Below are 115,343 nucleotides of genomic sequence, written 5' to 3'. Positions count from 1 at the left end.
CCCTGCCGGCGAGAACGTCGCGCCGCCGGCCAGCAGCCTCGGCAGCGGCTGGTCGGCGCACCTGTTCGTGACCAGCGACGGCCGCTGGGTGCTGCGCGACATCACCCTGGACGGCAACACCTTCCGCGACAGCCACAGCGTGAAGAAGCGCCCCTTCGTGGGCGACGCCGGCGTCGGCCTGGCGGTCATGCGCGGCAAATGGAAGTTCGCGCTCGCCCGCTACTGGCGCACGCGCGAGTTCGACCTGCAGCGGCAGACGCCGGTGTTTGGGAGTTTTACGGTGAGTCGGAAGCTGTGAGGCTGTGAGGCTGGGAGTGGGGAATCGGGAGTGGGGAATGGCAAAAGCAGGGTTCCCATCTCCCAACCAATCCGCCAGGTCGTGGGGACGCCGCTTTTGCCATTCCCCATTCCCCATTCTCCATTCCCAAGAAAAAAGCCGGCGTTTCCGCCGGCTTTTTTCAAAACTTATTCCGATTCCCACCACATCCAGAAGCTGTCCCACAGACGCTTGAAGAACCCGGCCTCGTCGACCGCCTTCAGCGCCACCAGCGGGGCCTGCGCCACCACCTTGCCGTCCAGGGTCACCTTGACCATGCCGATCGCCTGGCCCTGCTTGATCGGCGCCTCCAGGGTCTTCGGCACTTCGATCGACGGCTTCAGTTCGTTGTAGCGGCCGCGCGGCACGCTGACCAGAAGCGGCTGCGCCACGCCCAGCAGCACCTGCTTCTCGGTGCCCTTCCACACGCGCTGCTGCGCGACCTGCTTACCCGGCTCGTACAGGCTGTGGGTCTCGAAGAAGCGGAAACCCCAGTTCAGCAGCGCCAGGCTGTCCTCGGCGCGCTGCTTCTCGGAGCTGTCGCCCATCACCACCGCGATCAGGCGCTGGTCGCCGCGCTTGGCCGAGCTGAGCAGGCAGTAACCGGCCTCGGAGGTGTGGCCGGTCTTGATGCCGTCCACGCTGGGGTCGCGCCACAGCAGCAGGTTGCGGTTCGGCTGGGTGATGTCGCCGACGCGGAATTCCTTGATCTTGTTGTAGGCGTAGGTTTCCGGGTAGTCGCGCACCATCGCCCGGCCCAGCAGCGCCAGATCGTAGGCGGTGGTGTAGTGGCCTTCGGCCGACAGGCCGTGGGCGTTGACGAAGTGCGAGCCGGTCATGCCGATCTTCTTCGCGTACTCGTTCATCAGCGACGCGAAGGCTTCCTCGCTGCCGGCGGTATGTTCGGCCAGCGCGATCGCCGCGTCGTTGCCGGACTGGATCGCCATGCCCTTTTCCATGTCTTCCAGGCGCGCGGTCTTGTTGACCGGGAACCCGCTGTAGCTGCCGTCGGTGCCGGCACCGCCCTCGCGCCAGGCGCGCTCGCTGAGCATGACCTGGTCGTCGCGGGTGATCTTGCCCTGCTTCAGTTCGGCCGCGATCACGTACGAGGTCATCACCTTGGTGATGCTGGCCGGGGCCACGCGTGCGTGTTCGTTCTCGCCGGCCAGCACCTGGCCGGTGGCGTAATCCATCAGCACCCAGGACTTGGACACGGCCGGCTTCGGCGCGGGCGGGATCGCCACGGCGGCCGGAGCGGCGGCAGCCGGCGGCGCGGGAACCGGACCGGGCGTCTGCGCGGAAACCAGGCCGACGGCGAACGTGGCCACGGCAGCGACGGCGAAGCGGAATTTCATCTAAAACGACTCCTGCTGGGCCCGAAGGCCGATGGAAAACGTGACATTGTAGGCCGAGCCGGCGCCCGGGCAGGCGCACACGCACTGCCGCCACGCACCGGCGTTAAGCCATCGGCCATGGCGAGCCGTCGGGACGGGCCTCAGTCCTTGACGATCTGCGGCCGGCCGAAGCCGAGACCGGCGATGCGGGTGGCCAGCTCGGCGGCGCGACCATGGTCCTCGGCCGCCACCCGCAGCCGCCACAGGGTGCGGCCACCGGAAACGATATCGCTGATGCTGGCGCCGACGATGCCGGCCGAGGCCAACTGCGACAGCGCGCGGTTGGCGTTCTCGCGGCTGGCGAAGCTGGCCACCTGCAGCAGGATGCCGAGCGGTCCGCGCGCGTTGTCGGCCTCGGCGCGCGGCGCGGTACTGGCGACCGGTGCGGGCGCGGCGGCCGGGGTCGCCACGGCGACGGTCGGCGCGGTCGCGGCGGCCGCAGGTGCGGCGGCAGGCGTGGCGGTCGCGGTGCGGCGGGATCCGCGCAGCGGGGTGCTCGCCGCGGCCACGCTGGGCGCCGACGTGGCCGGCGTGGCCGGCTTGCCGGTGGCCACGCGCACGCCGCGCGACTTCATCCAGGCGTCGAAGCGGTCGCCATCGCCGACCCGGCCCGGCGCGTCCTGCACGCGATAGCGCCAGCGCTCGCCTTCCGGCAGCGCCGCTGCCGTGGCCGTGGCCGCCGCAGCGGTGGGCGCCGCGACCGCGGCCGGGACGGCGCGCGCCGGCACGCTCGCGGCGGCGGCCACCGTGCCGCCGGCCGACTTCGCCGGCAGGGTCTTCACCAGGTCGTCCATCTCCGCCGCGCGCCGCACCGCCGCGGGGTCGCGGGTGGCGGCATCGCTGCGCGCGCTGGCCAGCAGCGTCGCCGGCGCGCGGCCGGTGCGGCGCCGCGCCAGCAGGTCGCCGTTGTCGGCCGGGGTCAGTCCGCGCACTTCCACGCGGCCGGTGCCCTTGCCGGTGATGCCGAGCTTGACCGCGGCCGCGTAGCTCAGGTCGATCAACCGGTCGTCATGGAAGGGACCGCGGTCGTTGATCCGCACCACCACCGACTCGCCGTTGTCCAGGTTGGTGACCAGGGCGAAGCTGGGCAGCGGCAGGGTCTTGTGCGCGGCGGTGAACGCGTACATGTCGTAGACCTCGCGGTTGGAGGTCAGCCGGCCATGGAACTTGCTGCCGTAGTACGAGGCGGTGCCGCGCTCGACGTAGCTGTGCGGATCGTCGATGACCACGTACTCGCGGCCCAGCACCATGTACGGCGAGCGGTTGCCGATCGCCGAGCGCGGCTCGTCGGTGACCAGCGGCTCGGGAATGCAGGCGACGTTGGGCACGTAGTCCGGCGTGCTGTCGCGCACCCCGGGCGCGTACAGCCCGCCGGCGGTGTAGTTGCCGCGCTTGGACGGGTCTTCCTTGGCCGGCGCGTAGGGCGAGGTCGACGGGCAGCCGGTGGCGACATGCGCCGGCCCCTTGCCTTCGACCCGGATGCCGGGCCCGGCGCCGCCGGCGGTCTTCTTCGGAGTGCTGCTGCAGGCGGCCAGCGCCAGCACAGCGACGACGGGAGCGATCCGGAGCAGCGCGTTCGGGTTCATGCCGGGGGTAACTCCTTGCCGGCGATGGCCTGGGACAATTGATACACGGCCATCGCGTACATCTTGGAAATGTTGTAGCGGGTGATCGCGTAGTAGTTCTGGAAGCCCAGCCAGTACTGCTTGCCGGCGCTGCCGTCGAGCGCGATCGGCGTGGCGGTGGCGCCGGCCGGCACCGGCACGTTCGGCGTGTAGCCGCGCGCGGCCAGGTCGGCCAGGGTGTAGGTCGGCGTCCAGTCGGTCGGATTGAATTCCTCGGCGCCGGGACGCAACGTGGCCGGCACCGCGACCAGGCCGCCGCGCACCCAGCCGCCCTTCTTGACGAAGTAGTTGGCGATGGACGAGAACGCGTCGTCGTAGTCGGTGAACAGGTTGCGCTTGCCGTCGCCATCGCCGTCGACCGCGAACTGCCGGTAGCTGGACGGCATGAACTGGCCCAGGCCCATCGCGCCGGCGTAGCTGCCGATCAGGGTGGTGACGTCCAGGTTTTCCTCGCGGCCCAGCGCGAACAGCTGGCCCAGCTCGTCGCGGAAGAACAGTTCGCGGCGTACCTCGCGCTCGAGCTTGGCCGGGTCGCCGCTGCGCGGATAGCGGAACGCCAGCGTGTACAGCGCGTCCAGCACGCGGTAGGCGCCGGCGTTCTTGCCGTAGCTGGTCTCCACGCCGATGATCGCCACGATGATCTCGGCCGGCACGCCGGTGCGCGCCTGCACGCGCTGCAATTCGTCGCGGTGCGCGGCCAGGAAGGCGCGGCCGCCGTCGATGCGCGCCTGGCTGATGAACATCGGCCGGTACTCGCTCCACGGCTTGACCCGCTCGGCCGGCCGCGACATCGCCGCCACGATCGCATCCTTGAACTGCGCCTGCGCCAGGGTCGCCTCGATCTGCGCCGGATCCAGGCCGTACCGGGCCGCGGTGTCGCGGACGAAATTGGCGCGGGCGACCTCGAACGGGACCGGGGTCAGGTCCACCGGGGGCGCCTGCACCGCCTCGGGCGCGGCCTCCACCGGCGATGCCGGGCGCGGGGCCGGCGGCGGCGCGCTGGCCTGCGGCGGCGAAGACGGCGCCTTGGGCTGGGTCGCGCATGCGACCAGGCCAAGCGTGAGCAGGCAAATCAGCGAGCGTCGGATCATGCCGGCAGATTAACAGAGTCAAGATGAATTTCTACCAATAACGCCATGAAACAAAAGAACTTTGCTACAGGTCAAGTGCGCCTGCAGCATGAGCTGCCGGCGAGCGCCGGGCGCGTGCGGCGCCCCTGGCCGCGCCGGTGGCACAAAAAAGCCGTCGGAGTCGCCCCCGACGGCCCGGCTTTCACACGCTGGCCCGCTCAGAACGGCGCGTCGATCTCGACCACGTCGATCAGCTTGTGATTGACGAATTCCTTGATGCCCAGCCCGATCAGTTCGCGCCCGTAGCCGGAACGGCGCAGCCCGCCGAACGGCAGGTCGGCCTTGACCATGGTCGGATGGTTGACGAACACCATGCCGGTGGAGATGCGCCTGGCCACCGCCACGCCGCGCGCATCGTCGCCGGTGAACACCGAACCGCCGAGGCCGAACGGCGAATCGTTGGCGATGCGCACCGCGTCGTCCTCGTCCTTGGCCCGGAACACCATGGACACCGGGCCGAAGAATTCCTGGTGGTAGGCGGGGTTGTCCGGGGCGACGTCGGTGAGGATGGTCGGCTGCACGAACGCGCCATGCACCGGCACCGGCGGCCCGACCTCGGTCGCGGTGGCGCCATGCCTGACCGCCTCGGCGATCTGCCGCTTCAGGTCGTCGGCCGCGCCCTGCGAGGACAGCGGCGCCAGCGTGGTCGCCGGATCCATCGGGTCGCCGGCACGCAAGGCCGCCACGCCGGCGCGGTAGCGCTGCAGGAACGGCTCGTACACCTCCTGCACCACGATCATGCGCTTGGACGACACGCAGACCTGGCCGCCGTTCCAGTGGCGGCCGAACACCGCCCACTTCACCGTCTTCTCCAGCGGCGCATCGTCCAGCACCACGAAGGCGTCGGCACCGCCCAGCTCCATGGTCGACTTCTTCAGCGCCTTGGCCGCCTGTGCGGCGACGATGGCGCCGGCGCCTTCCGACCCGGTGAGCGCCACGCCGTGCACGCGCGGGTCGTTGAGGATGGTCTCGACCTGGCCGCGAGTGGCGTACAGATTGACGAAGGCCCCGGCCGGCAGTCCGGCCTCGGCCATCAGCGCCTCGAACTTGGCCGCGCACTGCGGCACGTTGGAGGCATGCTTGAGCAGCATGGTGTTACCGGCCGACAGTTGCGGGGCGATGATCCGCGCGATCTGGTAGTACGGAAAGTTCCACGGCTCGATCGCCAGCAGCACGCCCAGCGGTTCGTGCACCACCATCGCCCTGCCCTCGGCCGGATCGGCCACCGGCAGGTGCTCCGGCGCCAGCAGGCGTTCGGCGTTGACCGCGTAGTAGGTGAAGATGTCCGCCGACAGCCGCACCTCGGCTTCGGCCTCGCCGATCAGCTTGCCCATCTCCAGCGTCAGCAGTTGGGCGTACTCGCGCGTGTTGTCGCGCAGCAGCTGCGCTGCCGCATGCATCACCCTGGCGCGTTCGGCGAAGGAGGTCTGCTTCCATTGCCGGAAGGCGGCGTCGGCGGCGCCGATCGCGTCCAGCACCTGCGCATCGGTGGCGTCGGGAAAGCTGGCGAGCAGTTCGCCGGTATAGGGATTGCGGGTCGCATACGTCATGGTCGTGTCCTCGGGGAAGGTCGGGGAGCGCCGGGCGCCTGGCGCCGGCGAGGGAGTCGGTGGGCTCAGGCGGCCAGTTCCTTGACCGCCTGCACCATGCGGTTGAGCACCGCGGCGGCGTCGCCGTAGACCATGTCGCAGTTGTCGCCGTAGAACAGCAGGTTCTCCACGCCGGCGTAGCCCTTGCCCTGGCCGCGCTTGATCACGTAGACCTGGTGCGCCTGGTCGGCGTTGAGGATCGGCATGCCGTAGATCGGCGAGGCCTTGTCGGTGCGCGCGGCCGGATTGACCACGTCGTTGGCGCCGATCACCAGCGCCACGTCGGTGCTGGCGAAGCTGTCGTTGATGTCCTCCATGTCGTAGATCAGGTCGTAGGGCACGCCGGCTTCGGCCAGCAGCACGTTCATGTGCCCGGGCATGCGCCCGGCGACCGGATGGATGGCGAACTTCACGTCGACCCCGGCGGCCTGCAGCAGCTTCACCAGTTCGTAGAGCCGCCCCTGCGCCTGCGCCACGGCCAGGCCGTAGCCGGGCACGATGATCACGCTGGAGGCATAGCGCATCGACGTCGCCGCATCGCCCGGATCGACCGCGGTCATGCGGCCCTGCACGTCGCCCTGCGCGACCGCGGCGCCGTCGCCGAAATTGCTGAACAGCACGTTGCTCAGCGAGCGGTTCATCGCCTTGGCCATCAGCACGGTCAGCAAGGTGCCGGCCGAGCCGACCACCATGCCGGCGATCATCAGTGCCGGGTTCTGCAGGGCGAAGCCTTCCAGGCCCACCGCCAGGCCGGTGAACGCGTTATACAGCGAGATCACCACCGGCATGTCGGCGCCGCCGATCGGCAGCGTCATCAGCACGCCGAAGCACAGCGCGGCGGCGAAGAACGCCGGCGCCACCCAGCCGCCGCCCGTGTGCGTGACCACCAGCGCGCCGAGCGCCAGGGCGGCCAGGAACACCGCGGCGTTGCACACGCTCTGTCCCTTGAATCGCCAGGCGGTGTTGAGGCGGCCATCGAGCTTGGCCCAGGCGATCACCGAACCGGACAGCGAGATCGCGCCGATCAGCGCGCCCAGCACGGTCACCGCCAGGTGCAGGCCGCCCTGCGGCGGCTGCCGTGCGGTCAACGCGACGCCGGCCACCGCCGCCGCCGCACCGCCGCCCATGCCGTTGTACAGCGCCACCATCTGCGGCATCGCGGTCACCGCGACGCGGCGGCCGCTGCGCCAGGCCCAGGCAGCACCCAGCGCCAGCGCCAGCAGCGCCAGGGCCAGGTTGGTCGCGGCATGCCCGCGCGCAGCGGGCTGCAGGTCGGCGAGATAGCCGAAGGCGGCGGCCACCGCGATCAGCATGCCGACCCCGGCCAGGACGATGCCGCGCAACGCGGTCACCGGCGAGGACATGCGCTTGAGACCGAGGATGAACAGCAACGCGGCGGCGAACCCGCTCAGTTCCACCAGGAGCGCGAGCATGGCCCTACTCCTTCGCGGTCGGCGTGGCGCTGGGCTTGAACATCGCCAGCATGCGGTCGGTGACCACGTAGCCGCCGGCGGCGTTGCCGGCGCCCAGCAACACGCCGACGAAACCGATCGCCTGGCCGGCGACGGTGTCGGCGTTGAACAGCGCGTGCATCGCGCCGACCACGACGATGCCGTGGACGAAGTTGGAACCGGACATCAGCGGCGTGTGCAGGATCGACGGCACCTTGCCGATCACTTCGTAGCCGGTGAACGCGGCCAGCATGAACACGTACAACGCGATCAGCCAGCTCATCGACAGATCCAGGGACATGACTCAGGACTCCTTGACGGAAACGGATGCGGCGGCCTGCAGCGGCGGATGGCAGAGGCGGCCGTCGTGGGTGAGCGCGGTGCCGGCGACGACCGCATCGTCGAAATCCGGCGCCAGTGCGCCGTCGCGCACCAGCAGGTCGAGCAGGCCCAGCAGGTTCTTGGCGTACAGCTCGCTGGCGTGCTGGGCCAGCGCCGAGGGCACGTTGCGCGGGGCGACGATGGTGGCGGGGCCCACTTCCACGGTCTGCCCCGGCACGCTGCCTTCGCAGTTGCCGCCGCTGTCGGCGGCCAGATCCACGATCACCGCACCGGGCTTCATGCCGGCGATCTGCTGGCGGTCGATCAGGATCGGCGCGGTGCGCCCGGGCACGTTGGCGGTGGTGACGATCAGATCGGCCTGCTGGATGTGCTGGGTCAGCACCGCTGCGGCCTTGGCCCGCTCCTCGGCGCTGAGTTCGCGCGCATAGCCGCCCTCGCCGCGCGCGTCGATGCCGGTGTCGACGAAGCGCGCACCGACCGACTGCGCCTGCTCGCGGGTTTCCGGACGCACGTCATAGCCTTCGGTGATCGCGCCGAGCCGGTGCGCGGTGGCCAGCGCCTGCAGGCCGGCCACGCCCAGGCCCATCACCAGCACGCGCGCGGCGCGCAGCGACCCGACCGCGGTGGTCATCATCGGCAGGATCCGCGGCAGGTGCACGGCGCCGAGCAGCGGCGCGTAATAGCCGGCCAGCGCGGCCTGGCTGGACAGCACGTCCAGCGCCTGCGCGCGACTGATGCGCGGCACGGTCTCCATCGCGAAGGCGGTGATGCGGCGTTCGCACAGCAGCTCCAGCAGCCCGGGCGCCTTGGCCGGGTACAGCATCGCGATCAGCATGCTGCCCGGGCGCAGCGCCGCCAGCGTGCGCAGCGTTGGCGCCTGCACCGCCAGCAGCAGGTCCGCGCCGGCCACCACCTGCTGCGCATCCTCGAGCACGGTAGCGCCGGCATAGGCCGCATCCGGCAGCCGCGACCCGTTGCCGGCGCCGGCCTGCAGCCGCAGTTGCGCACCCAGCTTGGCCAGCTTCGGCAGCACCGCAGGCACCAGCGCCACGCGGCGCTCATCGGCCTGTTCTTCCCTCAGCACTGCAACAGTGAACGCCATGATCGCGGCTCGCTCGGAGGACGCATGCACTGTGCGCGCCGGCGTGCGCGCGGGCATTGATCCAGATCAAGCGCGCTGCGCGCAAGCGTGCGCAGACGTAACCGAACGGCCTTGCGGCGGCTGCAGGCATGGCTGCGGACCATGCGGTGCGCGCGATCAGCGGCGGCGCCGCACGCAGGGCTTCAACGCGTGGCAGTGCATGCCGATGCCTGGCGCCGACAGCTCGGCGACGCAGACGACCGCGCCGGGAGCTTCGCCAGCGTTGCGCGTTACAGCGCCGGAAACACCGGCGCGTGGGTGCAGGCCGGGACCGACCCGGCGAGCGTGGTCGCGTAGGTGGAGGCGGCGCTGCTGTCCTGGCTCAGCTGCAGGTTGGACTGGTCCACGCCGATGCGCGCATTGCGGGCATACAAGGTGGTGACGTCGGCGGACACGTGCGCCAGCACCAGGTCCAGCGGCGTCGCCGCGCTGTAGCCCTGCACGGTGCTGCCCTTGCCGGCGGGCGTGTCCTGCGCGCGCAGGCCATCGACCACGATCCCGGCGAAGGTGGGCACGCTGCCGCTGCGGCTGTCGCCGTGGTCGTGGCCGTACAGCGGCGTGATCAACAGCGGCCTGGCCACGCCGAACAGGCAGGTGTTGCGGTAGAGCACGTCGCGCACCGGGCCGCCCTTGGCCAGGCCGGTCTTGATGCGCAGGCCGTTGTTGTCGGTGGCGAGGATGCCGTCGGCATCGTGGCCGACCAGACGGTTGCCGTCCACCAGCACGTTGCCGACGCCGTACATCACCTCGCTGCCGATGGAGATGCCGTGCGTGCCGTAGAAGCGCGAGTCGCGCACGGTGATGTCGGCCGAGCGCGCGGCGCTGGTCTTGATCGCGATGCCGTCGTCGCCGGCCATCACGTCGTTGTCGGCCAGGGTCGCGTTGCGCACGCTGTCCAGATCCAGGCCGTCGGTGTTGGGGCTGTTGGCCGGCGCCCTGACCCGCACGCCCCACACGGTGACGCCGTCGCCACCATGCACGAACAGGTGGAAGTACGGCGCGTCGATCAGGTTGACGTGGTAGAGCTGCAGATCGGCGACGTCCTGGGCGCGGATCAGGTCGGGCGCGTTCTGGGTCAGGCCGGCGGCCTTGGCGCTGCGCGCGAACTGCCACCAGCTGTCGTCGCCGCCGAGCATCGGCAGGTCGCCGCGGCCGTCGATGCTGCCCTGGTGGCCGGCGGCGTCGCGCACGCCCATCACGCCCAGGGCGTGCCCCTGCAGGGTGATCAGCGCGCGGCAGCCACCACTGCGGGCCGCGGCCTGGCCGCAGGCGTTGCGGCCGGGCACCTGGTAGTCGGCGGGCTGGCGCGAGGCGAACAGGGTCGCGCCACTGTCGATCACCAGCGTGGTGTTGCTGCGGATCGTCAACGGTCCGCTGAGGAAGGCATTGCCGCTGCCGGCACGCAGCAGCACCGCGCCGTGCGCACCGGCGGCGCAGCGGTCGAGCGCGGCCTGGATGCGCGCGGTGTCCGGCGGGCGGCGCTCCTGCGCGTCGGCGAAGCGGCGCTGCGGCGCCTGCAAGGTGGCGTCCAGCGCCATGCACACCGGCGGCAGGTGCGGTTCGACGACGCGACGGGTATCGCCGGTCGCGGCGGCGCTGGCGAACGCAGCGGCGGCGAGCACGCCGCCGAGCACCAGCGCGACGCGTCCCCGCACGCTCATTGGCGGAGCGTGGCGTGCGACGGCGGCAGCGTGGCCGCGGGCGCCGCCTGCAGCTCGGCGACGGGCGGGCGCGCGTCGGCGGACAGCTGCTGCCAACGATCGTCGACGATCGTGGCCAGCCCGGCCGGGTGCTGGTCGAAATGATGACCGCCGTGCAACATCACCACCTCCGCTCCGCGCGCGCGCAATTGCGGGCAAAGCGTATCGGTTTCCTTGTCGCCATACACGCACAGCAGTTGCGCCGGGGCGATGCGCGCCAGTTCCGGCTGCACCGGCAGCGCGTCGTCGGCGTCGCCGAGATTGAACCAGCCGCGCACGCGGATCTGGAAATCGGCCTTGTGCTCCAACCCCAGCAAGGCCACCAGGCCGACCTGCTCGCGCTGCGCCGGCGGCAGCCGGTTGACCATGAACGGCAGCGTGGTGGCGCCGAAGGAATAACCGACCAGCAGGATCTTCTGCGGATGCCAGCGCTGCTGGTAGTAGGCGATGACCCGGCTCAGGTCGGCACTGGCCCGCGCCGGCGGCTTGGCCCGCCAGAAGTAGCGCAGGCTGTCCCAGCCGACCACGGCGATGCCGCGGCGCTGCAGGGCCTCGGCCATGCCCTTGTCGATGTCGCGCCAGCCGCCGTCGCCGGACAGCACGATGGCCAGCGGCGCGCCCGGGGTGTTCGACGGCAGTTCGGTCAGCGGCAGGTCGTCCAGCGCGCCGCCGCGGCCACGCGCATGCAGATGCGCGGCGACGCGTGCGGCCAGCGTGGCGTCCACGCCGCCAGCGCCCGGTGCCGCCACGGTGTCGACGAAGCCTTGCGCCGGCGTGGCGGCGGCGGTGCCGGCGCAGACCTCGGTCGGCGCCGGCGCCACGCCGATGGCGCCGCCCAGGGTGGCGGTGGGCGCGGCACCGACGATGCGCTCGGCCAGGGTCGCGGCGGTGCCGGTGCCGGCCAGCACCGGCAGGTAGTAGCTGTCGCCGTGCAACTGCCGCTGCAGCCGCCGGCTCAACTGCTCGGCGTCGTGCCAGGCCTTGTCGCAACCGTGGCCGCCACGGCGCAGATGCCTCAGATAGCGCTGGCCGTCGACCACCGCGACCAGTGCGCCGCTGGCGGCGATGCGCCGCGCCGCCTCCTGCCGCTGCGCCGGGCTGCCGCTGGCCAGCAGGATCACCAGTCCCTGCGGCGCGCCCTGCGGATGCACCAGGGTCGTACGGCCGTAGCCGCGGGCGTGCAACGCCCCCGGCGGAAAGTAGTAGCGCAGCAGTGCGTAGCCGCTCAGGCCCAGCACCACGCTCGTCAACAGCAACACACGCAGGAATTTCATCGACACGCATCCATCTCGGCCAGCGCCGAGCATCGGGACAACCACAAGGAACGGCGAGGGAGCGGCGGACGACGTGGACGGACCGGCTACAGCCCGGATCGGCGGATGCGCTGCGTGGGGAGCCTCGGCGATGTGGGCGGGGATGGATGCGTGGGGTCGCACCGGCCTGCCCGGAAAGTTCCTGCGAACGTGTGGACCGGGGGGAGCGGTGCGCGCCACGTGGCATCGGCACGCATTGTGCGCAAGCGCGACACGCGCTGCAATCATTCGGTCATCTGCCTGCAAGGGCACGGTTAAGCCAGCGTGCGCCGGCCGCGCCGCGGCGCGCTCAGTAGCCGTGCACCGGACGGTGCGCCTTCACCGCCATCACCAGACCCAGCCCGGCCAGCAGCGACACCGCCGAGGTGCCGCCGTAGCTCATCAGCGGCATCGGCACGCCGACCACCGGCAACAACCCGGAGATCATGCCGCCGTTGACCAGCACGTAGACGAAGAACGCCAGGCCGGTGGCGCCGGCCAGCAGCCGCGAGAAGGTGTCGCGCGCCTGCGAGGCGATCCACAGACAGCGCCCGATCACCACCAGGTACAGGGTCAGCACCGTGGCCACGCCGATCCAGCCGAACTCCTCGCTGAGCACGGAGAAGGCGAAGTCGGTGGTCTGCTCGGGGATGAAGTTCAGGTGCGACTGCGAACCCAGGCCCCAGCCCTTGCCGTGCAGGCCGCCGGAGCCGATCGCGATCTTGGACTGGATGATGTTCCAACCCGCGCCGAGCGCGTCGTTCTCCGGGTTGAGGAACATCATGATGCGGTCCTTCTGGTAGGGCCGCAGCAGCCACAGCCAGGCCACCGGCGCAGCCGCGGCGACGCCGCCCACGGCGATGCCCACCCACCACCACGGCAGGCCGGCCAGCAGCAGCACGAAGCCGCCGCTGGCAGCGATCAGCACGCCGGTGCCGAAGTCCGGCTGCAGCATGATCAAGGCGGTGGGAATGCCGATGATGACCGCGCTGACCAGCACCGTGGGGATGCGCGGCGGCAGCGGCATGCGGTGCAGGTACCAGGCCACCATCATCGGCATGCTGATCTTCAGCAGCTCGGCCGGCTGCAGGTAGAACACCTTCAGGTCCAGCCACTGCCGCCCGTACTTGCCGGTGCCGAGCACGAACACCGCCAGCAGCGGCAGCATCGACAGCGCGTAGATCAGCGGGGTCCAGGCGCGCAGGCGCAGCGCTGAGACCCGCGACAGGCTCCACATCGCCGCCGCGCCGATGGCGAAGCGCGCGCCCTGTGCCATCACCAGGTGCATGCCACCGGCGCTCTTGAGCACCGCCAGCCCCATCGCCATCAGCGCGCCCAGCGCCAGGCACAGCGGCCAGTCCAGGGTGCGGGTGAAGCGGCCGCCGATCTCGACCAGCCAGCGCAGGAAATCCTTCATCGCTCGTCCGGAATCTCGTCGGGGATCGGCGGCGGCGCGGCCGGCAGCGGCACCGCCGCGGCATCGACCTCGGCCTGGCCGATCAGCACCGGGCGTTCGCCGGCGGCCAGCGCCACCGCATCGGCGGCGGCGCGCGAGCCCGGGTCCTCGGCGTAGTACAGATGGCTGCCGAAGGCGGTGGCGCCGCGCAGGCTGTCCAGCGGCTCGACCCCGGGCGGCAGCCGGCCGAGCAGCCAGGCATCGAAGATCTTGCGCGCGATCGGCGCGGCGGTGCTGGCGCCGTAGCCGCCGCCTTCCACGGCGATCGCCAGGGCGATGGTCGGCCGCTCGGCCGGCGCGAAGCCCTCGAACAGCGAACGGTGGCGCAGGTGCATCGGCAGGCTACGCGGATCGACCGCGGCCAGGCCCTTGCGGCTGACCACCTGCGCGGTACCGGTCTTGCCGGCCATCTGGTACGGCGCGCCGACGGTGATGGAGTAACCGCTGCCGCCCGGGCGCATGGTGTCCATCATGCCTTCGCGCACCGCCTGCAGATTGCCGGGATTGTCGCTGATCGGCTTGCTCTGGCCCGGCTGCACCGGCGCCCACGGCTGGTCGAAGGCCTGGCGCGTGGCCATCACCAGGTGCGGCGTGCGCAGTTGCCCGTCGGCGATGCCGGCGACCCCGCGCACCAATTGCAGCGGCGTCACCTTCCAGTCGCCCTGGCCGATGGCGATGTTGACCGTGTCGCCGGGGTACCAGGCTTCCTTGCGGCTCTTGGCCTTGTAGGCCGGCGACGGCACGATGCCGCCGGTCTCGCCGACCAGGTCGATGCCGGTGGGCACGCCAAAGCCGTAGCGGGTCATGTACTGGTCGACCTTGGTGATGCCCATGTCGATGGCCAGCTTGTAGTAGTAGGTGTTCACCGACTGCGCGATCGACTTGCGCAGGTCGGTCCAGCCATGGCCGCCGCGGTGCGAGTCGCCCCAGCCGCGGCTGACCCCGGGCAGGTAGAACATGCCGGTGGAGAGGATCTTGTCCTCCGGGCGGCGGGTGCCGCTGTCCAGGCCGGCCAGGCCCATGAACGGCTTGATGGTGGAGCCGGGCGCCACGCCGCCCAGCACCAGGCGGTTGAACTGCGGCCGCGACGGGTCGCTGTTGAGCGCCTGGAAATCGGCGTGGGAGATGCCGTTGACGAACAGGTTGGGGTCGTAGGACGGCAGGCTGACCATCGCCAGGATCTCGCCGGTGCGCGGATCGATGGCGATGGCCGAACCCTGGTAGTCGCCGAACGCGGCGACCATGGCGCGCTGCAGGTCGGCGTCGATGGACAGGCGCAGGTCGGCGCCGGACTGCGCCGGCACCCGGCCGACGGTGCGGATCGCGCGGCCCTGCACGTTGGTCTCGACCTGTTCGTAGCCGACCTTGCCGCGCAGCGCTTCCTCGTAATAGCGCTCCAGCCCGGACTTGCCGATGTGGGTCAGCGCGGCGTTGCCCTCGCCCAGCGCCTCCAGGTCCTTCTCGTCGATGCGGCCGACGTAGCCGATGACGTGCGCGAACAGGTCGCCATAGGGGTAGTGCCGGGTCAGGTAGGGTTCCAGCTCCACGCCCGGGAAGCGCCAGCGGTCCACCGCGAAGCGCGCCCGCTCCTCCTCGCTGACGCGCAGCTTCAGGGTGATCGGGCGGAAGCTGCGGCTGGCCTTGCGCGCGGCCTGGAAGCGTTCGAGGTCCTCCGGCGACAGCGCGATGACCTTGCCCAGCTCGGCCAGCAGCGCGTCCATGTCGGCGACCTTGTCCGGGGTCACGTCGAGCCGGAACGCGGGCACGTTCTCGGCCAGCAGGCGGCCGTTGCGGTCGTAGATCATGCCGCGCCCGGGGACCACCGGCCGCGGCTTGATGCGGTTGGCGTCGGAGCGGGTGGCATAGACGTCGTGGTCCAGCACCTGCAGCTTGAAGTACCAGGCGCCCAGGCCCAGCAGCGCCAGCAGCACGCACAGGAAGCCCAGCGCCGCGCGGCGCCGGAACTGCTCGGCCTCGGCGTGCGGGTTCTTCTGCGCGCGGCGCGGATGCAGGGCCATTGCTACTTGCTCCGCCGGCCCAGCCGCAGCGCGTCCAGCAGCACGAACAGCGGCGGCCACAGCGCCATGCCCAACAGCGGCGCCCACCAGTAGCTCCACGGCAGCGTTGGCTCGCCGACCGCCAGGTGCACCGCCGCGGCGACGATGCGGTCGTTGACCAGCAGGCCGCCGATCGCCAGCGCCTGCTGCGACATCGGGAAGAAGCGGATGCGCGCGCGGAAGCGCTGCAGGATGAAACTCAGGATCACCAGCCGCAGCGCCTGCTCGCCCAGCACCCCGCCGTACAGCAGATCGGCCAGCACCCCGACCGCGAAGGCGAAGCCCAACCCGACCTTGTCCGGGGTTTCGATCACCCAGTACGCCACCACCAGCGCCAGCCAGTACGGCCGCAACGGCTGCACCACCAGCGGCAACGGCATCAGCCCCAGCAACAGCGCCACGATCACGCTGACCGGGAGCACCCAGCCTTTGCTGCGCAGGCGGCTCATTGGCCCGTCTCCTTTGGAGCCGGGCGGGAATCGGGAATGGGGAGTCGGGAATCGGTGGTCGCGCGTGCCTGCTTGGTCGGCTGCGGGGCGGTCGCGGTGCCGGACGGGTGCACGTTTGGCGATGTCGGAGCGGCGGCTCCGCTTGCGGGGGCTTGGGTCACGCCCTGCGCTGGCTTGGCGTCACCGCTTTGTGCTGCTCCAGCCACGGGCGAGGCTCCTTCCGCTGCCGCGGACGCCGGCGTCGGCAATTCCCGATTCCCGATTCCCCATTCCCGGCTCTTCAGCAACAACACATCCCGCCCCCGGTCCAGCTTCGCCGCCGGCTTCAGTTCGCCGACCAGGAAGGCGTGGGTGTCGTCCGGGCGCAGGGCGGAGATGGTGCCGACCGGGAAGCCGGCCGGGAAGCGGCCGCCCAGGCCGGAGGTGACGATCTCGTCGCCCACCTCGACCCCGGCGCTGAGCGGGATGTCGCGCAGTTCCAGGCTGCCGCCGCGGCCGTAGACGATCAGGCGCACGCCGTTGCGCGCCACCGTCACCGGCACCGCATGGTCGGGGTCGGTCAGCAGCAGCACGGTGGAGTGCAGCGGGGTCACCGCGATCACCTGGCCCATCAGGCCGCCGGCGTCGATCACCGCCTGGCCGACGTGCACGCCGTCGCGGCTGCCGGCGTCGAGCACCAGCCGCTGCCGGGTCGGGTCCAGGTCGATGTCCAGGATCGGCGCCAACTGCACGTCCAGGCCGCGGCGCTCGGCCACGCCCAGCAGTTCGCGCAGCTGCGCGTTGTCCAGCGCCGCGGTCTGCAGCCGGGTCAGGCGCGCCTTGGCGATCAGCAGTTCGTTGCGCAGCGCGCGGTTTTCCTTGACCAGCTGAGCGTGACTGGCCGCGTTCTCCTGCACCTGGCTGCCCAGCCGCCCGGGCAGGCCGGCCAGCGCCCAGATCGGCTGCACCAGTACGGTGGCCTGGCTGCGCAGGCGGGCCAGCCAGTCGGCCTGCGCGTCGAGCACGATCAGCACCAGCGCCAGCGCCAGGTAGGCCAGCAGGCGCGGCGTGCTGGCGGATTCGCCGGGGCGGGCGGTGACGGGAGGACCGGCGTAAGGAGGCACGGGTTAAAGCCGGGAATGGGGAATCGGGAGTGGGGAATCGGAAAGCAACGGCGCGCTCCCGGCGCGATCAGGCCGGGGCGCAAGCAGACGACTGGAGACGGAGCCGGCGCTGCGGAGGCGGTGGGGCCATTCTATTCCCCATTCCCGATTCCCCAGTCCCGGCCTCACGCTCACTCCGGCGCGAAGAACTCGTTGCCGTGCATGTCCACCAGTTCCAGCGCACGGCCGCCGCCGCGGGCCACGCAGGTCAGCGGATCGTCGGCGACCTGCACGTGCAGGCCGGTTTCCTCGGAGATCAGCCGGTCCAGGTCGCGCAGCAGCGCGCCGCCGCCGGTCAGCACGATGCCGCGCTCGGCGACGTCGGCGCACAGTTCCGGCGGGGTCTGCTCCAGCGCCAGCTTGACCGCCGAGACGATGCCCGACAGCGGCTCGTGCAGCGCTTCCAGCACTTCGTTGGAGTTGATCTTGATCATCTTCGGCACGCCCTCGGCGAGGTTGCGGCCGGAGATCTCCATCTCCTGCACCACCGCCTGCGGGTAGGCGCAGCCGATCTCCAGCTTGATCCGCTCGGCGGTGGCCTCGCCGATCAGCATGCCGTGGTTGCGGCGCACGTAGTTGGTGATCGACTCGTCGAAGCGGTCGCCGCCGATGCGCACCGACTGCGAATAGACGATGCCGTTCAGCGAAATGACCGCGACCTCGGTGGTGCCGCCGCCGATGTCGATGACCATCGAGCCGCGCGCCTCGGTGACCGGCATGCCGGCGCCGATCGCCGCGGCCATCGGCTCCTCGATCAGGTACACGTCGCGGGCGCCGGCCTCCTCGGCCGATTCCTTGATCGCGCGGCGCTCCACCTGGGTGGAGCCGGCCGGCACGCACACCAGCACGCGCGGGCTGGGGCGCAGGAAGCGCGACTTGTGCACTTTCTTGATGAAATGCTTCAGCATCGCCTCGGTGTAGGTGAAGTCGGCGATGACGCCGTCCTTCATCGGGCGGATGGTGGTGATGTGGCCGGGGGTACGGCCGAGCATCTGCTTGGCCTCGGCGCCGACCGCGGCCACCGAGCGGGTACCGCCGATCGCCCGATCCTGGCGCACCGCCACCACCGACGGTTCGTTCAGCACGATGCCCTGGCCACGCACGTAGATGAGGGTGTTGGCCGTGCCCAGATCGATGGACAGGTCGTTGGAGAACATGCCGCGGAGTTTCTTGAACATCGGGGGATTGGGTCCTGGGGCGCGCGCCGTCGCCAGAATGGCGAAAAAATGGGCAGAAAACGAAGTCCGCTAGCCTAGCAATCCGCCTGGGTGCGGGCAAGGAAAACTCGCTAAAACCGCGCCTTGCGCGACATTGCCGGGGCCTGCGCGGATCGCGGTTCTGGCCCTGACAGGCCGCAGCCGTTACCCTTTGCGCCGCGGCGACCCCGCCCTCGCCCGCCTGAATGCGGGTTCACCCTTCCGCCAAGGCTTGCCCGATGTCTGCACTGATCTGTGGTTCTCTCGCTTACGACACCATCATGGTGTTCCCGGACCAGTTCAAGAACCACATCCTGCCGGACAAGGTGCACATCCTGAACGTGTCGTTCCTGGTGCCGCGGATGCGCCGCGAGTTCGGCGGCTGCGCCGGCAACATCGCCTACAACCTGCACCTGCTGGGCGGCGACCCGATCCCGATGGGCACCGTGGGCCAGGACTTCGGCCCGTACCGCGAGCATTTCCAGGCGCTGGGCATCGACCTGTCGCGGGTCAAGGTGATCGAGGAGCTGTTCACCCCGCAGGCGTTCATCACCACCGACCACGACAACAACCAGATCACCGCCTTCCACCCCGGGGCGATGATGCGCAGCTACGAGAACCACGTGAAGGACGTGCCGGGCGTGACCCTGGGCCTGGTCGGCCCGGACGGGCGCGAGGGCATGATCCAGAACGCCGAGGAGTTCAGCGCCGGCGACGTGCCGTTCATCTTCGACCCCGGCCAGGCCATGCCGCTGTTCAACGGCCCGGAGCTGCGCCAGTTCATCGAACAGGCCGACTACGTGGTGGTCAACGACTACGAGTCCAACCTGCTGCAGGAGCGCACCGGCTGGGACGAGAAGGACATCGTCTCGCGCGTGCAGGCCTACATCACCACCCAGGGCCCGAAGGGCGCGCTGGTGCACACTCCCGAGAAGACCTACGACATCCCGCCGGCGCACGAGCGCCGCGTGGTCGACCCGACCGGCTGCGGCGACGCCTTCCGCGCCGGCCTGATCTTCGGCATCCAGCGCGGCTGCGACTGGCTGACCATCGGGCGGATGGGCAACCTGATGGGCGCGCTGAAGGTCGAGCACCCCGGCACGCAGAACCAGCGCTTCGACTTCGACGAGTTCAACGACCAGTTCAAGCAGCAGTTCGGCTACGCGTTATAAGGCGGGGATTGGGGCCGGCCGGACGACGGCGTCGGCATCCGCTCATCGCGCCCCTCGTCCGCCGTGCCGCACCGCCCCCAGGCAGACACTAGCGTCCAGGCTTGTAGCACCGATCCGGGCAGGGCTAGACTCGGCCGCCCGCGTCGATGGAATGATCGGATGGACACCACGCCTCGCTGCATCGACAGGATCCTGTCCACTGCAACGTCCCTGCGCGGACTCCTGCTGACCGTGTACTGCGCAGCCACCCTCTGCGCCTGCGGCAACGCCGACCAGGCAGCCGCGGGTACCGCGCCTTCCACCCGGCCGCTGCCCGCTGCCAGCGGCCCGGCGGCGGCGCAGGTCGATGCGGCGCCTGCCGTGACGAACGGTGCGGCGGCCGCGCAAGTGCTCCCCGGTCACTACGCCACCCAACCCGGCTGGGGCCAGCTGACCGTTCAGTCCGATGCACGTTTCACCCTGGAAACGCAGAATGTCGATGCCGGTTGCAGCTTCAGCGGCACGCTGCACGGCCTCCAGGCCGCGGTCGACGACGGCACCTGCACGCTGCAGATCGCACCCACGGCAAATGGCGTGGCGGTGGCCGCCACGGCCGGTGCCGAGAGCGCATGCCGGGAGTACTGCGGCGGCAACGGCAGCTTCGCAGGCGACTATCTGAAACAGGATGCCGCCTGCACGTCGCAAGCAATGCAGCGCACGCGCAGGGCCTTCCAGTCATCCTACGATCGCAAGGACTACGCGGGTGCCGAAGCGGCACTTGCGCCGTTCTACCACGACTGCTTGGCGGGCCTGAGCTTCAGCGATGCAGGTGCGATCCGCAACGACTACGCGCTGACTCAGCACAAGCTCGGCGACGATGCCGGATGCCGACAGACGCTGGCGCCCTACCGGGACGACGCCAAGCGCAGCGACGAGGCCATCAGCGAAGGCATGACGCCCGCCCTCGTCGAGGATTACCTCCGCGTGATCCACGCCGCACGCACCAACCTCCAGCTCTGCGGAGACGGCAGAGGCTGACGCTAGCGCCACAGGGACGACACACCATCAGGGAACAGCGACATGTCCGACCCGAACAACGCCCCCACTGCGGCAAGGCCGCAACTCAGCGACGCGCAACTCAGGACCTTGGGCTACTTCGCCATCGGCGTGGCCTCGGAAGGCAGCCTGGGTTCCAAGAATGTCGCCTATAGCCTGTCGTTCGCCGGATCGTTCGAAGGCAACACATTGAAGCCGGTCGCCAACAGCGGCTTCAGCATCGGCACGCTGCAGACCGACCTGGGCGCGCATCCGGACGTGGTCCCGACGCTGGTGGACGCCTACCAGACATGGGCCGCCAGGCAGACCCCAAGTCTGGCACTGTCGGAAAACCAAAGAACCCAGACGATCTCCGATCTGCAGCGCAATGGCGATGCCATCCGTGCGGACCACGGCCGCGCGCCCGATACAACCGTCCTCAAGAACCTCAACACCTTCCTGGCCTCCGACGCAGGGGTGCAATTCGTGCACGACCGCGACCGCACGCAAATCGAACATCTGATGCGCGAAGGCGACGGCAAGAAGGATCCGGGCGGCGCGCTGCATCAGTTGCGCCAGACCGACCTGTACAAGAATGCAGGCCTGGACGACCAGGCCAAGTACGCCACCGTGCTCATGAAGCTGGAGAACCAGGCGGGCAAGGGCCAGTATCCGAAGATCCTCAAGGGCATCAACGACGGCAGCCTCGGCAGCGTCGAGGACGTGGTGAACAAGGTGGACGCGCTGCTGCCGAACAAGACCAGCAAGAAAGGCGAAGTGGTGCCGGATTACATCGAGAGCGGCGTCCACCACGCGCTCGCCGGCACCGAGGTGTTCAACAAGCTTCGGGCCGCGCAGCCAGGGAATCCGCTGCATGACGCCTTCACTGCGGTCTCGGCCGACCCGTTGCGCAGCCCGGTCGATTTGAAGCGCGATACTGCCCACGCGGATGCGCTGCATCAGTACGACGCGACCAAGACCTTGTTCCTGCAGAACAGGCAATCGCCGAAACTGATCGCCGCGCTCGATCAGGACAGTACGTTCGGCTACAACCTCATCGGCCGGAACGGCAAGACGGTCGCGCAGTCGTCGAACCTGTTCGGCGCGGACAACGATGTTGTTGTCTTCGACGGCAACGGCCATGGCACCGCTTTCGTCGGCGGCAAGTGGAGCGCGGTGCAACGCGACGAGGTCAAGCGTATCGGCAACGCCGATCAGAGCGTCGACCTGCAACTGCGCAAGGACGGCAAGAGCGAAACGCTGCTGCACGTACCGACCCCGGCGCAGTTGCGTGAACGCAGCGAACAACAGCAACCGCAAGCGCCTGTGCCGGATCGCGCTCGGGCGTCGACGCCCAGCCCGAACGACACCCACCACCCGCACCATGCGCTGCTCGAACAGATTCGCGAGGGCGTCAGAAAGATCGACCAGGATCTGGGCAAGCCCTACGATGCGGCCAGTGAACGCCTGAGCCGAGCGGCTCTGGCCGCTTGCCGGGACAATGGCGGCCCTGGCAACGCTCCGCTGGCCTCGAATGCGCTGGAGCGGGCGGACCGCGTGGCGCTCACCGAGAAGGGCCACCTGGTGGTGGTCGAGGGCGAACAGCGCGATCCGGCGCAAAAGCGCGCCAGCGTGGATGTGCAGGTGGCGCTCGCCACCCCGGTGGAACAGTCCGACCAGCGACTGCTGGCCGCCAACCAGGCGATCGACCGCGAACGGCAGCTCGCGCAACAGCAGGAATTGGCGCGCGAGCGGGACGCGCCGAGTCGCAACGGCCCGACGCTGGCGTAAGCCCAGCTTCGGCCGGGCGCAGACAGGAGCGCGCAACACGCTCCATGCCGGGCACGCTGTGCGGCAGGCCATTGATCGGCCTCCCCCGCCGCCGTTACTGCGCACCAGGGCCTGCGCAATGCCACATGGCGCTGCCGGAACGTGGTGCGCCCTGCGTGTCCGCTGACAGTCCTGGCGGTGCGAGGATCCCGATTGAACCGGCGAACCGATGGCGCCAAGGCCATGATTTTGCTGCACTGCGGGTTGAGCGCCGGTCCGGTTTGTGCGTCACTTGTGCAAGGATCCCCTGGGGGGACGAGAGCGCGCCAATGTCCGAGTCGACTGTCGCCAGCCTCGCGCAAGCCAAGGCCGTCGCACCATCCGCCGCCGACGCCGACTGCTCGCGGCTGGTACGCATGCGCCATTTCCGCCAGCTTGAAACCTTGCCGCCGGTGCTGGCGCGCTCCTGGCAGCGCTGCCTCGACGACTACGGCCTGGACCCGGACATCCATCCTTCGCCGATGGTCCACGACAACGGCGAGCTGCGCGAGCGCCAGCAGCGGCTGGAGGCGCTGCTGCGCATCGCCAAGGTGGAGATGGAAAACCTCTACGAGCAGATCGCCGGCGGCAACTACGCGGTGGTGTTCGCCGACACCGAGGCCACCGTGCTGCACAGCGTGCAGGATCCGTCGCTGCTGCGCGCGTTCCGCGAAACCGGGTTGTTCTGCGGCGCCAGCTGGGCCGAACGCTACCAGGGCACCAACGGCATCGGCACCTGCGCGATGGAGGGCAGCGCGCTGAGCGTGCACCGCGGCGAACACTACCTGGAGCGGCACCTGCCGCTGTCGTGCAGCGGCGCGCCGATCCTGGATCCGCAGGGCCACCTGCTGGCGGTGCTGGACGCGTCCACGCCCGACGCGCGCGACACCAGGCTGGTGCAATGCCATACCGGCGCCCTGGTGCGCATGTCGGCGGCGCAGATCGCACGCGCGTACTTCCTGGAGCAGTACCGGCATGCGTGGATCCTGCGCTTCCACAGCCGCCCGGAGTTCGCCGGGCTGCTGCACGAGGCGCTGATCGCGGTGGGCGGTGACGGCCGCGTGCTCGCGGTCAACGAGGCGACGCTGGAACAGCTGGGCAAGCCCGACCGCACCCCGCTGATCGGGCGCGACATCGCCCAGGTGATGCAGCTGGATTTCGACACGCTGGAACAGCGCGCGCGCAACGACGCCAGCACGCTGTGGTCGATCCGCTGCGCCTGCCACGGCCGCCGCTTCTTCGCCCTGGCGCAGCCGCCGCGCGCGCGTAGCCCCGCCGGCCGTGCGCGCGCCGCTGGCGCGGACGGGCAGCCCGCCCGCGCCAACGACCACGTCGGCTCCGATCCGCGCGTGCTGCACAACCTGGACAATGCGCTGAAGCTGGCCAAGCACCGCGTGTCGATCCTGCTGTGCGGCGCCACCGGCACCGGCAAGGAAGAATTCGCCAAGGCGGTGCACCGCGGCTCGCCCTGGGCCGACCGGCCGTTCGTGGCGGTGAACTGCGCGGCGATCCCGGAAGCACTGATCGAGAGCGAGCTGTTCGGCTATGCGCGCGGCGCCTTCACCGATGCCGCGCGCGAAGGGCGCCACGGCAAGCTGCTGCAGGCCAGCGGCGGCACCCTGTTCCTGGACGAGATCGGCGACATGCCGCTGCCGTTGCAGACGCGCCTGCTGCGGGTGCTGGAGGAGCAGAGCGTGACCCCGCTGGGCAGCGACCGCGCGATGCCGCTGGAACTGCACGTGATCAGCGCCAGCCACCGCGACCTGGCGCAGATGGTCGGCACCGGCGGCTTCCGCGAAGACCTGTACTACCGCCTCAACGGCGTGGTGCTGCACCTGCCGCCGCTGCGCGAACGCAGCGACAAGGCCGAACTGATCCGCACCCTGTTGCGCGAGGAGAGCGGCGAACAGCCGGTGCGCATCAGCGAGGACGCCCTGCACAAGCTGCTCAGCTATGCCTGGCCCGGCAACCTGCGGCAGCTGCGCAACGTGCTGCGCACCGCCGCGGTGCTGTGTGCCGACGGGGTCATCCGCATCCCCAACCTGCCGCAGGAGATCGTCGACGCCGACAGCGGGCCGTGCCTGCTCGGCGACGATGCGCACGCCGGCGACGGCGTGCCCGGCCGCGTCGCCCTGGACAGCGCCGAGCGCAGCGTGCTGCAGCAGCAGCTCGAGCGTCACCGCTGGAACGTCAGCCGCACCGCCGACGCGCTGGGCATCAGCCGCAATACCTTGTACCGCAAGCTGCGCAAGCACGGCCTGGCGACGGTGTGAGTTGAGGCGGCATCGCGCGTTGCGAATCTTGCCGGGGGGTCGCGGCTGACGCCTCGCCTGTCGTGTGTTGCCAGGCGGTGGTGGCGTCAGTGCGGCGGGGAGCTCGCGTCCCAACCGCTGCAGCGGCGGGAGGCTGCCTGGCTCCGACGTCGCGGCTGAAGCCGCTCCTACGACACCCGGTGAGTCGATGAGGCAGTACAGCCTGTGCAAGCGGCTTCTCCAAGTGCTGTCGAAGCTGGAGGCTTTCCCGCTCCGGTGTCGCGGCCGAAGCCGCTCCTAAGACAGCAGTCGGTGAGTCGATGAGACCGTATAACCTGCGGGAGGGACTTCAGTTCCGACTGCTGTCGAAGCCAAAGGTTTTCGCGCTCCGACGTCGCGGCTGAAGCCGCTCCTACGACGACAGCCGGCAAGTTGATGAGACCGTATAACCTGTGGGAGGGACTTCAGTTCCGACTGCTGTCGAAGCCAAAGGTTTTCGCGCTCCGACGTCGCGGCTGAAGCCGCTCCTACAACGACAGCCGGCAAGTCGATGAGACCGTATAACCTGAGGGAGGGACTTCAGTCCCGACTGCTGTCGAAGCCAGAGGCTTTGCGGCTGCGATGGCGCGGCCGCAGCCGCTCCTGGCGAGGATCGCGCTTCGTCACGGGCCCAGCGCTGCCTGTAGGAGCGGCTTCAGCCGCGACCGGCGCCGGCGCCGGGCAGCAACCGATCCCGACGACACCGCCGCTGGCATGCGGCCAGTCAGCGCCACAGCTTCAATCGCGCCCCCGCTAGAAACGCCAGCGCAGGCCGATCTGGTACTGCCGCGGGGCGCCCGGCGCGACGAAGCACGAGGGGCCGTCTTCGACCGCGGCGTCCTGCGGACGTGCCAGGGCGCCGCCCGGGAACAGGTCCTCGGCGATCGCCGCGTAGGTCTCGTAGCGGCGGTCGAACACGTTGTTGACCCGCAGGTACAGCGACAGCCCGTCGGCGAGTTCCCAGGTGCCGTGCAGATCCAGCAAGGCGTAGCCGCCGGTGGACAGATCGTGGCGCGCAGGCGCCTCACCGTCTTCGGGATCCTCGACCAGGCCGTCCTCGTTACCGCTGGCCACGCGCCGCGACACCGCGCGCAGGTCCGCGCCCAGCGCCAGTTGCGCCAGCGCCTGCCATTCCACGCCCAGCTTCAGCGTGTTGCGCGGCAGCCCGGCGATGCGCGTGCCCGGACGCAGCACCACGGTGCGCTCGCCCGAGAGCAGTTCGCCGGCGCTGCGGTAGGTGGCGTCCAGATAGCTGTAGCCGGCGAACCAGCGCAGTGCGCCATGGCTGCCGCGGTAGCTGAGGTCGGCGCCCTGGTAGCGGGTGCGGCCGACGTTGTCGAAATAGCCCTGTTGGGAATTGGGCGCGCGCAGGAACAGGATGTCGTCGCGGTTGTCGGCGCGGTACAGCGAGGCATTCATCGCCTGCGCCGGCGACGGGTTCCAGCGCAGCCCGACCTCGTAGGTGCGCGAGACGATCTGCTCCAGCCGCGGATCGGCCTGCAGCCCGGTCGGCAGCCGGCACGGCTGCGCCGGATCGGCACAGCCGAGTTCGATCGCGGTCGGCGCGCGGCTGTTCTGCGAGGCCGACGCGAACGCGGTGACGCCGCTGCCCAGGCGCTGGGTGATGCCCAGCGACGGATTGGCCTTGGCGAACACGAAGCGCTCGCGCGGCAGCACGCCGTCGTCGCCGGTGGACAGGGTGTTGGCGACGGCGACGCGGTTCCAGCGCAGCGCGCCGCTGACATGGGTGGCCTCGCTCAGTTCCCAGGTATCGGCGACGAACAGGCCCAGGGTGCTGCTGCGGCCGTCGACGCCGGAGAAGAACGCCCGGTCCTCGTCCGGATCGGCGACCACCGAGCGGTCGTCCTGCACGAATGCGTCCTGCTCGTACTGGCGGTAGCGCACGCGGTTGCGGTCGTAGGTCGCGCCGATGCTCAGCGCATGCGCGCCGGCCTGACGGCTGAGATTCAGCGCCACGCCCTCGGCATGCTGGCGCATCTGCGTGGTGTTGAGCACGCCGCTGTGCAGCGCGTCGGCATCGGCACGCGAGACCGTGCAACCCGCATCCAGCGGCGTGCCATCGGCAGCGTAGCCGTCGGCGCAGTCGTCGACGAACTCCTCGTAGTCGTCGTTGATGTCGCCGTTGACGGTGTCGCGCCGCCCCTGCCGGTAGTACGCCAGCAGGTGCAGCGCGGTGCGCTCGTCGAAGCGGTGGTCGAACTGCCCGGTCAGCAGCGTGTTGCGGTTGCGGGTCAGGTCCGGCGAGGTGTAGACCGCGGCGCGGTCGGCTTCGTACAACCCAGGTTCGGTGCCCTCGTCGGTGTAGCGATGGCTGGGCAGCAGGCCATTGCCGACCAGGCGGCTGCGCCCGTGCAGCAGAGACACGTCCCAGTCGGTGCGCTCGCCCTGCCGCCCGAACTTGCCGAACACGGTGCCCAGGCGGCCGGCGGAGGCGTCGCGCCAGCCGTTCTCGTCGAAGCCGGTGGCCGCGACGAAGGCATGCAGGCCGTCGCGGCCGGCGTAGCCGTAGGACGCGTCCAGGCGCTTGCGTGCGCCACTGCCCACCGACAGGTCGGCGCGCAGGCCCGGCGCGGTCAGCCCGGACTGGGTGGTGAAGGCCAGCGCGCCGCCCAGCGTGTTGGGGCCGAACAGCGGGTTGGAGCCCGGCATCAGCGCGACGCTGCGGATCGCCGCCTCCGGCATCATGTCCCAGCTGACGATGTCGGCGAACGGCTCGTTCATGCGCACGCCGTCCAGGTACACCGACACGCCCTGCGAGGCACCCGGCAACGCCGAGGCGCGGAAGCCGCGGAAGGTCAGATCGGTCTGGAACGGACTGCCCTGCACCTCGTTGGTGTCCACGCCGTTCATCTCCCGCAGCAGGAAGTCGGTGAGGTTGCCGGCCTGGCTGCGCGCGATGTCGTCGGCATTGGCGGTCTGCACCGTGTACGGCAGCAGGTCGGCATCGATCAGCGTGCCGGGAATCGGCGTGGCGGTGACCTCGACCCGGTCCAGCGCGGTGATCTGCGCATCGTCGGCGTTGACCGTGGTCTGTGCGCGCGCCGGCGCGGCGAGCAGGCCGATGGCGGTGGCGACGGCCAGCGCGAGCAGGCTCGCCGGCGGGGTGCTGCATCCTGGAGTGTTGGTCATGCCGGTTCCTTGCAGCTCAGTAGAGGACGATCGATTTGATGCCACGCCCCGCGCGCATCGCCTCAAAGCCGCGGTTGATGTGGTCCAGCGGCAGGGTTTCGCTGATGAGTTCGTCGATGCGGATCTCCCCGGCCAGATAGCGCTCGGCATAGGCAGGCAGTTCGCTGCGGCCCTTGACCCCGCCGAACGCGCTGCCGCGCCAGGCGCGCCCGGTGACCAGTTGCAGCGGCCGCGTGCTGATCTCCTGCGCGCTCGGCGCAACGCCGAGGATGATGCTTTCGCCCCAGCCCTTGTGGCAGCACTCCAGCGCCGCGCGCATCGCGCGCACGTCGCCGACGCAGGCGAAGCTGTGGTCGGCGCCGCCGTCGGTGAGATCGACGATGACCTGCTGCACCGGCGCGCCGAAATCCTTCGGGTCCAGGCAGTCGGTGGCGCCCAGCGCGCGCGCCAGGGGAAACTTGTCGCGGTTGATGTCGACCACGATGATGCGTTCGGCGCGCGCCATCACCGCGCCCTGCACCACCGACAGGCCGATGCCGCCGAGCCCGAACACCGCCACGTTCTCGCCCGGACGCACCCGCGCGGTGTTGAGCACCGCGCCGATGCCGGTGGTGACCGTGCAGCCGAGCAGGCAGGCCTTGTCCAGCGGCGCGGAGCGGTGGATCTTGGCCACCGCGATCTCCGGCAGCACCGTGTACTCGGCGAAGGTGCTGGTGCCCATGTAGTGCAGCAGCGGGCGCCCGTGCAGCGAGAAGCGGCTGCTGCCGTCGGGCATCAGTCCGCGGTCCTGGCTGGCGCGGATCGCCTGGCACAGGTTGGTGCGGTTGGAACGGCAGTACTTGCACACGCCGCATTCGGGCATGTACAGCGGGATCACGTGGTCGCCCGGACGCACGCTGCCGACGCCGACGCCGACCTCCTCGACCACGCCGGCGCCTTCCTGGCCCAGGATCACCGGGAACGCCGCCTCGGCATCCACGCCGGACAGGGCGATGTCGTCGCTGTGGCAGATGCCGCTGGCGACCATCCGCACCAGCACCTCGCCGGCCTTGGGCGGCTGCAGATCCACCTCCTCGATGGCCAGCGGCTGGTTCGCCGCCCAGGCCACCGCGGCTCGCGTCTTCATTCCGGCTCTCCCCGCCTCTTGTCGCGGCGCCTGGGGGCGCCGCTCGCCTCACCTCACTGCGCCACGACCACACCCCATGGCATCTCGCCGACCGCGATCTGCTTGATCTCCTTCATTGCCGCCGTGTCGATGACGCTGACGCTGTCGGAACGGCCGTTGGCCACGTACAGCTTCTTGCCGTCCGCGCTCAGCGCCGGATTCCACGGCCGCTGCCCGACCGGAATCTGCGCCACTGCGCGGCGCGCGACCGGGTCGATCACGCTGACCGTGCCGGCACCGTTGGACGCGTACACGCGGCTGCCGTCGCGGGCGATGGCGATGCCGGCGGTGCGCTGCCCGGCCGGGATGCTGGCCACGCGCGTGCGCGCCGCCAGGTCGATCACATCGACCACGTTGGCCGTTTCCTGCGCCACATAGACGGTCTTGCCGTCGGGCGCGAACGCCATGCCGCGCGGATGCCCGCTGGTGGCGATGACGCCGGTGGACGCGCCGGCCTTCAGGTCGATCACATCCAGGTCGTTGGAACCCTCGTTGCTGGTCAGCAGCAGCGCGCCGTCCGGGGTGTAGACGCAGTGTTCCGGCGCCTGCCCGCGGGTGGCGATGTGCGCGCCGATCGCGAAACTGGCCGGGTCGATCAGCATCACCTGGTTCTGCCCTTCCACGCACACTGCCAGCTGGCGGCCGTCCGGCGCCACGGCGACGCCTTCGGCGTTCTCGCCGATGTCGACACTGCGCAGCACCCGGTCCTGCACGGTATCCAGCTCCAGCAGGCGATGGCCCTGCGCGTCGATGACGTACAGATGCCCGGCCGGCCCCGGCGCCACCTGCTGCAGGCGCTTGCCGAGCTGGCCCTGCGCCGACAGCGTGCGCACCACGCGGTCGCTGCCGGTGTCGATCACCGAGATGGTGCCGCTGCGCTGGTTCGGCACGTAGGCCAGCGCCGCGGCACCGGCCGCGGGTGCCGGCGCAGCCGCCGCGGCGTCGGCCTTCGCCGCGGGCGCTGGCGGGCGCTGGCAGGCCGCGGCGAACAGCGACAGCGCGACGACGGCGCACAGACGCAGCGCGTTGCTCATTGCGTGGCGCCCGCCGTCTTGTTGATGGAATGGATGAAGGCCAGCAGCTTCTCGGTATCGCCCGGCTTGAGCACCGGCCCGAACGGCGGCATCTGTCCAACCACCTTCTCGTGGCCGATCCGGGTCTTGCCGTGCGCGGCCATGCCGGCGGTACCTTCGGTGATCAGCGCGCGCAAGGTGTCGTCGTCGTTGCCGTACACCCAGATGTCGTTGGTCAGCGGCGGGCACATGCCACCGCCACCGGTGCCGCCGTGGCAGGCGGTGCAGCCGGCGGAGTTGAAGATCGCCTTGCCTTCGGCGACCAGTTCCGGAGTCACCTTGACCGGCGGTCCCTTCGGAATCGGCGTCACCGCCGCAGCGGGGGCCGGCGCGGCGGCGGCGGCGGCGGCGGCGGCGGGAGCGGAAGCGGGAGCGGCGGGCGCGGCCGACGTCGGCGCGGAGGCCGGTGCAGGCGCGGGCGCTGCGGCAGGCGCTGGCGCGGCTGCCGGCGCGGGCGGCGTTTCCTGCTTGCCGCAGGCGGCCAGCAACAGGAACGAGGCGAACAGGAACACGGGCAGCAGCGCGGACACGGCGCGACGATGGACGGGAGCAGGACGCATGGGGACAGAACCTTTGCGGAGTGCACGATGGGAAGAGCAGGCCGCGCGAGCGGCATGGACGGGACGACGGGAAGCGGTCATTGCGTGCGTCGGTGCTGGGCCTCCGTCAGTAGCTGGGCGAGTTCGGCATTGCCGCGTTGCTGGGCCAGCGCCGCCGGGGTCTTGCCGTCGGCATCGCGCGCATCGGCGCTGGCGCCGGCGGCGAGCAGGCGCCGGGCGCTGTCCTCGCGCCCGGCCGCAGCGGCCAGCATCAACGGGGTGACGCCGGCGCGGTTGGCGCGGTCGGCCTCGGCGCCGCGCTTCAGAAGCAGGTCGAGGATCTGCGGATCGTTGCGCGCCACCGCGAACATCACCGGGGTGAAGCCGGCCGGATTGGCGCGGCGCACGCTGGCGCCGGCGTCGAGCAACGCCTGCACCAGCTCGGCATCGGCGTAGGAAATCGCCAGATCCAGCGGCGTCCAGCCGTCGGCGGACACCGCCTCGACCTTGGCACGATGCGCCAGCAACTGCGCCGCGCTGTTGCCATCGTTGGACCAGGCCGCCTTCATCAACGGCGTCCAGCCATTGCTGTCGCGGTTGTCGACCTTGGCGCCGGCGGCCAGCAGTTCGCCGACCAGCAGCGGCGCCTGGTTGCGGATCGCCTGCTGCAGCGGCGGCTCGCCGAGCAGGTTGGGGGTGTCGGCGCTGGCGCCATGGCGCAGCAGCCAGGCCACGCGCACGCCATCGCCGGCATCCAGCGCATGCGCCAGCTCCGCGTTGGGATCGGCGCCGCCGGCGATGCGCAGTTGCAGTTGCGCCAGCATGTCCGAGGAGGCCTGCGCACTCGGCGTGTCGTCCTGGTCGGCGGGCGGCGCATAGGGGCCGTGCGAGCGCAGGTCGCCGGCGACGATGCAGTCGGCGCAGGCCACCAGCGGCACGTGGTAGTCGCGCAGGATCGCGCCGATCTTGCCGGCGCTGCGCTGCAGCGCCGCGTCCAGCGCATCGCGCAGCGGCGCGTTCTTGCGCGACACCGCCCACGCCATCGAGTACTCCAGCACCTCGTTGTCGATGACATTCAACGGCACCACGCCGAGGCCGCCGCGCGCGGCGTAGTAGCCGGCCACCGGCCCCCAGGATTCGGCGACATCGAGCTTGCCGGCGGCGACCTGCTCGGCGAGCTTGCCGGGATGTTCCTGCGGCGCGCTCGCCGAATCGTAGAACAGGTACTGCACCTCGCCCTGCACGCCGTGGTCGAACAGCGCCTGCCGCGCCGGCGAGCTCTGGAACACGCCGACCTTGAGTTTCTTCAAGGCAGGCTCGTCCAGCGACGCCGGGCGCAGGTCCAGGCCCTTGCGGGTGACCAGCACATAGGTGGAGCGATACAGCGGGCGCGTGACCAGGCCCATCTCGAAATCGCTGTTCATGTCCATCAGCACGTCGCAACGCCCGGCGTTGATCGTGCTGCGCGCCAGGCCGCGCTGGTAGTAGCTGCGCCATTCGTACTCCAGGCGCCGGCCCATCTCCGCGGCCACCACCTGGGCGATCTTGTTCTGGAACCCCTCGCCTGCGCGATCGGACAACGGCATGTTGCCGGGATCGGCGCAGACCCGCAGCACCGGCGCATCGGCCGGCAGCGCGGCGGCGGGCGCGGTGGAGGCCGACGCTGCCGCCGCCGGCGGAGCCGCAGGAGCGCGAGCCGTCGCGGACGACGGCTCGCGCGTGCAGCCTGCGGCGACGAGTCCGAGGCTGCACCACAACACCACGGCGCGCGCGCCCGCAGGCAGGCGCCACGCGGCGGGCGCCACCCGGCACCCGCTCGCCCCCCGGACGCGGCGCCGCCGGCTCATCGCACCGTCTTGGCGGCGACTGCCGCGCTGCCGCCGCCGGCGGCCGCGGTGGCGGTCGCGGTGGGGGTGACGGTCTTGCCGGCGCCGTCGATGCGGAAGGTGTGCACCATGCCGCCCAACGGGATCTTGTCGAAGCCGTTGCTGAAGGCCAGGCCGGCGGCACCCAGCGCGCCGTACGGATCGCCCGGATCCAGGCCGGCGGCGACCGGCAGGCCGATCCAGCCGCCGATGCCCGAGAACACCGCCACGTACTGGTGGCCATTGGCCTTGTAGGCGATCGGGTTGCCGATGATGCCGGACGGCAGCTTGGTCTCCCACAGCTTCTTGCCGGTGTCCTTGTCCACTGCGCGCAACCAGCCGTCCAGCGTGCCGTAGAACACCAGCCCGCCATCGGTGACCAGGGTGCCGCTCCACACCGGGAACTTCTCCTTGATCTCCCACTTGGACTTGCCTTCGACCACGTCGAACGCCTTGACGATGCCCAGCGCGCCGGGCTCGTTCGGCTTCATCAGCACGTTGGCGAACACGTACGGCAGGCCCATCATGGTGTTGCCGCGCTCCTGCGGATCCAGCTCCATGTGCCAGTTGTTGGTGCCGCAGAAGAACACCGCCGCATTGGCCGGATCCACCGAACACGGCTGCTGGTCCTTGCCGCCCATCGCCGAGGGGAACGCCTCGACCTTGCGGCCGCGCTCCAGCGGCGAATGCGCCGCGACCTTGACCGGGCGCCCGGTCTTCATGTCGATGCGCTCGGCCCAGTTGGCCGGCACGAACTTGTTGGCGCGCAGCAGGGTGCCGTCGCGGCGGTCGAGCACGTAGGCGAAGCCGTTGCGGTCGAACTGCACCACCGACGGCACCTGCTTGCCATCGATGGTCAGGTCGACCAGGATCGGCTCGTTGATGCCGTCGTAGTCCCACTGGTCGAACGGGGTCTTCTGGTAGCCCCATACCGCTTCGCCGGTGTCGATCTTGCGCGCGAACAGGGTCATCGACCACTTGTTGTCGTACGCGCCGGTATCGCACTCCTTCTGCGTGGTCTTGCCGCAGCGGTACGACGGACTCCACAGGCCGGGATTGCCGGTGCCGTAGTAGAGCAGCTTGAGTTTCGGGTCGTAGCTGTACCATCCCCAGGCCGCGCCGCCACCGCGCTTCCAGCCGTCGTCGGGATAGGTCTTCTGGCCGAGGTCGCCGAGCTGGCCGTGCTGCGGATTGGCCTTGTTGAAGTCCGGGCCGAGGCAGATGTCCTTGTCGGTGCCGGTGGCTTCGCAGGACCAGGCCTGCTTGCCGTCGGCCAGCGCGTACGCGGCGACGCGGCCGCGCACGCCGAACTCGTTGCCGCTGATGCCGGCCACGACCTTGCCGTCGGCGATGATCGGCGCCATGGTGATGGTCTCGCCCTTCTCCGGATAGGCGAGCTTCTGCTTCCACACTTCCTTGCCGGTCTTGGCGTCGAGCGCGATCACATCGCCGCTGAGGCTGCCGAACACCACCTTGCCGTCGGCATAGGACGCGCCGCGGTTGACCGTGTCGCAGCAGGCCACCGCCACCGCGCGCTCGTCCTGCTGCGGGGTGTACTTCCACAGCACCTTGCCGTTGTCTTCCTGCGACAGGTCGATCGCGAACACGTTGTTCGGATAGGCGCTGACCATGTACATGGTGCTGCCCACCACCAGCGGCTGGCCTTCGTGGCCGCGGGTGGCGTCGGTCTTCATCTCCCACGACATCTTCAGATTCTTGACGTTGTCGCGGTTGATCTCGGCCAGCGGGCTGTGCCGGGTCAGGCCGAAATCGCGGCCGATGCCGCCCCAGTTGTCGGGATTGGCGGCATTGCTGGCGAACTCGCTGTCGGTATCGGCCACCGCGGCCGGCGCGGCGGCCGGCGGTTGCTGCGCGGCGGCCGGCGCGGCCGGGGCCGCGGCCTCTTCCTGCTTCTTGCAGCCCGCCAGCGCCAACGCAGTGGCCAGCGCGAGCAAGGTACAAGCCTGGGTACGACGTGAATGACTGTGCATCGTTCTACTCCCCTCGTTGAAGAGCCGCGGCAGCTGCACCTGGTCGGCGTGTGCCACGGAACCTGAAGCGTGGGGATCCAAGAGCAACGTCCATGCCATCGCGGCGCTGCGATGCAACATCCGTTGACGCACGGATCACACGACCCGCCATGGCCTTGCGCGCGCGCGACGCGAGGGCCGAGGGCGTCTCGAGAACGTGACACTTTGTGCCACGTCGCTGCATCGCGATTGGCGCAGTGCGGGCACGCGACGCCGTGGCACACCGTGCGCCGTGTGGGGGAAGCCTGCGGCTCCTGCGTGCGCAGGGCGGGCACTCGCCGGGCGTGCGATCGGCGCGCGCGCCGATCCAGCCACGGGAGGATGCGATGGGCGCGCGGCGCCGTCAGCCGCCGCGGCGCCGCGATACAGCGGTCAGTGCGGCTGCGGCGTGCCGCTGTCCTGCCACCACGCCAGCAGCGCGGCGCAGTCGGCGAAGTGCAGGTCGGCCAGGGCCGGCCAGGGATTGTCCGGATGCAGCAGCACGGTGGTGGCACCGGCATGGCGGCCGCACTGCAGGTCGTAGGCGTGGTCGCCGACCATCGCCAGCGCCTGCGGCGCCACGCCCCAGTGCTCGGCCAACTGCAGCAGGCCGCCGGGATGCGGTTTGGGCGGGGCCTCGTCGCGGCCGAGGATGGTCACCTCCTCGAACAGGTCGTCGACCTCGATCTCTTCCAGGGTCAGCTGCGCCAGCTCGCGCGCGTTGCGGGTCAGCACCGCCAGCCGGCAATCGGCCGCGTGCAGGGTGCGCAGCAGCGCCGGCGCGCCGTTGGCCGCGGTGGCCTCCTGCGCCAGCACGCGTTCGTGCTCCAGCAGCCAGGCGTGCTTGCTGGCGCGCTGCGCCTCCGGCAGCGCCGCCAGGTGCTGCAGGATGTCGGCCTGCGGCGGGATCTGCAGTTCGCGGCGGATCAAGGCGAAATCGTGCACGGCGCAGGTCAGGGTCCCATCCATGTCGAACACCCAATGACGTACCTGGCGCAGGGCTTCGGCCGACGGCGGCGTGACCGCGTGCATCGCGCTCAATCCCAGCCCGGCATCTGCGCGCCGTCCAGGCCACCGGTCTCGAACACCGCGGTGCGGGTGCCGCCGGCCTTCACCGGGAAGGTGATCTGCAGCACCATGGTCTTGCGCGCCAGCTTCCACAGCGCCTTGTCGTCGCTGATGAACATGGCGATGGCCTCGTCGGTCTTGGGCCGCCAGGCCGCCGCCGCGCGCGGCGGCGCGTCGTCGGCCTTCAGTTCCACCTTGCAGCCGCCGGCGCAGCGGAAATCGCCGGACTGCAGCACCAGGTAGGCGCTGCGCTTCCATTCCGGGTGGTCGCGGAACACCAGTTGCACCGGCTTGGGCCCGCTGCCGTCCACGTCGACCTTGTCGCGGCTGTACAGCATCGCCGAGCGCTGCACGCCCTTGCCGGCCGGCACCTGCGAGTACTGCCAGGCGGCCTGCATGCGCCGCAGCTCGCGCGCCGCCTCGCCCTTGGCCTTGACCTCGGCGTAGCCGGGCTGGATGCGCTCGGCCGCGTCCGACCCGGGATACTGCTGCAACAGCGCGGCGCCGTGGATCCGCGCCAGGTCCCAGTTGCCCGACTTCACCGCGGCGTCGTACTGCTTGGCCAGGTCGTCGGCCGCCTGCGCCTTGGCCTGCGCTTCGGCCGCGGCCTGCGCCTTGCGCTCGGCCTCGTGATCGCCGCAAGCGGCCAGGGCGACGGCGCACAGCGCGCCGAGCAGGATGCGTTTCATCGTGGGGTTCCTCGTTGGATCAGGGCGTCGATGGCCTGCGCGACCTCGGCCGGCTTCTCGACGATGGACATGTGGCCGCTGCCGTCCAGCAGCACCTGGATCGCCTGCGGCAGGCGTTGCGCGTACAGCGCCAGCGCGCTGGCGTCGATCACCGCGTCCTGCACGCAATTGAGCAGCAGCGCCGGCTGGCGAATGTGCGCGGCCTCCTCGAACGGCAGGAACGCCTCCTCGCCGCGGCCGATGCGCGCCAGCACCTGCTGCTCGAACGCGGCCTCGCGGCGGCGCCAGGCCACCACCGCCGGCACCGCCCAGCGCGGGATGCGCGGCTTGGCGCGCTCGAGCAGGAACACGGTGTCGATGTAGCGCTGCAACGACGCGGCATCGTGCACCGCGAACGGATTGTGCCCGTCCAGCACCGCCTGGCCGAAGGCGTTGTCGGCGAAGCGCACGCCGGCGGCGTTGAACAGGCCGACCCGGTCGAACAGCGCCGGATGCCGCGCCGCGGCCAGCGCGGCGATGCCGCCGCCCATCGAATGCCCGAGCAGCACGCAGTCGCTGCCCGCACGGCGCGCGCATTGCGCGGCGAAGGCGGCCACGCGCTCGGCCTGCGCGACGAAGCCGTAGTCCTGCCCGGCGATGCGCTGGCTCTCCGCCCAGCCGGGCAGATCCGGGATCACCAGGTGATAGCGCGTGCCCAGCGCGCGCGCCAGCGGCAGCCAGTTCTCCTTGCTGCCGGTGAAGCCGTGCACCAGCAGCAGGGTCGGCGCGGCCGGATCGGCCGCGGCGCGTACCAGGTAGGTCCAGGTGTGGCCGGCGACCTGCGCCTGGCGTCGCTGCAGGCCGCTGCCGCGGCGCTGGCGCAGGCTTTCCAGGCGCACCAGCAGGAACGGATCGCGCAGCACCAGCAGCACGCCGATCAGCGCCGCCACCCCCAGCAGGGCGCCGGCCAGCAGCAGCCAAGCCATCGTCAGCACCAGCACGGGAACCCCGGGACGTGGAGGCAGGTGCGGCTCATGCGCTCACGCCACCAGGTCGGCTTCGCCGAGATGGAGGGCCAGCCACACGGTCGGCTGCTCGGGATCGGTGAACGTCACCCAATGCGGCGTGTCGGCCGGGATGAACAGATGGTCGCCTGGCGCCAGCGCGACCTCGCGCTCGCACAGCGCCACCCGCGCACTGCCGCGCAGCAGCAGCACCCATTCGTCGTGCGCCTGCTGGTAGGGCGACTGCTGCGGCGTGGTCTGCCCGTGCGAGACGATGCGCTCGACGCGGCAACCGGAGCGGCGGAGCAATTCGGTGAAGATTTCGCCGTCGCGGGCATCGGGCAGCGCGGCCAGCAAGGAGCCGGACAGGGGGTGGGCGTCGGTCACGTCAGCACGTCCTCGGTAGGCGCAGGCGAACCCGCTCGCAGCGGCGTCGACAGTGCCCTGCCAGGGCGATGGCGCTTGCAGCGAAGACCGGGGCGGCGGTGGCGGACGATGTCATGCGCGCATGGACCGAGGACCATCGGGACTGCCGAGGATATCGCGAATGCGTGGCAGCGGGTCGGCGCGCGTCGGCGGCGGTGCGGGTGGAAGACGTCAAGGCCGCGCTGGAGATGCGCGCGTCGTGGAGGAAACGCATGCGACGCCGCGCATGGCCACCTCACGCAACACGCGCGCGACCAAGCCGCGGCAACGATCGCCTTCGTCCCCCGCGCGGCGCGATCGCCACAACAGCCGGCCGCACAAACGCACACGGCGCCGGGAGCGATCCCGGCGCCGTGTGCGCGGTCTGCGGGAGGCGCGCGTCAGTGCGCGGCGCTCCCCGCCTTGGCCTTGTCCAGCATCTCCTGCACCGACACCGTGGTGATCGGGTGGTAGCCGGGCTTGGCCTTGGCGAACACCTCCTCGGCGAAGGCCAGGCCGTCCGGGCTCTTCACCAGTTCGGCGTAGATCGGCAGGATCAGCTTGCGGCGGCCGACGCGGGCGATGAACTCGCCAGCGGCCGGGCGCGCCTCCACGTAGCCGCTGCGGATCGCCAGCGGATACCAGCGCATGGCGATCTCGCCGTTGGCGGTGCCGGTGAAGTGGTAGGCGTCGTCGAGCTGCTTGAGCTGCGCCGGCGTCAGCTTCTCGCCCAGGCCGCTGAGGAAGCGCGTCCACTCCTGGGTGCTCCAGGCGTCGGTCACCTGCTTGCTGGGCAGCGTGCCGCTGCCGGTCCAGGCGATGCGCGCGGTATCGACCATGGCGAAGTTGCGCGAGCGCGCCTTCTGCGCGAACGCCGGAATGCCCGGCTCGTCCAGCCACGCATGCAGCTCCTGCTCGGTCACCGCGTTCGGCTTCTTGGGCAGCAGGTGGGTTTTCAGGTACGCGACGAACTGGTCGGTGTTGGCGCTCTGGAAGGCGTGGTCGTCGAACCAGCCGCGCAGGAACGGATCGAAGGTGTCGCGGCCGAAGCGCTGCTCCAGGAACTGCAGGAACCACGCGCCCTTGACGTAGGCGACCTGGCTCAACGCCTCGTCCGGATCGCGCTCGGTCAGCGCCGGCAGCGCCAGCGCCTGGTCGGCCGGGCTCATGCCCTTCAGCTCGGCCAGCAGGTCGGCCTGGTCGATCTCGCGCTCCATCTCCGCCGCTTCCGGGCCGTACAGCGCCTCCGTGATGCGCGCCTGCACGTAGGTGGTGAAGCCTTCGTTGAGCCAGATGTCCTTCCAGCTGGCGTTGGTCACCAGGTTGCCGGACCAGCTATGCGCCAGCTCGTGCGCGATCAGCGACACCAGCGACTTGTCGCCGACGATCACCGTCGGCGTAGCGAAGGTCAGGCGCGGATTCTCCATGCCGCCGAACGGGAACGACGGCGGCAGCACCAGCATGTCGTAGCGGCCCCAGCGGTACGGACCGTACAGGGTCTCGGCGGCCACGATCATCTTCTCGGTGTCCTCGAACTCCTTGGCGGCCTTGTCGACCATCGCCGGTTCGGCCCACACCCCAGAGCGCGCCGAGATCGGCTTGAACACCAGGTCGCCGGCGGCGATCGCCAGCAGGTAGGACGGGATCGGCTGCGGCATCTTGAAGCGGTAGTCGCCGTTGCGCACCGCCTTGGGATCGTTGTCGGCGCTCATCAGCACCATCACGTCCGGGCGCGAGACCACATGCGCGCTGTAGGTGAAGCGCACGCTCGGGGTGTCCTGCAGCGGCACCCACGAGCGCGCGTGGATCGCCTGCGACTGGCTGAACAGGAAGGGCAGCTTCTTGCCCTCGGTCATCGACGGCTCCAGCCACTGCAGGCCCGAGGCGGTCGGCGCGGTGTGGTAGGCGATGCTGATCGTCTTCGGCTGGGTCGGCGCCTCGATGGTCAGCTTGCTGCCGTAGATCTTGTCGGCCGGCGCCAGCACGTACTGCAGCGGCGTCACCTGGCCCTTGCCGTCGTCGGCCTGCACCTTCTCGATGGTCAGGTCGCGCGTGTCCAGCACCAGTTGCTTGGCGCTCTTGTCCTTCCAGTCCAGCGTGTAAGTGGCGGTGCCGCCGATCTGCTTGCTGTCGAAATCCAGCTTCAGGTCCAGCGCCAGGTCCTTGATCACGACCTTGGACGGCTCGGCGTAGGAGGTCTCGTCGTGGCTGCGGTCGGCAGGCTTGGCCGCGGCGGGCGCCGGCTTGGCGGCAGCTGCGGCCGCATCGGGCGCGGGCGCTTCGCGGGAACATCCGGACGCGACCATCGCGGCCAGGGACAACAACAGGAACGGGGAGCGCATGGCGGACGGCACCGGTTCGGGGAAACGCGCAGTTTACCGGAAGGCCGGGATTCGGGATTCGGGAGTGGGGATTCGCAGCAGCAGTGCTACGCGTGCTGACGAATCGCGAATCCCCAATCGAAGCGGGGATTGGGAATTGGAGATTGGGGATTCGCAGCAGCGAACAGCCGGCGCGCTTACGAATCCCGAATCTTCAGTCCCCAGTCCCGCCTCCACTCAGATCTTGTCGCCGAGTGGATCGCCACGATGCCGCCGGCAAGGTTCTTGTAGTGGCTGCGGGCGAAGCCGGCTGCTTCCATCCTTGCCTTGGCGTCCTGCGGCGGAGGCTTGCGCCGGCACCGCCGGACCGCGCGTCGGGACTGAAGCCCCTCCCACAAGCACGGCACAGCACCGCGATCGGTCAGCAACCGATCGCCCGCTCTTGCGAATCCCGAATCCCGAATCCCGAATCCCGAATCCCGGCTTTCTGTGGCGGAGGCTTGCGCCGGCACCGCCGGACCGCGCGTCGGGACTGAAGTCCCTCCCACAAGGACGGCAAAGGCCCTGCGATCGGTCAGCATCCGATCGCCCGCTCTTGCGATTCCCGAATCCCGACTCCCGACTCCCGGCTTTCTGTGGCGGAGGCTTGCGCCGGCACCGCCGGACCGCGCGCCGGGACTGAAGCCCCTCCCACAAGGACGGCACAGGCCCCGCGATCGGTCAGCAACCGATCGCCCGCGCTTGCGATTCCCGAATCCCGATTCCCCGATCCCGGCCTCTCAGATCTTGTAGCCCGAGTGGATCGCCACGATGCCGCCGGTCAGGTTCTTGTAGTGGCTGCGGGCGAAGCCGGCGTCGTCCATCATCGCCTTCAGCGCGTCCTGCGGCGGATGCTTGCGGATGCTCTCGGCCAGGTACTGGTAGCTGTCGGCGTCCTTGGCGAACAGCTTGCCCAGGCGCGGCAGCACCTTGAACGAATGGAAGTCGTACAGCGGCTTGAACCAGTCGGCGGTGACCTCGGAGAACTCCAGCACCCGCGCCTGGCCGCCCACCTTGAGCACGCGGTACATCTCGCGCAGCGCGGCGTCCTTGTCGGTGACGTTGCGCAAGCCGAAGGCGATGGTGACCAGGTCGAAGCTCTGGTCCGGGAACGGCAGCGCCTCGGCGTTGCACTGCACGTAGTCCAGGCCCGCGACCAGGCCGCGGTTGGTGAGGCGGTCGCGCCCCACCGAGAGCATGCCGGCATTGATGTCGCCCAGCACGATCTCGCCGTCGGCACCCACCCGCTCCTTCAGCAGCGCGGCGATGTCGCCGGTGCCGCCGGCCAGGTCGAGCACGCGGTCGCCCGGCTTGACCTGCGCGGTGGCGACGAAATAACGCTTCCAGACCCGATGGATGCCCATGCTCATCAGGTCGTTCATCAGGTCGTAGTTGCCGGCGACCGAGGTGAAGACCTCGCCGACCAGCTTCTGCTTGTCCTTGGCGGCGACGTCGCGGAAGCCGAAATGGGTGGTGCCGGTCTTGTAGGGGGATTCGCTCATGGCGGGATTATCGCACTGCCGGCCGCTCCGTGCCGGTGAAGCGCCGCGCGGGATGACAGCCGCCGGCCGCCTGCGCCAGACTGCCAGCCGACTCCCTTTCCCCCGGCCATCCCATGCTGACCACGCCCGACTACCGCGCCCTGCTCGACACCGCCATCGCCGAAGCCCGCCAGGGCCTGGCCGAGGGCGGCATCCCGATCGGCGCCGCCCTGTACCACCGCGACGGCCGCCTGCTCGGCTGCGGCCACAACCGCCGCGTGCAGGAAGGCGATCCGTCCGTGCACGGCGAGACCGACGCCTTCCGCAAGGCCGGACGCCAGCGCCGCTACAAGGACACCATCATGGTCACCACCCTGGCGCCGTGCTGGTACTGCAGCGGCCTGGTGCGGCAGTTCAACATCGGCACGGTGGTGGTGGGCGAATCGGTGACCTTCCAGGGCGGCATCGACTGGCTGCGCGAGAGCGGCGTGGAGGTCATCGACCTGCACAGCCAGGAGTGCATCGACCTGCTCGGCGGCTTTATCGCCGCGCATCCGGACGTGTGGAACGAGGATATCGGCGAGGACTGACCCGCGCGCCGCCGCACCCAGGTCCACGTGCGGCGGATCTCGCGATCTGTGGAGGGCGGCAGCGCTGCCCGCGTCCGCCGCGGGTCGCCCCCCTCGCCCTGACTGCGCGCGCGCCGCCAGTACGACCGGCCATCGCCCTGCGATGACGGCCAGGCCGCCACGGCGCCCGCAGCCGGGCCCTGGCGACCAAGTGTTATATTGTTTCAATACTCGACACCGACCGTCACGCATGCCGTCCGCTGTTTCCGCCGCCCCCGCGTCCCTCGCCCTGCCCGCCACCGCCTCGGCCAGCGCGCGCCTGGCCTCGATCGACCTGCTGCGCGGCACGGTCATGCTGCTGATGCTGCTCGACCATGTGCGCGAGACCTTCTACCTGCACCAGCCGGTCGGCGACCCGATGGACGTGGAACGCACCGCGCCGGCGCTGTTCCTCGCGCGCACCCTGGCGCACCTGTGCGCGCCGGTGTTCGTGTTCCTGACCGGCCTGTCGGCGTGGCTGTACGCGGCGCGGCAAGCCGATGGCCGCGCCGCGGCCGCCAGCTTCCTGCTCAAGCGCGGCCTGTTCCTGATCGTGCTGGAACTGACGCTGGTCAACCTGGCCTGGAGCGGCGCCTTTCCGCCGCAGGCGCTGTATCTGCAGGTGATCTGGGCGATCGGCCTGAGCATGCTCGCGCTGGCCGCGCTGCTGTGGCTGCCGCGGCCGGCGCTCGCCCTGATCGGCGCGGCGCTGGTCGCCGGCCACCACCTGCTGGACGATGTACAGGTGCAGGGCGACGGCCCGCTCGCGGCCGCCTGGGCGGTGCTGCACGACCGGCGCTGGCTGGAACTGGGCGACCTGCGCCTGCGCACTTCCTACCCGGTGCTGCCGTGGATCGGGGTGATCGCGCTCGGCTACGCCGCCGGCCCCTGGTACGCCGCCGACCGCGCGCCGGCGCAGCGTCAGCAGCGCCTGCTGGCCTGGGGCCTGGGCGCGCTGGCCGGCTTCCACCTGCTGCGCTGGCACAACGGCTACGGCGATACGCCCTGGCAGGCCCAGGACGACCTCGCGCACACCGCGATGAGCTTCTTCAACGTCACCAAGTACCCGCCGTCGCTGCAGTTCCTGCTGCTGACGCTGGGCGTGGGCCTGCTGTTGCTGCGCCTGTACGAACACCCCGCGGTGGCACGCGCCCTGGCGCCGCTGGCGGCGATCGGCGCGGCGCCGATGTTCTTCTACCTGCTGCACCTGTACGTGCTCAAGCTGGCCTACCTGGCCGCGCTGGCGCTGTGCGGCGCCAACCACGGCGCCCTGTTCGGCGTGGACAGCGTCGCTGCGCTGTGGGCGATCGCCGCGGCGCTGGGGCTGGCCCTGTACTGGCCCACCGCCGCGTTCGCGCGGCTGAAGGCGCGGCGCCGCGACCTGGCCTGGCTGCGCTACTTCTAGGCGCGACCCGCCTCCCCAGGCCGCCGCGCCGGGCCTGGCGGAAGCGCGCAGGCCGTCCAGCCGGCCGCCGGCGATTCATCCGCGTGCAATGCCGGCGTGGTCGACTGCAACTTCCTTCGTCCGCGCCTGGAGACCTGCGATGTCCACCCGCCTGCTGCCGTTGCTGCTGATCGGCCTGACCCTTGCCGCCGGCACCGGATGCGCGGCGGCGGCAAGCAAGCGCGACGCCTGGGTGGTGCAGCAGATCCACGACTACAACCATCCCTACGCGGCACAGCGCGCCGAGCTGGACACCAAGATGGCGACGATGGCCGGCAGCGCCTACGCCTTCTACCGCGGCACCGACCACCTCTTCTACCAGGACATGAAGACCCTACCGGCGTCGCTGTGGACCTCGCCGCAGACCGGCTACACCTGGCTCGGCGGCGACACCCACGTCGGCAACTTCGATGCGGCGCGCGACAGCAGCGGCAAGGCGGTGTTCAAGGTCGCCGACTTCGACGAAGGCCATCTCGGCCAATACGTGTGGGACCTGCGCCGGCTGGCCGCGAGCATGGTCCTGGCCGGCCGCGACAACGGCCTGTCCGACAGTGACATCGGCGACGCCATCGACAGCATGGTCGGCGCCTACCTGGACAAGATCGCCGATTTCCGCGGCAGCGACGCCGAAGCGAGCTTCCAGTTGAGCAAGCGCAACACCAGCGGCGCGGTGGCCAAGGCCATCGACAGCGCCGACGGCAAGAGCCGCAGCAGCCTGCTGTCCAAGTACACCGTGGTCAGCGGCGGCAAGCGCCGGTTCCAGGACCTGGACAACCTGGTCGCGGTGGACGCCAGCACCGCCTCGACGGTGGCCGCGGCAATGGACGGCTACATCGGCTCGATCGCCGCGGGCAAGCGCTATGCGGCCAGCTACTACACCATCAAGGACGTGCACCAGAAGCTGGGCTCGGGCACCGGCAGCCTCGGCCGCCTGCGCCTGTACGTGCTGATCGAAGGCCCGAGCGCATCGACCGGCGACGACGTGATCCTGGAATGGAAACAGGAAGCGGCCAGCGTGGTCGCCGTGGCGGCGCCGTCGCAGATGCCGGCCTCCACCTACGACAACAACGAGGGCGCGCGGGTGGCGCGCACCGCCAAGGCGCAGACCATCGACGCCGACGTGCTGGTCGGCTACGCCAGCGTCGCCGGCACCCCGTTCTACGTGCACGAGAAGTCGCCGTTCCAGCAGGACCTGGACCCGACCGCACTGGACAGCGCCGGCAAGCTCGCCACCGCCGCCACCTACCTGGGCCAGGCCCTGGCCTCGGCGCACGCGCTGGCCGACCAGGACTACGACCCGAACGTGGTGCCGTACAGCATCGACAAGCAGATCGACCAGGCGGTCACCAGCAAGAGCGGGCTGAAATCGGAACTGCGCCAGTTCGCGTTCGACTACGCCGCGCAAGTGCAACTGGACTGGCAGTCGTTCGTGGCGGCGTACAAGGCGGGGACGCCGCTGTATTGAGTCGTGCCGGGTGGGTGCAGGTAACGCATGCCATGCACTGTTTCGAGAAAGCATGCGCGCCGAAGCGGCTTGCTGTACGACACGGCTTCCTGTGGGAATCAACTGTCATGCAGCCGTGACGCGCGAAGGAGTGTGCTTTCCGATGGCGCAATGCGTCGGGACCGAAGTCCCTCCCACAGGGCACCCGGCGGGTTCGCCGCAAGCCCCTGCGGAAGCGGCTCCAGCCGCGACGAAGCGTTACCGGTGCAGCCTCGTCGCAACTGAAGGGCGCCTCTAGAAACCTCAATTCGAGGACGGCGCGCCAAGCAGATCCGTCACTTGTGAATGCTCAGGTGGAGCAGGTCGGAGTCGTGAGAGGGCCCAAGCCGCTCCCACAACAGCGATACGCCTCTCCGGCACGTTGCGTTACAGGATATACCGGCTCAGATCCGGATCCTGCACCAGCTCGCCCAGGTGCGCATCGACATAGGCCGCGTCCACGGAGACGCTCTGCCCATCGCGATCCGGCGCTTCATAGCTCAGCGTGTCGAGCAGGCGCTCGAGTACGGTGTGCAGGCGCCGCGCGCCGATGTTCTCCTGGCGCTCGTTGACCAGGAACGCGATCTCCGCCAGCCGCGCGATGGCGTCGTCGGTGAAGCGCAGGCTCACGCCCTCGGTCAGCAACAGCGCCTCGTACTGCTTGGTCAGCGCCGCCTTCGGTTCGGTGAGGATGCGGATGAAGTCGTCCTTCGACAGCGCCGACAGCTCCACGCGGATCGGGAAACGGCCCTGCAGCTCCGGGATCAGGTCGCTGGGCTTGGCCAGGTGGAACGCGCCGGAGGCGATGAACAGGATGTGGTCGGTCTTGACCGTGCCGTACTTGGTGCTGACGTTGGAGCCTTCCACCAGCGGCAGCAGATCGCGCTGCACGCCCTCGCGCGAGACGTCGCCGCCGGTGGCGCCGGCCTCGCTGCGCTTGGCCACCTTGTCGATCTCGTCGATGAACACGATGCCGTGCTGTTCGCAGGCCTCGATCGCGGCGGCGCGGACATCGTCCTCGTTGACCAGCTTGCCGGCCTCTTCCTCGATCAGCAGCGGCCGCGCGGCCTTGATGGTCAGCTTGCGCGACTGCGACTTGCCGCCGCCCAGGTTGGAGAACATCTGCCGCAGCTGCTGGCCCATTTCCTCCATGCCCGGCGGGGTCATGATGTCCATGCTGACGTTGACCGCGACGTCCAGTTCGATCTCGCGCTCGTCCAGCTCGCCGGCGCGCAGCATGCGCCGGAACTTGCTGCGGGTGTCGCTGTCCTGCGCCGACGGCTCGTGCCGCGCGGCTTCCGGATCGAAGCCGATGCCGGCGCTGCGCCGCGGCAGCAGCGCATCGAGGATGCGGTCCTCGGCGCGTTCCTCGGCCTGGGTGCGCACGCGGGCCTTGGCCTGCTCGCGGTACAGCTTGACCGCGGTGTCGGCCAGGTCGCGCACGATCTGCTCCACGTCCTTGCCGACGTAGCCGACCTCGGTGAAGCGGGTCGCCTCGACCTTGACGAACGGCGCATTGGCCAGCGTCGCCAGGCGCCGCGCGATCTCGGTCTTGCCGACGCCGGTGGGGCCGATCATCAGGATGTTCTTCGGCATCACTTCGTTGCGCAGCGCATCGGGCAGCTGCATGCGCCGCCAGCGGTTGCGCAGCGCGATCGCCACCGCGCGCTTGGCCTCGTGCTGGCCGACGATGTGGCGGTCCAGCTCCTGCACGATCTCGCGCGGGGTCATGGTGCTATGGGTATCGGTCATGGTCGGGAAATCGAAGAGGGAATCGGGAATGGAGAATCGGGAATCGAGAAAGCAGGCGTCATCGGCAACGGAAAGGAGAGCCGCTGTTGCGATTCCCCATTCCCGATTCCCGATTCACAGCTCTTCGACCACCACATTGCGATTGGTGTAGATGCAGATGTCGCCGGCGATGTTCAGCGCTTCGACGGCGATGGTGCGCGCGTCCAGCGTGGTGTGGCCGAGCAGCGCGCGCGCCGCCGACAGGGCGTAGGAGCCGCCGGAGCCGATGGCGATGATGCCGTCCTCCGGCTCGATCACATCGCCGGTGCCGCTGATGATCAGCGAGGTTTCCTTGTCGGCCACCGCCAGCAGCGCCTCGAGCTTGCCGAGGCGGCGCTCGGTGCGCCAATCCTTGGCCAGTTCCACCGCGGCGCGGGTCAACTGGCCGTGCTTTTCCAGCTTGGCCTCGAACAGTTCGAACAGGGTGAACGCGTCGGCGGCGGCGCCGGCGAAGCCGGCCAGCACCTGGCCCTCGCGGCCGAGCCGGCGCACCTTGCGCGCATTGCCCTTCATCACGGTGTGGCCCAGGGTCACCTGGCCGTCGCCGGCCACGGCGACGCGGCCATCGCGGCGCACCGACAGGATCGTGGTGGCGTGGAAAACATTGGGGTTCTGACTGGGATCCATGCGGCCTCCGGAACGATGACTCAGGTGTGGGGGCTGGCAGCGCGCGGTTCAAGCGTCGCCGAGAGCAGGCGGTTCCTCGCCACGCCGCACAGGCGCCGGCCGCGCCGGATCGGCAGCGATGCGCCAGGCGACGCGCCCATCCTTGCCCGGGGGCTCGATCGGATGCAGGGTGCGTCCGGCGCCGTTGTCGCAGGCCGGATCTTGTACGGCGCAATCGCCGTCTTAGCCCCAGCACAGCCGTTCGGGGATGGCACGACGCCAGCGGGAAGGGTTGGCCATCGTTACGCCCTCGCGACGCGGGAGGGCAGTGTCGCCCCGCCTACGCGGGCGCGCCTTGATCCAGAACAAGGGCGGGTGCGGCAGCGGCCGTGCGGCCGCACTGCGGCGCTCAGGACTTGCGCTTGGCGCGCGGGTGCGCCGCGTCGTAGACCTTGGCCAGGTGCTGGAAGTCCAGGTGGGTGTAGATCTGCGTGGTGGCGATGTCGGCATGGCCGAGCAGTTCCTGCACGCCGCGCAGGTCGCCGGAGGATTCCAGGATGTGGCTGGCGAAGCTGTGCCGCAGCATGTGCGGGTGCACGTGCTTGAACAGGCCCTGGCGCCCGGCCAGTTGCTTGATCCGGATCTGCACCGCGCGCGCACCGATCGGCGCCCCGCCGCGCCCCGGAAACACCGGTGCGGCGGGCTCGCCCCGGCTCTCTTCGCGCCACGCCAGCAGCGCGGTGCGCGCATGCGAGCCCACCGGCACCAGCCGCTGCTTGTTGCCCTTGCCCAGCACGCTGACCATGCCGGCGACGAAATCCAGATCGCGCCAGCGCAACGCGCACAGCTCGCTCAGGCGCAGGCCGGAGGAATAGAACAGCTCCAGCAGCGCGCGGTCGCGCAGGCCCAGCGGCGCATCGGTCGGCACTTCGACCAAGCGCACCGCCTCGTCCGCATCGAGCACCTGCGGCAGCTTGCGCGGCGCCTTCGGCGCGCGCAATGCCGCGGCCGGACTGGCGGCGATGTGGCCGTGCTTGAGCAGCCAGGCGTAGAAACTGCGGCATGCCGACAGCCGCCGCTGCAGGCTCTTGGGCGACAGTCCGCGGCGGTGTTCGGCGGCGATGAACTGGCGCAGCTGCGCGGCATCGAGCGCGGCCGGCTCGCCGAGCAGGTTGTCCGCAGCCCACGCCGACAAGGCGGCCAGGTCGCGTCGGTATGCGTCCAGGGTATGCGCGGACATGCGCCGCTCGACCTGCAGGTAGGCGAGGAAGCGGGACTCGGGACCCGCGACCTGTGACCCGGGAGAAGCGGCCGCGCTGGCGGTACCAGCAGTGTCCTGCCCAGCCTGACGATCGGCAGCGCCGGGCCCGGCGCTGTCCCGGGCCCCGGGTCCCGGGTCCCGCGTCCCGGCCATGCTCATCGCTGCAACGCCACCGCCAGCGACTCGCCCATCATGCGCAGGAACAAGGTGCCCATGCCGGGATAGAAGCGGTTCGGGTCGCGGCTGCCGACCGCGATCAGGCCCAGGCCGGGCAGCGGCAACAGCGCGGTGGATTGCACCTCGTCCACGCGCTCGCCGTACAGCAGCGCCTGCTTTTCCGGTTGCAGGCGGCCGCAGATCGGCTCGCCGTCCTTCAGGCAATCGCGGAACGGCGCCAGCCGCGGATCGTCGGCCGCCAGCACCTGCAGCCACGGCGCCTGCTCCAGGCCGGACAAGGGCTGCAGCAGCACGATGCTGACCAGGTCGCCCTGGAAATCCTCCTGCAGCGAGGCGGCCATCGCGCGCACGCTGTCGGCGGCGCTGTGCTGGCGCATCAGCGCCAGGGTCAACTGATGGGTGCGCACCGCCAGCCGTTCGTTGACCTGCGCGTTGGCCGCCAGCTCGCTCAGCCGCCGCGACAGCTCGCGGTTCTTGTCGCGCAGCACTTCCAGCTGGTAGCTGGCCAGCGACGCGGTGGGACCGTCGTCGCGCGGCACCACCAGGGTCAGCGCCAGGTCGGGGAACTGCTTCAGGAAGCCGGGGTGGCGCCGCAGCCACGCCGCCACCTCGTGCGCACCGAGCTTGTCCTGGCTGTCGCTCATCGGATCCATTCTCCATCGAAGACGAACGTCGCCGGGCCGGACATCACCGCCGGTGCGTCGTCGCGCGGCCACTGCACGCGCAGTTCGCCGCCCGGCAGGCTGATGCGCACGTCGCGCTCCACCCGGCCGCGCTGCATCATCACCGCCGCCGCCGCGCAGGCGCCGCTGCCGCAGGCCAGGGTCTCGCCGACGCCGCGCTCGTACACGCGCAGGCGCAGGTGGCCGCGGTCGATCACCTGCACGAAGCCGACGTTGACCGAATCCGGGAACGAGGCGTGCTGCTGCAGCAACGGGCCCAGGCGTTCCAGCGGCGCCGCATCGACCAGGCCCACTTCCAGCACCGCGTGCGGGTTGCCCATCGACACCGCGCCGAAACGCACGCTCCCGCCCTGCAGCGGCAACACGTACTCGTCGCGCGCGCGCGGAAAGCCGACCAGCGGCACGTCCTCCGGCGCGAAGCGCGGCACGCCCATCGCCACGGCGAATTCGCCCGCGGCGCGGCGCTCGATGCGATGGCTGCCGGCCGGGCTCTCGATCACGAACTCGCCGTCGGCGGGCGCAGTGCCGTCGCGCACCAGCCAGGCGGCGATGCAGCGCGCGCCGTTGCCGCATTGCCCGGCGGCGCTGCCGTCGGTGTTCCAGATGCGGTAGCTGGCGACCGCGGCGGGATCGTGCGGCGGCTCGATGGTCAGGATCTGGTCGCAGCCGACGCCGAAGTGGCGGTCGGCCAGGCGCATCGCCAGGGCGGCGTCCGGCGGCGGGGTGCCGTCGCGCAGGTCGAGCACCACGAAATCGTTGCCCGCGCCCTGCATCTTGCTGAAACGCAAGCGCGCGGCGTGGCGGGCCTCACTCATTCCCATCGGTGGGCACGGTGGTGTCGTTGGCCGGCGGGCGCTGGCCGTCCACCGGCTGCGCCTGCCCGGCGGGATCGGTGGTCGCCGGCGGGGTCGCGTCGGGCGCGGGCGCCGGGGTGGCCTCCACCGGGACCGGCTTCTGCGGCATCACCAGCGGTCCCTTGTTGCCGCAGCCGGCCAGGGCCAGCAGCACAGCGGCGGAAAGAACGAGACGGATCGGAGAAGAGGACGATGTGCTCATGCGCCGAGTATAGCCACACCGGCATGAACCGGCTGTGCCGCCATCGCCGCGTCGCGCGCGCTCATCGGCGCGGCGGTTCCGGGCGCCACCACAGCCATAGCGCCACCGCGCTCATGCAGCCGATCGCCAGCACCTGCACCCACAACCGATGCACGAACAGCAGCAGCACCAGCGCGCACGCGGCCATGGTCAGCGTCGCCATCCACTTGCCGCGCCGGCTGACCGCGCCATGCGCTTCCCAGTCGCGGATGCTGCGGCCGAAGCGCGGATCGCGCAGCAAGCGCCGGCGCAGCCGCGGCGAACCGCGCGCGGCGGCGTAGGCGGCGATCAGCACGAACACCGTGGTCGGCAGCCCCGGCACGAAGATGCCGACGATGCCGGTCACCAGGCTGGCGTAAGCCAGCAGCCACCAGGCCCAGCGGAAACGGGAGTGCGTGCGCATCGCGCCATCATAAGCCCGCGTCGGCGCGCACTGGCGTCGACCCGCCCACTGCCGCGCCGCCGGGCGCCTGCCGCCGCGGCGGCGGCGGCGACACGCGAAGCCATTGGTGCGTCTGAGTTCACTGCAGTCGGGACTGAAGTCCCTCCCACAGCGAGCTGCCAGACCAACAGCGCCGCTGCCGGCCCTCGCATAGGACACATGCAACCCACCCATGAGAGGAACGGCTTCAGCCGCGACGATCGAAAGCCTCCGACTTATCCGACCTCCGCGCAGTCGGGACTGAAGTCCCTCCCACAAGGAGTGACCAGGCCACCAGCGCGACTGCCTGCTCTCGCGCGGTGATCGAGCGTTCCGCCCACTGTAGGAGCGGCTTCAGCCGCGACGGGCGAAGCCATTGGCGCATTTGACCTCCTTGCAGTCGGGACTGAAGTCCCTCCCGCAAGGCGTTGCCAAACCGTCCGCGCTGCCGCATGTCATGGCGCATCGGGCCATCGCACCTTCAGCACCGACCCGGCCGCAATGCTCACTGTGGGAGCGGCTTCAGCCGCGACGCGTGAAGCCACAGGCCATCCGCCATCCGACGATTGGGACAAGCAGGCTTCACGCCAGCCTGCCCACCTGCACATCGGCCGGCCTGCAGGCCAGCCGACGCGCACCGCACTCACTTGGCCGGTGACTCCACGCCCAGCTGGTCCAGCATAAACGCATAGGACTCGGCCATTTCGCGGTAGCGGCGGAAGCGCCCGGACTTGCCGCCGTGGCCGGCTTCCATGTTGACCCGGAACACGATCGGCTGGCTGCCGGTGTCGTACTCGCGCAGCTTGGCCACCCATTTGGCCGGCTCCCAGTACTGCACCTGCGAGTCCCACAGGCCGGTGCCGATGTACATCGCCGGATAGGCCTGGCGGGCGACGTTGTCGTAGGGCGAGTAGCTGAGCATGTAGTCGTAGTACGCCTTCTGCTCGGGATTGCCCCACTCGTCGTACTCGTTGGTGGTCAGCGGGATGCTCGGGTCGAGCATGGTGGTGACCACGTCCACGAACGGCACCTGCGCCACCAGCACGCGGTAGTCCTTGGGCGCCATGTTCGCCACCGCGCCCATCAGCAGGCCGCCGGCGCTGCCGCCGGCCGCGGCGACCCGGTCCGGGGCGGCGTAGCCCTGCTGCACCAGCCCGCGGGTGACGTCGATGAAGTCGGTGAAGGTGTTCTTCTTGTGCAGCAGCTTGCCCTGGTCGTACCAGTCGCGGCCCATTTCCTGGCCGCCGCGGATGTGCGCGATGGCGTAGACCACGCCGCGGTCGAGCAGGCTCACCACCGGCAGGTTGAACGCCGGATCGGTGGACATGCCGTAGCTGCCGTAGGCGTACTGGTACAGCGCGGCGCTGCCGTCCTTCTTGAAGCCCTTCTTGTAGACCAGCGACACCGGCACCTTGACCCCGTCGCGCGCGGTCACCCACACGCGTTCGGTCTGGTACCGGCTGGCGTCGTAGCCGATCACCGGCTGCTGCTTGAGCAGCTTGCGCTCGCCGGTGCGGGTGTTGAGTTCGTAGGTGGTGGCCGGGGTAGTCAGCGAGGTATAGCTGTAGCGCAGCCACGGCGTGTCCGGCTCGGGATTGATCGACAGGCCCATCGAATACGCCGGCTCGTCGGCCTTGACGTACTCCTCCTTGCCGTCGGCGAAATGCAGGCGGATCCGCTCCAGTCCGTCGGAGCGCTCGGCGATGGCGGTGAAGCCGTCGAACAGCTCGAAGCCGTCGATGAACACCTTGTCGTCGTAGGGCAGCCAGCTCTGCCACTGGCTGCGCGCGGTGGCGCCGTCGGGCGCGGTCATCAGCGCGTAGTTCTTGGCCTTCCAGTTGGTGCGGATCACCCAGCGGCCGTCGAAGTGATCGGCCTGGTACTCGACGTCGCGCTCGCGCGGCGCCAGCACGGTGAAGCGCTGCGGATCGGCGGCCGGCGCGTAGCGCTGCTCGGAGGACACCGTGCTCTCCACGCCGATGACGATGTACTTGTCGTCGCGGGTGCGGCCCACGCCCATGTAGAAACTGTCGTCCTTCTCCTCGTAGACCAGCGTGTCCTGCGCCGCCGGGGTGCCCAGCACATGCTTCTTGACCCGCACCGTCAACAGCGTCTCCGGGTCGTTCTCGACGTAGAACAGGGTCTTGTTGTCGTCGGCCCAGACCACGTCCGGCGACACCCCGGGAATGCGGTCGGCGTAGACCTCGCCGGTGTCCAGGTTCTTGAAGCGCACCACGTACTGGCGGCGGCCCACGTCGTCCTCGGTCCAGGCCAGGAGGCGGTTGTCCTGGCTGACCGCCGCGTCGCCGACGCTGAAGTAGCCCTTGCCGGCGGCCATGGCGTTGACGTCGAGCAGGATCTCCTCCGGCGCCTCCATGCTGCCCTTGCGGCGCGCCTGGATCGGGTAGTCCTTGCCGCTCTCGTAACGGGTGTAGTACCAGTAGCCGCGCTCGCGGTACGGCACGCTGCTGTCGTCCTGCTTGATGCGGCCGACGATCTCCTCGTACAGCCGGTCTTCCAGCGGCTTGAGCGGCTTCAGCACCTGGTCGGCATAGGCGTTCTCGGCATTGAGATAGGCCAGCATCTGCGGGTTCTTGCGCGTGTCGTCGCGCAGCCAGTAGTAGGCGTCCTGGCGAACGGCGCCGAACGGCGCCTTGACCGCATGCGGCTGCTTGGCCGGATGCGGCGGGGTGGCCGCGGCGGCGGAGGCGGAGGAAGCGAAGGAGGCGGTCATGAGCAGGACGAGGCTCGCTAGCAAGGGACGGTGGGGCATCTAATGGGGCTCCGGCGGCGGTAACGCAACGGGACGCCACCCGGGCCGGGCGGCGGCAGCGGGCGGACGCCGCGCAGTGCTGGCCGAGTCTCCCTGCAACGCTGCGCCGTGGCAAGCGCGCCAAGGCTCTCCGGAGCCGGCGATGCATCTCGAAGAGAAGGGCGGTTGCCGTGCGCGGCGCGAAGCCGGCATGGCGGGGGGAGGTCTTCGCCTGCGCGGTGGACAGCGCCTTGGCGCGACCGATAACCGCTCTGGCAGCCGCGCCTCACTCGCCGCGCGGCCGCGCGCAGCGTGATCCACCGCCCACTCAGCCCCAGAACAAGCGCACACACGGTACCGCCATCGCACAGCCGCTTCGTGGTCCACCCGACATCGCTAACACGCGCGAAAGCGCGCTCCTCTATCATCGGCGACATGGCCTCCCTTCCCGGCGACACCCTCAGCGCCTCGCCCACCGCGCCCCGCTACAGCCAGCGCAGCCGCGAGATCGAACCGTTCCACGTCATGGCGCTGCTGGCCCGCGCCAACGACCTGGAGCACGCCGGCCACGACGTGATCCACCTGGAGATCGGCGAGCCGGACTTCACCACCGCCGCACCGATCGTCGCCGCCGGCCAGGCCGCGCTGAACGCCGGCCACACCCGCTACACCGCCGCGCGCGGCCTGCCCGCCCTGCGCCAGGCGTTGGCGGACTATTACCGGCAGCGCCACGACGTCGACCTGGATCCGGCGCGCATCCTGATCACCCCCGGCGGCTCCGGCGCGCTGCTGCTGGCCAGCGCCCTGCTGGTCGATCCCGGCCGCCACTGGCTGATGGCCGACCCCGGCTACCCGTGCAACCGCCACTTCCTGCGCCTGGTCGAAGGCGCCGCGCAACTGGTGCCGGTCGGCCCGGACAGCCGCTACCAACTGACCCCGGACCTGCTGCAGCGGCACTGGAACGCGGACAGCGTCGGCGCCCTGGTGGCCTCGCCGGCCAACCCCACCGGCACCGTGCTCGCGCGCGCCGAACTGGCCGCGCTGTCGCAGACGCTGCACGCGCGCGGCGGGCACCTGGTGGTGGACGAGATCTATCACGGCCTCAGCTACGGCATCGACGCGCCCAGCGTGCTCGAGGTCGACGACGCGGCCTACGTGCTCAACAGTTTCTCCAAGTACTTCGGCATGACCGGCTGGCGCCTGGGCTGGCTGGTGGCGCCGCGCGCGGCGGTGCCGTCGCTGGAGAAGCTGGCGCAGAACCTGTACATCAGCGCCTCCAGCATCGCCCAGCACGCAGCGCTGGCCTGCTTCCTGCCGGAAACGCGGCAGATCCTGGAAACGCGCCGCGCCGAGTTCGCGCAGCGCCGCGACTACCTGTTGCCGGCACTGCGCGCGCTCGGCTTCCGCATCGAGGTCGAACCGCAGGGCGCGTTCTACCTGTATGCCGACGTGTCCGGGTTCACCGACGATGCGCAGGCGTTCTGCGCGCACTTCCTGGAAACCGAGTACGTTGCGTTCACCCCGGGCGTGGATTTCGGCCGTCACCGCGCCCGCCAGCATGTGCGCATCGCCTACACCCAGAGCCTGCCGCGCCTGCAGGAAGCGGTGGCGCGGATCGCGCGCGGGCTGGCGCGCTGGACGCACTGAGGCGGCCTGCGGCACCGGAAAGCCCATGGAGCCCTTCATCCCAACCTATCGCGAAGCCATCGACTCCGATCTCGGTGCGATCTGCGCGCTAGGCGAAGAAGTGAATGCGCTCCACCATGAGGCGTTTCCCCACATCTTCGCCGGCGCGGGCGCCGCGGACCGCGACGCGGCGCACTGGCACAGCAGCATCGGCCGGGACGATGCCACCACCATCGTCGCCGAAGCGCAGGGCGTGCTCGTCGGTTTCGTCACGGTCAGCATCGTCACCGAATCGCACTCGCTGCTGCAGCCCATGCGCTTCGGCCGGGTGGGCAGCGTGGGCATCACCCGACGCCATCGGGGCCGGGGCATCGGCCCGGCGCTGATGCAGCGGGCGCACGAGTGGGTGGCGCGACGCGGCGGTGTCGAAATGCGCCTGAACGTCTGGGCCTTCAACACGCATGCGCTGCACGTGTACGAAGCACTTGGCTACGACGTCCGGTCGCTGGTCCTGGTCAAGCCGTTGGCCGGCGAAGCCTGAGCAGCCGCGGCGGCAAGACCAGGACGAGAACGCGGGCAGTGCCGGCGCGCTCGCGACGCACCGCGTTGCGCGCCGGCTCGAGCGTGCACTGACGCACGCTGGGCCAGGTCGCGATCCGCGCCCCGACCGGGACGCGGACCGCACGCCTCACTTGGACAAGCGCTCCCACAGGAAGCTGTAGGCCAGCGCCTGCATGTGCGCCGCCTGCGCGTTGTTGGCCGCCCCGCCATGACCGCCTTCGATGTTCTCGTAGTAGGTCACGTCCTTGCCGGCGTCGATCATCTTCGCCGCCATCTTCCGCGCATGGCCCGGGTGCACGCGGTCGTCGCGGGTGGAGGTCAGGAAGATCACCGGCGGATAGGTCTTCTTCGGGTCGAACAGGTGGTACGGCGAGAAGGTCTGGATGAACTTCCAGTCGTCGGTGTCCGGGTTGCCGTACTCGGCCATCCACGAGGCGCCGGCCAGCAGGTGGCTGTAGCGCTTCATGTCCAGCAGCGGCACCTGCACCACCACCGCGCCGAACAACTGCGGGTACTGCATCAGCATGTTGCCGGCCATCAGCCCGCCGTTGCTGCCGCCCTGCACGCCCAGGTGCTTGGCCGAGGTGATCTTGCGCGCGACCAGGTCCTGCGCCACCGCCGCCATGTCCTCGTAGGCCTTGTGCCGGTTCTGCTTCAGCGCCGCCTGGTGCCAGCGCGGGCCGTACTCGCCGCCGCCGCGGATGTTGGCCAGCGCGTACACGCCGCCCTGGTCGAGCCAGGCGCGGCCGAGGCTGCCCGAGTAGAACGGGGTCATCGAGATCTCGAAGCCGCCGTAGGCGTACAGCAGGGTCGGCGCGCTGCCGTCGGCCTTGAGCTGCTTGGGCCGGACCAGGAAGTACGGGACCTTGGTGCCGTCCTTGGACACGGCGAAGTGCTGCTCGATTTCGTCCTTGGACGCATCGAAGAAGCTCGGCATCGCCTTCAGCGTCTCGATGCTCTGCGGCCCGCGCTGCACGTCGGCCAGCATCAGCGTGGTCGGGGTCAGGAAGTCGGTGGAGGTCAGCCACACCTGGTCGTTCTCGTCGGCATCGACCGCATCGACGCTGGTGCTGCCGAAGGCCAGGTCGCCGACCGGGAACGGCGCGCGCGCCCACGCGCCCTCGCCCGGGGTCAACACCCACAGCCGGCTCTTGACGTCGTCGAGCACGTTCAGCACCAGCCGCGACTTGGTCCAGGCGAAGGACGCCAGCGACGCGGTCTCGGTCGGCGTGAACAGCACCTGGAAGTCGCGCTTGCCGGCCATGAAGTCGTCGAACTTGGTCACCAGCAGCGCGCCGGCCGGGTAGGTCGTGCCGCCCACCGTCCACGGATCGCGCAGCTCCAGCGTCAGCCACTGGCGGTGCACGCCCTTGTTGGCCGAGTTGGGCACGTCGATCTTGGTCAGGCGGCCGTCGGCGCCGCGCAGGTACATCTCGTCGTTGTAGAAGGCCAGCGTGCGGCTGACGAAGTCGCGCTCGTAGCCGGGCGTGTCGTCGTGCATCGCGGCGATGTACATGTCGTCCGGCTTGCCCTCGTAGACCAGCGTGGCGCTGCTCATCGGGGTGCCGCGCTTCCACTGCTTGACGATGCGCGGGTAGCCGGAGCTGGTCAGCGAGCCGGGGCCGAAGTCGGTGTACAGGTACACGGTGTCGGCATCGATCCAGCTCAGCCCGCCCTTGGCCTCGGGACGGAAGAAGCCGTCCTTGATCCACTGCTTGCTGTCCAGGTCGAACTCGCGGGTGACATCGGCGTCGGCGCCGCCGCGCGACAGCGCGATCAGGCAGCGGCGGTACTCCGGGCGCAGGCAGTTGGCGCCGTGCCACACCCAGTTCTCGCCCTCGGCCTTGTTCAGCGCATCCAGGTCCAGCACCGTCTCCCACTTCGGCTCGGGCTTGCGGTACTCCTCGAGCGTGGTGCGGCGCCACAGGCCGCGCTCGTGCGCGCGGTCCTTCCACAGGTTGTAGTAGTACGGGCCGATCTTCTGCACGGCCGGGATCTTGGCGTCGGAATCCAGCACCTCGCGGATGCCGGCCTCGCGGGCCTTGAAGGCGGGGGTGTCGGCCAGCCGCGCCTCGGTCTTGGCGTTCTGCGCCTTGACCCAGTCCAGCGCCTTGGCGCCGGTGACGTCTTCGAGCCAGGCATAGGGGTCTTGGGGCATCGCGGTTTCCTTGGCCGCGGCGGTGCCGGCGGTGAGCAGGCCGGCGAGCAGGCAGGCGTGTGCGAGTGGGGACATGGGTCGGATCCGGGAAGGACAGCGCCGCACCCTAGCACGCACCAATTGCCGGCCTCCCCTGCCGAAGGTCAGGCCGGACGCGCGGAGCGCACTGCGGGTCCGCGTCGCCGCGCCTGCGCCCGTGGCCGGGCCCGCCACTGCCCCCACAGGCGGCGCAGCGGCGGCAGCGGGAAGCGGTGCAAGGCCCACCAGGCGCTCAACGGCATGCCCAGCAGCCACAGCGGCCGCCAGCCCAGCCATTCGCTGTGGCCGCGCGCGGCCGGCCACACCAGGACCAGGGCCAGCCCGGCCAGGATCGCCTGGCGCAGCAGGCGGCGCAGGCCCGGGTGCGGGACGTGGGGACGCAGGGAGGACGGAACGATCGGCATGACGGCGGCTCCTGGAGGTCGAGGCGCGCAGCGTGCCGCCGCGACATCTCAGGGGCTGCGACGCATCATTGACATGGCGCTCGCGCATACTTGACCAGCGTTCGCCCTTCGCCCCGGAACCTTGTCTATGCGCCTGCTTTCCCTGTTCGCCTCCGTGCTGCTGCTGGGCATGGCCGTCCCGTTGCCGACCGCCCGCGCCAAGTCGCTGGACCCCGAACATGAACCGGCGCAGCCGCCGATCGACCTGCAGCGCTTCATGGGCCGCTGGTACGTCATCGCCCATGTGCCCTACTTCGCCGAGCGCGGCCACGTCGCCAGCAGCGACGAGTACACCCTCAAGGACGACGGCAAGATCGCGGTGCGCTACCAGTACCGCGAGGGCTTCGACGAACCGGTCAAGGAGATCACCTCGCGCGCCACGGTCAAGGAAGGCACCGGCAATCGCCGCTGGACCACCTGGTTCTTCGCCGTGGTGCCGACCAAGTACCGCATCCTGGAAGTGGCGCCGGACTATTCCTGGGCGCTGATCGACTACCCCGGCCGCGACCTGGCCTGGGTGTTGGCGCGCTCGCCGAACATGAGCTACAAGCAATACCGCGAACTGGTGGACAAGCTGGACCACCAGTACGGGGTCAACATCGACAAGCTCAAGCGCGTGGCGCAGCGCCGCGACCAGGTCGGCAAGCTCGGCTTCGAAGTGCCGAACAAGCCCTAGGCAACGCCCGGATAGGTTACCTTTAAGAGCAGGGTTCTGAAAAACCAATGATTGCCAACGTCGCTACAGACCTACTCGTAGCGTATTATTCAACTTATTCCAGCCATCTCGTTGAAATTGATCCTCATGTAAGAAACGAGACAAGCGAGACAGAGTGCCTTTGGATTGGAAGTTATTTTGATCTGATCCGCTCACTGCGTAGCAAGCCTAGCGTCATCGTTGATCTCGACGCGAATGTCTTCAAAAGCACCGAATATCCAAGATCCATTTTTGCCGTCCAAGCCGATATCCGCAGCTTGCCTTTCAAAAAAATATTTGGCCGGGTATTGATTCCTGGCTGCGTTACGGCGTACCTGCTGAAGGACCGTGATGTCCTTAGCGCAGCCGAGTCCATTGCGAGCGTTCTCAATGGCAGCCATGAAACCACTTTGTGGTTGGATGCATATGATAGTGCAAGCATACTAGATAGCGGCTACTTCAATCAGAAGTGCGAAGTCAGGCTTTTTGAAAACACCTGGTTAGTAGTGTCTCGATATACGAAGCGCAACAACCATCCGTTCTTGTTCGACGTCACCCTATCCTTCCTTCAACGCGGCATCTCAGGTCCGCCCATAACCATAACGTTCCAGCAGCGGGCCTTTACCGTCTGCGAGCTTGATAACATGTTCAGTCAACATGGATTTAAACTTAAGAAACATGAAACCCAGCAAGCACGAGGCCGCCACAGCTTAACGTTTTCTGCCAAATGAGATAATAGATTTCAGGCCTTAGCTGAAAAATTAAGATTAAAAAGACAGGTTTTAATTACAAGGGCGGCTCGCGCTGCGCCAAGCCGGCGCACCCGCCGATACCCAGACGCCGTTCGATCCGCATCGTCGCGCGTCTGCCACCGCCCAGCGCCGCCACGCCATCGCGCGCCGGCGTGGCTGCCACCGACGTCCCGATCATCCTTCGCTCAGCGAACCGCCCGGCGCGGCCCGTATGATCGGGGGCGCCCTCCCCCACAGACAGGTGCACCGCTTGGCCAGCGTCCTCTCCGAACCCCTCGACGAAGCGCCGCGCGGCTGCGCGGACGCGACCCTGCTGCGCGGCCAGGTGTTCGCGCAGAACTGCCCGTCCCGCGCAGTGCTCAGCCATGTCACCAGCCGCTGGGGCGTGCTGGTGCTGGTGGCCCTGCGCAAGGGCACCCACCGCTTCGGCGACCTGCGCCGCAGCCTGGAAGGGGTCAGCGAGAAGATGCTGTCGCAAACCCTGCAGGCGCTGGAGGCGGACGGCCTGGTGCAGCGCACCGCCTACCCGGTGGTGCCGCCGCACGTGGAATACGACCTGACCCCGCTCGGTGCCGAAGCGGCCGCGCACGTGCATACGCTGGTGGACTGGATCGAGCGCAACATCGGCGTGATCCTCGGCGGCGGCGCGCCGCTGGACGCGCGCTAGAGCGTCCACAGCCAGGCCACGCCGGGCATCGGCGTCGCCGTCGCGACTGAAGCCGCTCCCACAGGACGCGTCCCGGAACGATTGGAGGTGCCCTGAAGCCGCGCCTGCGCGAGCGATCGCATCGCGCGCAGCGGTACCTCAATCGTCGCTGTAGTTGCTCAGCGCCAGCGACAGCAGCGCCTTGGCCTGTTCGCGCAGCGAGCGCGGCTCGACGATCTCCGCATCCGAGCCGTAGTGCAGCACGTCCATCAGCAGTTCGCGCGAGACGCTGTAGGGCACCTTCAGCTCGTAGCGGCCGTCGGCCAGGAACCGGCCCTGCTGCTTGGAATGCCAGTGCTCGTCGGCGACCCAGCGCGCCGCCTTGGGGCTGAACACGATGGTGGCCCAGCCCTTGGGCGCGCCGGAGAAGATGCCGTAGCTGGCCGCCAGCTGCGAATCCAGTTCGGCGTCGGCCACGTCCTGCGCCGGCTGGTCGAGCAGGCGCGCATGGTTGATGCGGTCCACCGCGAAGCTGCGCACCGCGTCGCGGCCATGGTCCCAGGCGTCCAGGTACCAATTGTCGCGGTAGTGGGTGATGCGCTGCGGCGACACCGTACGCTTGGTCGATTCGTCGGTGGAGCGGGCCCGGTAGTCGAAGGACAGGCGCTTGCGCTCCAGCACCGCCGAGGCGACGGTGCGGAAGCTGGCTTCGTCGAGCTTGCGGCCGCGGTGCGGGATCACCCGCACCCGTTCCACCGGCCAATGGGTCGCCCCGGCCTGGGCCGCGAGCAGACTCTCGATACGCTGCTGCAGCGGCGCCAGCACCGAGGACAGCACCCCGCCGCCGGTCCGCGCCAGCAACTGCTGCGAGGCCAGCAGCGCGTGCAGTTCCTCCGAACTCAGCCACAGTCCCGGCAACTCGAAGCGGTCGCTCTCCCCGGACTCGTAGCGGAAGCCGGCCTCGCCGTCGCCCTCGACCGGCGCCATCAGCGCATCGCGCAGGAAGGCCAGATCGCGATAGACGGTGGCGCGGGAGCAGCCCAGTTCGTCCTGCAGCCGCGCCACCGTCACCGGGTAGCGCGCGGACTTGAGCAGGCGGTGCAGTGCGTTGATGCGTTCGTAGCGGTCCATGGCCCCGATTATGTCTGAGTCGCGGACGGAAAACGCCTGCCCGGCGTGGCCACCTGCGGCGCGCCCGAACGGTCAATGAAGCCGGCGCCGGCGGCCGGCCAGGGTGTCATGTGGATCCGGTATGATGAAATCGTTTCCATTTCGTTAGCCGAAGGCTGCGTCCTCATCCCCGGAGAGAAGCCATGTCCCGCCGCGCCACCCACGTATCCGCCATCGCTTTGCTGCTGCTGAGCACGTCCCCGGCCTGGGCCGCCGACGTCGCGACCTCGCCGGCGGCCACGGACCCGGCCAGTTCGCCGTGGAGCGGATCGGGCGAACTCGGCTTCGCCTCCTCGCACGGCAACAGCACCAACGAAAGCCTCAACGGCCGACTCAAGGGCCAGTACGTAGACGGCGACTGGATCCACAGCCTGGACCTGCTCGCCCTGCATGCCAGCGCCGAGTACACCGACACCAATCCGGACGGCACCACCACGCGCAAGCGCCAGACCACCTCCAACCGCTACACCGGCAGCGCCGGCAGCGCGCTGCAGCTCGGCGAACACCGCCAGCTGACCGCCTCGCTGCGCTACGAGCGCGACGACTTCGCCACCTACGACCGCCTGGCGACGATCGGCATCGGCTACGGCACCCGGATCATGGACGGCGATCACCGCAGTCTGGACGTGCAGATCGGTCCCGGCGTGCGCCGCGCCCACGATGTGGTCGAGGACCGTACCGAGACCGGCCTGATCGGCCGCGGCCTGGTCGACTTCAAGTACGGCCTGACCAAGAACACCGATCTGGGCAACACCCTGCTGATCGAATCGGGCGCGTACAACACCTTCGCGCAGAACGACCTGGGCATCTCGGTGAGCATGAACGAGCGGCTGGCGCTGAAGGCCGGCTGGCAGGCGCGCTACAACAGCGACGTCAGCGACGACAAGAAGAAGACCGATACCTTGACCACGATGAACCTGGTCTACAAGTTCAAGTGAGCCGGGAGTGGGGATTGGGGATTCGGGATCGGTAAAGGCAGGAATCCCGGGTTCGGCGACATGGCGGTGCCGGTCGCCGTACGGTTTCGCCGCCGTCGCCGCACGCCACCACGTCGCGCTGTGACGCATTCCGCCAGGCACGGCCTCATCGGTGACAGTCGAGCGCCGCGATCCACCCCAGGGCACGCCATGCCTAAGGCGTGGCGGTCCCGCTGCTCGAGCTGCCAGCCCTCCTCGGCAAAAAGGCCTATTGTGAACACCCCAGACCGATGGGAGGCGTTCACCGGCCGTATCTTTTGAAGGATGTTCAATCGGGACAGAGGCGCTGCCTCCCCGCGATCTTCAGATGCCCAGTAGGTGTATAGCTGTGCCCGAAACGGAGGCTGTGATGACCGTATCCGATCCAAAGACGGTGGTACGCCGCTTCAACAAAGAGGTGATCGAAGGCGGTGATCGCACCGCGTTCGAGGTGCTGATGGCGCCGGGGTTCGTCAATCGATCCGCCCCGCCCGGCGCTCCTTCAGGAAGCGAGAGCATGTGGAGTACCTTCCATGACATTCTCCGGCCCGCATTGGCCGGATTGACGGTGACGATTCACGACCAGGTCGCCGAGGGTGGCAAGGTGACGACCCGCAAGACCGTGTCGGGCAGGCATACAGGGACGCTGTTCGGGGTGGAACCGACTGGAAAGATGGTCAGCATCGACGTGATCGACATCGTCCGGGTCGAGGACGGTCGCTATGTCGAGCATTGGGGCCTCAACAACCTGCCGACGGTACTCGCTGGCTTGCAGCGCGGTTAGTCGACCCTGCGGTAGCCGCTCCTACGGGATTACACGCCCACTGCCTGCCGCCGTCAGACCGGCAGCTAGACATCCAGCAGCTCGCGCGCGCCGGCGCCGAGCAGTGCCGCGGCCACGGCCTGGCCCAGCGCCTCCGGCTCGCGGGCGCTGCGCTGCAGCTCCGCCCGCACCAGGCGCCCGTCGGCGACGCCGCCGACCAGGCCCTGTAGCAGCAGCTCCTCGCCGCGCCACTGCGCGAAAGCGGCCACCGGCACGTGGCAGCTGCCGTGCAGGGCGCGGTTCATCGCCCGCTCCGCCTCCACGCAGGTGCGGGTCGGCGCGTCGTCGAGCGCGGCGAACAGCGCCCGCGCGGCACCGGCGTCCTCGCGGCATTCCACCGCGATCGCGCCCTGCGCCGGGGCCGGCAGCCAGTCCGGCGCCTGCAGGCGCTGGGTGATGCGTCCGTCCAGGCCCAGCCGTTGCAGGCCGGCGCAGGCCAGCACGATGGCGTCGTAGCCGCCGTTGTCGAGCTTGGCCAGGCGCGTGTTGACGTTGCCGCGCAGGTCCAGCAGTTCCAGGTCCGGGCGCCGCGCGCGCAGTTGCGCCTGCCGCCGCAGCGAGGAGGTGCCGACGCGCGCGCCCAGCGGCAGCGCGTCCAGCGAGGCATAGAGGTTGGAGATCAGCGCATCGGCCGGATCGGCGCGCGGCAGGATCGCCGGCAGCACGAACGGCCGGTCCAGCTCCATCGGCACGTCCTTGAGCGAATGCACCGCGCAATCGGCCTCGCCGCGCAGCATCGCCAGTTCCAGCTCCTTCAGGAACAGGCCCTTGCCGCCGATCGCCGCCAGCGAGCGGTCCAGGACTTCGTCGCCGCGGGTACTCATCGGCACCAGCACCACGTCCAGGTGCGGATGCGCGCGGCGCAGGCAGGCGGCGACATGCTCGCTCTGCCACAGGGCGAGCGGACTCTTGCGGGTAGCGATGCGCAGGATCTTCATGCGCGCATTATCGCGGAAAGCCGCCGTCCGCCGCTGCCGCCGCGTGGCGCGGGCGGCGTCAGCGCTGGTGGATCTCCTTGCGCAACTGCGCCACGCAGCGCCGGCTGACCTCCAGCGGCTGCTTGCCATGGCGCAGTACCGCCTGCACCTGGCCCTCGCCGAGCCGGCGCAGCTCCACCAGTTCGTGGCGCGCGACCAGGCAGTTGCGGTGGATGCGCACGAAGCGCTCGGCGAACTCCTCCTCCAGCGCGCGCAGCGATTCCTCGATCAGGTCCTCGCCGCGGGCGTGGTGCACCACCACGTATTTTTCCTCGGCCTGCAGGTAGTGGATGTCGTCGACCGGGATCAGCCGCAGGCTGCCGCGCAGGCGCGCGCACAGGTGGCTGCGGCGCTGCGGCGCCGGCGCGGCGGCCGCGCCGCTGCCGCGCCCGGCCATGAAGGTACGGGCGCGTTGCAGGGCCGCGGCCAGGCGCTCGGCACGCACCGGCTTCATCAGGTAGTCGAGCGCCGCCGCCTCGAACGCGGACAGCGCATGCGCATCGTAGGCGGTGCAGAACACCACGGCCGGGCGCGGCTCGAAGGTGGCCAGGTGGCGCGCGGCCTCCAGCCCGTCGAGACCGGGCATGGCGATGTCCAGCAGCACCAGGTCCGGCTGCGCGGCGGCGCAGGCGTGCAGCGCTTCCATGCCGTTGTCGGCTTCGGCCACCACTTCCACCCCGGCATGCGCGGCCAGCAGCGTGCGCAGGCGTTCGCGCGCCAGGGGCTCGTCGTCGGCGATCAACACCTTCACCCTGGTCTCCTCGCTCGGCTGGCGTGCGCTGCGGCCGATACTAGCCCCGGTTCCGGGCGCCCGCCATGGGCATCGCACCATGCCGCCACGCGGCCGCCGCCCTCAGGCGCCGGCGATGCAGGCGTCCATCCAGTCGCCCAGGTCGGCGATTTCCTCGGCGCAGACCTGGTGCGCCATCGGGTAGCGCCGCCACTGCACCGGCATGCCCAGCGCCTGCAGGGCCTGTGCGGTGCGCTCGGCATAGGGCTGCGGGATCACCGGGTCAGCCTGGCCATGGGCCATGAACAGCGGCTGCGTCAGCGCCGCCGGGACATGCCAGCGGGCGACGCTTTCCAGTTCCGGCAGATAGGTGGACAGACCGATCAGGCCGGCCAGCGGCCGTTCGCGGCGCAGGCCGGCGGCCAGGGTGATCGCGCCGCCCTGGGAGAAGCCGGCCAGCAGCAGGCGCTCGGCCGGCACGCCGCGCGCGTCCTCGCGCGCGATCAGTTCCTCGACCTGGGCCACCGATTCGGCGACGCCGGCGCTGTCGGCGCGGTTGGAGAAGTCCATGCTGACGATGTCGTACCAGGCGCGCATGCGCACGCCGTTGTTGACCGTCACCGCCCGCACCGGCGCGTGCGGGAAGACGAAGCGCAGGGCCGGCCAGTGCGGCCGCACCAGCTCAGGCACCAGCGGCGCGAAGTCGTGGCCGTCGGCGCCCAGGCCGTGCAGCCACAGGACGGTCCAGCGCGGCGCGGCGCCGGTCTCGTGTTCCACTGTCTCCAGCATGTCGGTTCCCGATGGATGAGGCCGGATAGTATGCCGGCGTCAGCCCTGGGCCTGCGCCTCGGCCTCAGCCCGGCGCGCGGCGGCTTCGCGGCGCAGTTCCGCGGCGCGCAGCAGCACCGCCGGCGCCTGCGACTCCTCGGGAATGGCGAGGATGCGCAACTTGCGCAACCACAGGCCGGCGGCGCGCGAGGAACTGATCGCCACCACCGGCACCGCCAGCGCCATGCCGATCACCACCGGCGCCATCCACGCCGCCAGCGACGGCGACACGGCGTAGGCCATGCCGCCCATCAGCAGGCCGAACGCGCTCAGTCCGCCGTAGCTGCGCAACAGCGCCGACCACGAGATGCGGCCGTCGTCGCGCTGCTGCGCGTCCCAGCCCGAGTCCTTGCCGGCCAGCACCTCGGCGACGCCGCGCGACTGCACGTACATCACCACCGGCGCCATCAGCGCGGCCAGCAGCGTTTCCAGCAGCATGCTCACGAAGGCGCGCAGCCCACCACCGCAGCCGCGGCGTTCGCCGGGCTTGAGCAGCATCGCGAAGTACCCCATCACCTTGGGCGCCAGCAACACGAACATGGTCACCGCGAACACCCAGAACACCCGCGTGGAGTCCTGCTGGTGCCAGTAGCGCGCCGGCGAGAACGGCGAGATCACCGAGGCGACCAGGTCGAAACCGCCGTTCTGCAGCGGAATGGCGATGCCGATCAGCATCAGCATGCCCCACATCGGCGCAGTGAAGTAATGGCCGATGCCGATCAGCATGTGCATGCGGCTGACCCAGTGCAGGCCGCGCGCGCGCACCACCTTGGAGTGCTGCAGGTTGCCCTGGCACCAGCGGCGGTCGCGCACCAGCAGGTCGGTCAGCGTCGGCGGGCCTTCCTCGTAGCTGCCCTGCAGGTACGGCACCATGTGGATGGCCCAGCCGCCGCGGCGCATCAGCGCCGCTTCGACGAAGTCGTGGCTGAGCACGTGGCCGCAGAACGGCTTGCGCCCGGGCAGCGACGGCAGGCCGGCCTGCGCGGCGAAGGCCGCGGTGCGGATCATCGCGTTGTGGCCCCAGTAGTTGCTCTCCGCGCCGTGCCACCAGGCCACGCCGAAGGCGATCACCGGGCCGTAGACGCGGCCGCCGAACTGCTGCATACGGGCGAACAGGGTGTTGCCGTTGACCACTTCCGGCAGCGTCTGGATCAGGCCCACGTCGGGGTTGGCCTCCATGCCGGCGGCCAGACGCACGATGCTGTCGCCGGTCATCAGGCTATCGGCGTCCAGGATCAGCATCTGCGGGTAGGCGCCACCGAAGCGGCGCACCCAGTCGGCGATGTTGCCGGCCTTGCGCCCGGCATTGCTGGCGCGGCGCCGGTAGAACAGCCGGCCATGGCCGCCGACGCGCTCCACCAGTTCGGCGTACACCTTTTCTTCTTCCGCGCCGATCGCCGGGCGCGTGGTGTCGCTGAGGATGAAGAAATCGAAGCGCTCGATCTGCCCGGTGGCCTCCACCGATTCGTAGATCGCCTGCAGGCCGGCCATCAGCCGGTGCGGATCCTCGTTGTAGGTGGGCATCAGCAGCGCGGTGCGGTTGCGCACCTGCGGCAGCGGTGCGTCCGGATCGATGCCGAGCTTGCGGCCCTTGCCGAACACCAGGGTGAAGAAGCCGGCCAGCGCGCTGACGAAGGACAGCGCGATCCAGGCGAACAGCGGGATGAACAGCACCATCAGGCAGGCTTCGAGCACGCTCACGCCACCGATCACCAAGACCTTTCCGATCAGCCAACTGGCGTAGGCGGTCATCGCCGCGGTGGTGCCGAACACGTAGAAACGCCGCCAGCCGATCCCGACCGGGGTGCTGGGCAGACGCTTGTTGCGCAGCTTGCCTTCCTGCAGCGACTGCAGCGGCATCGCCAGCGGCGCTTCGGGCGGCAGGACCGCCTGGCCGGCGTCCAAGGGGGCATCGACGGGCACGGCCGGTGTGGGGGCGACCGCGCTCATGCGATCCGCCGATCGCGTCCGGCGCCGCAGCGCCATCGGGAAGTGCCGCGGGCGGACGGCACGGCGGATGCCGCCGCGGCCACGCGCGCCTCGTTGTATTCGCCAGTTGCTACCACGTGCTCTCCTGTCGACGGGCAAAGACGCCCGTCAATGTAAACCTTAAATAGTAAGCTTTCGCGAAGGCCGCCACCGGTGGCGCCGCGGTGGCGCCGGCCGATCCGTTCAGCGATGCCGTCTTCACCCGCGCTCACCCGCGTTTCACCGCGCGCGCCGACCATGAAGTCCTGTCCGGCATGGAGGAGCGGCGCATGTGGCATGCGGCCCGGCGACGTACTGACACCCCTGGCGAGCAGCCGCGGCCATCGAAGGCGGCGCAGGCACCGCCCCAGCACGGGCAACCGGCGTTGCTGATCGTGGACATGATCAGCCGTTTCGATTTCCCCGGCGGCGCGCACCTGGCCGCCGCCGCGCTGCCGGTGGCCGAGCGCATCGCCCAGGTCCGCGCACGCTTCCATCGCCGCGGCTGGCCGGTGCTGTTCGCCAACGACAACTTCGCCGACTGGCGGACCGATTTCGAGGGTCTGTGGGCGCTGTGCGCCGATCCGGCGCAGCGCGGCGCGCAGATCGCTGCGTGCCTGGCACCGCACCCGCAGGACTACTACGTGCTCAAGCCCAAGCACTCCGCCTTCCTCGGCTCGGCCCTGGCCCTGCTGCTGGCACGGCTGCAGACCACGCACCTGCTGGTCACCGGCATCGCCACCGATGCCTGCGTGCTGGCCACCGCGATCGATGCGCGCATGCGCGACTTCCAGGTGCAGGTGCCGCCCTCGTGTTGCGCGGCGCTGGACGACGGGCGCCAACAACGCGCGCTGCGGCTACTGCGCGAAGCGTTCGCGGTGCGCATCAGCGAGCGGCTGCCGGCGCGCACGCGCGGATGAGCCGGGTTATTCCGCCGTCGGCACCGAGTCTGCGTCGTCCTCGTCGCCGAGCGGCCGCGGCACGAACGGAAACGCCAGGGTGATGGTGGTACCGCGACCCAGTTGCGATTCGACGTCGACAAAGCCGCCGGCCTGGCGCACCAGGCCATAGACCTGGGCCAGCCCCAGGCCGGTGCCCTTGCCCTCGGGCTTGGTGGTGAAGTACGCCTCGAACAAGCGCGACTTGACCGCATCGGACATGCCCTCGCCCTGGTCGCTGACCGCCAGGGTCGCATAGCGGCCGGGCTGGCGCATCGCCGCCGCGCGCGACGGCGGCACCTCCAGCGCGCCGCAGCGGATCGTCACCGCATCGCCGGGGCGGCTGGCGTCGCGCGCGTTCAAGGCCAGGTTCATCACCGCCTGCTCGACCGCGCTGCGGTCGGCATAGGTCGTCGCCACTTCGGTGCAGGACGCCAGCTGCAGGCGCATCTCGCCACCCAGCGCCTGCGCCAGCAACGGCTGCATCTGCGACACCAACGCGTTCAGGTCCAGCCAGGCCGGCTTGACCGGATGCGCGCGGGCGAAGCCCAGCAGCCGCCGGGTCATGCCCGCGCCGTGCTGCAACGCCTCGCCGGCGATGGCGAGCAGCCGGCGCTGGTCCGGCTGCAGCCGTTGCGGATGGTCGGCGACCATGCTCACCGAGGTGATCGCGGTATGCAGCATGTTGTTGAAGTCGTGCACCACGCCGGCGAGCATCTGCCCGATCGCCTCGCCCTTCTGCGCCTGGATCATCGCGCGCTCGGCCACGCGCTGCGCGGCCAGGGCGATGTCCAGTTGCCCGCGCAATTGCGAATGCTCGACCTGCCAGCGGCGCCCCAGCGCTGCGGCATCGGCGGCCCCCATCGCGTCGTCCGTGCTCTCGACCGGGGCGAGGTCGCTCAGCGCGCGCAGGGCCTGCTCGACCTGGCGCTGCTGGGTGACGTCGCGGCTGATCACCAGCACGCTTTCGACCCGGGCCGAGGCATTGGCCAGCGGACTGACCATCACATGCCACCAGCGCTGCCGGCCGTCCAGCGACGCGCGCTGCGCCCAGAATTCGCGCTGCTCGTTGCCCAGCGCCGCGGCGAAGGCGGCCTGGGTCAGTGAGCGCATGTCCTCCGGCCACAGCTCGGCCCAGGGGTGGCCGACGATGTCGGCGGGGTCGGTGACGCCAAGCAGGGCGAGGCCGTGCGGATTGATCGAGCGCACGATGCCGTCGCGGCCGATTTCCTTGATGCAGTCGTGGGAGAGCTCGACGATCTGCCGATAGTGGGCGTGCGTGGTCAAGCTGCGTCTCGCAGTGAATGATGACGAGAATATCGGGATTGTCCGGACGTCACCAGCGCTTCACCGATGAATCGTGAAGCTGACGTGGATTGTCTATAAAGCGATACCAGAATCATGCGCGTCACCTCCGCCTCCACCGCCATTCTTCTGGTGGAGGACGACCAGATGATCCGGGAATTGGCCGCCACCATGCTGGTGGCCGATGGATACCGGGTCCTGTCGGCCGCGAGCGCGCAGGACGCGCTGGAGGTCCTGGAGCGGCACCCGGAGGTGGAGCTGATCTTCAGCGACGTGCAGATGCCCCGCTGCGACGGCCTGACCATGGTGCGCAAATTGCGCCGCCGCGGCATCGTCATTCCCGCCCTGCTGACCTCGGGAACGCATGCGCCGGAACCCTGGATGCTCCCGGAGCGGACCGGCTTCCTGCCCAAGCCGTACCGCCGCACCGACCTGCTGGCGGCATTGGACCGCCTGCAGGCCGGGCCCTGAGCAGCGCGCTGCGCCACCGCGCGTCGCCGCGGCGATCGCGCCCGCTGCGGGTCCGGCCTGCGGATCAGGCGAAGACCAGCTTTCCGTACCGCGCCGAACGGATCGCCGCCAGGCGCTCGGCGACGAAGTAGGCGCCAGCGTGCTCGTCACGGAAATACACCCCATCGAACGCGTGCCGGCCCCGCACCACGCCATCGTCGCCGGTGATCCGGATCTGCGGCTCCAGCACCCCATCCGGGCACGCGCGCAGCAGCCCGTCGAGGACGAAGCCGTCCAGCTCACGGCGCATTTGCGGTTTCAGGACTGTCATGAGCACACTGCACCATAGCCCGCATGAAGCTCGCACAACGGAGGCCGCCGCCACGGCCGCGCAAGGGGCGCAGCACGCGTCGGCGACGGAAGCTAAACCATTCATTGGCGCCTGCGGCGCGCGGCACGCACGCGGCACCTGACCGTTCGCCAAATCCACTATGCGCCGCGCTCGCCATCGCGGTGTAGACAAGCGTGCGCTTCACGCGTTTTTTATCGCGCCATTCGTACTTTGCTCCTGCATTATCGCATTGCAACATCGCTGTTCCGTTTCGACGCTGCTGTGCCTCTTTTCTTGCTTCACGTCGCGCGCCCGCAGGACGCGCGGCGGCAGTCGCTTTTCGAGTGCCCCGTCCTCCCCCTCCCCAGACGGAACCGCCATGTCGCCCCCCACCCCCGCCGACCTGACCGACAGACAACGCGATACCCATCCGGTGCTGCATGCGCCGCGCCGCCGCCACCGCGACGCGCGCGGCCGCTTCGTCCGCAATGCCGAGGTCACCGTCAAGCTGAACCCGGCGCCGCGCCGTACCAGCCTGTTCGTGACCTCCGAGATGGCCGACTTCATCAAGGCCGGCGGGCTCGGCGACGTCGCCGCGGCGCTGCCGCGCGCGCTGCGCGGCAGCTGCGACGTCCGCGTGCTGATCCCCGGCTATCCGTCGGTGCTGCGCACCACCGGGCCGCTGGAGATCGTCGGCCGCGTCGCCGCGCACGCCGGCCTGCCGGACTGCGCGCTGGGCCGGGCCGAGCGTCCGGACGGCCTGTGCGTGTACGTGCTGCTGTGCCCGCAGCTGTTCGAGCGGCAGGGTTCGCCCTACGTGTGCAGCGAAGGCCGCGACTGGGAAGACAACCCGCTGCGCTTCGCCACCCTGTCCCATGCCGCCGCGCGGATCGCCGGCGGCCAGGCCGGGCTGGACTGGACCCCGGAACTGCTGCACCTCAACGACTGGCCGTGCGCGCTGGCCGCCGCCTACGTGCGCTGGTCCGGCGGCCGCACGCCGTGCCTGCTGACCATCCACAACCTGGCCTACCAGGGGCTGTTCCCGTATGCGATGGCCGGCGCCCTGGGCATCCCCGCCGAGGGCCTGCAGGACCTGGAGTTCTACGGGCAGATGTCGTTCCTGCGCGCGGGCATCGTCCACGCCGACCACATCAACACGGTCAGCGTCAGCTACGCGGCGCAGATCACCGGCCCGGCGCAGGGCTGCGGCCTGGACGCGCTGCTGGCACGACGCGCCGCCAGCGGCCGCCTCAGCGGCATCGTCAACGGCATCGACGCCAGTTGGGACCCGCGCACCGACGCGCACCTGCCCGTGCACTTCGGCGTCGGCCAGATCCAGGGCAAGCGCGAGAACGCGGCGCAGGTGCGCCAGGCGTTCGGCCTGCTCGACAGCGACGGTCCGCTGTTCGCGGTGGTCTCCCGGCTGGTGCACCAGAAGGGCCTGGACCTGATCTGCGAAGTGGCGCCGCAGATCGTCGCCGCCGGCGGCCAGATCGTGATCATCGGCGGCGGCGAGCCGCAGATCGAGCAGGCGGTGGCGGCGCTGACGCGGCGCTACCCCGGCCATGTCGGCGCGCACATCGGCTTCGAGGAGCGGCTGGCACGGCGCATGTTCGCCGGCTCCGACTTCCTGCTGATGCCCTCGCGCTTCGAGCCCTGCGGGCTCAGCCAGATGTACGCCCAGCGCTTCGGCAGCCTGCCGATCGCCCATGCCACCGGCGGCCTGATCGACACCGTGGACGACGGCGTCACCGGCTTCCTGTTCGAGGAGGCCTCGGCCGACGGCCTGCGCCGCTGCCTGCAGCGGGTGTTCCGCACCTTCCGCCTGCCCGGCCTGCTGCAGGCGATGCGCCGCGCGGCGATGCTGCGGCCCAGCGGCTGGGAACTGGCCGGACGCAAGTACATGGCGCTGTACGAGCGCACCGCGGGGGCGCGGCCGGCAACCGGCGGCGTCCCGCTGGCGACGACGACCGCTGCAGCGGCCACCGCGAGCGCATTGGCGAGCGCATGAGCGAACGGGAACACGCCGTGGAGCCGGTCGCAGGCCGGGACCCGGCGAAGGCGGCGGAGGACGACGGCGACGGCCCTGCGCTGCAGGCGCTGGCGCGCGGCGAGGCCGGCGATGCCTTCGCCTGGCTCGGCCCGCATGCGCAGGCCGACGGCACGCTCCGGGTCCGCGCGCTGGCGCCCGGCGCCGAGGCGCTGGGCCTGCTCGATGCGCAGGGCAAGCTGGTGGCGCGGATGCGCGCGCATCCGCAGGCCGCAGGGGTGTTCGAAGGCGAACTGAAGCAGCCCATGCGCTATCGGCTGCGCATCGTGTGGCCGGATGCCGTGCAGGAATGCGACGACCCCTACGCCTTCGGACCGGTGCTGGATCCGGCCTGGCTGCAGGACCTGGCCGACGGCGATGGCGCCGCGCTGCGCACCGCGCTGGGCGCACACCACGCCCGCGTCGGCGAGGTCGAGGGCGTGCGCTTCGCGGTGTGGGCGCCGCAGGCCAGGCGCGTGGCCCTGGTCGGCGACTTCAATGGCTGGGACGCGCGGCGGCATCCGCTGCGCCTGCATGCCGAGGCCGGGGTCTGGGAACTGTTCGTGCCCGGGCTGCACGGCGGCGAACATTATCAATACGAACTGCAGGCCGCCGACGGCAGCACGCTGCCGCGCAAGGCCGATCCGGTGGGGCGCTGCAGCGCGCCCGCCCCGTCCACCCACTCGGTGGTGCCGTACGCGGACAGCCACGTCTGGAACGATGCCGCCTGGCTGGCGCAGCGCGAGGCCCAGGCCGGCAGCGCGCAGCCGCTGAGCATCTACGAGCTGCATGCCGGCTCCTGGCGCCACGACGGCGATGGCCAGCCGCTGCACTGGGACGCGCTGGCGCAGGACTTGATCCCCTACGTGCAGGGACTGGGCTTCACCCACATCGAGCTGCTGCCGATCGCCGAGTATCCGTTCGGCGGCTCCTGGGGCTACCAGCCGCTGGGTCTGTACGCGCCGACCGCGCGGCACGGCGATGCCGACGGCTTCGCGCGCTTCGTCGACGCCTGCCACCAGGCCGGGATCGGCGTGCTGCTGGACTGGGTCGGCGCGCACTTCCCCGACGACCCGCACGGCCTGCAGCGCTTCGACGGCAGCGCCCTGTACGAACACGCCGACCCGCGCGAAGGCGTGCACCGCGAGTGGAACACGCTGGTCTACAACTACGGGCGCCCGGAAGTGGTGGCCTACCTGATCGGCAGCGCGCTGGAGTGGATCGAGCGCTTCCATGTCGACGGCCTGCGCGTGGATGCGGTGGCGGCGATGCTGTACCGCGACTACGGCCGCCCTGCCGGCGAATGGATCCCCAACGCGCACGGCGGCCGCGAGAACCTGGAGGCGATCGCCTTCCTGCGCCGCCTCAACGACGAGATCGCGCAGCGTTTCCCCGGTGTGCGCACCATCGCCGAGGAATCCACCGCCTGGCCGGGCGCCACCGCGCCCACGCCGCAGGGCGGGCTGGGATTCAGCCACAAGTGGAACATGGGCTGGGCGCACGACACCCTGTGCTACCTGCAGCGCGATCCGCTGTACCGGCAGCACCACCACAGCGAGATGACCTTCGGCCTGGTGTACGCGTTCTCCGAGCATTTCGTGCTGCCGCTGTCGCACGACGAGGTGGCGCACGGCAGGGGCTCGCTGCTGGCGCGCCTGCCCGGCGACGCCTGGCAGCGCTTCGCCAACCTGCGTGCCTACCTGGCCTTCATGTGGGCCCATCCCGGGCGCAAGTTGCTGTTCATGGGCTGCGAATTCGGGCAGTGGCAGGACTGGGACCACGAGCGGCCGCTGGACTGGGCGCAGGCGCAGCAGCCCGAGCACAGCGGCGTGGCGCGGCTGGTGGCCGACCTCAACCGGCAGTTGCGCACGTTGCCGGCGCTGTACCGCAGCGACCGCAGCAGCGACGGCTTCGAATGGAGCATCGCTGACGATCACCACAACAGCGTGTTCGCCTTCGTCCGCCACGACCGCGACGGCGCCGCGCCGCCGCTGCTGGCGGTGAGCAACTTCACCCCGAACGTCCACCACGGTTACCACGTGGGCGTACCGCGGGGCGGACGCTGGCGCGAACGTCTCAACAGCGACAGCAGCTACTACGGCGGTTCCAACCAGGGCAACGGCGGCGTGCTGTCGACCCTGCCGCAGCCGATGCACGGGCATGCGCAATCGTTGGCGCTGACCCTGCCGCCGCTGTCCACCCTTTGGCTGCAACCGGACTTTTGAACATGGCCACGACCGCCGTATCGACCGACTCCCCCGCCGCACCGCGCGCGGCACTGCGCCCCGGCGCCTGGCCCGGCGCCAACGGCGAGGTCGCCTTCGCGCTGTGGGCGCCCGATGCCGAGCGCGTGGACCTGGTGTTCGACGACGATCGGCGGCAGCCGCTGCAGGCGATCGGCGACGGCTACTTCGCCACCACCCTGGCCTGCGCCCCCGGCACCCGCTACCGCTACGCCATCGACGGCGGCACGCCGGTGCCGGACCCGGCCTCGCGCTGGCAGCCGGACGGCGTGCACGGCGCCAGCGCGGTGCTGGCCACCGATGGCTATGCCTGGCGCCACGGCGACTGGCGCGGCCGGCCCTGGGCCGAGACCGTGTTCTACGAACTGCACGTGGGCACCTGCGGCGGCTACGCCGGGCTGCGCGCGCAGTTGCCGACGCTGGCCGCGCTCGGCGTCACCGCGATCGAACTGATGCCGCTGGCCGAGTTCCCCGGCCGCCACAACTGGGGCTACGACGGCGTGCTGCCGTACGCCCCGGCCTCGGCCTACGGCCATCCCGACGAACTCAAGGCGCTGATCGACGAGGCCCACGGCCTGGGCCTGAGCGTGTTCCTGGACGTGGTCTACAACCACTTCGGCCCGGACGGCAATTACCTGGGCCAGTACGCCTCGTCTTTCTTCCGCAAGGACGCGCCGACGCCGTGGGGCGCGGCGATCGACTTCCGCCTGGCGCCGGTGCAGCGCTACTTCATCGACAACGCGCTGATGTGGCTGCACGAGTACCGCTTCGACGGCCTGCGCCTGGACGCGGTGCACGCGATCGTGCCCAACGCCTTCCTCGACACCCTGCGCGAGGCGATCATGGCCAGCGTCGCCGACGGGCGCCACGTGCACCTGGTGCTGGAGAACGAGGCCAACCAGGCCGATGTGCTGGAGCGCGGCTACAGCGCGCAGTGGGACGACGACTTCCACAACAGCCTGCACGTGTTGCTGACCGGCGAACACGAGGGCTACTACGCCGGCTTCGCCGACGCGCCGGCGCAACACCTGGCGCGGGTGCTCGGCGAAGGCTTCGCCTTCCAGGGCCAGGCCGACCACCGCGGGCACGCGCGCGGCGAGCCCAGCGGCCACCTGCCGCCGCACAAGTTCGTGATCTTCGCGCAGAACCACGACCAGATCGGCAACCGCGCCCGCGGCGACCGGCTGATCACCCAGGTGACCGAACCGGCGCTGCGCGCGGCGCTGGCGCTGACCGCGTTGACCCCGATGATCCCGCTGTTCTTCATGGGCGAGCCGTGGGGCAGCCGCGCGCCGTTCCAGTTCTTCACCGATTTCGCGCCGCCGCTGGACGAGGCGGTGCGCGAGGGCCGGCGCCGCGAGTTCGCGCACTTCGCCGCCTTCGCCGATGAACAGCAGCGCGCCACCATCCCCGATCCCAACGCGCCGAGCACCTTCCAGGCCTCCATCGCCGACATCAGCGACGCCACCCACGGCGAGGGTGCGCGCTGGCGTGCCTGGTTCGAGGCGCTGCTCGCGCTGCGCCGGCAGCACCTGGTGCCAGCGCTGGACAAGGCGCAGGCGCTGGGCGCGCGCGTGATCGGGCCCAAGGCGGTGGCCGCCGGCTGGCGCCTGGGCGACGGCGAATGGCACGTGGCGGCCAATTTCGGCGACGCGCCGGTGGCGCTGGACCTGCCGGGCAGCACCGTGCATGCGGAGAACGCCGGCGACGCCGCCGCGCAGTTGCCGCCCAACGCCTTCGTCGCGCGCTACCGACCTGCCAGCGCGGTATGAGCCCCCGCTGTCGCGACGCCATCGCGACAGCGCACCCGGCACGCTGGCCGCCTCGTTCGCTGCCCACCGCCGCGCACGCGCTGCCGGCGCGCGCGGGCGGGACCGCGGCGGATTCCCCTTCCTCCGCCCTGCCGCCCTGTTCGCCCCGCCCATGACCGACACTTCCCTGCACACCCTGGCCGACGCCGCCGGCCTGCTGGTCGACTGGATCGACGCCAGCGCCACGCCGCGCACGGTCGGCGACGACACCCTGCGCCACGTGCTCGGCGCGCTGGGCCTGGACGCACGCGACCCCGCCACCTGCCGCGACAGCCTGCGCCGACTGCAGGCCGATGCCGCGCTGCCGCCGCTGCTGACCGCCGATGCCGGCGCACCGGTCGAGGTCGGCGCCGCGCCCGGTGCGGCCTACCGGCTCGACGGCGAGGACGGCAGTACGCTGCACGGCCACTGCGACGCGCAGGGCCGCCTCGTCGCGCCCGACGCCGCCGGTTACTGGACCCTGCAGCACGGCGAGCGCAGCACCACCCTGGCGGTGGCGCCGCCGCGCTGCTACGGCGTCGCCGAGGCGGTGGGCGCGGCGCAGCCGCGACGCTGGGGCCTGTCGCTGCAGGTATATTCGGCGCCGGGCGCCTACGACGCCGGCATCGGCGATGCCGACGGCACCGCCGCCTGGGCCACGCGCATCGCCGCGGCCGGCGGCGACGCCATCGCCCTGAGCCCGGTGCACGCGGCGCGGCCGATCGGCGCGCACTACAGCCCGTATTCGCCCAGCGACCGCCGCTTCCTCGATCCGTTGCAGGCAGCGCCGGCGCGCGTGCTCGGCGCCGCGGCCGCGCAGCGCGCGCTGGACAGCGCCGGGCTGGCGCAGGCCTTCGCCGAGGCGCAGGCGCATCCGCTGATCGACTGGCCGGCCTCGGCTGCGCTGAAGTGGCAGTGGCTGCGGCAGTTGCACGCCGACTTCGGCCAGGCCGGCGCGGCGTTGCATGCCGACCTGGCCGCGTTCGAACGCGACGGCGGTAGCGCCCTGCACGCGCATGCCGCGTTCGCGGCGCGGGACTTCGGCGATACCGATCCGGGCCTGCACCGGTTCGCGCAGTGGCTGGCCGCACGCAGTTGGGCCGAGGTGCAACGCCAGGCGCGCACCGACGGCATGGGCATCGGCCTGATCGCCGACCTGGCGGTGGGCTTCGACGCGCATGGCGCCGAGGCCGCAGCCTGGCCGCAGGCGGTGCTGCAGGGACTGGAACTGGGCGCGCCGCCGGACGCGTTCAACGGCGACGGCCAGGCCTGGGGCATCTGCGGCTATGCCCCGACCGCGCTGCGCGCCAACGGCTTCGCCCCGTTCATCGAGCTGCTGCGCGCGGTGATGCGCGATCGCGGCGGCGTGCGCATCGACCACATCCTCGGCCTGCTGCGGCTGTGGGTGATCCCGCGCGGCGCGCCCTCGTCCACCGGCGTGTACCTGCGCTATCCGCTACACGACCTGCTGCGCCTGCTGGCGCTGGAATCCTGGCGGCACCGCGCGATCGTGATCGGCGAGGACCTGGGCGTGGTGCCGGACGGCATCCGCGCGGAACTGTCGCGGCGCGGGGTGATGGGCATCGACGTGCTGCTGTTCACCCGCGACCGCGATGGCGCGTTCCTGCCGCCGGCGCAGTGGCGCCCCGACGCCCTCGCCACCACCACCACCCACGACCTGCCGACCCTGCGCGGCTGGCGCCGCGGCGAAGACATCGACTGGCGCCGGCGCCTGCAGTTGAGCGACGCCGCGCAGCAGCGCGCCGACCACCAGGCGCGCAGCGACGATGTCGTGCGCATGGACCAGGCGGTCGCCGCGGCGCTGCCGCCGGCGCAGGCCGCCGATCCGGAATTGGGCGCACTGCGCTTCGTCGCCGCCACGCCCTCGCCACTGGCGCTACTGCCGGCCGAGGACGCGCTGGGCCTGGACCAGCAACCCAACCTGCCCGGCACTGTCGACGGCCATCCGAACTGGCGCCGGCGCCTGCCCGCGCCCGATGCGGCCGCGACCGTCGCCACCCTCGCCACGCGCCTGGACGCGTTCGCGCAGACCCGCCAGACCACCGCCACCGCCGCGCAAGGAGCCGACGCATGCGCATGATTCCCCTGCGGGCCACCGCCCGCCTGCAGTTGCATGCCGGTTTCACCTTGCTCGATGCCGCCGCGCAGGTGCCGTACTACGCCGGGCTGGGCATCAGCCACCTGTACCTGTCGCCGATCGGCAGCGCGGTGCCCGGCTCCACCCACGGCTACGACGTCACCGACCCGCGCCAAGTCAATCCCGAACTCGGCGGCGAGCCGGCGCTGCTGCACCTGTCCGAGCGCGCGCGCAGCCACGGCATGGGCCTGATCCTGGACATCGTGCCCAACCACATGGCCACCCACCCGAACAATCCGTGGTGGTGGGACGTGCTCACCCATGGCCGGCGCAGCCGCCATGCCGGCTGGTTCGACATCGACTGGCGCGCGCCCGGGCGCGAGGGCAAGCTGTGGCTGCCGGTACTGGACCGGCCCTACGCGCAGGCGCTGAGCGAGGGCGCGCTGCAGTTGCAGGTGGCCGAGGACGGCGGCGTGGTCCTGCAGCACCACGACCAGCGCTTCCCGATCCGCCTGGACGGCGCCATCGCCCAGGAACCGGCCAGCGCGCGCCCGGCCTGGGCGGCGCGGCTCAACGACGCCGCGCGGCTGGGCGACGACGCCCTGCACCGGCTGATCGAACGCCAGTGCTACCGCCTGGCCTGGTGGCGGGTCGGCAACGACATGCTCAACTACCGCCGCTTCTTCGACATCACCTCGCTGGCGGCGCTGCGCGTGGAGCAGAACGACGTGTTCGCCGCGGTCCACGAGCTGCCGCTGCGGCTGGTCGCCGAGGGCCATCTCGATGGCGTGCGGGTCGACCACGTCGACGGCCTGGCCGACCCCACCGGCTACGTGCAGCGGCTGCGCACGCAGCTGGACCGCGCCGGCCGCCGCCGCGGCATCGCCCCCGGCGGCATCGCCCTGTACCTGGAAAAGATCCTGGCGCCGCACGAGCAGCTGCGCGCCGACTGGCCCTGCGACGGCACCACCGGCTACGACTTCATGGATCAGGTGGCCGCGGTGCTGCACGACCCGGCCGGCGCCGCGCCGCTGACCGCGCTGTGGCGGCGCTGGAGCGGACGCAGCGGCGACTTCGGCCAGGAACAGCGCGCCGCGCGCGACGAGATCCTGCAGGGTTCGCTGCAGGCCGAGTTCGTGCGCACGGTGCAGGCGCTGGGCGCCGCCGCGCACCTGGATCCGCTGACCCGCGAGTTCAGCCCGCAGATGCTGGCGCGCGGGCTGATGGCCTTGCTGCGGCACTTCGAGGTGTACCGCACCTATGCCGGCCCCGACGGCCTGGACGACGCCGACGCGGCGCGCCTGGCCGAAGCCGCGCGACGGGCGCGTGTGGGCGCAGAACCACGGGTGTGCGCGGCGATCGACGCGATCGAACGCTGGAGCCGCGACGGCCGCGGCACCGGCAAGGCGCAGGTGGCGCTGCGGCGGATCGTGCGCCGGCGCCTGGAACAACTGTCGGCGCCGCTCAACGCCAAGTCGGTGGAGGACACCTCGTTCTATCGCCACGGCGTGCTGCTCTCGCGCAACGAGGTGGGCAGCGAGCCGGACGTGTTCGCGCTGGCCCCGGACGCGTTCCATGCGGCCAACGCCACGCGCGCGCGACGCTATCCGCGCGCGCTGCTGGCCACCGCCACCCATGACCACAAGCGTGGCGAGGACGTGCGCATGCGCCTGGCCGCGCTCAGCGCACAGGCGCCGTGGTGGGAGGCGCAGGTGGCGCGCTTCCAGGCGCTGTCGGCCGACCTGCTGCCGGCCGGCAGCGCCGCGCCGCTGCCCGGCGACCTGTTGATGCTGTGGCAGATGCTGGTCGCGGCCTGGCCGCTGGAACTGGCGGTGGACGACAGCGACGGCCTGCGCGACTACGCCGAGCGCATCGGCGCCTGGCAACTCAAGGCCGCGCGCGAAGCCAAGCTGCGCACCCACTGGACCTGGCCGGACGAGGACTACGAGCGCAACGCGCGCGCCCTGCTCGACGCCGCGCTGCTGCAGCCGGCCGGCGCCACGCTGCGCGAGGCGCTGGCGCAGGCGGCCGCGGCGCTGGCCCCGGCCGGCGCGCTCAACAGCCTGGTGCAGACCACCCTGCGCCTGACCCTGCCCGGCGTGCCCGATCTGTACCAGGGCAGCGAAGGCTGGGACCTGTCGCTGGTGGATCCGGACAACCGCCGGCCGGTGGACTACGCGCTGCGCCAGGCCTGGCTGCGCGACGCCACCGCGCCGGACGCGCTGCTGCGGGACTGGCACAGCGGCCACGTCAAGGCCTGGCTGACCGCGCAGCTGCTGCAGCTGCGGCGCGCGCATCCTGCGCTGTTCGCGCATGGCAGCTACCGGCCGCTGCCGGCACAGGGCGCGCAGGCGCAACACGTGCTGGGCTTCGTGCGCGAACACCAAGGCGCATCGCTGGTGGTGGCGGTGCCGCGGCTGAGCGCGGCCGCGCGGCCGCTGCGCCCGGACGCGCCGCTGCGGGCGCAGCTGGACTGGCGTGACACGGTTCTGACACTGCCCCAGGCACAGTATCGCCCGGTGCTGGCCAGTGCTACCGTCGACGCGACGTCGGCCCTCTCGGTATCGGCCCTGTTCGCCGAGTTCCCGATCGCCGTGCTGGTCGCCCTTCCCTGATCCCGCAAGAAGCCATGGACGCAGAAACACGCCAACGCCGCATCCGCCAACTCGCACACGAAATCTGGGAAGCCGAAGGGCGACCCGACGGCCACGCCGCCCGCCACTGGGCCATGGCCGAACGCCTGGTGGACGCGGAAGCGGCCGCCGAAGCCGATGCCGACGCGCTGCCGCCGCCGCAAACGCGACGCAGCGCCGGTAGCGGCAGCACGTCTTCCTAAGGATCCTTCATGCCCGTGCGCAAGCTCACCCGCCGTTCGCGTATCCGCGAGGGCCTGCCGTATCCGCTGGGGGCGAACTGGGATGGCCTGGGGGTGAACTTCGCCCTGTACTCGGCGCACGCCACCAAGGTCGAACTGTGCCTGTTCGACGATCGCGGCCGCGAGATCGAACGCATCGCGCTGCCCGAGTACACCGACGAGATCTGGCACGGCTACCTGCCCGACGCGCGCCCGGGCCAGCTCTACGGCTACCGCGTGTACGGCCCGTACGCGCCCGACGCCGGGCACCGCTTCAATCCCAACAAGCTGTTGCTCGATCCCTACGCCAAGCAACTGGTCGGCGAACTGAAATGGGCGCCGGCCCTGTTCGGCTACACCATCGGCCACAAGGATGCCGACCTCAGCTTCGACCGCCGCGACAGCGCCGCCTACATGCCCAAGTGCGCGGTGATCGATCCGGCCTTCACCTGGGGCAAGGACCAGCGCCCGCAGACGCCGTGGGACAGCACGGTGATCTACGAGACCCACCTGCGCGGCACCACCATGCGCCACCCCTCGGTGCCTGACGCCTGGCGCGGCACCTTCTCCGGGCTGAAGGTGGACGAGGTGGTCGAACACATCAAGCGCCTGGGCATGACCGCGGTGGAACTGCTGCCCGTGCACGCCTTCGTCGACGATGAGTACCTGCTCAAGCAGAGCCTGCGCAACTACTGGGGCTACAACACCATCGGCTTCTTCGCCCCGCACCCGCGCTACATGGCCACGCGCACGGTGTCCGAGTTCAAGCAGATGGTGGCGCGGCTGCACAGCGCCGGGCTGGAAGTGATCCTGGACGTGGTCTACAACCACACTGCCGAAGGCAACGAACTGGGGCCGACGCTGTCGTTCAAGGGCATCGACAACGCCAGCTACTACCGCCTGGCCGAGGACCGCCGCTTCTACATCAACGACACCGGCACCGGGAATACCTTCGACCTGACCAATGCCGGCGCGCTGCGCATGGTCAACGACTCCCTGCGCTACTGGGTGTCGGAGATGCACGTGGACGGGTTCCGCTTCGACCTGGCCACCATCCTCGGCCGCGAGCACCACGGCTTCGACCCCAAGGGCGGCTTCCTCGACGCCTGCCGCCAGGACCCGCTGCTGAGCCAGGTCAAGCTGATCGCCGAGCCGTGGGACGTCGGCCCCGGCGGCTACCAGGTCGGCGGTTTCCCGCCGGGCTGGTCGGAGTGGAACGACAAGTTCCGCGACAACGTGCGCGCGTTCTGGCGCGGCGACGAAGGCCAGCTCGCCGAACTGGCCACGCGCCTGACCGGCTCGGCCGACCTGTTCAACCACCGCGGCCGCCGCCCCACCGCCTCGGTCAACTTCGTCACCGCCCACGACGGTTTCACCCTGCACGACCTGGTCAGCTACGCGCACAAACACAACGAGGCCAACGGCGAGCACAACCGCGACGGCTCGGACAACAACATTTCCGCCAACTACGGCGTGGAAGGCGAGACCGACGACGAGCAGATCAACGCCCTGCGCCTGCGGCAGATGCGCAACATGCTGGCCACCCTGCTGCTCTCGCAGGGCACGCCGATGCTGCTGGCCGGCGACGAGTTCGGCCGCAGCAAGGGCGGCAACAACAACACCTACTGCCAGGACAACGAACTGACTTGGCTGAACTGGGAAGCCGGCCCGCGCGCGCACCAGCTCAGCGCCTTCGTCTCGCGCCTGACCCACCTGCGCGCGCACTACCCGCTGCTGCACCGCGCGCGCTTCTTCGATGGCGTCTACGACGAGGAACTGGGCATCAAGGACGTGACCTGGCTGGCCCCGGACGGCGAGGAAATGACCGAAGCCTCCTGGCACGACCCGCACGCCCGCGCGTTGATGATGCGCCTGGACGGCCGCGCCCCGTCCAGCGGCCTGCGCCAGGCCGCCTCCAACGTGACCCTGCTGATGATCGTCAACGGCGCGGTCGAGGACGTGCCGTTCACCCTGCCGCTGGTCGAAGGCGAACATTGGCGCGTGCTGATCGACACCGCCGAGCGCAATGGTGAACACGGCCTGCCCGGCGGCTCGCAGTGGCACGGCATCGGCCGCTCGCTGACCCTGCTGGCGGCCGAGCGCGACAACAAGTCCGCGCCGGCGCATCACCAGAATGCGGATGCGCCAGCGGTCTGAGGTGGCGGGAGCAGCCGTCGATCTGCACAGTACTTCTAGTCAAGGCTGAAGCGCCTCCTACTTACCGTCTAAGCTTACAAGAGTTACCGAGACCCATAATTTTGAAAATTGCAGCACCATAAAATAGATGCACCGCTGCGACAGCACTAAAAGACAATTCACTGCTTCCGCTAAACATTTCCTTCCTGCACTTCAGCTTAGCTCTTGAAATTACAAAAAAAATATTACCTTTGACGAATTCATTGTCGTCTTTTATGAGGCAGCGACTTTAAAGAAACCTCACCCCTTCGTCCATTTAAAATGTAATGGACTTCGCACTCGACGCGATAATTAGAAAAAAATTCTTTGAACGCTTGATGCAACTCACGCGCCCATGGAATCCTGCCTGCACCAGGAAGTAAAAATTTGCGTATAGCATCTGCATCTTTTCGTAGATGAAAGGTCTTATTTCGCAGTTCCCAAAGAGGTTTTCGATGTTCTTTAATAAGACTCCCTACAGCATCGCTTTTCGTCGTCAACTCCCCGAACGACAAGGGACGCTCATCCCGCAGCAGCCGACGCATTCCGAGACTCTCAAATCCCTCACAAGTCACGGCAAGAAAACCCAACCAAGAACGCAAATATATCCGCGCATCAATTAACCTCTCACCACTCAAATGGCCATCCCTATCCCATTTGCGGAGCAGTTTACCGCAATTCAAAAACATTAAATCAGCCACTTGAAAATAATCATCACTAAGCAACAGCACACTATCTAGATTTCGAGGAGGCAGGGTATCCCCTGGCAATCTGGCATCAATGTCAACAGCGAACACATGCGCAACATCGCTTATATAGAATAAAACGCCCCTAGAGCAAACCAAGTATCCTTCAGCGACAGACGCTTCAAAACATCTCTCAAGATCATTCTGATCCTTGAATCCATATTCCGAAAAATTTCTCTTGGAAAACATAGAAAGACGCCAAGCATCAAATCCATCAATTTCCCCAAGATCTCCAAAATCAAAATCAACCGCTCCATCGGCAAGATAGACCTTGCATCCAGCACCATGCTTGAAGTAAGCGATACCACCATCCAACAGACCTGCCTGAGGAATATTTAATTCAATCCACCCATCCCTCGAATCAGGCATTGGAATGCCAGACCTATGCATAAGCACCAAAGCCTCATGGACCTTCGCTTGATAATCCTGAATCAGGCGAGCCAGTTGCTTTTTCACAGATGTGACGTCCCTTTAATCTTCAAAAATAAGCATAAGCGTCAGTCCATCCAAATCGTGTCCTGAACTGCTACTCCCCAGAGTAGACATCGATTTGTAGCGTGATGCTCACCTAGCGCGCACCTCGATCCACATACGGCCGCGCCTGCAACACCAGCACCTCGTCGCCGACCACAGCCCATTCGATGTCCTGATCCACGCCACCCAGCGCCTGCTTGGTCACCGCGCCGACCTTGGCCAGTCGCGCGATGAGGGCGTCGGTCAGTACCTGGTGGGTGCCGGTGATGGGCACTTCGCGCACGCCGCCAGCGGCGTTGGCCACGAGTTGGGTGTCCTCGGCCGAGCGGCTCAGCACCTGCACCGCCTTGGACCAGCTCGAATACATCACCTGCTCGGCCTGGCGCTTGCCCTCGACCACGCGAATGCCCAGGCCGCGCTTGGCCGAGATGTAAGTGACATGGCGGCGCGCGGCATCGAACGGGTCGCGGGTGATCATCACCCCGGAACTGTCGGACGGCGCCGCCAGTTGCACCAGCACCGCCATGGCCACCGCGTTCTGCGGCAGGCCGGCGGCGGCGCGCGCTTCGTAGGCCTCAAAGTTGTACACCGACGCCCACACCGTCTGCACGGCCTTGGCCAACGCATCGGCGCGGGTGACGTTGGGCACGGTGGTGTACAGGCCCGCGCCGCTGAAACCGGGCAGATCCTCGGAGTTGGACGAACTGCGCACGAACACGCCGGCGCCATGCAACTGATCGCGCCACTGCGCCTCCAGCGCGCGCACGAAGGCGGGATCGGGCGCGGCGTCGGCGATCTCGGCGCGCAACGCGGCCAGCGCGGTGCGGCGCACGTCCGCGTCGGTGGCGAAGCCGGGCCGGCGCTGCAGGTCGCGCAGGCGCTGGTCGACCTGCAGGCGTTGCATCGTTGCCTGGTAGAACGCGAACGGAACGCAGAAGCCATCCGGAACGCGCGCGGCCGGCGGCAGCACCGCTTTCAGCGTGCCGAGATTAGCCGCCTTGCTTCCGCAGGCGCGGCTGTCGCGGGCGCGCAGCACCGCCAATGGCTTGAGTACGGCCACGCTCAGGTTCGAACGCGGCAGCATGGGGGCCGCGGTGCGTGGGACGGCGGCGGGTGCGGCCGCCGGCGGACCCGCCAGCGGCGTCACCCGGTAGTCATTGTGGGTGACGTCCAGTCGCACCCAGCGGCCGTCGTACTGGCGCAACGCCGCCTGCGCATCGCGCACGTACACGTTGGGAATGCCCCAGCCCTTGGCCAGCAGGTTGACGTGCGACAACAGCGTAGACGGACGCTGCGTGACCAACCCGGCCACCGGCGCCAGCGCGATCGGCACCTCGTCCAGCACCGGGATATCGCGCGGCGACAGCGTGCGGAACTGCGCCTGCAAGCGCACGATGCGCAGCCGCCCCTCGGCACGGCCGGTGTTCAACGGCAGGAAGCGCTGCTCGCGCAGCAGCGCCTCCTGGGTGACGAACGCCAGGCCGGCGCTATTGGCTAGTTGCTCTTGCAGCGTGGAATTGGTCTTGAACCTTAGCGCGTCGTAGAACGAGCCACGCAAAGCCGCATCGGTCTGCTGCAACAAAGGCGCGGTGAGGACGTCGCCCTCCCAGAACTCATAGGTATAGCCCGGCAGATCCTGGTGCCAGCTCAGGGTGCCGAACAGGAAGCGCCGCTGCGGATCGCGGTACTGCGCCTTGAGCGCCGCCTTGCCCATGCCCGGCGCCAGACGCTGGCGCACGAACTGTTCGTGCAACGCGAACCGCAGGGTGTTGAGGTAATAGACGCGCCCGCCCTGCTGCCGGTCGATCACGAACAGCAGATGCGGCAGTTCCAGCGCGGTGCCGGCGTCGTAGACCCGCGCGAACTGCAGGAACTGCACGCGGCTGTCGAGGCGTGACAGGGAATCCGGCCCCGTCGCCGGCTGCGCGACGCCATCGCGACCTGGGCGTTGCTCGTAGGCCGAGGGCTTGCGCGCGGTCTGCGCCATGGCGGGCGCCATGCACCACAGCAGCGCGGCAAGAAAAACCCACGCCGACACGCGTGTCCAGTCAAGCGGCGGACGGGCTCGATCCATGATGCCGGTTCGGGAGGGCGAAGAGTGCGGATCATACGCCAGCCGTTTCAGCAGTGGGCTAGCTGTCTTTGCCGTGGCGCGGCGCGGTCAAGTGATGCCGCGACAGTCGACTAGATCATGTAGAAGCAATGCGAAGCACAGTGCCCCGGGAAAAAAGCGCGGGCATCGTGCATCACGCCAACGGCAGCATGACCGTCATGGCATGGATCGGCGAGGCGAAGAAGCCGTGCTTCAGATAGAACGCCTTCGCTGCATCGTCGATGGCGTGGCACAGCAACGCGCGGGCGCCGATGTGTTCGCCCACCTGCAGCGCGCGTTGCACGGCATCTTTCAGCAAACCGGTGCCGATGCCCTGACCGACCCAATCGGCATGTACGGCCAAGCGCCCAAGGACAATGACTGGAATCGCTTTAGGCATGTTGCGACGAATACGGCCTGGCGCTTCTTCGTGGCTGACTGCACCGGCGGCCAACGCGTAGTAACCCACAACGCGCTCTTCCCGATCGCAGACGACGAAGCATCGTGAGGCGTTGGAGGCCTGGTTCTGCAACGCACGCTCCCGCAACCATTTGCTCAGTTCTGGTGCGCTGCAAGCGAACTCGTCAAGCAAATGCCGTTTCTCAAGCGGACAAGGCGCAGCAAGCAACGCTCAGCGCTCCCAGGGCGCGGGCGTCGCCAACAAGCGGCGGAGCGGCGCATTCTGCTCCAGTGGGGCATCGAGCATCGCATTGAAACGCCGCAGACCCTGTGGGCTCAGCGTAAAGCGGGTCTGGTCCAACAGGACCTGACGCGCCTTCTCGCAGGCGGCTTCAAGAATGAACTCGGTCCGGTTCATGCCACTCAGTTGCGCAGCCTGATCGATCAATGCTTGCTTGGCCGCTGGCGCTCGGAAATTGATGATCTTGCTGGCGGCACTACTCATGGCGTGTTCTCCTGCCCTGGCGTGCCCCCAAGGCGGGACAGCACGGCTCTGATGCAATGGATGTATATACACTGTACATACACCTAAAAGGCAACTCAAGCAGCCTGCCTGGGCGCATTCATCTGCCGCACGAGACTCTAATTTGCGCGCATCCCATCCATCCGGCACCTTCAGCCGAGACAAGACTGGCGAGGGCGCACGCGGCATCCAGTTCACCTGACAGCAGTAGCGCCTGGCGCCATTGCCAATCGGCTTTCCGTATCGTTGCTCACCGCGGCCCACACCGCGAACCAGGGGTTGGCGCCACCGGATGGTGGCATGCACCATGACGGCCACGAGCCACCCCAGCCAAGGAACCCACATGCCGCTATATCCCCTGTTCGCCGACCTGGCCGGACGCCGCGTGCTGGTGGTGGGCGGTGGCGAGGTGGCGATGCGCAAGATCGAGGCGCTGCTGCACGCCGGCGCCGACGTGCTGGTCTACGCGCACGCGCTCAATGCCACGGTGGCGCAGTGGCTGGCGCAGGGCCGGTTGCAGAGCGCCGACGGCGCCTTCGATCCGCAGTGGCTGGACGCCGCCTGGCTGGTGGTGGCGGCCACCGACGACGACGCGTTCAACCGGCAACTGGCCGAACAGGCCGGGGCGCGGCGCAAGTGGGTCAACGTTGTGGACGACGCCGCGCTGTCGACGTTCCAGGTGCCGGCGATCATCGACCGCGATCCGCTGTTGATCGCGATCTCCTCCAGCGGCGCGGCGCCGATGCTGGCGCGGCGCCTGCGCGAGCGCTGGGAAACCGAACTGGACCATTCCTACGCCGAACTGGCGCAATTGTTCGCGCGCCACCGCGCGGCGATCCGCGCGCGCCTGCCGGACCTGCCGCAGCGCCGGCGCTGGTTCGAACAGATACTGCAAGGACCGGTACAGACGCTGCTGCAGAGCGGCCAGCGCGACGCCGCCGAACAGGCCTTCGCCGACAGCCTGCAACACAGCGACGCGGTACCGCGGCAGGGCAGCGTGTGGCTGGTCGGCACCGGCACCGGCGACCCCGGCGCGTTGACGCTGAAGGCGCTGCGGGCGCTCAACCAGGCCGACCTGCTGCTGTGCGGTGCCCAGGTGAGCGCGGCGGTGCTGAGCCTGGCGCGCCGCGATGCCAGCCGCCAGCCATTGCCGGACGATCCGGCCGCGCACCTGGCGCTACTGGTCGAACAGGCGCAGGCCGGGCAGCGCGTGGTCAGCCTGCTGCCGGGCGATGCGTTCCGGCAGCCGCCGCATGCGGCGCTGGCGGCGCAGTTGACCGACGCTGGCATCGCCTGCGAGGTGGTGCCCGGCGTCGCGCCGGGCTGAGAACTAGGCCGGCAGCGGCGGTACCGGTTCGTCGGCTGCGCGGTCGCGCTTCGCCGTCACCAGGTGCTTGCGCATGCCCACCCACAAGGCCAGCGACAGCAACGAAATGCCGCCCAGCAGCAGGAACGCGGCGCGGTAGCCGAACCCCTGCGCGATCCAGCCGCCCAGCGCCGGGCTCAGCGCCGCGCCGACGCCCTGCATCGTCATCACCGCACCCTGCCCCACGTTGACCCGGCCGGTGCCCTGCAGCAGGTGCGCCACCAGCGCCGGCACCGCCACGCTCTGCAGGCCGGCGCCGACGCCGTCGAGGATCTGCACCGGGAACACGCCCCAGGTGTGGATGACGCTGGCGGCGATCAGCCCGCGCAGCGGCAGCGCCAGGAAGGTCAGCAGCAGCACCCACCAGTGCCCGCGCACGCGGATCAGGCGCATCGCCAGCAGCGAGGCCAGCACCATGGTGGCCTGGGCGACGATGATGGTGGTGGCGGTCAGCGCGTTCGGATCGCCCTGGTGCGCGGCCACCACCGCCATGCCGTACAGCGGCAGCATCGCCGCATTGCCGAGGTGGAACAGCGCCAGCGCCGCGGCCAGCACCAGCAACGGCTTGCAGGTCAGCAGCACCGACCAGCCACTGACGTGCGCAGCGTTGGCGTCGTCCGCGTCGGCCATGCCGCGCGCGGCGCGATGATCGATCGCATCGCGCGGGATCATCAACACCGAGACGATCGCCAGCACGCCGAAGCAGCCGGTCAGCACGAACACCGCGCCGAAACCGAATTTCCAGCCGAGCACGCCGGCCAGCGCCGCGGCCACCACGTTGCCGGCATGGCTTCCGACCTGGTTGCGCGCGATCTGGTGATCGAAGCCGGCCTGCCGCACCAGGCCCAGGGTGATGCCGGACAGCGCCGGCCCCAGCGCCGCGGCGGCGAGCGCGGTCATCACCTGCGCGGCGATGACGCCCGGCAGCGTCGGCGACCACCACAGCAGCGCCGAGGCCAGCAGGATCATGCTGCAGCCGACCACCACGATGCTGCGCTTGCGCTTGGTCGCATCGACCAGCGCGCCGCCCGGGGTGGTGGCGAGCATGCCGACGATGCCGCCGGCGGTCATCACCGAACCGATCGCGCCCAGCGACCAGCCCTTGGATTGCAGGAACACGCTCAGGAACGGGCCGAGTCCGTCCTGCACGTCGGCCATGGTGAAGTTGAGCGCTTCCAGCGCACGCGTGCCGCGCGGGCGCTGGCGCGGGCCTGGACCGGCGCCGCTCATGCGCGCACCGCCGACCGCGGGCGCGGCGACAGTCGCAGGAAATCGTGGTGCTGCGCAGGCGCGACGGGCGGCATGACGGTGTCCTGGAGAGGCGGTGGGAACACAGCCGCGGCGGTGGCCCGAGGCGCACCGCCGCGACGACGTGGGACTTAGTGGGACTTCGGCTTGGGCTTCGGTTTCGCCTTGGGCCCATGCTTCGGCGCCGCATCATCCGCATGCGCGTGCAACGGCTTGTGATGAGGCTTGGGCGGCTTCGGCTTCGGCGGCAACGGCTGCAGCGTCGCGGCGCTGGCGCCCAGCGCCTGCGCGTGCAGCACCTGGCCATGCGCGGACGCCAGCCGCTCGCCTTCCGCCGCCAGCGGCTTGCCGGCGGCCAGCCAGTGCGCCGGCTCCGGCACCGCGTGCGGCGGGAAGCGCACGATCAGCCCATCCTCCAGCAGCGCGCCATGCACCTGCCCGTGCGGGCCGTGCAGCAGGCGCGCGATGGTGCCGGCGTGGCGCACCGCGTCCTGCGCGGGCTTGGGCGTGGCCGGCGGCTTGGGCTTCGGCGCGTGGGGCGCGGCATGCGGACCTTCGTCGACGATGCGCTCGGCGCCGTCGGGATCGACCGCCAGCGCCACCAGCACGTCGGCACCGCGCGACTTGAGCCCGCGCACGCCGAGGCCGGCGCCCGGACGCAGCGCCTTCAGCAGTTGCGCCGACAGGTGCGGCGGGGTGTGCACTTCGGTGCCATCGTCGAACAGCAGGCCGTCGACGTCGGCCTTGGGGTTGAGCAGGAAGCGCGCGAGCGTGCCGCGGGTTTCCGGCAGGGAATCGGGATCGACCCAATGCATTGCATTCTCCAGACGAACAAGGGGGATGCCGGCGGGGGCCGGCAGCGCCCGCCGCGAACGGCGGGCGCATGGGTCAGGCGCGATGTGGCAGCGCCTGGATCAGCGCGGTGCCGGCGGCGGCGGGGCGGCCGGCGCACCCGGCGCGCCCGGCGGCGGCGCAGCCGGAGGCGCAGGCGGGGCCGGCGGCGCGAACACGGCCTGCAACGAATTGCGATCGCGGCCGATCTGGGTGGCTTCCACCGAGCGGCCAACCTGGGTCAGCACGCCGAAGCCGTTGACGCTCAGACGCGCACCGGGCCGCAGCAGTTCGCTGTACTGCAGGGCGGCGGGCGGCGGCATGCGCACCACGGTGCCGTCGCTGAGCAGCACGCCGGCGGTGTCGCCGCGCGGACCATAGACCAGCCGCTCGATGCGGCCATCGGCCTGCAGCGGGGTCAGGGCCGGCGGTGCCGGGGGCGCCGGCGGCGGCGTCATCGGGTTCGGCGGGCGGTCGACCACCTGCTTGCCGCTGCGGCGCGCGGTGATGGTGCTGGCCTGCAGCAGCGGCAGGCTGCCCAGGCGATAGCCCTGCACCGACACCGCATCGCCACGGCGCACCGCGGCCTGCAGGTCGGCCGACAGGTGCGGCGGGAAGCTCACCTGGGTGCCGTCCATCAGCCACAGACCATCGACGTCGCCGTTGGGGTTGAGCATGAAGCGCTCGACGGTGCCGTCCACGCGCACCGGCGTGGCCGCAACAAGGGGCGCGGGCGGCGGCGGCGGTGCCGGAACGCTGCCGGGCGCCGGCGGGGCGGGAGGTGCGGGCGGCGCCGGCACCTGCGCGGTGGCAGCGGCAGCGGCGGTGGCCAGCACCAGGGACAGAGCGAGTGCGCTACGACGGATCATGGACGTTCTCCTGAGCGGCAAGGGGGCGCCGCTCGCAGGAGAGATAGTGCAGAGGCCGTGCCAACTTTTAAGTCATTGATTTTTAAATCTATCTTGCGCCGACCTGGCTTCGGTGATGTCTCCTTTCCATCCACACCTGTCCGCTTTGCGGACAGGTGTGGATGGAAAGGGATTGGGGATTTGGGATTGGGGATTCGTAAAAGCGCCTGCCATCAGGCCACGACACCCGCTTTGACGAATCCCCAATCCCCACCCCCGGCGGCGCGCCAACGCGCCGCCTATAGCCCGTACTCGTCGAGCTTGCGGTACAGCAGCTGGCGATGGATGCCGAGCCGGCGTGCGGCCTCGGCGCGGTTGCCGTGGGCCTGCGACAGCGCCGCCTGGATCATCTGCCGTTCCAGTTGCGCGATCGCCTGCGGCAGGGTCAACGCGTCGGTTTCCAGCGCCGTCGGCGCCTCGGCCGGCGGCGACGCCGCCAGCAGCTCGTCCAGGTCGTGCGCCTCGACCACCGGCGCGCGCACCAGCACCTGGCAGCGCTGCATGGCGTTGCGCAGTTCGCGCACGTTGCCAGGCCAGGGATAGGCGCGCAGGCGTGCCTGCGCCGCCGCAGACAGGGTCTGCGGCGCGCTGGCGCCGGCGGCGAGGAAGTGCTGGGCGAGCAACAGGATGTCGTCGCCGCGCTCACGCAGCGGCGGCAGTTCGATCGGCACCACGTTGAGCCGGTAGCGCAGGTCGCTGCGGAAGCGCCCGGCGTCCACCGCCTGCAGCAGGTCGCGGTGGGTGGCGGCGATCACCCGCACGTCCACCTTCTGCGCGCCGCGCCCGCCCAGCGGCGAGACCTCGCCTTCCTGCAGGAAACGCAGCAGCTTGGCCTGCATCGGCAACGGCATGTCGCCGATCTCATCGAGGAACAGGGTGCCGCCGTCGGCGTCGCGGATCAGGCCGTTGCGGTCGCTCACCGCGCCGGAGAACGCGCCCTTGCGGTAGCCGAACAGTTCGCTCTCCATCAGCTCGGCGGGGATCGCGGCGCAATTGATCGCCACGAACGGCTGCTTGGCGCGGGCGCTGGCGCGGTGCAGCGCACGCGCCGCCAGTTCCTTGCCGGTGCCGGTCTCGCCGGTGATCAGCACCGGCAGGTCGGAAGCGGCGGCCAGTCCGATGCGCTTGTGCACGGTGCGCATCGCCGCGCTGTGGCCGAGCAGCGCGTCGTCCTCCTCGGCCGGCATCGCCGGTGCGGCCTCCGGCGCGGCGTCGCCGCGGCTGCGCAGTGCGCGCTCGACCACCTCGGCGATGTCGGCGCGGCCCACCGGCTTGACCAGGTGATCGAAGGCGCCGAGCTTCATCGCCTCGATGGTGTTGCCGCTGGATGCATGCGCGGTGAGCATCACCAACGGCACGCGCATCGCCTGCGCGTCGTCCTGGCGCGCGCGCATCAGCGCGATGCCGTCCATGCCGGGCATGCGGAAGTCGACGAAGGCCAGGTCGATGCCGCCCTCGCGCAGGCGCGCCAGGCCCTCGCGCGGGTCGGCCATGGCGATCGCCTCGTGGCCGAACGAGCGCAGCGTGGCCTGCAAGGTACTCAGGAACGCCAGGTCGTCGTCGATGATCAGGATGCGCGCCATGGCAGCTCCAGGCTGAACTCGGTGATGCCGTCGCGATGCGTGTAGTGCGCCTCGCCGCCATGGGCGCGGGCGATCTCGCGCACCAGCGCCAGGCCCAGGCCGTTACCGTCGCTGCGGCCGCTGGCGAACGGCTCGAACAGATGCGCGGCCACCGGGGCCGGCACCGGCGCGCCCTGGTTGCGCACGCGCAGGCGCAGCAGGTCGTCCTCGGCCTGCGCCGCCAGGGTCACCTCGGTGCCGGGCGTGGCGTGCTGCAGGGCGTTGCGCAGCAGGTTGTGCAGGGCGCGCGCGGCCTGTTGCGGATCCAGCATCCATTGCGCCGGCGCCGCCTGCAGGCGCAACGCGATCGGCGGCGTCTGCCCGTCCCAGTCGGCCGGGTCCAGCAGTGCCTGCAGCCATGGCTGCAGGTCCACCGTCTGCCGGTGCAGGCGGATCGGCTGGACCATGCCGAGCAGGCTTTCCACCACCCCGTCCAGGCGCTGGATCTGCGCCAGCATCAGCTGCGCCTGGGCATCGTCGACACCGTCCGCGCGCGCGGCGATCTGGTTTTCCAGCGCCAGGCGCAGGGTCGCGATCGGGTTGCGGATCTCGTGCGCCACGGTCGCGGTCATGCGCCCGAGCGCGGCCAGGCGTTCGTGCCGCGACAGTTCCTCGCCGAGCCGGCGGGCTTCGGCCAGCGCCTGCGCGCTGCGCTGCGCGTAGTCGGTGACCGCGGCGCCGAGCCGGTCCAGTTCCGGCGCGCCGGTGCGCGGGATCTGCGGCACCTCGGCCGGCGTCGCCAGGGCCTGCTGGATGCCCTGCAGGCGCTGGCTCCAGCGCCGCACCACCCACCCCAGCGCCAGCGCCGAGACCACCACCAGCGCCAGGATCAGCGCCAGGCCCAGCGCCAGCGGCAGGCTGGCCGCGGCGTCGCTGGAAGCGACCCGGGTCATGGCCCAGGCCGCGGCGGTGCGGTCCAGCGGGCAGGCCGCGATCAGCAGGCTCTCGCGCTGGCCGTCGCGGCGATAGTCCACCGGATGCTGCGCCTCCACCCCGCGCTGCGCGGTGGCGACGATGACGTTGCGCTCGGCCGAGGGCACGTCGGTCTTGTGCTCGCTGCCGTCGTAGGTCGGATAGGCGTAGGCGACGAAGCCGCGCTGGCGGTCCCAGAAGCCGCCTTCCACGCCGGCGGCGTCGGCCAGCACCAACTGCGACACTACCGCGGCCAGGCCGGTGCCGTCGCTGCCGTGGGCCGCGGCGCTGGCGCCGTTGTAGCGCTGCACCATGCGCGTGCACACCTCGCGCAGCCCGGTCTGCGCGCGCTCGCTGCGCACGCCCTCGCTGTGCCGGTACAGCCCGACCAGCACCACCGCCATGCCGACGCAGGCGGCGGCGATCACGATCCAGATCAGCAGCAGTTGCCGCAACAGCGAACGGGGCATGGCCTACCTTGGGCGCGACGGAAGAGGCGGAGCGAACCGCGGCGATCGTAACCGGGACGCCGAGGTGTCGCGACTCGGCGTGACTGGCGAAACGGCGCGCGCAGATGCCAGGGGATTCGGACGGCGCGCGGCAACCGCAGTGTACGAGCCGCCCATGCGGATGCCCGGCGGCGCCGCGGTGTCGCTGGCCGCGCTCAGCGCAGATTGGTCTTGACCAGTTCCAGCACCTCGTCGCCGCGCCCGCTCATCACCGCGCGCAGCAGGTACAGGCCCAGGCCCTTGGCCTGCTCCAGCTTGACCGCCGGCGGGATCGCCAGCTCCTGGCTGGCCACGCGCACGTCCACCAGCGCCGGGCCGGGATGCGCGAACGCTTCGCGCAACGCCAGCTCCAGTTGCGCCGATTCGTCCACGCGCAGGCCCAGGATGCCCATGGCATTGCTCATCGCCGCGAAGTCCGGATTGTTCAGATCGGTGCCGGTGTCCAGGTAACCGGCCGACTTCATCTCCATCGCCACGAAGCCCAGCGAGCCGTTGTTGTAGACCACCACCTTCACCGGCAGGCCCAGTTGCGCCAGGGTGATGAAATCGCCCATCAGCATGGTGAAGCCGCCATCGCCGGACAGCGAGATCACCTGCCGGCGCGGGAACTGCGCCTGCGCGCCCAGCGCCTGCGGCATCGCATTGGCCATGGAGCCGTGGTTGAACGACCCGAGCAGGCGGCGCTGGCCGTTCATGGTCAGGTAGCGCGCCGCCCACACCGTCGGCGTGCCCACGTCGCAGGTGAAGATCGCATCGGCGTCGGCCAGCGCATCGACCATGCGGGTGACGAACTGCGGATGCAGCGGCTCGCCGGGCGCCGAGGCCACCGCCAGGTCGTCCAGGCCCTCGCGCGCCTTGCGGTAGTGGGCCAGCGACTTCTCCAGGAAGCCGCGGTCCTCGCGCCGCTGCAACCGCGGCAGCAGCGCGGCGATGGTTTCGCGCACGTCGGCGGCGATGCCCAGCTGCAGCGGGGTGCGCCGCCCCAGCGCGGCCGGGTCGTTGTCCACCTGCACGATGGTGGCGTCCTTGGGATAGAACTGCCGGTACGGGAAGTCGGTGCCGAGCATCAGCAAGGTGTCGCAATTGAGCATGGCCTGGTAGCCGGAACTGAAGCCGATCAGGCCGGTCATGCCGACGTCGAAGGGGTTGTCCCACTCCACGTGTTCCTTGCCGCGCAGCGCGTGCACGATCGGCGCGCCGAGCGCATCGGCCAGCGCCACCACCTCGTCGTGCGCGCCGGCGCAGCCGCTGCCGCACAGCAAGGTGGTGGCCTTGCTCGCCTGCAGCAGGTCGGCCAGCGTGGCCACGTCGGCGTCGGCCGGCAGGATGCGCGGCGCAGCCAGCGCCGGCCAGGCCGTCGGCGTGCCCTTGGGCATCTCCTGCAGCGCGACGTCGCCGGGGATCACCACCACGGCGACGCCGCGGCGCAGGATCGCCGTGCGCATCGCCCGTTGCAGCACCTCCGGCATCTGCGCCGGATTGGTCACCAGTTCGACATAGTGGCTGCACTCGCGGAACAGTTCCTGCGGATGCGTCTCCTGGAAATAGCTCAGGCCGATCTCCGAGGACGGGATATGCGCGGCGATGGCCAGCACCGGCTGGTGGCTGCGGTGGCAATCGAACAGCCCGTTGATCAGGTGCAGGTTGCCCGGCCCGCAGCTGCCGGCGCACACCGCCAGCTTGCCGCTGACCGCGGCTTCGGCACCGGCGGCGAAGGCCGCCACTTCCTCGTGGCGCACGTGCATCCATTCGATGCTGTCCATCTGCCGCAGCGCGTCGGTCAGGCCGTTGAGGCTGTCGCCGGTGACGCCCCAGATCCGCTCCACGCCCGCGCTGTGCAGGGTTTCGGCGAGCAGGCGGGCCATGGTCTGCTTGGACATACGCGCTTATCTCCGGGTGGGGAGCGGCATGGTCGCACCGCGCGCGTTACCGAGGCGTGGCGCCGATGGCGCATGCAGGCACGCACCTCGCCTTCGTTCAGCGCCTGGTGCGGTTGGCGTTGCAACGCATCCCGCCGGCGGCACCACGCCGCACGCACGCGACGTGCACGCCTGCGCCACCCGCGCTGGCCGACGCTGGCGGCTCCTTCCGCACTGGAATCTCGCGATGTCTGGTCTACTCTGGAAACTGGCGTTGGCCGGCACGGCCTTCGCCGCGATCCGCGCCTATCGCCGTCGGAGCCAACCCCCGCTCTCCGACACCGTCTCGTCGATGCCGCCTGCCGAACCCGACGACGGCCGCGCCACGCCGCCGCACGGCGACACCCTGCAGGCCGCCGAGCGCGCGTCGACCACTGCCAGCACGGACGATCCGGACGGCGCCGTACCGGCCTGATCCCTGCGGCGCGCAGCGGCGTGTCGCGCTCGTGGCCGACACGTCGCCCGCCGTCGGCAGCCGCGTGGTTTCAGCTCAGCCTTCGAGGCGATCGTGGGTGTCGCGGCCATCGCCGTGGCGGGCGTTGCGCGCGCGCAGTTCCGCGCCGGCCTTGCGCGCCAGTTCCTCGTACTGGCGGCGGATCTCTTCCAACCGCTTCTCGTCCAGCTCTTCCAGATCCAGCAGCTCGTTGTTGGCCTTGGCACTGACCCGGATCAGCTCGTCGAGCTTGATCTGCATCGCCGCGGTGTCGGCGTTCTGGGTGTGCTGGATCAGGAACACCATCAGGAAGGTGATGATGGTGGTGCCGGTGTTGATGACCAGTTGCCAGGTGTCGTTGAAGCCGAACACCGGCCCGCTGAGGCCCCAGATCAGCACGATCGCCACGGCGATGCAGAACGTCCATGGCGTGCCGGCGGCATAGGACGCCTTCTTGGCGACGACATTGAACAGTTTGGCAGGTTTCATCGCAGGCCCTCGCGCAACCGGAGATGCCTGCGCCACAGCCGCCGGCCTCTGCAGGCGCTCCGGATGATCTGAAGCGCGCCGTGAGCGAGACGTGCACACCGCGCCAGCGCGGAGCCAACGAAAAAGGCGGGGTCGCCCCCGCCTTTGTGAGTTCCTGCGTGCAGTGCTCAGCCGGCCTGCTGCGTCGCCGCCTGCAGCGCGCGCACCGGGCGCGGCCGGCTCGGGAAGGCATGGCGCAGGATCCGCCACACCACCTGGCCGAACTGTTTGGGCAGCGAGCCGGTGTTGTAGTGCTGGCCGTAGCGCGCGCAGATCTCGCGCACCTGCACCGCCAGCGCCGCGTAGCGGTTGGCCGGCACGTCCGGGAAGAAATGGTGCTCGATCTGGTGGCTGAGGTTGCCCGAGAGCACGTTCAGCAGCTTGCCGCCGGCCAGGTTGGACGAACCGCGCAGTTGCCGCAGGTACCAGTGCCCGCGCGACTCGTTCTTGATCGAGTCCTTGGGGAAGGTCTCGGCATCGGCGGTGAAGTGACCGCAGAAGATGATCACGAAGGTCCAGATGCTGCGCAGCACGTTGGCGGTCAGGTTGCCCAGCAGCACCGGCAGGAAGAACGGCCCGGCCAGCGCCGGAAACAGGATGTAGTCCTTGAAGATCTGCCGGCCCATCTTGCGCCCGACCGGCAGGAACGACCGCTTCAATTCGCCGCGCTTCATCTTGCCGGCCAGCCAGCGGCCCAGGCGCAGGTCCTGGATCGCCACGCCCCATTCGAACAGCAGCGCGAACACCACCGCGATGAACGGCTGCGCCAGGTAGAACGGACGCCAGCGCTGCTCGGGGAAGATGCGCAGCAGGCCGTAGCCGATGTCGTCGTCCAAGCCGCGCACGTTGGTGTAGGTGTGGTGCTTGAAGTTGTGCGTCTTGCGCCAGTTGTCGCCGGTGGCGACGATGTCCCACTCGTAGGTGTTGCCGTTCAGGTGCGCATCGCCCATCCAGTCGTACTGGCCGTGCATCACGTTGTGACCCAGCTCCATGTTCTCCAGGATCTTGGACAGGGTCAGCAGCAGCACGCCGGCGATCCACGCCGGCAGCAGCACGCTGTGCACGAAGGCGCCCAGGAACAGCAGCGCGCGGCCGGCCACGCCGGTGTAGCGCACCGCGGCGACGATGCGGCGGATGTAGCGCGCATCGCGCGCGCCGAGGTCGGCGAGCGTGCGCGTGCGCAGCGCATCCAGCTCGTCGCCGAAGGCCTGCAGTTCGGCCGGGGTGAGTGCGCGGTTGCGGGGGAGCGCCATGGGGAAATCCTTCAGAGGTCCAGGGTCAGGTCGCTGCTGGCGCTGTTGACGCACAGCTTCAGCGAACCGGGTTCGGCGGCGTGGGCGCCGCTGAGCAGATCGCGGGTGACGCCGGCCTGTTTGCCGCAGGCGCAGCTGTTGCAAATGCCCATGCGGCAGCCGTGCTTGGGCCGCAGGCCTTCGGCTTCCAATGCGGTGAGCAGCGACTGGCCGCGCGGCAGTTGCAGCACGCGGCCGCTGCGCGCCAGGGTCACCGCTACGGTGCCCTGCTCGACATCGGCCGGGGCCGGCGGCGCGCTGAACGCTTCGGCCTGGAAGCGCGCCACACGATGCTGCAGGCGCGCACGCGCGGACTGCACGAAGCCACCCGGGCCGCAGGCCAGCACCTGCGCCTGCTCCAGATTGCCCAGGGATTCCAGCGGCAGCATGTCCACGCGCGGCGCCGGCGTTTCGCCCTCGCCGGTGATGGCCAACTGCAGGCGGAAGCGCGGATGCGCCGCGGCCAACGCCTGCAGTTCCTCGCGGAAGCAGACCTGGTCGTGGCGCCGCGCCCAGTACAGCAGGTCGACGTCGGCCGGCATGCCGGCATCGGCCAGTTGCCGCAGCAAGGCGCGCATCGGGGTGATGCCGCTGCCGGCGGCCAGCAACAGCCAGCGGCCGTGCGGCGCGGTCGGCAGCACCATCTCGCCATAGGCCTGGCCGAGTTCGAACACTTCGCCGATACGCGCGGCGCCGGCCAGGTACTGGCTGACCCGGCCGCCGTCGACGGTCTTGACCGTGATCGCCAGGCGCCCGCCCGGCAACGGCGTGGGGCTGTAGCTGCGCAGCAGGCGGCGGCCGTCGATCTCCACGCCCAGTTCCACGTGCTGGCCGGCGCGCAGCCCGCGCCAGTGGCGGTTGGGCTGCAGCACCAGGGTCACCGCGTCGCGGCTGGCGGCCTCGCGCTGCACCAGGCGCGCGCGGGGACGCTGCCAGGTCCACAGCGGATGCAGCCGGGTGGACCAGAAATCGAACACGTCCGGCTTGACCCAGGCGCGCAAGGCGCGGGTAGCGGGGCGAAGCTTGGCGGGACGGCGGGCAGCGTTCATGGGGTCCACTATACAGGCGCAGATACAAATGTCTATACAGTTGTGCATTCCGCGGAGGCGGTATCATCCGCCATTGCCCGGCCCGGTCTGCCCATGACGACGCTCTCCCCTTCCCCGTCCGCGGACACGCCCGCCGCCCGCAAAGGCGCGATCTCGCGCGAAGACCTGCTGGCGGCGGCGCTGAAGCTGATCGGGCCGCACCGCAGCGTGTCCACGCTGAGCCTGCGCGAGGTCACCCGCGAGGCCGGCATCGCCCCCAACAGCTTCTATCGCCAGTTCCGCGACATGGACGAGCTGGCAGTGGCGCTGATCGACCTGGCCGGCAGCTCGCTGCGCACCATCATCGGCCAGGCCCGGCAGCGCGCCGCCGGCAACCGCCGCAGCATCATCCTCAGTTCCGTGGAGACTTTCATGGAACAGTTGCGCGCCGACGACAAGCTGCTGCACGTCCTGTTACGCGAGGGCACGGTCGGCTCTGATGCGTTCAAGCACGCGGTGGACCGCGAGCTGAACTATTTCGAGGACGAGCTGCGGGTGGACCTGATCCGCCTGGCCGCGCTGGAAGGCGCGCCGCTGCACGAGCCGGCGCTGGTGTCCAAGGCGATCACCCGGCTGGTGTTCGCGATGGGCGCCACCGCGATGGACCTGCCGCCGGAAAAGGACCCGGAACTGATCCGGCAGATCACCGCGATGCTGCGCATGATCATCGTCGGTTCGCGCACGCTCGCCGCGAGCTGAGTGCGCGGCGCGACAGCGCCTGCCGCCGCACAACGCCGCCCAGCGCGGGCCTGCGCCGACGTCGTGACATGCCGCCGACATGGCCTTGGCCCCGGCTTTACCTGCACCTGCCCACCCTCGTTGGACACTCCCCCAACGAGGTACGCACATGGCCGTTCCGAACTATCCCTCGCCGCCGTTCAAGGCGCAGCAGCAGTCCTTCCCCGGCAAGACCCAGGCCATGGATCCGAAACCGGATCACGGCGAAGACAGTTATGTCGGCCACGGCCTGTTGCAGGGCAAGCGCACCCTGATCACCGGCGGCGACAGCGGCATCGGCGCGGCGGTGGCGATCGCCTATGCGCGCGAAGGCGCCGACGTGGCCATCGCCTATCTGCCCGACGAGCAGGACGATGCCGAACGCATCGGCAAGCTGGTCGAGGACGCCGGTGCGCGCGCGCTGCTGCATCCTTGCGATATCAGCGACCGCGCGCAGGCCGAGACCTTGATCAAGACCGTGGCCGAGGCCTTCGGCGGCCTCGACGTGCTGGTGAACAATGCCGCCTACCAGCGCTATTTCCACAGTTTCGACGAGATCACCCTCGACGAGTGGGAAAAGACCTTCGCCACCAACGTGCACGCGCCGTTCCACCTGGTGCGGCTGGCGCTGCCGCACATGCCCGAAGGCGGTTCGATCATCAACACCGCCTCGGTGAATTCGAAGAAGCCCACGCCCAACATCCTGCCGTACTCGGCGACCAAGGGCGCGCTGGCCAACCTGACCATCGGCCTGGCCGGCCTGCTCGCCGAGAAGAAGATTCGGGTCAACGCGGTGCTGCCGGGGCCGATCTGGACGCCCTTCATTCCCGCCGGCATGGACGAGGAGTCGGTGCGGACCTTCGGCGAGCAGACCCCGTTCGGCCGCCCCGGGCAACCGGCGGAACTGGCCTCGGCCTATGTGCTGCTGGCCGCGGACACCTCGAGCTACACCTCGGGCACCTTGCTGACGATTTCGGGCGGAGCAGTGACGCTTTGAAAACGGGGCTACGGGGATCCCCGTAGCCCTGAAGCGCGCGGTGTTTGCACACCACTAGCGCGTTGGCACCGTGTCGCCTTCGCGCAGTCGACGGCGACGGCGACGCGGTGCAGTCCGGCGAATCCGACTGCAGCGCGTCGGGACTGAAGTCCCTCCCACAACAGGACCGACCTTTACCTCGGCTCACCACGCAAAGCGTCTCTACGGAAAGCATCTCTGTGCGAGGGACTTCAGTCCCGACTGCGCCCACTGGCGGCCACCCAATCCCGCTTGGAAGCGCGGTGATGTCGCCAGGACGTTCATCCGCAAGCGCGATGCATGTCCTCCTCTGATCCTGTGCACGTTCCCTCACGCCGCATCTCGCATGGCACTCACCCTGCGCTGCAACCGCTCTAACGGCGGCAGGTCTAGCGTGGTCGTACAGGGGAAAAACACAGGGACGCGCGACGCGGTGCACCGCGCGTCGCCACAACATCTGGAGCGATATCCATGACCCGAAGCAACACCGAACGCTTGTTGAAGTGGCTGCAGGACGCCTATGCGATGGAGCAGGAAGCCAACACCATGCTCACCGCGACGGCTGCCCGCCTGGAGCACTACCCACAACTGAAGGCGCGCATCGAGCAGCATGTCAACGAAACCCGTGATCAGTCCGAACAGGTCAAGCGCTGCATCGAGATCCTGGACGGCTCGATCCCGACGATCAAGGGCACGGTGGCCAGCGTGATGGCGTCGGTGCACGCCGCCGGCAACGCGATGATGAGCGACGAAGTGATCAAGAGCCTGGGCGTGAGCTATGCCTTCGAGCACGTGGAGATCGCCAGCTATCGCGCGCTGGTCATCGCCGCCAAGGAAGCCGGGCAGACCGAGATCGCCGATCTCTGCGCCGCCATCCTCGACCAGGAAATCGCCATGGCCGAATGGCTGATCGAACACCAGGAAGCCACGGTCCTGGCGTTCCTGCAGCGCGAGCGCACCGAAGGCGAAACCGCCAAGCATTGAGCACCGTCGTATGCGGCACCACGCGTACGCATTCCTCGCAGCACCGTTCCCTTACTACCGGAGACTCCCAATGGCGATCAAGACCATCGACGAACTGTTCATCCACGAGCTGTCTGACATCTACAGCGCCGAGAAGCAGTTGACCAAGGCATTGCCGCGGCTGGCGCGCGCCGCCACCAACCCCGCGCTGCGCGCCGCGTTCGAAGCGCACCTGGAAGAAACCCAGGGCCAGATCGAACGCATCGACCAGATCGTCGAGAAAGGCAATCTGCACCTGAAGCGGATCAAGTGCGCCGCCATGGAGGGCCTGGTGGAAGAAGGCAAGGAAGTGATCGAGTCGATCGAAGCCGGCCCGGTGCGCGATGCCGCGCTGATCGGTGGCGCGCAGAAGGTCGAGCATTACGAGATCGCGTCTTACGGCACCCTCGCCGCCATGGCCAAGCAATTGGGCATGGACGATGCGCTGACCCTGTTGCTGGAAACGCTCGACGAAGAGAAGTCCACCGACGAGAAGCTGACCCTGCTCGCCGAACAGGGCGGCAACGAAGAAGCATCGCGCAAGCGCAAGGCGGCCTGACCGCCCCTGCCGCGGCTCGCGACAGCGGGCCGCGGCGTCCCAGACGCCTATCCCCCATGCGCGGCCGCCGGTCGCGCCATTGCGTCGTTGTGACGTGCGGGCGGCACTCCAGGAGAAATTCATGTTCATGCACAACAAACGGCTGATGTACACGGTGCGCGTCGCGCGTCCGGATCCGGCGCTGGCCTCGCTGATGCTGGAGCAATTCGGCGGCCCGCAGGGCGAGCTCGCCGCAGCGATGCGCTACTTCACCCAGGCCATCGGCGAGGTCGATCCCGGCCGCAAGGATCTGCTGTACGACATCGCCACCGAGGAACTCAGCCACTTGGAAATCATCGGCTCGATCATCGCGATGCTCAACCAGGGCCCGAAGGCGGTGCTGTCCGAAGGCATGGCCGAGGCCGAGGAGATGCGCAACCTCACCCTCAACAACACCACCAGCCAGACCCAGCAGATCCTTTACGGCGGTGGCCCGGCCCTGGTCAACTCCAGCGGCGTGCCGTGGAGTGCGGCCTACGTCGACAGCATTGGTGAACCGACGGCCGATCTGCGCTCGAACATCGCCGCCGAGGCCCGCGCCAAGATCGTGTACGAGCGTCTGATCAACGTCACCGACGATCCCGGCATCGTCGATGCGCTGACCTTCCTGATGACCCGCGAAGTGGCGCACCAGAAATCCTTCGAGAAGGCGCTGTACGCGATCGAGCCGAACTTCCCGCCGGGCAAGTTGCCGGGCGATCCCGCCTTCACCGACCGCTATTACGACATGTCGCAGGGCGACGGCGACATGCACGGGCCGTGGAATAGCGGCAGTCAGTGGGAGGCGATCGCCGACCGCAACCGCCAGGTGGCGGTAGACGGTGGCAGCGGCGTCCCCAGCGTCGGGCTGAGCGCGTTGGAACAGAGTGCAGTGCAGGCACTGGCCGCGCGCACGCTGTCGCAACCGGACAGCGACCCGACCACCGGTGCCGACCTGGGCGCCGGCCCGGGCGCCGGTTCGACCAAGGGCAGCGTGGCGCGCTAACGCTTCATTGCGGGTTCCATCGCAACCATGCCGCGATGCGCAATGATCGCGGCGTTCGCATCTCTGGATCCATGACCGCGGTCAACACCGTCCGCCGCGCTGCAATCAATCGCCGGTTTGCCGGTGCGGCGCATGCACCGGCTTGGATTGCGGGGAGTCCTTCTGCCGCAGCCAGATGGTCAACACCACCAGCGCGAACACCGCCAGGAACTCGCTCTGCCAGTTCTGCATCGATTCGAACCAGAACTGCGCACCGCTGACATGCTCCCAGAAGGACGGCGGCGGCCGATGCTGCATCGCCTGCTCGGCCACCTCGTGGCGCCAGCTACCCAGCGCATGCAGCACGAAGCTGAGCAGGAACAGCGTGCCGAACGCCAGCGCCAGCGAACGCTCGTACAGCGCCAGCCAGATGCCGCCGGCACGCACCGGCCAGGGCGCCGGCCCGGGCGCGACGGCGTCGTCTTCCTGGGCGGGCGCCAGCGGCCGCGACTCGGCCGAGCCCCACTGGCGCAGCTTCACCGTCAGCACCACGTACATGCCCATCTGCAGGAACTCGCTCTCCCAGTTCTCGAACAGTGCGCCGATGAAGTGGCCGCTGTGCAGGTACTGCCACATCGGCAATGCGGCCAGCCCCTGCTGGCGCAGTTCCTCGTTGTAGGCCTGGTGACCGCTGAGCGCCTGGCCGGCCATGAACAGCAGGCTCAGCGCCAGCAGCACGATCGACAGACCGTTGCGTTTCCAGAACATGGAATCGATTCTCCTCCACGCGCCGCGATGCCGGCGGGCCGTCGCTGCGACCATAGGCAGCGACGGGCAAAGAGTGGATGAAGAAGCTGGGCCGATACGCCTCGGGGGCCAGGCGATGCCCTCCCCCCGCAGGAGCGGCTTCGGCCGCGACCGAATGCGCGGGAACGCCCATCGCGGCTGGAGCCGTTCCCACAACAACGCGTCGGCCAGCGGAGGCGACATCGGTCTCGCCAATACCTTGCGCTGTCCCGACGCGGTCCCGTTCCAAGCGGTCGCCAGCCTGAGCGAGATGCAGCATGTCATCGCGCGTTCGCCAGCACCCTGGAATGCGATGTGGGAGCGACGTCGGTCGCGACGAAGCCTTCCCTGGAAAGCCCGTCGCGACTGCAGCCGCTCCCACAAAGACCAGACGAACACGGCGTGGCGGCGAATGCCACCACGCCGCACTGGCTCAGAACTCTTCCCACTCCGCGCTGTTGGCCGGCACGCCCTCGATCGGGCGCGGCTTGACCGCCGGTTGCCGCACCGGAGCCGCCGGCTTGGGCTTGCCGGCAGCAGCCACTGCACGCACCGCCGGCCTGGCCGGCTGCGGCTTTGTCGCACGGGCCGGTGCCGCGCTGACGACGGCACCGCCGGCGAGGCGGAACACCGCCACCGCGCGCGCCAGCTCCGCCGCCTGGTCTTCCATGCTCTTGGCCGCCGCGCTGGCCTCTTCCACCAGCGCCGCATTCTGCTGGGTGCTCTCGTCCAGCTGCATCACCGTCTTGCTGACCTGGTCGATGCCCGCGCTCTGTTCGGCGCTGGCCGCGGAGATCTCGGCCATGATGTCGGTGACCCGCTTCACCGAGGCCACCACGTCGGCCATGGTGGTCCCGGCACGGCCGACCAGGGTCGAGCCCTGCTCCACTTCCTGCACCGAGTCGGAGATCAGGGTCTTGATCTCCTTGGCCGCGGCCGCCGAGCGCTGCGCCAGCGAGCGCACTTCCGAGGCCACCACCGCGAAGCCGCGGCCCTGTTCGCCGGCACGCGCCGCTTCCACCGCGGCGTTGAGCGCCAGGATGTTGGTCTGGAACGCGATGCCGTCAATCACGCCGATGATGTCGGCGATACGCGCCGACGCGGCGCTGATCGAGGCCATGGTCGCCACCACCTCCTCGACCGCGCGGCCGCCGTGCTCGGCCACCTCGCCGGTGCTCAGCACCAGCTGGTTGGCCTGGCGCGCGCTGTCGGCGTTCTGCTTGACCGTGGAGGTCAGTTCCTCCATCGAGGCGGCGGTCTCTTCCAGGCTGGCGGCCTGCTGCTCGGTGCGCACCGACAGGTCGCTGTTGCCGCTGGCGATCTCGCTGGCGGCGGTGTTGATCGAGCCGACCGCGCGCTGGATGCCCTGCACGATGCCGGTCAATTGCTCGGCGGTGCGGTTGGCGGCGTCGGCGAGCTTGCCGAACGCGCCTTCGTAGCGCACGTCCACGCGCTGCGACAGATCGCCATCGGCGATCGCGCCCATGATCCGGCCGACGTCGGCCAGGCCGCTGTCGGCCTGGCGCATCAGCCGGTTCAGCGCTTCCACCATTTCCTTGAACGCGAACTGGTAGCGCGCCTCGTCGCCGCGCGCGCTGAAGTCGCCACGCGCGGCCGCATCGGCCAGGCGCGCGATGTCGCCGTTGACTGCCGACAGGTTGGCCTTGACTACGTCCAGCGCCTCGTGCAGCGCGGCGCGCTGCCCGGGCAGCCGGCGCATGTCGCGGCGCAGGTCGCCGCGGCCGTACTCGTCCATGATCGCCATCGCCTCGACGATCGCGTCCAGATGCTCGAACAGCGCCATGTTCATGCCATGCGCCAGCGTGCCGTAGTCGCCCGGGAAGTCCTCCGGCATGCGGTGGCTGATGTCCTCGCCCTGCTGCAGCCGCACCAGGGTCTGCATCTCGCCGTTGAAGCGCTGCAGCTGGGTCTGCATCTGCTGCATGCTGGCCATCAGCTGCCCGGTCTCGTCGCGCGACTCCACCTTGATCGGATTGTCGAAGCGACCGGAGGCGATCGCCTCGGCGGTCCGCGTGGCGCCGCGCAGCGGCACGACGATGGCGCCGGCGATCAGCCAGCACAGGCCGACCACCAGCACCACCAGCGCCGCGCCGATCATCGCGAGGACCTTGGTGAAGCCCAACGCCTCGGCCTGGATGTCCTCGGCGTACACGCCCATCACCAGCACCCAGTTCCATTGCGGGTACAGCGCACCGTAGCTGATCTTCGGCAGTTGCTCTTTCTTTCCGGGTTTGGGGCCGGTGTAGTAGCTGAAGCCGTCGCCGCTGCGCACCGCGGCCTGGATGTCGCGGTAGACGTACTCGCCGGCATCGCTCTTGTAGTCGCTCATGTCGGTGCCGACCTTGCGCTTGGGATGCATGACGATGCGCATCTGCGGGTCGACGATGAAAAAGTAGTCCACGCCGCCATTGGTCTTCATGTCGGCGAGCGCGCCCTTGGCCGCCGCCTGCGCTTGCGCCTCGGTCATCTCGCCGCGCTTGGCCAGGTCGGCGTAGTGCTGCATCACGCTCAGGCCCATGTCGACCTGGGTCTTCACTGTCTGCTTGCGCGCGGCGATCAGGTCCAGATACTGCAGGCGCGCGGCGGCGACCGCCAGCAAGATCACACCCATGGCGATCAACACACACAGCACGACGAACTTGCGTGCCATGGGCAGATTGGCGATACGACGGCGCAGGAATTGGATGGGGTTCATGGCGTAGGAAGGCAGAGAAACGGAACCATCTATCGGCCAGCGCGCGTGCGAACTTGAACCGCGAGAGGGGCGCTGAATGAAACGCACACCACAGTTCCAGACGCGAGGCGGTTGTGGTCAGACCAATGCGGCATCCATCGGCGCGCTGGCGGGCGACGCGCCAGCGCCTTGCGGCTCCCATACCAGGCGATGGAAATCGAAGCCCTGCTGCAGCCGCGGCTTGACCACGTTGAAGTACGGCGAGACATCGAAGTCGCGCGGCAACGTCAGGCTGTGATGGCGCGGATGCAGGATCTCCGCATCCTCCGCGGCGTCGGCCCCGACCGGCGACGTCCGGTCGATCTCCGGCAGGATCGGATAGCGGATCGCACCGAAGGCCTGCGCGAGCAGGGTCGAACAGATCGCCCGGGTCGGTTCGCCACTGCCCAACTCCAGGAAACGGCGCTTCACCGACGACGGCAGCGGCGGCGTGCGGATCAGGTAGCGCGCCAGATCGAAGATGTTCTTCAGGTCGTAGCTGTTGCCGACCCGCGCGACCATGTAATCCACCACGGTCTCGATCTCCTGCGCGCTCAACCCGACCGGGCGGCAGATGCGCGTGTGCAGGCCGGCGAACTCGCTCAGTCCGACCAAGCGCACACCGACATTGATATCGGCATCGCAGAACAGCGGCGCTTCCTCGCCCGGAGATGCGGCCACGTGGTCGCCGATGTACAGCGCCGCGTGCGACCAGGTGGACTGGCTCAGATACTTGATGGCGGTGGAGAAGCGGCTGTTGCCCTCCACCAGCAGCACATCGCCCTTGCGCAGGGTGGCGTGCAGCAGTTGCGGCGGACTGGTCGGCAGCTGCGAGCCGTGGCGGCGCGGCGTGGACAGGAACTTGGCCAGATGGCGGCCCAGCAGGCGTGGCAAGGACAGCATGCGCGTTCCCCGAGGGACGGCCGCTTCGGCGAAACGGCTTCGCTATCGGCAATGGCGGCCATGCCTGGACATTCTTGAGCCGGCCAGGCCGGCCGCAACCGTACGGGCCGACGGACTGGCGCCGCGTCCGCAGTGCCGCGGCCGTTACCGACTCCACGCGGTCATGGCCGCCGCACGACCGTCAGTTCGATCATCCCGGCCGAGTTTCGATTCAGATAGATCACGTAGCTGCGGTTGCCGGCCGCGCGCACCACTAGGCTGTCGCCGGGCGCGAGCCCGGCTTTGTCGACCGCGGCGCCGCCACGCGGCGTCGCACGCAGATGCGCAGTGGCGCCGTCGGTAGCGCGGGTCAGATTGGACACGGTCAAGGCACCGTCCCAGAGCGCGCGGCTTTCGCCCTGCAGCAACGTCATGAGCGCCGGGGACGCGGCCGCCTCCCGCTTGCAGGCCGCAGCCTTGGCCTCGGCCAACTGCCGCTGCAGCGGCTTGACCTCCACGTACTGCACGAAGCCGTAGGTCGCGCCGATCACCACCAGCACCGCCGACACCTCGGCGGCGGTGCGTTTGAACGAGAGTCCTTGCCACCATCTCTGCGCCGGCGGGGGTGGCGTCTGTCGGGTCGTTCGGGCCATGCATCACGGTATCGACGCTGCCGCGCCGGTGTCTGCCAGCACGGCTGACATCGCCGCGCATGGCCGCGTTCGTCTACCTGGCGCGACAGAAGCGCTGCGGGCCTGGCGCGACAGGGCGCCGTGCCTGTGCAACCAGCGCTGGCGGCCGCGACACCGCCACGCGATCCCACCCAGCGCGGGGGAACCCCCAGGCGCAACTGCCCGCTGAACGAAGCCCGTCAGGCCGGCGTGCGGTTCGTAAATGTACAGCCGGACATTTTTATCGTCGCCCGCATGACGACGACCACGCCCCACCGCCCTCGCCCACGCGGCCGCCCGACCAGGGACCAACCCGACGGCCGCCAGGCGCTGCTGTCGGCCGCGTCCGCCGCCTTTGCCCGGTACGGGTTCGACGGCGCCGACATCCGCACCATCGCGGCCGCCGCGGGGGTGAGCCCGAACCTGGTGCGCGTGCGTTTCGGCAGCAAGGCCGCCCTGTGGGACGCCTGCGTGGACCAGTTCGCGCAGGCCCTGCGGCCGCGGCTTGCGGCGATGGCACAGCTGACCGCCGACCGTGCACGCGCGCTGCCGGCGCGGCTGGCGGACGCGATCCTGCTCATGGCCACCTTCTACGAGACCCATCCGGCGGTGCGCGACTTCGTCGCGCGGGTGGTGTCCGAACGCCCCGAGCGCGCCGCCGTGGTCACCGAGCAGCTGCTGCGCCCGGCCTACGCCGCCGGCCATGCGCTGATCCTCGCCGGGATCCAGGCCGGCATCGTGAAAGCGACGCATCCGGCGCTGTTCTTCGTCCTGCTGAACAGCATGCTGAGCCAGCCACCGGAGTTCCCGCAGCTGCTGGCGCGGCTGGCCCCGGAGATCGGCGCCGGCGAGGCGCGGGCGCGGCTGGTCGAGACCGTGCTCGCCACGTTGCTGCATCCCCCACATCCCGGCATCGGTTCCGCACCGATCGCCCCGCCGCATGCTCTCCAGGAAGGCACCCCATGACGCAGGCCATCCCGCAACCGCGCTCTTTGCCGCTGCTCGGCAATTTCCACCATCTCGATGCGGATGCACCGGTGCAGAGCCTGATGCGGCTGGCCAAGGTGCATGGCCCGATCTTTCGCTTGCACAGCGGCCCGCTGTCGCTGACGGTGCTGAGCGGGCAGGCGCTGGTGGACGAGGTGTGCGACGAAACCCGCTTCGCGAAGAAGCTGCATAGACCGCTGCAGGCCTTGCGCGACCTCGGCGGCGACGGTCTGTTCACCGCCTACAACGACGAACCCAATTGGGCCAAGGCGCACCGGCTGCTGATGCCCGCGTTCGGTCCGATCGGCGTGCGCGCGATGTTCGGGCGCATGGAGGACATCGCCGAGCAGATGCTGCAGCGCTGGGAGCGGTTCGGCCCGGACGCGGTGATCGACGTGGCCGACAACATGACCCGGCTGACCCTCGACACGATCGCGCTGTGCGCGTTCGACTACCGCTTCAACAGCTTCTACCAGAACGAGATGCACCCCTTCGTCGCGGCGATGGTGGGCGCCTTGGCCGAAGCCGGCGCACGCGCGCGCCGGCCAGACCTGGCCAATCGCCTGCTGGCGCCCGGCCGGCGCCGCTACGAGGCCGACCTGGCGATGATCCGCGGCGTCGCCGAGACCTTGATCGCCGAGCGCAGGGCCGACCCCGCCGCGGCCTCGCGCGAGGACCTGCTCAACCTGATGCTGTACGGACGTGACCAGGCAAGCGGCGAAGCCCTCTCGGACGAGAACATCCGTTACCAGCTGGTGACCTTGCTGATCGCCGGCCACGAGACGACCAGCGGCCTGCTGTCGTTCGCGTTGTATCTGCTGCTGCGCCATCCAGCGGCGATGGCGCACGCGCGCCAGGCGGTGGACGCGGCGCTGGGCACGCAGCCGCCGCAGGTCGAGGACCTGGCCAAGCTGCGCTACATCGAACAGGTCCTGCAGGAAACCCTGCGGCTGTGGCCGACCGCACCGGCGTTCGCGGTCGCCGCGCGCGCCGCGACCACGCTGGCCGGCCGCTATGCGGTGACGCCGCAGGACACGCTACTCGTGCTGATTCCCACCCTGCATCGGGATCCGGCGGTGTGGGACGAACCGGAAGCGTTTCGCCCCGAGCGCTTCGCGCCCGATGCGGCCGAACGGCTCCCGCCCAATGCCTGGAAACCGTTCGGCAACGGCGCGCGCGCCTGCATCGGACGCGGCTTCGCGATGCAGGAAGCGCAGCTGGTGCTGACGATGATCCTGCAACGTTTCGACCTGGACCTGGTCGATCCGGACTACCCACTCAAGGTCGCGGAAACCCTGACCCTGAAGCCGGACGGCTTGCGCATCCGCGCGCGCCGCCGCACCGACGTCGCCGTGCGCGCGCGCAGCGTGCTGCCGACGGCGCCGCAGAAACCCCTGGCACCGGCGGCGACGCCGGTCCCGGCCGGCACCGCGCCGGGCACGCCGCTGCTGGTGCTGTACGGCGGCAATGCCGGCTCGTGCGAAGCGTTCGCGCAGCGCATCGGCGGCGATGCGGGCACGCAGGGGTACGCACCGGTGGTCGCACCGCTGGACGCGCATGTCGGCCGCCTGCCGCGCGACGGCGCGGTGGTCGTGGTCACCGCCTCCTACGAAGGCCAGCCGCCGGACAACGCGCGCCGCTTCGTGGACTGGGTCGACACCCTGGCCGCCGACGAACTGACCGGCGTGCGCTATGCCGTGTTCGGATCCGGCAACCGGCAATGGGCGCGCACCTACCAGGCGATTCCGAAACGGGTCGATGCCGCGCTGGAGGCGGCGGGTGCCACGCGCTTCAAAGCGCGTGGCGAAACCGACGCCGGCGGCGATTTCTTCGGCGGTTTCGATGCCTGGTACGCGGAACTGTGGGCGGAGCTGGGCCAGGCGCTGGGAAAGGCGTCGCTGGAACAGACGGCGCATACGCTGGAGGTGGACATCGTTCCCTCCGCACGGCTCGGCGCGTTGCGGCTGACCGAACTCGACCAGGGGCGCATCGTCGCCAATCGCGAACTGGTCGACATGTCCGCCGCGTTCGCGCGCTCCAAGCGCCACATCGAGATCGCCTTGCCCGACGGCATGCGCTACCGCACCGGCGACTATCTCGCGGTGTTGCCGCGCAACCCCACAGCGCAGGTCGAGCGCGCGCTGCGGCGCTTCGGTCTCGCCAGCGACACCCAGGTCGTCATCGGCAAGCGCCCGGGCGCCGTGTCCGCCCTGCCCAGCGGCTATCCGGTCCCGCTGGCGCAGGTGCTCAGCGACTACGTGGAACTGGCGCAACCGGCTACGCGCGCGCAGGTCGCACAGCTGGCGGCCGCCACGCGCTGCCCGCCCGAACGCGAGGCGCTGGAAACGCTCGCCACCGAGCCGGCCTATACGGACGAGGTACTGGCCAAGAAGACCAGCCTGCTCGATCTGCTGGAACGCTTCCCCGCCTGCGAGCTGGCACTGGGCGCCTTCCTCGGCGCGCTGCCGGCCATGCGCGCGCGGCAATACTCCATTTCCTCCTCGCCGCTGCGCGACCCGGCGCAGTGTTCGTTGACCGTCGCCGTGCTCGACGCCCCGGCGCTCTCGGGCATGGGGCGCCGCCGCGGCGTGGCCTCCAGCTACCTGGCCGGCCTGGACGCAGGCGCACTGGTGTCGGTCGCGGTGCGGCCGTCGCAGGCGAGCTTCCATCCACCGGACGATCCGGCCACGCCGATCATCCTGGTCTGTGCCGGCAGCGGCATCGCGCCGTTCCATGGCTTCCTGCAGGAGCGCGCGATCCAGAAGGCAGGCGGCCGCGACGTCGGCGAGGCCCTGTTGTTCTTCGGCATCGACCATCCCGAGGTCGACTACCTGTACAAGGACGAACTGCGACGCTGGCAGGACATGGGCGTGGTCGATGTGCGCCTGGCCTGTTCGCAGGCGCCGCAGGACGGCGTGGCCTATGTCCAGCACCGCATGTGGCAGGACCGCGCGCGCGTGTCGGCGCTGTTCCAGCAAGGCGCCACCGTGTACGTCTGCGGCGACGGCGAACACATGGCGCCGGCGGTGCGCGACACCTTCGTGCGCATCTATCGCGACAGCATGGGCGTCAGCGCCGACGCGGCCAACGCCTGGGCCGACCGGATGGAACGCGAACACGGCCGCTACGTGGCGGACATCTTCTCGTGACGGCGAGGCGGCCTGACCGCATCGGGACGCTGCGCGACCCGCGTCGCCGTGCGATGCGCAGCCGCGGGCCGCGCCCTTAGAATCCCCCTTCGCAGATCCGTGTCGGCAGCGTTCGCCTCGCACGGCGTCAGGCGCGCATCCGCGCCTGCGCCGCTGGCGCGTCACCGGCTCCTTCCATCCCCTTGCATCGCCTGGACCGCGCCTCAATGGCCAACCCCTACTATCGTGGCCCCGTCAGCGACCATTTCGACGGTGTGCGCTTCTTCAACCCCGGCCAGCCCACCATCGACAACGCGCTGAGCAAGGTGCTGCGCTGGAAAGCCGAAATGGGCGCCGTGCGCTGGCCTACGCAGGTCCCGGTGACACCCGCCGTGCCCGCGCAGCGGCACGACGGCCTGCGCATCACCATGGTCGGCCACGCCACGCTGCTGATCCAGGCCGCCGGCCTCAACCTGCTCACCGACCCGGTGTGGTCGCAGCGGGCCAGCCCCTCGCAGATCGCCGGGCCCAAGCGGGTGACCGCACCGGGCATCCGCTTCGCGGACCTGCCTCCCATCGATGCGGTCCTGCTGAGCCACAACCACTACGACCACTTCGACCTGGCGACCTTGCGCAGGCTGCACGATGCGCACCAGCCCCTGTTCGTGATGCCGCTAGGCAACGACGCCCTGTTGCGCAAGCGCGTTCCCG

94 protein-coding genes, 1 other RNA gene and 1 pseudogene (2 of these 96 cut by a window edge) are annotated in these 115,343 nt (G+C 69.8%); 34 read left to right on the top strand and 62 right to left on the bottom strand.

Annotated elements, in window-relative coordinates; genetic code table 11:
• Positions 1-298, top strand: partial view of a lipid A deacylase LpxR family protein gene (locus AC1PME_RS04035; protein WP_307548630.1) — the final stretch only. Its footprint begins 758 nt before the window's first position; the window shows 298 of its 1,056 coding nt (coding positions 759-1,056); its start codon lies beyond the left edge, outside the window; the stop codon is at positions 296-298.
• Positions 299-465: 167 nt separating this feature from the next.
• Here AC1PME_RS04035 and AC1PME_RS04030 read toward each other — a convergent pair whose 3' ends face one another.
• The 14 genes from AC1PME_RS04030 to AC1PME_RS03965 form a co-directional block, all read right to left on the bottom strand.
• A complete protein-coding gene (locus tag AC1PME_RS04030; RefSeq protein WP_254460396.1) occupies positions 466-1,671 on the bottom strand; it encodes a D-alanyl-D-alanine carboxypeptidase family protein in 1,206 nt (401 codons plus the stop codon).
• A 140-nt stretch (positions 1,672-1,811) separates the two neighbouring features.
• Positions 1,812-3,296 carry a septal ring lytic transglycosylase RlpA family protein gene (locus tag AC1PME_RS04025; RefSeq protein ID WP_481097382.1) on the bottom strand — a complete coding sequence of 495 codons (1,485 nt, stop codon included), beginning with the start codon at positions 3,294-3,296 and terminating at the stop codon, positions 1,812-1,814.
• Positions 3,293-4,426, bottom strand: a complete 1,134-nt coding sequence (mltB, locus tag AC1PME_RS04020) for a lytic murein transglycosylase B (RefSeq protein WP_481097381.1) — start codon at positions 4,424-4,426, stop codon at positions 3,293-3,295. Before mltB ends, AC1PME_RS04025 begins: the two co-directional genes overlap by 4 nt.
• A 197-nt stretch (positions 4,427-4,623) precedes the next feature.
• A complete protein-coding gene (locus AC1PME_RS04015; protein ID WP_481097380.1) occupies positions 4,624-6,015 on the bottom strand; it encodes an NAD-dependent succinate-semialdehyde dehydrogenase in 1,392 nt (463 codons plus the stop codon).
• Between the two features lie 65 nt (positions 6,016-6,080).
• Positions 6,081-7,487 (bottom strand): NAD(P)(+) transhydrogenase (Re/Si-specific) subunit beta, encoded by a 1,407-nt coding sequence (locus AC1PME_RS04010; protein WP_481097379.1) that lies wholly within the window; start codon positions 7,485-7,487, stop codon positions 6,081-6,083.
• A 4-nt stretch (positions 7,488-7,491) separates the two neighbouring features.
• On the bottom strand, positions 7,492-7,806 hold the full coding sequence (locus AC1PME_RS04005; protein WP_254460391.1) for an NAD(P) transhydrogenase subunit alpha part 2: 315 nt from the start codon (positions 7,804-7,806) through the stop codon (positions 7,492-7,494).
• Positions 7,807-7,809: 3 nt separating this feature from the next.
• The gene (locus AC1PME_RS04000; protein WP_481097378.1) at positions 7,810-8,949 is read right to left on the bottom strand and encodes an NAD(P) transhydrogenase subunit alpha; all 1,140 of its coding nucleotides are present in this window, start codon (positions 8,947-8,949) and stop codon (positions 7,810-7,812) included.
• A 269-nt stretch (positions 8,950-9,218) separates the two neighbouring features.
• Positions 9,219-10,649, bottom strand: a complete 1,431-nt coding sequence (locus tag AC1PME_RS03995; RefSeq protein WP_481097377.1) for a glycoside hydrolase family 28 protein — start codon at positions 10,647-10,649, stop codon at positions 9,219-9,221.
• On the bottom strand, positions 10,646-11,962 hold the full coding sequence (locus tag AC1PME_RS03990) for a virulence factor family protein (RefSeq protein WP_481097376.1): 1,317 nt from the start codon (positions 11,960-11,962) through the stop codon (positions 10,646-10,648). The genes AC1PME_RS03995 and AC1PME_RS03990 overlap by 4 nt, the downstream gene beginning before the upstream one ends.
• Positions 11,963-12,290: 328 nt before the next feature.
• Positions 12,291-13,397 carry a rod shape-determining protein RodA gene (gene rodA / locus AC1PME_RS03985; RefSeq protein ID WP_254460387.1) on the bottom strand — a complete coding sequence of 369 codons (1,107 nt, stop codon included), beginning with the start codon at positions 13,395-13,397 and terminating at the stop codon, positions 12,291-12,293.
• A complete protein-coding gene (mrdA, locus tag AC1PME_RS03980) occupies positions 13,394-15,454 on the bottom strand; it encodes a penicillin-binding protein 2 (RefSeq protein WP_481097375.1) in 2,061 nt (686 codons plus the stop codon). Before mrdA ends, rodA begins: the two co-directional genes overlap by 4 nt.
• 2 nt (positions 15,455-15,456) lie before the next feature.
• Positions 15,457-15,942 carry a rod shape-determining protein MreD gene (gene mreD / locus AC1PME_RS03975; RefSeq protein ID WP_254460385.1) on the bottom strand — a complete coding sequence of 162 codons (486 nt, stop codon included), beginning with the start codon at positions 15,940-15,942 and terminating at the stop codon, positions 15,457-15,459.
• Positions 15,939-17,045 carry a rod shape-determining protein MreC gene (gene mreC / locus AC1PME_RS03970; RefSeq protein ID WP_254460384.1) on the bottom strand — a complete coding sequence of 369 codons (1,107 nt, stop codon included), beginning with the start codon at positions 17,043-17,045 and terminating at the stop codon, positions 15,939-15,941. Before mreC ends, mreD begins: the two co-directional genes overlap by 4 nt.
• 170 nt (positions 17,046-17,215) lie before the next feature.
• The gene (locus AC1PME_RS03965) at positions 17,216-18,262 is read right to left on the bottom strand and encodes a rod shape-determining protein (protein WP_010343692.1); all 1,047 of its coding nucleotides are present in this window, start codon (positions 18,260-18,262) and stop codon (positions 17,216-17,218) included.
• Between the two features lie 257 nt (positions 18,263-18,519).
• Between AC1PME_RS03965 and AC1PME_RS03960 the strand changes: the two genes are divergently transcribed.
• The 4 genes from AC1PME_RS03960 (at position 18,520) to AC1PME_RS03945 (ending at position 24,548) form a co-directional block, all read left to right on the top strand.
• Positions 18,520-19,452: a carbohydrate kinase family protein gene (locus AC1PME_RS03960; protein WP_481097374.1), complete on the top strand. Its 933-nt coding sequence runs from the start codon at positions 18,520-18,522 to the stop codon at positions 19,450-19,452.
• A gap of 504 nt (positions 19,453-19,956) precedes the next feature.
• On the top strand, positions 19,957-20,469 hold the full coding sequence (locus AC1PME_RS03955; protein ID WP_481098065.1) for a hypothetical protein: 513 nt from the start codon (positions 19,957-19,959) through the stop codon (positions 20,467-20,469).
• A 42-nt stretch (positions 20,470-20,511) separates the two neighbouring features.
• A complete protein-coding gene (locus AC1PME_RS03950; RefSeq protein ID WP_481097373.1) occupies positions 20,512-22,257 on the top strand; it encodes an XVIPCD domain-containing protein in 1,746 nt (581 codons plus the stop codon).
• A 308-nt stretch (positions 22,258-22,565) separates the two neighbouring features.
• The gene (locus AC1PME_RS03945; RefSeq protein ID WP_254460381.1) at positions 22,566-24,548 is read left to right on the top strand and encodes a sigma-54-dependent Fis family transcriptional regulator; all 1,983 of its coding nucleotides are present in this window, start codon (positions 22,566-22,568) and stop codon (positions 24,546-24,548) included.
• A 771-nt stretch (positions 24,549-25,319) separates the two neighbouring features.
• Here the strand turns inward: AC1PME_RS03945 and AC1PME_RS03940 are convergent.
• The 13 genes and pseudogenes from AC1PME_RS03940 to ubiE form a co-directional block, all read right to left on the bottom strand.
• Positions 25,320-27,716 (bottom strand): TonB-dependent receptor, encoded by a 2,397-nt coding sequence (locus tag AC1PME_RS03940; RefSeq protein ID WP_481097372.1) that lies wholly within the window; start codon positions 27,714-27,716, stop codon positions 25,320-25,322.
• Between the two features lie 16 nt (positions 27,717-27,732).
• Complete coding sequence (locus tag AC1PME_RS03935) at positions 27,733-28,842, bottom strand: S-(hydroxymethyl)glutathione dehydrogenase/class III alcohol dehydrogenase (protein WP_481097371.1); 1,110 nt, start codon at positions 28,840-28,842, stop codon at positions 27,733-27,735.
• A 53-nt stretch (positions 28,843-28,895) separates the two neighbouring features.
• The gene (locus AC1PME_RS03930) at positions 28,896-29,915 is read right to left on the bottom strand and encodes a beta-propeller fold lactonase family protein (RefSeq protein WP_481097370.1); all 1,020 of its coding nucleotides are present in this window, start codon (positions 29,913-29,915) and stop codon (positions 28,896-28,898) included.
• Positions 29,912-30,514, bottom strand: coding sequence for a c-type cytochrome (locus AC1PME_RS03925; RefSeq protein ID WP_481097369.1), 603 nt, complete (start codon positions 30,512-30,514; stop codon positions 29,912-29,914). Before AC1PME_RS03925 ends, AC1PME_RS03930 begins: the two co-directional genes overlap by 4 nt.
• Positions 30,515-30,591: 77 nt before the next feature.
• Positions 30,592-32,340 carry a quinoprotein dehydrogenase-associated putative ABC transporter substrate-binding protein gene (locus AC1PME_RS03920; RefSeq protein ID WP_481097368.1) on the bottom strand — a complete coding sequence of 583 codons (1,749 nt, stop codon included), beginning with the start codon at positions 32,338-32,340 and terminating at the stop codon, positions 30,592-30,594.
• Positions 32,337-34,349 carry a methanol/ethanol family PQQ-dependent dehydrogenase gene (locus tag AC1PME_RS03915; protein ID WP_481097367.1) on the bottom strand — a complete coding sequence of 671 codons (2,013 nt, stop codon included), beginning with the start codon at positions 34,347-34,349 and terminating at the stop codon, positions 32,337-32,339. The genes AC1PME_RS03920 and AC1PME_RS03915 overlap by 4 nt, the downstream gene beginning before the upstream one ends.
• A 411-nt stretch (positions 34,350-34,760) precedes the next feature.
• Positions 34,761-35,399, bottom strand: a complete 639-nt coding sequence (locus tag AC1PME_RS03910; protein ID WP_254460374.1) for an HAD family hydrolase — start codon at positions 35,397-35,399, stop codon at positions 34,761-34,763.
• 5 nt (positions 35,400-35,404) lie between these two features.
• Positions 35,405-36,124: a hypothetical protein gene (locus AC1PME_RS03905; RefSeq protein WP_481097366.1), complete on the bottom strand. Its 720-nt coding sequence runs from the start codon at positions 36,122-36,124 to the stop codon at positions 35,405-35,407.
• Positions 36,121-37,089 carry an alpha/beta fold hydrolase gene (locus AC1PME_RS03900; RefSeq protein WP_481097365.1) on the bottom strand — a complete coding sequence of 323 codons (969 nt, stop codon included), beginning with the start codon at positions 37,087-37,089 and terminating at the stop codon, positions 36,121-36,123. The genes AC1PME_RS03905 and AC1PME_RS03900 overlap by 4 nt, the downstream gene beginning before the upstream one ends.
• A 54-nt stretch (positions 37,090-37,143) precedes the next feature.
• Positions 37,144-37,494: a cupin domain-containing protein gene (locus tag AC1PME_RS03895; protein ID WP_481097364.1), complete on the bottom strand. Its 351-nt coding sequence runs from the start codon at positions 37,492-37,494 to the stop codon at positions 37,144-37,146.
• A gap of 419 nt (positions 37,495-37,913) precedes the next feature.
• Positions 37,914-39,854, bottom strand: coding sequence for a M1 family metallopeptidase (locus AC1PME_RS03890; RefSeq protein ID WP_481097363.1), 1,941 nt, complete (start codon positions 39,852-39,854; stop codon positions 37,914-37,916).
• Between the two features lie 176 nt (positions 39,855-40,030).
• Positions 40,031-40,189, bottom strand: a pseudogene (locus AC1PME_RS03885) (class I SAM-dependent methyltransferase); the annotation flags it as partial.
• Between the two features lie 423 nt (positions 40,190-40,612).
• On the bottom strand, positions 40,613-41,374 hold the full coding sequence (ubiE, locus tag AC1PME_RS03880; RefSeq protein ID WP_254460370.1) for a bifunctional demethylmenaquinone methyltransferase/2-methoxy-6-polyprenyl-1,4-benzoquinol methylase UbiE: 762 nt from the start codon (positions 41,372-41,374) through the stop codon (positions 40,613-40,615).
• A 113-nt stretch (positions 41,375-41,487) separates the two neighbouring features.
• Here ubiE and AC1PME_RS03875 point away from each other — a divergent pair, with 113 nt between their 5' ends.
• The 3 genes from AC1PME_RS03875 to AC1PME_RS03865 all read left to right on the top strand — a co-directional run bounded on the left by AC1PME_RS03875 (position 41,488) and on the right by AC1PME_RS03865 (position 44,870).
• Positions 41,488-41,943, top strand: a complete 456-nt coding sequence (locus AC1PME_RS03875; RefSeq protein ID WP_010341927.1) for a nucleoside deaminase — start codon at positions 41,488-41,490, stop codon at positions 41,941-41,943.
• 229 nt (positions 41,944-42,172) lie between these two features.
• Positions 42,173-43,366, top strand: coding sequence for an acetyltransferase domain-containing protein (locus AC1PME_RS03870; protein ID WP_481097362.1), 1,194 nt, complete (start codon positions 42,173-42,175; stop codon positions 43,364-43,366).
• Between the two features lie 139 nt (positions 43,367-43,505).
• A complete protein-coding gene (locus AC1PME_RS03865; RefSeq protein WP_481097361.1) occupies positions 43,506-44,870 on the top strand; it encodes a DUF2252 domain-containing protein in 1,365 nt (454 codons plus the stop codon).
• A gap of 405 nt (positions 44,871-45,275) precedes the next feature.
• Here the strand turns inward: AC1PME_RS03865 and hslU are convergent, their stop codons facing one another.
• From hslU to AC1PME_RS03825, 8 genes are all read right to left on the bottom strand, one after another.
• The gene (gene hslU, locus AC1PME_RS03860; protein WP_254460367.1) at positions 45,276-46,640 is read right to left on the bottom strand and encodes an ATP-dependent protease ATPase subunit HslU; all 1,365 of its coding nucleotides are present in this window, start codon (positions 46,638-46,640) and stop codon (positions 45,276-45,278) included.
• Between the two features lie 114 nt (positions 46,641-46,754).
• Positions 46,755-47,306 (bottom strand): ATP-dependent protease subunit HslV, encoded by a 552-nt coding sequence (hslV, locus tag AC1PME_RS03855; RefSeq protein WP_010341232.1) that lies wholly within the window; start codon positions 47,304-47,306, stop codon positions 46,755-46,757.
• Between the two features lie 388 nt (positions 47,307-47,694).
• Entirely contained in the window at positions 47,695-48,525 is an 831-nt protein-coding gene (gene xerC, locus AC1PME_RS03850) for a tyrosine recombinase XerC (protein WP_254460365.1), read from the bottom strand.
• A 176-nt stretch (positions 48,526-48,701) separates the two neighbouring features.
• Positions 48,702-49,367, bottom strand: a complete 666-nt coding sequence (locus AC1PME_RS03845; protein ID WP_481097360.1) for a DUF484 family protein — start codon at positions 49,365-49,367, stop codon at positions 48,702-48,704.
• Entirely contained in the window at positions 49,364-50,221 is an 858-nt protein-coding gene (gene dapF, locus AC1PME_RS03840) for a diaminopimelate epimerase (protein ID WP_481097359.1), read from the bottom strand. The genes AC1PME_RS03845 and dapF overlap by 4 nt, the downstream gene beginning before the upstream one ends.
• Positions 50,214-50,462: an LPS translocon maturation chaperone LptM gene (gene lptM / locus AC1PME_RS03835; RefSeq protein WP_254460362.1), complete on the bottom strand. Its 249-nt coding sequence runs from the start codon at positions 50,460-50,462 to the stop codon at positions 50,214-50,216. The genes dapF and lptM overlap by 8 nt, the downstream gene beginning before the upstream one ends.
• Before the next feature lie 61 nt (positions 50,463-50,523).
• On the bottom strand, positions 50,524-50,904 hold the full coding sequence (locus AC1PME_RS03830) for a YbaN family protein (protein ID WP_481097358.1): 381 nt from the start codon (positions 50,902-50,904) through the stop codon (positions 50,524-50,526).
• A 661-nt stretch (positions 50,905-51,565) separates the two neighbouring features.
• A complete protein-coding gene (locus AC1PME_RS03825) occupies positions 51,566-53,656 on the bottom strand; it encodes a S9 family peptidase (RefSeq protein ID WP_481097357.1) in 2,091 nt (696 codons plus the stop codon).
• A 453-nt stretch (positions 53,657-54,109) separates the two neighbouring features.
• Here AC1PME_RS03825 and AC1PME_RS03820 point away from each other — a divergent pair, with 453 nt between their 5' ends.
• Both AC1PME_RS03820 and AC1PME_RS03815 read left to right on the top strand, forming a co-directional pair.
• Positions 54,110-55,321 carry a pyridoxal phosphate-dependent aminotransferase gene (locus AC1PME_RS03820; protein ID WP_481097356.1) on the top strand — a complete coding sequence of 404 codons (1,212 nt, stop codon included), beginning with the start codon at positions 54,110-54,112 and terminating at the stop codon, positions 55,319-55,321.
• Positions 55,322-55,346: 25 nt separating this feature from the next.
• Entirely contained in the window at positions 55,347-55,841 is a 495-nt protein-coding gene (locus AC1PME_RS03815; RefSeq protein ID WP_481097355.1) for an N-acetyltransferase family protein, read from the top strand.
• 147 nt (positions 55,842-55,988) lie between these two features.
• Here the strand turns inward: AC1PME_RS03815 and AC1PME_RS03810 are convergent, their stop codons facing one another.
• Together AC1PME_RS03810 and AC1PME_RS03805 are read right to left on the bottom strand one after the other, a co-directional pair.
• Positions 55,989-58,094: a prolyl oligopeptidase family serine peptidase gene (locus AC1PME_RS03810; protein ID WP_254460357.1), complete on the bottom strand. Its 2,106-nt coding sequence runs from the start codon at positions 58,092-58,094 to the stop codon at positions 55,989-55,991.
• 68 nt (positions 58,095-58,162) lie between these two features.
• Positions 58,163-58,462 (bottom strand): hypothetical protein, encoded by a 300-nt coding sequence (locus AC1PME_RS03805; RefSeq protein ID WP_481097354.1) that lies wholly within the window; start codon positions 58,460-58,462, stop codon positions 58,163-58,165.
• A gap of 127 nt (positions 58,463-58,589) precedes the next feature.
• Here AC1PME_RS03805 and AC1PME_RS03800 point away from each other — a divergent pair, with 127 nt between their 5' ends.
• The 3 genes from AC1PME_RS03800 (at position 58,590) to AC1PME_RS03790 (ending at position 60,614) form a co-directional block, all read left to right on the top strand.
• Positions 58,590-59,177 carry a lipocalin family protein gene (locus tag AC1PME_RS03800; RefSeq protein WP_429002488.1) on the top strand — a complete coding sequence of 196 codons (588 nt, stop codon included), beginning with the start codon at positions 58,590-58,592 and terminating at the stop codon, positions 59,175-59,177.
• A gap of 47 nt (positions 59,178-59,224) precedes the next feature.
• On the top strand, positions 59,225-59,926 hold the full coding sequence (locus tag AC1PME_RS03795; RefSeq protein ID WP_481097353.1) for a hypothetical protein: 702 nt from the start codon (positions 59,225-59,227) through the stop codon (positions 59,924-59,926).
• 262 nt (positions 59,927-60,188) lie between these two features.
• Positions 60,189-60,614 (top strand): winged helix-turn-helix transcriptional regulator, encoded by a 426-nt coding sequence (locus tag AC1PME_RS03790; RefSeq protein ID WP_481097352.1) that lies wholly within the window; start codon positions 60,189-60,191, stop codon positions 60,612-60,614.
• A 138-nt stretch (positions 60,615-60,752) separates the two neighbouring features.
• Here the strand turns inward: AC1PME_RS03790 and AC1PME_RS03785 are convergent, their stop codons facing one another.
• Positions 60,753-61,724, bottom strand: a complete 972-nt coding sequence (locus AC1PME_RS03785) for a helix-turn-helix transcriptional regulator (protein WP_010341069.1) — start codon at positions 61,722-61,724, stop codon at positions 60,753-60,755.
• A gap of 182 nt (positions 61,725-61,906) precedes the next feature.
• On the opposite strand from AC1PME_RS03785, the gene AC1PME_RS03780 reads away from it, so the two are divergent.
• Together AC1PME_RS03780 and AC1PME_RS03775 are read left to right on the top strand one after the other, a co-directional pair.
• The gene (locus tag AC1PME_RS03780; protein ID WP_254460353.1) at positions 61,907-62,701 is read left to right on the top strand and encodes a DUF481 domain-containing protein; all 795 of its coding nucleotides are present in this window, start codon (positions 61,907-61,909) and stop codon (positions 62,699-62,701) included.
• A gap of 388 nt (positions 62,702-63,089) precedes the next feature.
• A complete protein-coding gene (locus tag AC1PME_RS03775; protein WP_481097351.1) occupies positions 63,090-63,503 on the top strand; it encodes an ester cyclase in 414 nt (137 codons plus the stop codon).
• 65 nt (positions 63,504-63,568) lie between these two features.
• Here the strand turns inward: AC1PME_RS03775 and hemC are convergent, their stop codons facing one another.
• The 4 genes from hemC to mdoH all read right to left on the bottom strand — a co-directional run bounded on the left by hemC (position 63,569) and on the right by mdoH (position 68,027).
• On the bottom strand, positions 63,569-64,480 hold the full coding sequence (hemC, locus tag AC1PME_RS03770) for a hydroxymethylbilane synthase (RefSeq protein WP_481097350.1): 912 nt from the start codon (positions 64,478-64,480) through the stop codon (positions 63,569-63,571).
• 58 nt (positions 64,481-64,538) lie between these two features.
• Complete coding sequence (locus tag AC1PME_RS03765) at positions 64,539-65,270, bottom strand: LytR/AlgR family response regulator transcription factor (RefSeq protein ID WP_481097349.1); 732 nt, start codon at positions 65,268-65,270, stop codon at positions 64,539-64,541.
• Positions 65,271-65,372: 102 nt separating this feature from the next.
• Positions 65,373-66,038 (bottom strand): alpha/beta hydrolase, encoded by a 666-nt coding sequence (locus AC1PME_RS03760; RefSeq protein WP_481097348.1) that lies wholly within the window; start codon positions 66,036-66,038, stop codon positions 65,373-65,375.
• A gap of 39 nt (positions 66,039-66,077) precedes the next feature.
• On the bottom strand, positions 66,078-68,027 hold the full coding sequence (gene mdoH, locus AC1PME_RS03755; protein ID WP_481097347.1) for a glucans biosynthesis glucosyltransferase MdoH: 1,950 nt from the start codon (positions 68,025-68,027) through the stop codon (positions 66,078-66,080).
• 419 nt (positions 68,028-68,446) lie between these two features.
• On the opposite strand from mdoH, the gene AC1PME_RS03750 reads away from it, so the two are divergent.
• Entirely contained in the window at positions 68,447-68,965 is a 519-nt protein-coding gene (locus AC1PME_RS03750; protein WP_481097346.1) for a cysteine hydrolase family protein, read from the top strand.
• Between the two features lie 6 nt (positions 68,966-68,971).
• On the opposite strand, the gene AC1PME_RS03745 is transcribed toward AC1PME_RS03750, so the two are convergent.
• Positions 68,972-70,270 carry a two-component system sensor histidine kinase NtrB gene (locus AC1PME_RS03745; RefSeq protein WP_307548546.1) on the bottom strand — a complete coding sequence of 433 codons (1,299 nt, stop codon included), beginning with the start codon at positions 70,268-70,270 and terminating at the stop codon, positions 68,972-68,974.
• A 114-nt stretch (positions 70,271-70,384) separates the two neighbouring features.
• Here AC1PME_RS03745 and AC1PME_RS03740 point away from each other — a divergent pair, with 114 nt between their 5' ends.
• A complete protein-coding gene (locus AC1PME_RS03740; RefSeq protein WP_481097345.1) occupies positions 70,385-70,759 on the top strand; it encodes a response regulator in 375 nt (124 codons plus the stop codon).
• A gap of 64 nt (positions 70,760-70,823) precedes the next feature.
• On the opposite strand, the gene AC1PME_RS03735 is transcribed toward AC1PME_RS03740, so the two are convergent.
• On the bottom strand, positions 70,824-71,069 hold the full coding sequence (locus tag AC1PME_RS03735; protein WP_254460345.1) for a hypothetical protein: 246 nt from the start codon (positions 71,067-71,069) through the stop codon (positions 70,824-70,826).
• 379 nt (positions 71,070-71,448) lie between these two features.
• On the opposite strand from AC1PME_RS03735, the gene glgA reads away from it, so the two are divergent.
• The 7 genes from glgA to glgX all read left to right on the top strand — a co-directional run bounded on the left by glgA (position 71,449) and on the right by glgX (position 84,240).
• Positions 71,449-73,080 (top strand): glycogen synthase GlgA, encoded by a 1,632-nt coding sequence (gene glgA / locus AC1PME_RS03730; RefSeq protein WP_481097344.1) that lies wholly within the window; start codon positions 71,449-71,451, stop codon positions 73,078-73,080.
• Positions 73,077-75,323 carry a 1,4-alpha-glucan branching protein GlgB gene (gene glgB, locus AC1PME_RS03725; RefSeq protein ID WP_481097343.1) on the top strand — a complete coding sequence of 749 codons (2,247 nt, stop codon included), beginning with the start codon at positions 73,077-73,079 and terminating at the stop codon, positions 75,321-75,323. Before glgA ends, glgB begins: the two co-directional genes overlap by 4 nt.
• Positions 75,324-75,325: 2 nt before the next feature.
• Positions 75,326-77,113 carry a malto-oligosyltrehalose trehalohydrolase gene (gene treZ, locus AC1PME_RS03720; RefSeq protein ID WP_481097342.1) on the top strand — a complete coding sequence of 596 codons (1,788 nt, stop codon included), beginning with the start codon at positions 75,326-75,328 and terminating at the stop codon, positions 77,111-77,113.
• Between the two features lie 151 nt (positions 77,114-77,264).
• On the top strand, positions 77,265-79,232 hold the full coding sequence (gene malQ / locus AC1PME_RS03715) for a 4-alpha-glucanotransferase (RefSeq protein ID WP_481097341.1): 1,968 nt from the start codon (positions 77,265-77,267) through the stop codon (positions 79,230-79,232).
• On the top strand, positions 79,229-81,844 hold the full coding sequence (treY, locus tag AC1PME_RS03710; protein WP_481098064.1) for a malto-oligosyltrehalose synthase: 2,616 nt from the start codon (positions 79,229-79,231) through the stop codon (positions 81,842-81,844). The genes malQ and treY overlap by 4 nt, the downstream gene beginning before the upstream one ends.
• A 14-nt stretch (positions 81,845-81,858) precedes the next feature.
• A complete protein-coding gene (locus AC1PME_RS03705; RefSeq protein ID WP_254460340.1) occupies positions 81,859-82,065 on the top strand; it encodes a DUF2934 domain-containing protein in 207 nt (68 codons plus the stop codon).
• A gap of 9 nt (positions 82,066-82,074) precedes the next feature.
• Positions 82,075-84,240, top strand: coding sequence for a glycogen debranching protein GlgX (gene glgX / locus AC1PME_RS03700; protein ID WP_481097340.1), 2,166 nt, complete (start codon positions 82,075-82,077; stop codon positions 84,238-84,240).
• Between the two features lie 239 nt (positions 84,241-84,479).
• On the opposite strand, the gene AC1PME_RS03695 is transcribed toward glgX, so the two are convergent.
• The 4 genes from AC1PME_RS03695 to AC1PME_RS03680 all read right to left on the bottom strand — a co-directional run bounded on the left by AC1PME_RS03695 (position 84,480) and on the right by AC1PME_RS03680 (position 88,474).
• On the bottom strand, positions 84,480-85,460 hold the full coding sequence (locus tag AC1PME_RS03695) for a DUF6896 domain-containing protein (RefSeq protein WP_481097339.1): 981 nt from the start codon (positions 85,458-85,460) through the stop codon (positions 84,480-84,482).
• Positions 85,461-85,572: 112 nt separating this feature from the next.
• A complete protein-coding gene (locus AC1PME_RS03690; protein ID WP_307548530.1) occupies positions 85,573-87,465 on the bottom strand; it encodes a PEP/pyruvate-binding domain-containing protein in 1,893 nt (630 codons plus the stop codon).
• A gap of 259 nt (positions 87,466-87,724) precedes the next feature.
• Positions 87,725-88,162, bottom strand: a complete 438-nt coding sequence (locus tag AC1PME_RS03685; protein ID WP_307548528.1) for a GNAT family N-acetyltransferase — start codon at positions 88,160-88,162, stop codon at positions 87,725-87,727.
• 39 nt (positions 88,163-88,201) lie between these two features.
• Positions 88,202-88,474, bottom strand: coding sequence for a type II toxin-antitoxin system TacA family antitoxin (locus tag AC1PME_RS03680; RefSeq protein ID WP_254460335.1), 273 nt, complete (start codon positions 88,472-88,474; stop codon positions 88,202-88,204).
• Positions 88,475-88,835: 361 nt separating this feature from the next.
• Between AC1PME_RS03680 and AC1PME_RS03675 the strand changes: the two genes are divergently transcribed.
• On the top strand, positions 88,836-89,819 hold the full coding sequence (locus AC1PME_RS03675; RefSeq protein ID WP_481097338.1) for an NAD(P)-dependent oxidoreductase: 984 nt from the start codon (positions 88,836-88,838) through the stop codon (positions 89,817-89,819).
• Between the two features lie 3 nt (positions 89,820-89,822).
• Here the strand turns inward: AC1PME_RS03675 and AC1PME_RS03670 are convergent, their stop codons facing one another.
• From AC1PME_RS03670 to poxB, 7 genes are all read right to left on the bottom strand, one after another.
• Positions 89,823-91,088 carry an MFS transporter gene (locus tag AC1PME_RS03670; protein ID WP_307548523.1) on the bottom strand — a complete coding sequence of 422 codons (1,266 nt, stop codon included), beginning with the start codon at positions 91,086-91,088 and terminating at the stop codon, positions 89,823-89,825.
• Between the two features lie 149 nt (positions 91,089-91,237).
• Complete coding sequence (locus tag AC1PME_RS03665) at positions 91,238-91,921, bottom strand: hypothetical protein (RefSeq protein WP_481097337.1); 684 nt, start codon at positions 91,919-91,921, stop codon at positions 91,238-91,240.
• Positions 91,922-92,020: 99 nt separating this feature from the next.
• Positions 92,021-92,806 carry a hypothetical protein gene (locus AC1PME_RS03660; protein ID WP_307548519.1) on the bottom strand — a complete coding sequence of 262 codons (786 nt, stop codon included), beginning with the start codon at positions 92,804-92,806 and terminating at the stop codon, positions 92,021-92,023.
• Positions 92,807-93,084: 278 nt separating this feature from the next.
• Positions 93,085-94,428, bottom strand: a complete 1,344-nt coding sequence (locus AC1PME_RS03655) for a sigma-54-dependent transcriptional regulator (RefSeq protein ID WP_481097336.1) — start codon at positions 94,426-94,428, stop codon at positions 93,085-93,087.
• Positions 94,413-95,849 (bottom strand): sensor histidine kinase, encoded by a 1,437-nt coding sequence (locus tag AC1PME_RS03650; protein WP_481097335.1) that lies wholly within the window; start codon positions 95,847-95,849, stop codon positions 94,413-94,415. Before AC1PME_RS03650 ends, AC1PME_RS03655 begins: the two co-directional genes overlap by 16 nt.
• Positions 95,850-95,930: 81 nt before the next feature.
• Positions 95,931-96,005, bottom strand: a non-coding RNA gene (locus tag AC1PME_RS03645) — sX9 sRNA.
• 38 nt (positions 96,006-96,043) lie between these two features.
• Entirely contained in the window at positions 96,044-97,753 is a 1,710-nt protein-coding gene (gene poxB / locus AC1PME_RS03640) for a ubiquinone-dependent pyruvate dehydrogenase (RefSeq protein ID WP_254461336.1), read from the bottom strand.
• Positions 97,754-97,994: 241 nt separating this feature from the next.
• Between poxB and AC1PME_RS03635 the strand changes: the two genes are divergently transcribed.
• Positions 97,995-98,222, top strand: coding sequence for a hypothetical protein (locus AC1PME_RS03635; RefSeq protein ID WP_481097334.1), 228 nt, complete (start codon positions 97,995-97,997; stop codon positions 98,220-98,222).
• Positions 98,223-98,297: 75 nt separating this feature from the next.
• Here the strand turns inward: AC1PME_RS03635 and AC1PME_RS03630 are convergent, their stop codons facing one another.
• From AC1PME_RS03630 to AC1PME_RS03620, 3 genes are all read right to left on the bottom strand, one after another.
• Positions 98,298-98,729: a low affinity iron permease family protein gene (locus AC1PME_RS03630; protein WP_481097333.1), complete on the bottom strand. Its 432-nt coding sequence runs from the start codon at positions 98,727-98,729 to the stop codon at positions 98,298-98,300.
• A 167-nt stretch (positions 98,730-98,896) separates the two neighbouring features.
• Positions 98,897-100,021 (bottom strand): fatty acid desaturase family protein, encoded by a 1,125-nt coding sequence (locus tag AC1PME_RS03625; RefSeq protein WP_481097332.1) that lies wholly within the window; start codon positions 100,019-100,021, stop codon positions 98,897-98,899.
• A gap of 11 nt (positions 100,022-100,032) precedes the next feature.
• On the bottom strand, positions 100,033-101,109 hold the full coding sequence (locus tag AC1PME_RS03620) for a ferredoxin reductase (RefSeq protein ID WP_481097331.1): 1,077 nt from the start codon (positions 101,107-101,109) through the stop codon (positions 100,033-100,035).
• A gap of 93 nt (positions 101,110-101,202) precedes the next feature.
• Between AC1PME_RS03620 and fabR the strand changes: the two genes are divergently transcribed.
• The 5 genes from fabR to AC1PME_RS03595 all read left to right on the top strand — a co-directional run bounded on the left by fabR (position 101,203) and on the right by AC1PME_RS03595 (position 105,465).
• Complete coding sequence (gene fabR / locus AC1PME_RS03615) at positions 101,203-101,847, top strand: HTH-type transcriptional repressor FabR (RefSeq protein WP_307548506.1); 645 nt, start codon at positions 101,203-101,205, stop codon at positions 101,845-101,847.
• Between the two features lie 148 nt (positions 101,848-101,995).
• Complete coding sequence (locus tag AC1PME_RS03610) at positions 101,996-102,862, top strand: SDR family oxidoreductase (RefSeq protein ID WP_481097330.1); 867 nt, start codon at positions 101,996-101,998, stop codon at positions 102,860-102,862.
• 489 nt (positions 102,863-103,351) lie between these two features.
• The gene (locus tag AC1PME_RS03605) at positions 103,352-103,864 is read left to right on the top strand and encodes a ferritin-like domain-containing protein (RefSeq protein WP_481097329.1); all 513 of its coding nucleotides are present in this window, start codon (positions 103,352-103,354) and stop codon (positions 103,862-103,864) included.
• 70 nt (positions 103,865-103,934) lie between these two features.
• Positions 103,935-104,441, top strand: coding sequence for a YciE/YciF ferroxidase family protein (locus AC1PME_RS03600; protein ID WP_481097328.1), 507 nt, complete (start codon positions 103,935-103,937; stop codon positions 104,439-104,441).
• 121 nt (positions 104,442-104,562) lie between these two features.
• The gene (locus tag AC1PME_RS03595; protein ID WP_481097327.1) at positions 104,563-105,465 is read left to right on the top strand and encodes a manganese catalase family protein; all 903 of its coding nucleotides are present in this window, start codon (positions 104,563-104,565) and stop codon (positions 105,463-105,465) included.
• 105 nt (positions 105,466-105,570) lie between these two features.
• On the opposite strand, the gene AC1PME_RS03590 is transcribed toward AC1PME_RS03595, so the two are convergent.
• From AC1PME_RS03590 to AC1PME_RS03575, 4 genes are all read right to left on the bottom strand, one after another.
• Positions 105,571-106,212 (bottom strand): DUF6766 family protein, encoded by a 642-nt coding sequence (locus AC1PME_RS03590; RefSeq protein WP_307548499.1) that lies wholly within the window; start codon positions 106,210-106,212, stop codon positions 105,571-105,573.
• Between the two features lie 451 nt (positions 106,213-106,663).
• Positions 106,664-108,928, bottom strand: coding sequence for a methyl-accepting chemotaxis protein (locus AC1PME_RS03585; RefSeq protein ID WP_481098063.1), 2,265 nt, complete (start codon positions 108,926-108,928; stop codon positions 106,664-106,666).
• A 135-nt stretch (positions 108,929-109,063) separates the two neighbouring features.
• The gene (locus AC1PME_RS03580; protein ID WP_481097326.1) at positions 109,064-109,867 is read right to left on the bottom strand and encodes a YiiX/YebB-like N1pC/P60 family cysteine hydrolase; all 804 of its coding nucleotides are present in this window, start codon (positions 109,865-109,867) and stop codon (positions 109,064-109,066) included.
• Positions 109,868-110,028: 161 nt separating this feature from the next.
• Positions 110,029-110,406 (bottom strand): hypothetical protein, encoded by a 378-nt coding sequence (locus tag AC1PME_RS03575; RefSeq protein ID WP_254460320.1) that lies wholly within the window; start codon positions 110,404-110,406, stop codon positions 110,029-110,031.
• Between the two features lie 366 nt (positions 110,407-110,772).
• On the opposite strand from AC1PME_RS03575, the gene AC1PME_RS03570 reads away from it, so the two are divergent.
• From AC1PME_RS03570 to AC1PME_RS03560, 3 genes are all read left to right on the top strand, one after another.
• On the top strand, positions 110,773-111,483 hold the full coding sequence (locus tag AC1PME_RS03570; RefSeq protein ID WP_481097325.1) for a TetR/AcrR family transcriptional regulator: 711 nt from the start codon (positions 110,773-110,775) through the stop codon (positions 111,481-111,483).
• Positions 111,480-114,653, top strand: a complete 3,174-nt coding sequence (locus AC1PME_RS03565; protein WP_481097324.1) for a bifunctional cytochrome P450/NADPH--P450 reductase — start codon at positions 111,480-111,482, stop codon at positions 114,651-114,653. The genes AC1PME_RS03570 and AC1PME_RS03565 overlap by 4 nt, the downstream gene beginning before the upstream one ends.
• Before the next feature lie 206 nt (positions 114,654-114,859).
• Positions 114,860-115,343: the beginning of an MBL fold metallo-hydrolase gene (locus AC1PME_RS03560; RefSeq protein WP_481097323.1), read on the top strand. The gene runs 506 nt beyond the window's last position; the window shows 484 of its 990 coding nt (coding positions 1-484); it begins with the start codon at positions 114,860-114,862; its stop codon lies off the right edge, out of view.

The sequence above is a fragment of the Xanthomonas sp. NCPPB 901 genome, assembly GCF_056725085.1.
Note: the sequence above shows the minus strand (reverse complement) of the source record. Positions and strands in the feature narration are given on the sequence as shown.

Coding starts and splice junctions, on each gene's coding strand:
- AC1PME_RS03600 (WP_481097328.1), top strand. CDS start 103,935: ATGGCGATCAAGACCATCGACGAACTGTTCATCCACGAGCTGTCTGAC.
- AC1PME_RS03655 (WP_481097336.1), bottom strand. CDS start 94,428: ATGGCGCGCATCCTGATCATCGACGACGACCTGGCGTTCCTGAGTACC.
- mreD (WP_254460385.1), bottom strand. CDS start 15,942: ATGAGCCGCCTGCGCAGCAAAGGCTGGGTGCTCCCGGTCAGCGTGATC.
- mdoH (WP_481097347.1), bottom strand. CDS start 68,027: ATGAGCGCGGTCGCCCCCACACCGGCCGTGCCCGTCGATGCCCCCTTG.
- poxB (WP_254461336.1), bottom strand. CDS start 97,753: ATGGCCCGCCTGCTCGCCGAAACCCTGCACAGCGCGGGCGTGGAGCGG.
- AC1PME_RS03900 (WP_481097365.1), bottom strand. CDS start 37,089: ATGGCTTGGCTGCTGCTGGCCGGCGCCCTGCTGGGGGTGGCGGCGCTG.
- AC1PME_RS04025 (WP_481097382.1), bottom strand. CDS start 3,296: ATGAACCCGAACGCGCTGCTCCGGATCGCTCCCGTCGTCGCTGTGCTG.
- AC1PME_RS03605 (WP_481097329.1), top strand. CDS start 103,352: ATGACCCGAAGCAACACCGAACGCTTGTTGAAGTGGCTGCAGGACGCC.
- fabR (WP_307548506.1), top strand. CDS start 101,203: ATGACGACGCTCTCCCCTTCCCCGTCCGCGGACACGCCCGCCGCCCGC.
- hslV (WP_010341232.1), bottom strand. CDS start 47,306: ATGGATCCCAGTCAGAACCCCAATGTTTTCCACGCCACCACGATCCTG.
- AC1PME_RS03705 (WP_254460340.1), top strand. CDS start 81,859: ATGGACGCAGAAACACGCCAACGCCGCATCCGCCAACTCGCACACGAA.
- AC1PME_RS04015 (WP_481097380.1), bottom strand. CDS start 6,015: ATGACGTATGCGACCCGCAATCCCTATACCGGCGAACTGCTCGCCAGC.
- AC1PME_RS03760 (WP_481097348.1), bottom strand. CDS start 66,038: ATGCTGGAGACAGTGGAACACGAGACCGGCGCCGCGCCGCGCTGGACC.
- AC1PME_RS04000 (WP_481097378.1), bottom strand. CDS start 8,949: ATGGCGTTCACTGTTGCAGTGCTGAGGGAAGAACAGGCCGATGAGCGC.
- lptM (WP_254460362.1), bottom strand. CDS start 50,462: ATGAGCACATCGTCCTCTTCTCCGATCCGTCTCGTTCTTTCCGCCGCT.
- malQ (WP_481097341.1), top strand. CDS start 77,265: ATGACCGACACTTCCCTGCACACCCTGGCCGACGCCGCCGGCCTGCTG.
- AC1PME_RS03905 (WP_481097366.1), bottom strand. CDS start 36,124: ATGAAACGCATCCTGCTCGGCGCGCTGTGCGCCGTCGCCCTGGCCGCT.
- AC1PME_RS03690 (WP_307548530.1), bottom strand. CDS start 87,465: ATGGCGCAGACCGCGCGCAAGCCCTCGGCCTACGAGCAACGCCCAGGT.
- AC1PME_RS03780 (WP_254460353.1), top strand. CDS start 61,907: ATGTCCCGCCGCGCCACCCACGTATCCGCCATCGCTTTGCTGCTGCTG.
- glgX (WP_481097340.1), top strand. CDS start 82,075: ATGCCCGTGCGCAAGCTCACCCGCCGTTCGCGTATCCGCGAGGGCCTG.
- AC1PME_RS03960 (WP_481097374.1), top strand. CDS start 18,520: ATGTCTGCACTGATCTGTGGTTCTCTCGCTTACGACACCATCATGGTG.
- AC1PME_RS03680 (WP_254460335.1), bottom strand. CDS start 88,474: ATGAGTAGTGCCGCCAGCAAGATCATCAATTTCCGAGCGCCAGCGGCC.
- AC1PME_RS03805 (WP_481097354.1), bottom strand. CDS start 58,462: ATGCCGATCGTTCCGTCCTCCCTGCGTCCCCACGTCCCGCACCCGGGC.
- treY (WP_481098064.1), top strand. CDS start 79,229: ATGATTCCCCTGCGGGCCACCGCCCGCCTGCAGTTGCATGCCGGTTTC.
- AC1PME_RS03795 (WP_481097353.1), top strand. CDS start 59,225: ATGATTGCCAACGTCGCTACAGACCTACTCGTAGCGTATTATTCAACT.
- glgB (WP_481097343.1), top strand. CDS start 73,077: ATGAGCGAACGGGAACACGCCGTGGAGCCGGTCGCAGGCCGGGACCCG.
- hemC (WP_481097350.1), bottom strand. CDS start 64,480: ATGAAGATCCTGCGCATCGCTACCCGCAAGAGTCCGCTCGCCCTGTGG.
- AC1PME_RS03620 (WP_481097331.1), bottom strand. CDS start 101,109: ATGAACGCTGCCCGCCGTCCCGCCAAGCTTCGCCCCGCTACCCGCGCC.
- AC1PME_RS03750 (WP_481097346.1), top strand. CDS start 68,447: ATGATCAGCCGTTTCGATTTCCCCGGCGGCGCGCACCTGGCCGCCGCC.
- AC1PME_RS03940 (WP_481097372.1), bottom strand. CDS start 27,716: ATGACCAACACTCCAGGATGCAGCACCCCGCCGGCGAGCCTGCTCGCG.
- AC1PME_RS04010 (WP_481097379.1), bottom strand. CDS start 7,487: ATGCTCGCGCTCCTGGTGGAACTGAGCGGGTTCGCCGCCGCGTTGCTG.
- AC1PME_RS03950 (WP_481097373.1), top strand. CDS start 20,512: ATGTCCGACCCGAACAACGCCCCCACTGCGGCAAGGCCGCAACTCAGC.
- AC1PME_RS03965 (WP_010343692.1), bottom strand. CDS start 18,262: ATGTTCAAGAAACTCCGCGGCATGTTCTCCAACGACCTGTCCATCGAT.
- AC1PME_RS03930 (WP_481097370.1), bottom strand. CDS start 29,915: ATGAGCAACGCGCTGCGTCTGTGCGCCGTCGTCGCGCTGTCGCTGTTC.
- AC1PME_RS03660 (WP_307548519.1), bottom strand. CDS start 92,806: ATGATCCGTCGTAGCGCACTCGCTCTGTCCCTGGTGCTGGCCACCGCC.
- xerC (WP_254460365.1), bottom strand. CDS start 48,525: ATGTCCGCGCATACCCTGGACGCATACCGACGCGACCTGGCCGCCTTG.
- AC1PME_RS03630 (WP_481097333.1), bottom strand. CDS start 98,729: ATGAAACCTGCCAAACTGTTCAATGTCGTCGCCAAGAAGGCGTCCTAT.
- AC1PME_RS03570 (WP_481097325.1), top strand. CDS start 110,773: ATGACGACGACCACGCCCCACCGCCCTCGCCCACGCGGCCGCCCGACC.
- AC1PME_RS03935 (WP_481097371.1), bottom strand. CDS start 28,842: ATGAAGACGCGAGCCGCGGTGGCCTGGGCGGCGAACCAGCCGCTGGCC.
- AC1PME_RS03815 (WP_481097355.1), top strand. CDS start 55,347: ATGGAGCCCTTCATCCCAACCTATCGCGAAGCCATCGACTCCGATCTC.
- mrdA (WP_481097375.1), bottom strand. CDS start 15,454: ATGGCCCTGCATCCGCGCCGCGCGCAGAAGAACCCGCACGCCGAGGCC.
- AC1PME_RS03740 (WP_481097345.1), top strand. CDS start 70,385: ATGCGCGTCACCTCCGCCTCCACCGCCATTCTTCTGGTGGAGGACGAC.
- AC1PME_RS03820 (WP_481097356.1), top strand. CDS start 54,110: ATGGCCTCCCTTCCCGGCGACACCCTCAGCGCCTCGCCCACCGCGCCC.
- treZ (WP_481097342.1), top strand. CDS start 75,326: ATGGCCACGACCGCCGTATCGACCGACTCCCCCGCCGCACCGCGCGCG.
- AC1PME_RS03990 (WP_481097376.1), bottom strand. CDS start 11,962: ATGAAATTCCTGCGTGTGTTGCTGTTGACGAGCGTGGTGCTGGGCCTG.
- AC1PME_RS03825 (WP_481097357.1), bottom strand. CDS start 53,656: ATGACCGCCTCCTTCGCTTCCTCCGCCTCCGCCGCCGCGGCCACCCCG.
- AC1PME_RS03830 (WP_481097358.1), bottom strand. CDS start 50,904: ATGCGCACGCACTCCCGTTTCCGCTGGGCCTGGTGGCTGCTGGCTTAC.
- AC1PME_RS03565 (WP_481097324.1), top strand. CDS start 111,480: ATGACGCAGGCCATCCCGCAACCGCGCTCTTTGCCGCTGCTCGGCAAT.
- AC1PME_RS03595 (WP_481097327.1), top strand. CDS start 104,563: ATGTTCATGCACAACAAACGGCTGATGTACACGGTGCGCGTCGCGCGT.
- AC1PME_RS03590 (WP_307548499.1), bottom strand. CDS start 106,212: ATGTTCTGGAAACGCAACGGTCTGTCGATCGTGCTGCTGGCGCTGAGC.
- AC1PME_RS03670 (WP_307548523.1), bottom strand. CDS start 91,088: ATGAGCGGCGCCGGTCCAGGCCCGCGCCAGCGCCCGCGCGGCACGCGT.
- AC1PME_RS03865 (WP_481097361.1), top strand. CDS start 43,506: ATGTCCACCCGCCTGCTGCCGTTGCTGCTGATCGGCCTGACCCTTGCC.
- AC1PME_RS03920 (WP_481097368.1), bottom strand. CDS start 32,340: ATGAGCCGGCGGCGCCGCGTCCGGGGGGCGAGCGGGTGCCGGGTGGCG.
- AC1PME_RS03610 (WP_481097330.1), top strand. CDS start 101,996: ATGGCCGTTCCGAACTATCCCTCGCCGCCGTTCAAGGCGCAGCAGCAG.
- AC1PME_RS03650 (WP_481097335.1), bottom strand. CDS start 95,849: ATGCCCCGTTCGCTGTTGCGGCAACTGCTGCTGATCTGGATCGTGATC.
- AC1PME_RS04005 (WP_254460391.1), bottom strand. CDS start 7,806: ATGTCCCTGGATCTGTCGATGAGCTGGCTGATCGCGTTGTACGTGTTC.
- AC1PME_RS03785 (WP_010341069.1), bottom strand. CDS start 61,724: ATGGACCGCTACGAACGCATCAACGCACTGCACCGCCTGCTCAAGTCC.
- AC1PME_RS03915 (WP_481097367.1), bottom strand. CDS start 34,349: ATGCACAGTCATTCACGTCGTACCCAGGCTTGTACCTTGCTCGCGCTG.
- AC1PME_RS03735 (WP_254460345.1), bottom strand. CDS start 71,069: ATGACAGTCCTGAAACCGCAAATGCGCCGTGAGCTGGACGGCTTCGTC.
- rodA (WP_254460387.1), bottom strand. CDS start 13,397: ATGAAGGATTTCCTGCGCTGGCTGGTCGAGATCGGCGGCCGCTTCACC.
- AC1PME_RS03665 (WP_481097337.1), bottom strand. CDS start 91,921: ATGCATTGGGTCGATCCCGATTCCCTGCCGGAAACCCGCGGCACGCTC.
- AC1PME_RS03910 (WP_254460374.1), bottom strand. CDS start 35,399: ATGCACGCGGTCACGCCGCCGTCGGCCGAAGCCCTGCGCCAGGTACGT.
- hslU (WP_254460367.1), bottom strand. CDS start 46,640: ATGACCGATACCCATAGCACCATGACCCCGCGCGAGATCGTGCAGGAG.
- AC1PME_RS03875 (WP_010341927.1), top strand. CDS start 41,488: ATGCTGACCACGCCCGACTACCGCGCCCTGCTCGACACCGCCATCGCC.
- AC1PME_RS03890 (WP_481097363.1), bottom strand. CDS start 39,854: ATGCGCTCCCCGTTCCTGTTGTTGTCCCTGGCCGCGATGGTCGCGTCC.
- AC1PME_RS03925 (WP_481097369.1), bottom strand. CDS start 30,514: ATGCGTCCTGCTCCCGTCCATCGTCGCGCCGTGTCCGCGCTGCTGCCC.
- AC1PME_RS03945 (WP_254460381.1), top strand. CDS start 22,566: ATGTCCGAGTCGACTGTCGCCAGCCTCGCGCAAGCCAAGGCCGTCGCA.
- mltB (WP_481097381.1), bottom strand. CDS start 4,426: ATGATCCGACGCTCGCTGATTTGCCTGCTCACGCTTGGCCTGGTCGCA.
- AC1PME_RS03800 (WP_429002488.1), top strand. CDS start 58,590: ATGCGCCTGCTTTCCCTGTTCGCCTCCGTGCTGCTGCTGGGCATGGCC.
- AC1PME_RS03675 (WP_481097338.1), top strand. CDS start 88,836: ATGCCGCTATATCCCCTGTTCGCCGACCTGGCCGGACGCCGCGTGCTG.
- AC1PME_RS04030 (WP_254460396.1), bottom strand. CDS start 1,671: ATGAAATTCCGCTTCGCCGTCGCTGCCGTGGCCACGTTCGCCGTCGGC.
- AC1PME_RS03845 (WP_481097360.1), bottom strand. CDS start 49,367: ATGAGCGACAGCCAGGACAAGCTCGGTGCGCACGAGGTGGCGGCGTGG.
- AC1PME_RS03810 (WP_254460357.1), bottom strand. CDS start 58,094: ATGTCCCCACTCGCACACGCCTGCCTGCTCGCCGGCCTGCTCACCGCC.
- AC1PME_RS03995 (WP_481097377.1), bottom strand. CDS start 10,649: ATGAGCGTGCGGGGACGCGTCGCGCTGGTGCTCGGCGGCGTGCTCGCC.
- ubiE (WP_254460370.1), bottom strand. CDS start 41,374: ATGAGCGAATCCCCCTACAAGACCGGCACCACCCATTTCGGCTTCCGC.
- dapF (WP_481097359.1), bottom strand. CDS start 50,221: ATGAGTGAGGCCCGCCACGCCGCGCGCTTGCGTTTCAGCAAGATGCAG.
- AC1PME_RS03625 (WP_481097332.1), bottom strand. CDS start 100,021: ATGGCGCTCCCCCGCAACCGCGCACTCACCCCGGCCGAACTGCAGGCC.
- AC1PME_RS03580 (WP_481097326.1), bottom strand. CDS start 109,867: ATGCTGTCCTTGCCACGCCTGCTGGGCCGCCATCTGGCCAAGTTCCTG.
- AC1PME_RS03870 (WP_481097362.1), top strand. CDS start 42,173: ATGCCGTCCGCTGTTTCCGCCGCCCCCGCGTCCCTCGCCCTGCCCGCC.
- AC1PME_RS03635 (WP_481097334.1), top strand. CDS start 97,995: ATGTCTGGTCTACTCTGGAAACTGGCGTTGGCCGGCACGGCCTTCGCC.
- AC1PME_RS03775 (WP_481097351.1), top strand. CDS start 63,090: ATGACCGTATCCGATCCAAAGACGGTGGTACGCCGCTTCAACAAAGAG.
- glgA (WP_481097344.1), top strand. CDS start 71,449: ATGTCGCCCCCCACCCCCGCCGACCTGACCGACAGACAACGCGATACC.